103 protein-coding genes, 2 tRNA genes, 3 other RNA genes, 3 pseudogenes and 1 riboswitch (1 of these 112 only partly in view) are annotated in these 114,627 nt (G+C 59.3%); of the genes and pseudogenes, 76 read left to right on the forward strand and 35 right to left on the reverse strand.

The features are described 5' to 3' along the window. The 3 genes from ACL2XQ_RS05895 to pcp all read left to right on the forward strand — a co-directional run. Positions 1–83, forward strand: partial view of a DUF969 domain-containing protein gene (locus ACL2XQ_RS05895; protein WP_413731171.1) — the end only. It extends 649 nt beyond the left edge of the window; 83 of the gene's 732 nt are visible here — the last part of the coding sequence; its start codon lies beyond the left edge, outside the window; its stop codon occupies positions 81–83. Further along, positions 80–1,093: a DUF979 domain-containing protein gene (locus tag ACL2XQ_RS05900; RefSeq protein WP_413730751.1), complete on the forward strand. Its 1,014-nt coding sequence runs from the start codon at positions 80–82 to the stop codon at positions 1,091–1,093. Before ACL2XQ_RS05895 ends, ACL2XQ_RS05900 begins: the two co-directional genes overlap by 4 nt. 108 nt (positions 1,094–1,201) lie before the next feature. Continuing rightward, positions 1,202–1,849, forward strand: coding sequence for a pyroglutamyl-peptidase I (pcp, locus tag ACL2XQ_RS05905; protein ID WP_413740139.1), 648 nt, complete (start codon positions 1,202–1,204; stop codon positions 1,847–1,849). A gap of 791 nt (positions 1,850–2,640) precedes the next feature. Here the strand turns inward: pcp and ACL2XQ_RS05910 are convergent. Next, positions 2,641–3,921, reverse strand: a complete 1,281-nt coding sequence (locus tag ACL2XQ_RS05910) for a citrate synthase (protein ID WP_410016050.1) — start codon at positions 3,919–3,921, stop codon at positions 2,641–2,643. Between the two features lie 636 nt (positions 3,922–4,557). On the opposite strand from ACL2XQ_RS05910, the gene sdhC reads away from it, so the two are divergent. The 26 genes and pseudogenes from sdhC to nadA all read left to right on the forward strand — a co-directional run bounded on the left by sdhC (position 4,558) and on the right by nadA (position 27,925). After that, positions 4,558–4,947 (forward strand): succinate dehydrogenase cytochrome b556 subunit, encoded by a 390-nt coding sequence (sdhC, locus tag ACL2XQ_RS05915; RefSeq protein WP_413740140.1) that lies wholly within the window; start codon positions 4,558–4,560, stop codon positions 4,945–4,947. Further along, positions 4,941–5,288: a succinate dehydrogenase membrane anchor subunit gene (gene sdhD / locus ACL2XQ_RS05920; RefSeq protein WP_410016048.1), complete on the forward strand. Its 348-nt coding sequence runs from the start codon at positions 4,941–4,943 to the stop codon at positions 5,286–5,288. Before sdhC ends, sdhD begins: the two co-directional genes overlap by 7 nt. Further along, positions 5,289–7,055, forward strand: coding sequence for a succinate dehydrogenase flavoprotein subunit (gene sdhA, locus ACL2XQ_RS05925; protein WP_410016047.1), 1,767 nt, complete (start codon positions 5,289–5,291; stop codon positions 7,053–7,055). It abuts the gene before it with no gap. Positions 7,056–7,073: 18 nt separating this feature from the next. Continuing rightward, complete coding sequence (locus tag ACL2XQ_RS05930; protein WP_410016046.1) at positions 7,074–7,790, forward strand: succinate dehydrogenase iron-sulfur subunit; 717 nt, start codon at positions 7,074–7,076, stop codon at positions 7,788–7,790. A gap of 68 nt (positions 7,791–7,858) precedes the next feature. After that, positions 7,859–10,666 carry a 2-oxoglutarate dehydrogenase E1 component gene (gene sucA / locus ACL2XQ_RS05935; RefSeq protein WP_410016045.1) on the forward strand — a complete coding sequence of 936 codons (2,808 nt, stop codon included), beginning with the start codon at positions 7,859–7,861 and terminating at the stop codon, positions 10,664–10,666. A gap of 15 nt (positions 10,667–10,681) precedes the next feature. Continuing rightward, on the forward strand, positions 10,682–11,917 hold the full coding sequence (odhB, locus tag ACL2XQ_RS05940; RefSeq protein ID WP_410016044.1) for a 2-oxoglutarate dehydrogenase complex dihydrolipoyllysine-residue succinyltransferase: 1,236 nt from the start codon (positions 10,682–10,684) through the stop codon (positions 11,915–11,917). 149 nt (positions 11,918–12,066) lie between these two features. Further along, positions 12,067–13,233: an ADP-forming succinate--CoA ligase subunit beta gene (sucC, locus tag ACL2XQ_RS05945; protein ID WP_410016043.1), complete on the forward strand. Its 1,167-nt coding sequence runs from the start codon at positions 12,067–12,069 to the stop codon at positions 13,231–13,233. Further along, a complete protein-coding gene (gene sucD, locus ACL2XQ_RS05950) occupies positions 13,233–14,102 on the forward strand; it encodes a succinate--CoA ligase subunit alpha (RefSeq protein ID WP_410016042.1) in 870 nt (289 codons plus the stop codon). The genes sucC and sucD overlap by 1 nt, the downstream gene beginning before the upstream one ends. A gap of 954 nt (positions 14,103–15,056) precedes the next feature. Next, positions 15,057–15,626 carry a TetR/AcrR family transcriptional regulator gene (locus ACL2XQ_RS05955; protein WP_413740141.1) on the forward strand — a complete coding sequence of 190 codons (570 nt, stop codon included), beginning with the start codon at positions 15,057–15,059 and terminating at the stop codon, positions 15,624–15,626. Positions 15,627–16,383: 757 nt separating this feature from the next. After that, a complete protein-coding gene (gene cydA / locus ACL2XQ_RS05960) occupies positions 16,384–17,952 on the forward strand; it encodes a cytochrome ubiquinol oxidase subunit I (RefSeq protein WP_410016040.1) in 1,569 nt (522 codons plus the stop codon). 14 nt (positions 17,953–17,966) lie between these two features. Continuing rightward, positions 17,967–19,106 carry a cytochrome d ubiquinol oxidase subunit II gene (gene cydB / locus ACL2XQ_RS05965; RefSeq protein ID WP_413740142.1) on the forward strand — a complete coding sequence of 380 codons (1,140 nt, stop codon included), beginning with the start codon at positions 17,967–17,969 and terminating at the stop codon, positions 19,104–19,106. Between the two features lie 15 nt (positions 19,107–19,121). Then, a pseudogene (cydX, locus tag ACL2XQ_RS05970) lies at positions 19,122–19,220 on the forward strand (cytochrome bd-I oxidase subunit CydX); the annotation flags it as partial. A 44-nt stretch (positions 19,221–19,264) separates the two neighbouring features. Then, positions 19,265–19,558 carry a cyd operon protein YbgE gene (gene ybgE, locus ACL2XQ_RS05975; protein WP_410016598.1) on the forward strand — a complete coding sequence of 98 codons (294 nt, stop codon included), beginning with the start codon at positions 19,265–19,267 and terminating at the stop codon, positions 19,556–19,558. A 308-nt stretch (positions 19,559–19,866) separates the two neighbouring features. Next, on the forward strand, positions 19,867–20,271 hold the full coding sequence (gene ybgC / locus ACL2XQ_RS05980) for a tol-pal system-associated acyl-CoA thioesterase (RefSeq protein WP_410016038.1): 405 nt from the start codon (positions 19,867–19,869) through the stop codon (positions 20,269–20,271). Then, positions 20,268–20,957 carry a Tol-Pal system protein TolQ gene (gene tolQ, locus ACL2XQ_RS05985; RefSeq protein WP_331121173.1) on the forward strand — a complete coding sequence of 230 codons (690 nt, stop codon included), beginning with the start codon at positions 20,268–20,270 and terminating at the stop codon, positions 20,955–20,957. The genes ybgC and tolQ overlap by 4 nt, the downstream gene beginning before the upstream one ends. Positions 20,958–20,971: 14 nt before the next feature. Next, positions 20,972–21,394, forward strand: coding sequence for a colicin uptake protein TolR (gene tolR / locus ACL2XQ_RS05990; RefSeq protein WP_410016037.1), 423 nt, complete (start codon positions 20,972–20,974; stop codon positions 21,392–21,394). Between the two features lie 54 nt (positions 21,395–21,448). Further along, positions 21,449–22,795: a cell envelope integrity protein TolA gene (tolA, locus tag ACL2XQ_RS05995; protein WP_410016036.1), complete on the forward strand. Its 1,347-nt coding sequence runs from the start codon at positions 21,449–21,451 to the stop codon at positions 22,793–22,795. A 141-nt stretch (positions 22,796–22,936) separates the two neighbouring features. Then, a complete protein-coding gene (gene tolB / locus ACL2XQ_RS06000) occupies positions 22,937–24,229 on the forward strand; it encodes a Tol-Pal system beta propeller repeat protein TolB (RefSeq protein WP_413727043.1) in 1,293 nt (430 codons plus the stop codon). A 43-nt stretch (positions 24,230–24,272) separates the two neighbouring features. Continuing rightward, the gene (pal, locus tag ACL2XQ_RS06005) at positions 24,273–24,788 is read left to right on the forward strand and encodes a peptidoglycan-associated lipoprotein Pal (RefSeq protein WP_410016034.1); all 516 of its coding nucleotides are present in this window, start codon (positions 24,273–24,275) and stop codon (positions 24,786–24,788) included. 9 nt (positions 24,789–24,797) lie between these two features. Continuing rightward, on the forward strand, positions 24,798–25,610 hold the full coding sequence (gene cpoB / locus ACL2XQ_RS06010; RefSeq protein WP_413722320.1) for a cell division protein CpoB: 813 nt from the start codon (positions 24,798–24,800) through the stop codon (positions 25,608–25,610). A gap of 177 nt (positions 25,611–25,787) precedes the next feature. After that, a tRNA-Lys gene (locus ACL2XQ_RS06015) sits at positions 25,788–25,863 on the forward strand. A gap of 44 nt (positions 25,864–25,907) precedes the next feature. After that, positions 25,908–26,034: non-coding RNA, RtT sRNA (locus ACL2XQ_RS06020), on the forward strand. Positions 26,035–26,067: 33 nt separating this feature from the next. After that, positions 26,068–26,143, forward strand: a tRNA-Lys gene (locus ACL2XQ_RS06025). A gap of 43 nt (positions 26,144–26,186) precedes the next feature. Continuing rightward, a non-coding RNA gene (locus ACL2XQ_RS06030) (RtT sRNA) lies at positions 26,187–26,313 on the forward strand. A 44-nt stretch (positions 26,314–26,357) separates the two neighbouring features. Further along, positions 26,358–26,484: non-coding RNA, RtT sRNA (locus ACL2XQ_RS06035), on the forward strand. Between the two features lie 379 nt (positions 26,485–26,863). Then, positions 26,864–27,925 carry a quinolinate synthase NadA gene (gene nadA, locus ACL2XQ_RS06040; protein ID WP_413731164.1) on the forward strand — a complete coding sequence of 354 codons (1,062 nt, stop codon included), beginning with the start codon at positions 26,864–26,866 and terminating at the stop codon, positions 27,923–27,925. On the opposite strand, the gene zitB is transcribed toward nadA, so the two are convergent. Next, entirely contained in the window at positions 27,922–28,881 is a 960-nt protein-coding gene (zitB, locus tag ACL2XQ_RS06045; protein ID WP_413722322.1) for a CDF family zinc transporter ZitB, read from the reverse strand. The two genes, nadA and zitB, sit on opposite strands and share 4 nt — an antisense overlap. A 287-nt stretch (positions 28,882–29,168) precedes the next feature. Beyond that, the gene (locus tag ACL2XQ_RS06050) at positions 29,169–29,546 is read right to left on the reverse strand and encodes a protein YbgS (protein ID WP_410016030.1); all 378 of its coding nucleotides are present in this window, start codon (positions 29,544–29,546) and stop codon (positions 29,169–29,171) included. A 324-nt stretch (positions 29,547–29,870) separates the two neighbouring features. Here ACL2XQ_RS06050 and aroG point away from each other — a divergent pair, with 324 nt between their 5' ends. Beyond that, the gene (gene aroG / locus ACL2XQ_RS06055; protein ID WP_413722323.1) at positions 29,871–30,953 is read left to right on the forward strand and encodes a 3-deoxy-7-phosphoheptulonate synthase AroG; all 1,083 of its coding nucleotides are present in this window, start codon (positions 29,871–29,873) and stop codon (positions 30,951–30,953) included. 90 nt (positions 30,954–31,043) lie between these two features. Here aroG and gpmA read toward each other — a convergent pair whose 3' ends face one another. The 7 genes from gpmA to modE all read right to left on the reverse strand — a co-directional run bounded on the left by gpmA (position 31,044) and on the right by modE (position 38,794). Next, positions 31,044–31,796 carry a 2,3-diphosphoglycerate-dependent phosphoglycerate mutase gene (gpmA, locus tag ACL2XQ_RS06060; RefSeq protein ID WP_410016028.1) on the reverse strand — a complete coding sequence of 251 codons (753 nt, stop codon included), beginning with the start codon at positions 31,794–31,796 and terminating at the stop codon, positions 31,044–31,046. Between the two features lie 121 nt (positions 31,797–31,917). Then, positions 31,918–32,964: a galactose-1-epimerase gene (gene galM / locus ACL2XQ_RS06065; protein ID WP_410016027.1), complete on the reverse strand. Its 1,047-nt coding sequence runs from the start codon at positions 32,962–32,964 to the stop codon at positions 31,918–31,920. Beyond that, positions 32,958–34,106, reverse strand: a complete 1,149-nt coding sequence (gene galK / locus ACL2XQ_RS06070) for a galactokinase (RefSeq protein WP_413730748.1) — start codon at positions 34,104–34,106, stop codon at positions 32,958–32,960. The genes galM and galK overlap by 7 nt, the downstream gene beginning before the upstream one ends. Further along, on the reverse strand, positions 34,103–35,155 hold the full coding sequence (galT, locus tag ACL2XQ_RS06075; RefSeq protein ID WP_410016025.1) for a galactose-1-phosphate uridylyltransferase: 1,053 nt from the start codon (positions 35,153–35,155) through the stop codon (positions 34,103–34,105). Before galT ends, galK begins: the two co-directional genes overlap by 4 nt. Positions 35,156–35,170: 15 nt before the next feature. Next, positions 35,171–36,187 carry a UDP-glucose 4-epimerase GalE gene (gene galE, locus ACL2XQ_RS06080; protein WP_413730746.1) on the reverse strand — a complete coding sequence of 339 codons (1,017 nt, stop codon included), beginning with the start codon at positions 36,185–36,187 and terminating at the stop codon, positions 35,171–35,173. Positions 36,188–36,453: 266 nt separating this feature from the next. After that, on the reverse strand, positions 36,454–37,926 hold the full coding sequence (gene modF, locus ACL2XQ_RS06085; protein WP_413727040.1) for a molybdate ABC transporter ATP-binding protein ModF: 1,473 nt from the start codon (positions 37,924–37,926) through the stop codon (positions 36,454–36,456). Between the two features lie 76 nt (positions 37,927–38,002). Next, the gene (gene modE / locus ACL2XQ_RS06090) at positions 38,003–38,794 is read right to left on the reverse strand and encodes a molybdenum-dependent transcriptional regulator (protein WP_410016022.1); all 792 of its coding nucleotides are present in this window, start codon (positions 38,792–38,794) and stop codon (positions 38,003–38,005) included. A 221-nt stretch (positions 38,795–39,015) separates the two neighbouring features. Here modE and ACL2XQ_RS06095 point away from each other — a divergent pair, with 221 nt between their 5' ends. Next, on the forward strand, positions 39,016–39,195 hold the full coding sequence (locus ACL2XQ_RS06095) for an AcrZ family multidrug efflux pump-associated protein (RefSeq protein ID WP_410016021.1): 180 nt from the start codon (positions 39,016–39,018) through the stop codon (positions 39,193–39,195). 151 nt (positions 39,196–39,346) lie between these two features. Here the strand turns inward: ACL2XQ_RS06095 and ACL2XQ_RS06100 are convergent, their stop codons facing one another. Next, positions 39,347–39,577, reverse strand: coding sequence for a hypothetical protein (locus ACL2XQ_RS06100; protein ID WP_413740143.1), 231 nt, complete (start codon positions 39,575–39,577; stop codon positions 39,347–39,349). A gap of 361 nt (positions 39,578–39,938) precedes the next feature. Here ACL2XQ_RS06100 and ACL2XQ_RS06105 point away from each other — a divergent pair, with 361 nt between their 5' ends. The 5 genes from ACL2XQ_RS06105 to modC all read left to right on the forward strand — a co-directional run bounded on the left by ACL2XQ_RS06105 (position 39,939) and on the right by modC (position 44,261). Continuing rightward, a complete protein-coding gene (locus tag ACL2XQ_RS06105; RefSeq protein WP_413722327.1) occupies positions 39,939–40,220 on the forward strand; it encodes a hypothetical protein in 282 nt (93 codons plus the stop codon). A gap of 241 nt (positions 40,221–40,461) precedes the next feature. Further along, the gene (gene ddlA, locus ACL2XQ_RS06110; protein ID WP_413722328.1) at positions 40,462–41,571 is read left to right on the forward strand and encodes a D-alanine--D-alanine ligase; all 1,110 of its coding nucleotides are present in this window, start codon (positions 40,462–40,464) and stop codon (positions 41,569–41,571) included. Positions 41,572–41,719: 148 nt separating this feature from the next. Beyond that, positions 41,720–42,514: a molybdate ABC transporter substrate-binding protein gene (modA, locus tag ACL2XQ_RS06115; protein WP_410016017.1), complete on the forward strand. Its 795-nt coding sequence runs from the start codon at positions 41,720–41,722 to the stop codon at positions 42,512–42,514. After that, a complete protein-coding gene (modB, locus tag ACL2XQ_RS06120) occupies positions 42,514–43,203 on the forward strand; it encodes a molybdate ABC transporter permease subunit (RefSeq protein WP_410016016.1) in 690 nt (229 codons plus the stop codon). Before modA ends, modB begins: the two co-directional genes overlap by 1 nt. After that, positions 43,203–44,261: a molybdenum ABC transporter ATP-binding protein ModC gene (gene modC / locus ACL2XQ_RS06125; RefSeq protein ID WP_410016015.1), complete on the forward strand. Its 1,059-nt coding sequence runs from the start codon at positions 43,203–43,205 to the stop codon at positions 44,259–44,261. The genes modB and modC overlap by 1 nt, the downstream gene beginning before the upstream one ends. 96 nt (positions 44,262–44,357) lie before the next feature. Here the strand turns inward: modC and ACL2XQ_RS06130 are convergent, their stop codons facing one another. Further along, positions 44,358–45,179, reverse strand: a complete 822-nt coding sequence (locus ACL2XQ_RS06130) for a pyridoxal phosphatase (protein ID WP_413722330.1) — start codon at positions 45,177–45,179, stop codon at positions 44,358–44,360. 177 nt (positions 45,180–45,356) lie between these two features. On the opposite strand from ACL2XQ_RS06130, the gene pgl reads away from it, so the two are divergent. After that, the gene (pgl, locus tag ACL2XQ_RS06135; protein WP_410016013.1) at positions 45,357–46,352 is read left to right on the forward strand and encodes a 6-phosphogluconolactonase; all 996 of its coding nucleotides are present in this window, start codon (positions 45,357–45,359) and stop codon (positions 46,350–46,352) included. Positions 46,353–46,868: 516 nt separating this feature from the next. On the opposite strand, the gene ACL2XQ_RS06140 is transcribed toward pgl, so the two are convergent. From ACL2XQ_RS06140 to bioA, 4 genes are all read right to left on the reverse strand, one after another. Further along, positions 46,869–47,351: a kinase inhibitor gene (locus ACL2XQ_RS06140; RefSeq protein ID WP_410016012.1), complete on the reverse strand. Its 483-nt coding sequence runs from the start codon at positions 47,349–47,351 to the stop codon at positions 46,869–46,871. A 12-nt stretch (positions 47,352–47,363) separates the two neighbouring features. After that, the gene (locus ACL2XQ_RS06145) at positions 47,364–48,044 is read right to left on the reverse strand and encodes a type 1 glutamine amidotransferase domain-containing protein (RefSeq protein ID WP_410016011.1); all 681 of its coding nucleotides are present in this window, start codon (positions 48,042–48,044) and stop codon (positions 47,364–47,366) included. A 55-nt stretch (positions 48,045–48,099) separates the two neighbouring features. Then, positions 48,100–49,143: an NADP-dependent oxidoreductase gene (locus tag ACL2XQ_RS06150; protein WP_410016010.1), complete on the reverse strand. Its 1,044-nt coding sequence runs from the start codon at positions 49,141–49,143 to the stop codon at positions 48,100–48,102. Positions 49,144–49,245: 102 nt separating this feature from the next. Continuing rightward, positions 49,246–50,532 carry an adenosylmethionine--8-amino-7-oxononanoate transaminase gene (gene bioA / locus ACL2XQ_RS06155; protein WP_413740144.1) on the reverse strand — a complete coding sequence of 429 codons (1,287 nt, stop codon included), beginning with the start codon at positions 50,530–50,532 and terminating at the stop codon, positions 49,246–49,248. 103 nt (positions 50,533–50,635) lie between these two features. Here bioA and bioB point away from each other — a divergent pair, with 103 nt between their 5' ends. Genes bioB through bioD form a run of 4 tightly spaced genes read left to right on the forward strand, consistent with a single transcriptional unit; the run spans position 50,636 to position 54,312 of the window. Next, a complete protein-coding gene (bioB, locus tag ACL2XQ_RS06160; protein ID WP_413722332.1) occupies positions 50,636–51,673 on the forward strand; it encodes a biotin synthase BioB in 1,038 nt (345 codons plus the stop codon). Then, on the forward strand, positions 51,673–52,830 hold the full coding sequence (gene bioF / locus ACL2XQ_RS06165; protein ID WP_413722333.1) for an 8-amino-7-oxononanoate synthase: 1,158 nt from the start codon (positions 51,673–51,675) through the stop codon (positions 52,828–52,830). Before bioB ends, bioF begins: the two co-directional genes overlap by 1 nt. Next, positions 52,811–53,569: a malonyl-ACP O-methyltransferase BioC gene (gene bioC, locus ACL2XQ_RS06170; protein WP_413740145.1), complete on the forward strand. Its 759-nt coding sequence runs from the start codon at positions 52,811–52,813 to the stop codon at positions 53,567–53,569. The genes bioF and bioC overlap by 20 nt, the downstream gene beginning before the upstream one ends. A gap of 5 nt (positions 53,570–53,574) precedes the next feature. Continuing rightward, positions 53,575–54,312 carry a dethiobiotin synthase gene (bioD, locus tag ACL2XQ_RS06175; RefSeq protein WP_413740146.1) on the forward strand — a complete coding sequence of 246 codons (738 nt, stop codon included), beginning with the start codon at positions 53,575–53,577 and terminating at the stop codon, positions 54,310–54,312. A 114-nt stretch (positions 54,313–54,426) separates the two neighbouring features. Here bioD and ACL2XQ_RS06180 read toward each other — a convergent pair whose 3' ends face one another. Next, positions 54,427–55,137, reverse strand: a complete 711-nt coding sequence (locus tag ACL2XQ_RS06180) for an ATP-binding cassette domain-containing protein (protein ID WP_410016004.1) — start codon at positions 55,135–55,137, stop codon at positions 54,427–54,429. 894 nt (positions 55,138–56,031) lie between these two features. Between ACL2XQ_RS06180 and uvrB the strand changes: the two genes are divergently transcribed. Further along, entirely contained in the window at positions 56,032–58,041 is a 2,010-nt protein-coding gene (gene uvrB / locus ACL2XQ_RS06185; protein WP_410016003.1) for an excinuclease ABC subunit UvrB, read from the forward strand. Positions 58,042–58,055: 14 nt separating this feature from the next. Here uvrB and yvcK read toward each other — a convergent pair whose 3' ends face one another. After that, positions 58,056–58,967, reverse strand: a complete 912-nt coding sequence (yvcK, locus tag ACL2XQ_RS06190; RefSeq protein ID WP_413740147.1) for a uridine diphosphate-N-acetylglucosamine-binding protein YvcK — start codon at positions 58,965–58,967, stop codon at positions 58,056–58,058. Between the two features lie 332 nt (positions 58,968–59,299). Next, a riboswitch (molybdenum cofactor riboswitch) is annotated at positions 59,300–59,440 on the forward strand. On the opposite strand from yvcK, the gene moaA reads away from it, so the two are divergent. The 16 genes from moaA to ACL2XQ_RS06270 all read left to right on the forward strand — a co-directional run bounded on the left by moaA (position 59,432) and on the right by ACL2XQ_RS06270 (position 76,453). Further along, positions 59,432–60,418, forward strand: a complete 987-nt coding sequence (gene moaA / locus ACL2XQ_RS06195) for a GTP 3',8-cyclase MoaA (protein ID WP_410016001.1) — start codon at positions 59,432–59,434, stop codon at positions 60,416–60,418. (Overlaps the previous riboswitch by 9 nt.) 8 nt (positions 60,419–60,426) lie before the next feature. Then, positions 60,427–60,909, forward strand: coding sequence for a cyclic pyranopterin monophosphate synthase MoaC (gene moaC, locus ACL2XQ_RS06200; RefSeq protein ID WP_410016000.1), 483 nt, complete (start codon positions 60,427–60,429; stop codon positions 60,907–60,909). Next, positions 60,906–61,151: a molybdopterin synthase sulfur carrier subunit gene (moaD, locus tag ACL2XQ_RS06205; RefSeq protein ID WP_413730737.1), complete on the forward strand. Its 246-nt coding sequence runs from the start codon at positions 60,906–60,908 to the stop codon at positions 61,149–61,151. The genes moaC and moaD overlap by 4 nt, the downstream gene beginning before the upstream one ends. 15 nt (positions 61,152–61,166) lie before the next feature. Further along, positions 61,167–61,628 (forward strand): molybdopterin synthase catalytic subunit MoaE, encoded by a 462-nt coding sequence (gene moaE, locus ACL2XQ_RS06210; protein WP_410016597.1) that lies wholly within the window; start codon positions 61,167–61,169, stop codon positions 61,626–61,628. Between the two features lie 125 nt (positions 61,629–61,753). Then, a complete protein-coding gene (locus ACL2XQ_RS06215; RefSeq protein ID WP_413722337.1) occupies positions 61,754–62,464 on the forward strand; it encodes a Bax inhibitor-1 family protein in 711 nt (236 codons plus the stop codon). Between the two features lie 611 nt (positions 62,465–63,075). Continuing rightward, on the forward strand, positions 63,076–64,065 hold the full coding sequence (locus tag ACL2XQ_RS06220) for a D-cysteine desulfhydrase (RefSeq protein ID WP_410015997.1): 990 nt from the start codon (positions 63,076–63,078) through the stop codon (positions 64,063–64,065). 130 nt (positions 64,066–64,195) lie between these two features. Further along, a complete protein-coding gene (gene tcyN / locus ACL2XQ_RS06225; RefSeq protein ID WP_410015996.1) occupies positions 64,196–64,951 on the forward strand; it encodes an L-cystine ABC transporter ATP-binding protein TcyN in 756 nt (251 codons plus the stop codon). A 237-nt stretch (positions 64,952–65,188) separates the two neighbouring features. Next, positions 65,189–66,613 (forward strand): ATP-dependent RNA helicase RhlE, encoded by a 1,425-nt coding sequence (gene rhlE, locus ACL2XQ_RS06230; protein WP_413722339.1) that lies wholly within the window; start codon positions 65,189–65,191, stop codon positions 66,611–66,613. Positions 66,614–66,872: 259 nt separating this feature from the next. Then, on the forward strand, positions 66,873–67,829 hold the full coding sequence (dusC, locus tag ACL2XQ_RS06235) for a tRNA dihydrouridine(16) synthase DusC (RefSeq protein WP_413722340.1): 957 nt from the start codon (positions 66,873–66,875) through the stop codon (positions 67,827–67,829). 230 nt (positions 67,830–68,059) lie between these two features. Further along, the gene (locus ACL2XQ_RS06240) at positions 68,060–70,486 is read left to right on the forward strand and encodes a membrane-bound PQQ-dependent dehydrogenase, glucose/quinate/shikimate family (RefSeq protein WP_413722341.1); all 2,427 of its coding nucleotides are present in this window, start codon (positions 68,060–68,062) and stop codon (positions 70,484–70,486) included. A gap of 235 nt (positions 70,487–70,721) precedes the next feature. After that, positions 70,722–71,387 carry a DUF1345 domain-containing protein gene (locus ACL2XQ_RS06245; protein WP_410015993.1) on the forward strand — a complete coding sequence of 222 codons (666 nt, stop codon included), beginning with the start codon at positions 70,722–70,724 and terminating at the stop codon, positions 71,385–71,387. Between the two features lie 160 nt (positions 71,388–71,547). Continuing rightward, positions 71,548–72,420 carry a carbohydrate ABC transporter permease gene (locus tag ACL2XQ_RS06250; protein WP_413722343.1) on the forward strand — a complete coding sequence of 291 codons (873 nt, stop codon included), beginning with the start codon at positions 71,548–71,550 and terminating at the stop codon, positions 72,418–72,420. Beyond that, entirely contained in the window at positions 72,410–73,240 is an 831-nt protein-coding gene (locus ACL2XQ_RS06255; protein WP_413740148.1) for a carbohydrate ABC transporter permease, read from the forward strand. The genes ACL2XQ_RS06250 and ACL2XQ_RS06255 overlap by 11 nt, the downstream gene beginning before the upstream one ends. Before the next feature lie 10 nt (positions 73,241–73,250). Then, positions 73,251–74,075 carry a phosphodiesterase gene (locus ACL2XQ_RS06260; RefSeq protein WP_410015990.1) on the forward strand — a complete coding sequence of 275 codons (825 nt, stop codon included), beginning with the start codon at positions 73,251–73,253 and terminating at the stop codon, positions 74,073–74,075. Beyond that, on the forward strand, positions 74,075–75,142 hold the full coding sequence (locus tag ACL2XQ_RS06265; protein ID WP_413722345.1) for an ABC transporter ATP-binding protein: 1,068 nt from the start codon (positions 74,075–74,077) through the stop codon (positions 75,140–75,142). Before ACL2XQ_RS06260 ends, ACL2XQ_RS06265 begins: the two co-directional genes overlap by 1 nt. Beyond that, positions 75,143–76,453 (forward strand): ABC transporter substrate-binding protein, encoded by a 1,311-nt coding sequence (locus tag ACL2XQ_RS06270; protein ID WP_413740149.1) that lies wholly within the window; start codon positions 75,143–75,145, stop codon positions 76,451–76,453. A 26-nt stretch (positions 76,454–76,479) separates the two neighbouring features. Here the strand turns inward: ACL2XQ_RS06270 and ACL2XQ_RS06275 are convergent, their stop codons facing one another. Next, a complete protein-coding gene (locus ACL2XQ_RS06275) occupies positions 76,480–77,103 on the reverse strand; it encodes a glutathione S-transferase family protein (RefSeq protein WP_410015987.1) in 624 nt (207 codons plus the stop codon). Between the two features lie 167 nt (positions 77,104–77,270). Here ACL2XQ_RS06275 and ACL2XQ_RS06280 point away from each other — a divergent pair, with 167 nt between their 5' ends. Beyond that, entirely contained in the window at positions 77,271–77,828 is a 558-nt protein-coding gene (locus ACL2XQ_RS06280; protein WP_413727027.1) for an isochorismatase family protein, read from the forward strand. A gap of 60 nt (positions 77,829–77,888) precedes the next feature. After that, positions 77,889–78,590: a DJ-1/PfpI family protein gene (locus tag ACL2XQ_RS06285; protein WP_410016596.1), complete on the forward strand. Its 702-nt coding sequence runs from the start codon at positions 77,889–77,891 to the stop codon at positions 78,588–78,590. 67 nt (positions 78,591–78,657) lie between these two features. On the opposite strand, the gene ACL2XQ_RS06290 is transcribed toward ACL2XQ_RS06285, so the two are convergent. From ACL2XQ_RS06290 to ACL2XQ_RS06315, 6 genes are all read right to left on the reverse strand, one after another. Next, the gene (locus tag ACL2XQ_RS06290) at positions 78,658–79,233 is read right to left on the reverse strand and encodes a TetR/AcrR family transcriptional regulator (protein WP_413740150.1); all 576 of its coding nucleotides are present in this window, start codon (positions 79,231–79,233) and stop codon (positions 78,658–78,660) included. Then, entirely contained in the window at positions 79,234–79,695 is a 462-nt protein-coding gene (locus ACL2XQ_RS06295) for a DUF1348 family protein (protein ID WP_413740151.1), read from the reverse strand. It abuts the gene before it with no gap. 132 nt (positions 79,696–79,827) lie between these two features. Next, the gene (locus ACL2XQ_RS06300) at positions 79,828–80,115 is read right to left on the reverse strand and encodes a YjcB family protein (RefSeq protein WP_410015983.1); all 288 of its coding nucleotides are present in this window, start codon (positions 80,113–80,115) and stop codon (positions 79,828–79,830) included. 110 nt (positions 80,116–80,225) lie between these two features. Then, positions 80,226–81,827, reverse strand: a complete 1,602-nt coding sequence (locus ACL2XQ_RS06305) for an efflux transporter outer membrane subunit (protein WP_413727024.1) — start codon at positions 81,825–81,827, stop codon at positions 80,226–80,228. A 1-nt stretch (position 81,828) separates the two neighbouring features. After that, the gene (locus ACL2XQ_RS06310; RefSeq protein WP_410015981.1) at positions 81,829–83,397 is read right to left on the reverse strand and encodes a DHA2 family efflux MFS transporter permease subunit; all 1,569 of its coding nucleotides are present in this window, start codon (positions 83,395–83,397) and stop codon (positions 81,829–81,831) included. Next, entirely contained in the window at positions 83,394–84,680 is a 1,287-nt protein-coding gene (locus tag ACL2XQ_RS06315) for an efflux RND transporter periplasmic adaptor subunit (protein WP_413731146.1), read from the reverse strand. The genes ACL2XQ_RS06310 and ACL2XQ_RS06315 overlap by 4 nt, the downstream gene beginning before the upstream one ends. A gap of 791 nt (positions 84,681–85,471) precedes the next feature. Between ACL2XQ_RS06315 and ACL2XQ_RS06320 the strand changes: the two genes are divergently transcribed. The 7 genes and pseudogenes from ACL2XQ_RS06320 to pbpG all read left to right on the forward strand — a co-directional run. Continuing rightward, positions 85,472–86,623, forward strand: coding sequence for a helix-turn-helix domain-containing protein (locus tag ACL2XQ_RS06320; protein WP_410015979.1), 1,152 nt, complete (start codon positions 85,472–85,474; stop codon positions 86,621–86,623). Between the two features lie 306 nt (positions 86,624–86,929). Next, the gene (locus tag ACL2XQ_RS06325; RefSeq protein WP_410015978.1) at positions 86,930–87,439 is read left to right on the forward strand and encodes a spore coat U domain-containing protein; all 510 of its coding nucleotides are present in this window, start codon (positions 86,930–86,932) and stop codon (positions 87,437–87,439) included. 16 nt (positions 87,440–87,455) lie between these two features. After that, positions 87,456–88,181 (forward strand): molecular chaperone, encoded by a 726-nt coding sequence (locus ACL2XQ_RS06330; protein WP_410015977.1) that lies wholly within the window; start codon positions 87,456–87,458, stop codon positions 88,179–88,181. Continuing rightward, positions 88,154–90,532, forward strand: a complete 2,379-nt coding sequence (locus tag ACL2XQ_RS06335; RefSeq protein WP_413740152.1) for a fimbria/pilus outer membrane usher protein — start codon at positions 88,154–88,156, stop codon at positions 90,530–90,532. Before ACL2XQ_RS06330 ends, ACL2XQ_RS06335 begins: the two co-directional genes overlap by 28 nt. 2 nt (positions 90,533–90,534) lie before the next feature. Beyond that, the gene (locus ACL2XQ_RS06340) at positions 90,535–91,002 is read left to right on the forward strand and encodes a spore coat protein U domain-containing protein (protein WP_410015975.1); all 468 of its coding nucleotides are present in this window, start codon (positions 90,535–90,537) and stop codon (positions 91,000–91,002) included. Between the two features lie 71 nt (positions 91,003–91,073). Then, on the forward strand, positions 91,074–92,273 hold the full coding sequence (locus ACL2XQ_RS06345; RefSeq protein WP_413740153.1) for a multidrug effflux MFS transporter: 1,200 nt from the start codon (positions 91,074–91,076) through the stop codon (positions 92,271–92,273). A gap of 390 nt (positions 92,274–92,663) precedes the next feature. Beyond that, positions 92,664–93,611, forward strand: a pseudogene (pbpG, locus tag ACL2XQ_RS06350) (D-alanyl-D-alanine endopeptidase); the annotation flags it as partial. Positions 93,612–93,847: 236 nt separating this feature from the next. Here the strand turns inward: pbpG and ACL2XQ_RS06355 are convergent. The 4 genes from ACL2XQ_RS06355 to dld all read right to left on the reverse strand — a co-directional run bounded on the left by ACL2XQ_RS06355 (position 93,848) and on the right by dld (position 98,045). After that, positions 93,848–94,537 carry a glutathione S-transferase family protein gene (locus tag ACL2XQ_RS06355; RefSeq protein WP_413740154.1) on the reverse strand — a complete coding sequence of 230 codons (690 nt, stop codon included), beginning with the start codon at positions 94,535–94,537 and terminating at the stop codon, positions 93,848–93,850. 75 nt (positions 94,538–94,612) lie between these two features. Beyond that, positions 94,613–95,089: a GNAT family N-acetyltransferase gene (locus ACL2XQ_RS06360; protein ID WP_410015972.1), complete on the reverse strand. Its 477-nt coding sequence runs from the start codon at positions 95,087–95,089 to the stop codon at positions 94,613–94,615. After that, entirely contained in the window at positions 95,089–96,075 is a 987-nt protein-coding gene (locus tag ACL2XQ_RS06365) for a Gfo/Idh/MocA family protein (protein ID WP_410015971.1), read from the reverse strand. Before ACL2XQ_RS06365 ends, ACL2XQ_RS06360 begins: the two co-directional genes overlap by 1 nt. A 236-nt stretch (positions 96,076–96,311) precedes the next feature. Further along, positions 96,312–98,045 carry a D-lactate dehydrogenase gene (gene dld, locus ACL2XQ_RS06370; RefSeq protein ID WP_413731141.1) on the reverse strand — a complete coding sequence of 578 codons (1,734 nt, stop codon included), beginning with the start codon at positions 98,043–98,045 and terminating at the stop codon, positions 96,312–96,314. Between the two features lie 361 nt (positions 98,046–98,406). Between dld and bglX the strand changes: the two genes are divergently transcribed. The 6 genes from bglX (at position 98,407) to ACL2XQ_RS06400 (ending at position 105,352) form a co-directional block, all read left to right on the forward strand. After that, positions 98,407–100,698, forward strand: a complete 2,292-nt coding sequence (bglX, locus tag ACL2XQ_RS06375) for a beta-glucosidase BglX (protein WP_410015969.1) — start codon at positions 98,407–98,409, stop codon at positions 100,696–100,698. 152 nt (positions 100,699–100,850) lie between these two features. Then, a complete protein-coding gene (gene idi / locus ACL2XQ_RS06380) occupies positions 100,851–101,393 on the forward strand; it encodes an isopentenyl-diphosphate Delta-isomerase (RefSeq protein ID WP_413740155.1) in 543 nt (180 codons plus the stop codon). Positions 101,394–101,569: 176 nt separating this feature from the next. Further along, positions 101,570–102,502 (forward strand): ABC transporter substrate-binding protein, encoded by a 933-nt coding sequence (locus ACL2XQ_RS06385; RefSeq protein ID WP_413722355.1) that lies wholly within the window; start codon positions 101,570–101,572, stop codon positions 102,500–102,502. A gap of 30 nt (positions 102,503–102,532) precedes the next feature. Then, positions 102,533–103,684 (forward strand): ABC transporter permease, encoded by a 1,152-nt coding sequence (locus ACL2XQ_RS06390; protein WP_413740156.1) that lies wholly within the window; start codon positions 102,533–102,535, stop codon positions 103,682–103,684. Further along, a complete protein-coding gene (locus ACL2XQ_RS06395; RefSeq protein WP_410015965.1) occupies positions 103,681–104,619 on the forward strand; it encodes an ABC transporter ATP-binding protein in 939 nt (312 codons plus the stop codon). The genes ACL2XQ_RS06390 and ACL2XQ_RS06395 overlap by 4 nt, the downstream gene beginning before the upstream one ends. A 1-nt stretch (position 104,620) precedes the next feature. Then, complete coding sequence (locus ACL2XQ_RS06400; protein WP_410015964.1) at positions 104,621–105,352, forward strand: ABC transporter permease; 732 nt, start codon at positions 104,621–104,623, stop codon at positions 105,350–105,352. A 17-nt stretch (positions 105,353–105,369) separates the two neighbouring features. On the opposite strand, the gene ACL2XQ_RS06405 is transcribed toward ACL2XQ_RS06400, so the two are convergent. Continuing rightward, a complete protein-coding gene (locus ACL2XQ_RS06405; protein WP_410015963.1) occupies positions 105,370–105,474 on the reverse strand; it encodes a hypothetical protein in 105 nt (34 codons plus the stop codon). Between the two features lie 248 nt (positions 105,475–105,722). Here ACL2XQ_RS06405 and dinG point away from each other — a divergent pair. Then, a pseudogene (dinG, locus tag ACL2XQ_RS06410) lies at positions 105,723–107,819 on the forward strand (ATP-dependent DNA helicase DinG); the annotation flags it as partial. A 77-nt stretch (positions 107,820–107,896) separates the two neighbouring features. Here dinG and ACL2XQ_RS06415 read toward each other — a convergent pair. Continuing rightward, positions 107,897–108,334, reverse strand: a complete 438-nt coding sequence (locus ACL2XQ_RS06415; protein WP_413723589.1) for a hypothetical protein — start codon at positions 108,332–108,334, stop codon at positions 107,897–107,899. 851 nt (positions 108,335–109,185) lie between these two features. On the opposite strand from ACL2XQ_RS06415, the gene ybiB reads away from it, so the two are divergent. Continuing rightward, positions 109,186–110,166 (forward strand): DNA-binding protein YbiB, encoded by a 981-nt coding sequence (gene ybiB, locus ACL2XQ_RS06420; RefSeq protein WP_413727014.1) that lies wholly within the window; start codon positions 109,186–109,188, stop codon positions 110,164–110,166. 85 nt (positions 110,167–110,251) lie between these two features. Beyond that, on the forward strand, positions 110,252–112,105 hold the full coding sequence (locus tag ACL2XQ_RS06425) for a M3 family metallopeptidase (RefSeq protein WP_410015960.1): 1,854 nt from the start codon (positions 110,252–110,254) through the stop codon (positions 112,103–112,105). Between the two features lie 21 nt (positions 112,106–112,126). Here ACL2XQ_RS06425 and ACL2XQ_RS06430 read toward each other — a convergent pair whose 3' ends face one another. The 4 genes from ACL2XQ_RS06430 to dps form a co-directional block, all read right to left on the reverse strand. Further along, entirely contained in the window at positions 112,127–112,348 is a 222-nt protein-coding gene (locus ACL2XQ_RS06430) for a hypothetical protein (RefSeq protein ID WP_410015959.1), read from the reverse strand. 151 nt (positions 112,349–112,499) lie between these two features. Then, the gene (locus ACL2XQ_RS06435; protein WP_410015958.1) at positions 112,500–113,141 is read right to left on the reverse strand and encodes a flavin reductase family protein; all 642 of its coding nucleotides are present in this window, start codon (positions 113,139–113,141) and stop codon (positions 112,500–112,502) included. Positions 113,142–113,300: 159 nt separating this feature from the next. Next, positions 113,301–113,567, reverse strand: coding sequence for a DksA/TraR family C4-type zinc finger protein (locus tag ACL2XQ_RS06440; protein ID WP_410015957.1), 267 nt, complete (start codon positions 113,565–113,567; stop codon positions 113,301–113,303). 130 nt (positions 113,568–113,697) lie between these two features. Continuing rightward, positions 113,698–114,204 (reverse strand): DNA starvation/stationary phase protection protein Dps, encoded by a 507-nt coding sequence (gene dps / locus ACL2XQ_RS06445; protein ID WP_410016595.1) that lies wholly within the window; start codon positions 114,202–114,204, stop codon positions 113,698–113,700. Between the last annotated feature and the right edge of the window lie 423 nt (positions 114,205–114,627).

Raw genomic sequence — 114,627 nt, forward strand, 5'->3', positions numbered from 1 at the left:
TCAGGCGCATGGACCAGCGCCTGGCGGCACAGCTCACGGCGCTCAACCAGGCCGCATTACAGTCGGCGGGGAGCGAAAAATGACGTTTCAACAAAACTATCTCTATTGGCTGGCGGGCGTAGTGCTGCTGATTGTCGCGGTGATGTCGCTGCGCGACAAAGCCAACCCCCGGCGCTGGCTGACGGGCGTTTTCTGGGGGCTTTACGGGCTGGTGTTCCTGGTTGGCGACTGGAGCTATGCGCTGACGGCGCGGTTTCTTGGGCCGGGAGCCGATGCGCAGCGCGCGCTGCATATCGGCGTCGGCGTGCTGGTGATCCTGATGGCGCTGATTGCCGGTTTCGGCGGGGTACGGCTGGGCGGCTATCATCGGCGCAGCGCGCAAGAGCGTGAAGAAAGCGCCCGCCGCCTGGGCAATCGCCTGTTTATTCCGGCGCTGGCCATCCCGGTGGTGACGGTGGCTGGCGTACTGTTGTTCAATAACCTTCCCGCGCTACAGCACGGGCTGTTCGGCACCGGCAATAACGCCACCCTGGTGACGCTGTTTTCCATGACCTGCGGCTGTATCATCGGCCTGCTTCTTGCCCTGAGGTATACCCACGACCGGCCGCTCCAGTCGGTACAGGAGGCCAGGCGTCTGCTTGATTCCATCGGCTGGGCCTTTATCCTGCCGCAGATCCTCGCCACCCTCGGGCTGCTGTTCACCAGCGCCGGCGTCGGCAGCGCGATTGCGCACCTCACCGAAACCTATCTGGCGGTAAATAACCGTTTTATCGCGGTGGCGGTATTTGCGGTGGGCATGGCGGCGCTGACCATGATCATGGGCAATGCCTTCGCGGCGTTTCCCATCGTGGCCGCCGGCATCGGTATCCCGATCCTGGTGCTTGAGCACGGCGGCAACCCGGCGGTGATGGCGGCGGTCGGCATGTTTTCCGGCTACTGCGGGTCGCTGATGACGCCTATGGCGGCCAATTTCAACCTGGTGCCGGCGGCGCTGCTGGAATTACCCGACCGCTATGCGGTGATCAGAGCGCAAATACCCACCGGCTTAACCCTACTGGCGGTCAATATTTTCCTGCTCTATTTTATGATGTAACGGGCTAAGCGCCGGCCCTGAAAAAATGACAAGATAAACAGCGATAAAAAAATACTCTGTTGAAAAATAGCGGTGCTGATAGTCGTCGACAATACGAGGGAGTGGAGTATGAAAACCGTCCTGCTGACCGGTTTTGAGCCTTTTGGGGGCGAACAGATCAATCCCTCGTGGGAAGTGGTAAAACAATTCCATCAACGTCGCCTTGGCGACGCCACCGTTATCGCCTGTCAACTGCCCTGTGTCTATGGCCGCTCGGTGCACATGCTTAACGACCTGATTGATCGCCACCGGCCCGCGCTTATCCTGGCGGTGGGGCAGGCGGGCGGCAGGGCACGCCTGTCGGTGGAGCGTGTGGCGATTAATATCGACGATGCGCGCATTGCCGATAACCTCGGACAGAAGCCCATCGACGAGCCGATCATTAACGGCGGACCGGCGGCCTATTTCGCCACCGTACCCATCAAAGCCATGGTCCAGGCCATGCGTGATGCGGGCGTCCCGGCCGAGGTATCGCAAAGCGCCGGCACCTATGTTTGCAACCATGTGATGTACGGCCTGCTGCATCGCCTGGCCCAACTGGACTATGGCGCCAGGGGAGGATTTATCCATACGCCCTACCTGCCGCAGCAGGCGGCGGCGCTGGCCGATGCGCCCAGCATGGCGGCGGATATCATAACGATGGGATTGGACATTGCCATCCGCACCGCGCTGCAAACCGACCATGATGTAAAGATTAGCGGCGGCGCGCTCAGCTAAACCATAAAAAAACGCCGCGTAAGCGGCGTCTGACATGCCAGGTCCGCTAACGCTGGACTCAATGCAGACGTGTTCAAGGGAGACCGTGCCAATGGGGTCGAATCGGGCGTGGTGTTCCCGCCAAACCGAACGCCCCATGGCGCGTTATGCCCGCCAACACCGAGCTCAAAGCAGACGTGTTCAAGGGAGAGCGTGCCAATGGGGTCGAATCGGGCGTGGTTTTCCCGCCCGACCGAGCGCCCCATGGCGCGGTAGGCCCGCCAACACCGGGCTCAAAGCAGACGTGTTCAAGGGAGACCGTGCCAATGGGGTCGAATCGGGCGTGGTTTTCCCGCCCGACCGATCGCCCCATGGCGCGGTAGGCCCGCCAACACCGGGCTCAAAGCAGACGTGTTCAAGGGAGACCGTGCCAATGGGGTCGAATCGGGCGCGGTGTTCCCGCCCGACCGAGCGCCCCATGGCGCGGTAGGCCCGCTAACGCTGGACTCAATGCAGACGTGTTCAAGGGAGACCGCGTCAATGGGGCCGAATCGGGCGTGGTTTTCCCGCCCGACCGAGCGCCCCATGGCGCGGTAGGCCCGCCAACACCGGACTCAATGCAGACGTGTTAAAGGGAGAGCGTGCCAATGGGGCCGAATCGGGCGTGGTTTTCCCGCCCGCCCGAGCGCCCCATGGCGCGGTAGGCCCGCCAACACCGGGCTTAAAGCAGACGTGTTCAGGGGAGACCGTGCCAGTGGGACCGAACCGGGCGTAGTGTTCCCGCCCGATCCAGCGCCCATGGCTCGCCAGACTTATTTGATCTGCGATGTAAATTCGCGTTTATCATACCCGGTATACAGCTGACGCGGACGCGCAATCTTAACGCCGTCGTCATGCATTTCCTTCCAATGGGCAATCCAACCCACGGTACGCGCCATGGCGAAAATCACGGTAAACATGGTCGACGGAATGCCCATGGCCTTCAGGATAATACCCGAATAGAAATCCACGTTCGGATACAGCTTCTTCTCGATAAAGTACGGATCATGCAGGGCAATATGCTCCAGCTCCATAGCCACCGCCAGCAAATCGTCAGACAGCTTCAGTTCCTTAAGCACTTCATGACAGGTCTCGCGCATCACGGTGGCGCGCGGATCGTAGTTCTTGTAAACCCGGTGACCGAAGCCCATCAGACGGAAAGAGTCGTTTTTATCCTTGGCGCGTTCAATAAACGCCGGAATATGCTCGACGCTTGAAATCTCTTCCAGCATCCGCAGCGTCGCCTCGTTGGCGCCGCCATGAGCCGGGCCCCATAACGACGCGATACCCGCGGCGATACAGGCGAACGGATTGGCGCCCGACGAACCGGCGGTACGCACGGTGGAGGTGGAGGCGTTTTGCTCGTGATCAGCGTGCAGGATCAAAATACGGTCCATCGCGCGTTCCAGGACGGGATTAACCACATACTCCTCGCACGGCGTGGAGAACATCATATGCAGGAAATTACCGGCATAGGAAAGATCATTGCGCGGATACACAAACGGCTGGCCGATGGAATATTTGTAACACATCGCGGCAACCGTGGGCATCTTGGACAATAAACGGAACGCCGCTATTTCGCGGTGGCGCTCGACATTAACGTCCAGCGAATCATGATAAAAAGCCGCCAGCGCGCCGGTCACGCCGCATAATACCGCCATCGGATGCGAGTCGCGGCGGAAGCCGTTGAACAGACGTGTAATCTGCTCATGCACCATGGTGTGGCGGGTGACGATATCGCGGAATTCGTCATACTGCTCCCGGGTCGGCGCTTCGCCGTTCAGCAGGATGTAGCAGACTTCAAGAAAATTGGAGTGTAGTGCCAGTTGATCAATAGGATAGCCACGATGCAATAAAACGCCTTCGTCACCGTCAATATAGGTAATTTTAGATTCACAGGATGCGGTGGAGGTAAAGCCGGGATCAAAGGTAAAATAACCTTTGCCGCCCAGGGTGCGGATATCGATTTCTTTGGCACCCAGGGTTCCGGTCAATACGTCCAGTTCGATTGGCGCTTCACCGGGTAGGTTCAGCGTCGCTTTATTGTCTGCCATTACAATCTCCTTAGCGCTTTTATGATAAATCTCCCACCGTGGAATACCGGCATGCCCGCGGGGCCTTGCGCTTTTATTGTCAGTCCGTCGCTCCGACTTAATGCAATGCAGGGCACAGAGCGTGAGGATGATGCAAGTTATTCCCGTTCAGGATGAAAGAACGGCGGTTCCCGGTTGTTGAAGATTTACTGATATTAATTTTAGCTAGTTTAACGGAAGTCTTAACCGCGAAGTTTAAGACTCGCTTCACACTGTTGCATAATCTTTGTCGCGGCGAAAGCGTCTCGGCCATTACTTGCATCGGTTATAGCATATCCGCCGCGCCATTTGTAATTGAATTGTTGCTTTTTTGTCAATGCGGTTATATAGATTTAAGGTAATTGTAAAATTCGTGACCCAGGTCACTAAACAGCCTAAATGTTACCAAACAAATTGTAGGGTAATTGTAATCATTATGTGAAAGCCATATACTTCACAAAGGTCTCCGGAAGTCCCTGTTGTAGGAGCACCCAGCGTTATTTAACGCGTCATTTAAGCACAAGGGATTTGTTTATTGAGCACATGACGTGTCATGGTTAGCCTTAACGCTGTCTGAATCCACCCAGGACCGGAGGAAGGAAAAATAATAATAGCTGTGTGGGCAAAACCGTGAAAAAACAAAGGCCTGTCAACCTGGATCTGCAAACGATCCAGTTTCCTGTTACTGCGATAGCTTCTATTCTCCACCGTGCCAGTGGCGTCATCACGTTTGTGGCCGTCGGCATTCTGCTCTGGATCCTCGGATTGTCGCTTTCCTCCGCCGAAGGTTTCGCCCAGGCCGCCGCCATCATGGATAGCTTCTTCGTCAAATTCATTATTTGGGCCATTTTAACCGCGCTGGCGTATCACGTCATCGGCGGAATTCGCCACATGCTGATGGATTTCGGCTATCTGGACGAAACATTTGCCATGGGTAAATTAACGGCAAATGTTACATTTGTGATCACAATTGTGCTGTCAATACTTGCGGGAGTACTCGTATGGTAAGCAATGCTTCGGCACTGGGACGTAACGGAGTTCATGAGTGGTTATTGGTTCGCGCTTCCGCCATCGTAATTTGCCTGTACATCATCTACCTGCTTGGGTTCGTCGTTTTCGCCGACAGCCTGACCTACGATGTCTGGCGCGGTTTTTTCGCCTTACCCATGACGAAAGTCTTTACCCTGCTGACCCTGTTCTCCGTCCTGGTGCATACCTGGATCGGCATGTGGCAGGTATTAACGGATTACATCAAAGTATTGGCGCTGCGCCTGTTGCTGCAACTGGCGATTGTGATCGTATTGTTGGTGTATTTACTTTATGGAACCGTCGTGGTGTGGGGTGCGTAAATGAGTTTGCCAGTAAGAGAATTTGACGCTGTAGTCGTCGGGGCCGGCGGAGCCGGCATGCGCGCCGCGCTGCAGATTTCCCAAATGGGCCTCTCCTGCGCCCTGGTTTCCAAAGTGTTTCCAACCCGTTCCCATACGGTGTCGGCCCAGGGCGGCATTACCGTCGCCCTCGGCAATACCCATGAGGACGACTGGCAATGGCATATGTATGATACCGTCAAGGGCTCCGACTATATCGGCGACCAGGATGCCATAGAATATATGTGCAAGACCGGCCCGGAAGCGGTGCTGGAACTGGAGCATATGGGGCTGCCGTTTTCCCGTCTGGACGACGGCCGCATCTACCAGCGCCCCTTCGGCGGCCAGTCGCTCAACTATGGCGGCGGGCAAGCGGCGCGTACCGCCGCCGCCGCCGATCGCACCGGCCACGCGCTGCTGCACACCTTGTACCAGCAGAACCTGAAAAACCATACCACCATTTTTTCCGAATGGTATGCGCTCGATCTGGTGAAAAACCAGGACGGCGCCTTCGTCGGCTGCACCGCGCTGTGCATTGAAACCGGCGAAGTGGTCTACTTCAAGGCCAAGGCCACCATTCTGGCCACCGGCGGCGCCGGACGCATCTATCAATCCACCACCAACGCCCATATCAATACCGGCGACGGTATCGGCATGGCGCTTCGCGCCGGCGTGCCGGTGCAGGATATGGAAATGTGGCAGTTCCATCCCACCGGCATCGCCGGCGCCGGGGTACTGGTCACCGAAGGCTGCCGGGGCGAGGGCGGTTACCTGCTCAACAAGGACGGCGAACGCTTTATGGAACGTTATGCGCCGAACGCCAAGGATTTGGCCGGCCGCGACGTGGTCGCCCGTTCCATTATGATCGAGATCCGCGAGGGACGCGGCTGTGACGGCCCGCTGGGGCCGCACGTCAAGCTCAAGCTCGATCATCTGGGCAAGGACGTCCTGGAGTCGCGCCTGCCGGGTATTCTGGAGTTATCCCGTACCTTTGCCCACGTCGATCCTATCAAAGAACCGATCCCGGTTATCCCCACCTGCCACTATATGATGGGCGGCATTCCCACCAAAGTCACCGGACAGGCGGTAACGGTGGACGCCCAGGGCAACGACGTGGTGATCCCCGGCCTGTTCGCGGTGGGTGAAATTGCCTGCGTATCGGTACACGGCGCCAATCGCCTGGGCGGCAATTCCCTGCTGGATCTGGTGGTGTTCGGCCGTTCGGCGGGCATGCATCTGCAGGAATCCCTGGCGGAGCAGGGGGCGTTTCGCGATGCCAGCGACGACGATATCGACGCGTCTCTGGCGCGCTACAACCGCTGGAACAACAATCGCACCGGCGAGAACCCGGTGGATATCCGCAAGGCGCTGCAGGCCTGCATGCAGAATAATTTCTCGGTGTTCCGCGAAGGCGATGCCATGGCCAAGGGCCTGGCCGAGCTGAAAACCATCCGCGAGCGGCTTAATGACGCGCGCCTGGACGATACCTCCACCGAATTCAATACCCAACGCGTGGAATGCCTTGAGCTGGACAACCTGATGGAAACCGCGTATTCCACGGCGGTGGCCGCCAATTACCGCACGGAAAGTCGTGGCGCCCACAGCCGCTTCGATTTCCCGGATCGGGATGACGAGCATTGGCTGTGCCACAGCCTGTATTTGCCGGAAAGCGACACCATGACCCGCCGCGAGGTGAATATGCAGCCGACATTACGCCCGGCGTTCCCGCCGAAAGTGCGTACCTACTAAAGGCAGAGGGCTTACGTAATGAAAGTTGAAATTTCGGTTTATCGCTATAATCCTGATGTCGACGACAAGCCGCGCATGCAGGACTACCAGCTGGATGTGGACGAAGGCCACGACATGATGGTGCTGGATGCGCTCATCCAGCTGAAGGAACAGGATCCGACCCTGGCGTTTCGCCGTTCCTGCCGCGAAGGAGTCTGCGGCTCCGACGGCGTGAACATGAACGGCAAGAACGGCCTGGCCTGCATCACCCCGCTGTCCGCCCTGCGCAAAGGCGATAAAAAAGTGATCATCCGTCCGCTGCCCGGGTTGCCGGTGGTGCGTGATTTGGTGGTGGACATGGGCCAGTTCTATGCCCAGTATGAGAAGATTAAACCTTACCTGTTGAATAACGGCAGGAATCCACCGGCCCGGGAGCATTTACAAACGCCGCAGGAGCGCGAAAAACTGGACGGATTATACGAATGTATTCTTTGTGCCTGTTGCTCGACCTCTTGTCCCTCCTACTGGTGGAACCCGGATAAATTTATCGGTCCGGCCGGCCTGCTGGCGTCCTACCGTTTCCTGATTGACAGTCGCGACACCGAAAGGGCGGCGCGGCTGGATGAATTGAACGATGCTTTCAGCGTATTCCGCTGCCACAGCATCATGAATTGTGTCAGCGTATGTCCCAAAGGACTGAACCCGACCAAAGCCATCGGGCATATCAAGAGCTTGCTGGTACAGCATAGCGCCTGATAGTAAAGGCAAATACGTTACATGTTAACCACGGCGAAAACTGAAGCTAACAAGCTTAAGGGATCATAATGCAGAACGGCGCAATGAAGGCCTGGCTGGATTCCTCCTACCTGGCGGGGGCGAACCAGTCCTACATAGAGCAGCTCTATGAAGATTTTTTAACGGATCCTGACTCCGTGGACGACAGCTGGAGTTCGATTTTTAAACAGCTGCCCACCGCCGGCGTCAGCCCCGATCAGCTTCACTCCAAAACCCGGGATTATTTCCGGCGCCTGGCTAAGGACGCAACCCGTTATGCGTCTTCGGTCAACGACCCGGACAATGACTCCAAACAGGTTAAAGTCCTGCAGCTTATCAATGCGTTCCGTTTCCGCGGCCACCAGCATGCCAACCTTGATCCGCTGGGATTATGGAAGCAGGAAACTGTGCCTGATTTAAATCCGGCTTTCCATAATCTGACGGAAGCCGATTTCCAGGAAACCTTCAACGTCGGTTCCTTTGCCATCGGCAAGGAAACCATGAAGCTGGCCGACCTGTATGACGCGCTGAAACGCACCTATTGCGGTTCCATCGGCGCCGAATATATGCATATTACCAATACCGAGGAGAAACGCTGGATCCAACAGCATATCGAATCGGTGGTGGGGCAGCCGAGTTTCGATCGCGACGAAAAGAAACGGTTCCTGAGCGAGCTGACGGCGGCCGAAGGCATCGAGCGCTATCTGGGCGCCAAATTCCCCGGCGCCAAACGTTTTTCCCTTGAGGGCGGCGACGCGCTGATCCCGATGCTGAAGGAAATGATCCGTTATGCCGGCAAGAACGGCACCCGGGAAGTGGTGCTGGGCATGGCCCATCGCGGCCGGCTGAATGTGCTGATCAACGTACTCGGCAAAAAGCCGCAGGACCTGTTCGACGAATTCGCCGGCAAGCATAAAGAACATTTGGGCACCGGCGACGTTAAGTATCACCAGGGTTTTTCTTCCGACATGGAGACCGAGGGCGGCATCGTCCATCTGGCCCTGGCATTCAACCCATCGCATCTGGAAATCGTCAGCCCGGTGGTGGGCGGTTCGGTGCGCGCGCGTATCGACCGGCTCGGCGAGCAAAGCAGCAAGATGGTGCTGCCGATAACCCTGCACGGGGATGCGGCCATCAGCGGGCAGGGCGTGGTGCAGGAAACCCTGAACATGTCCAAGGCGCGTGGCTATGACGTTGGCGGCACGGTGCGTATCGTGGTCAACAACCAGGTCGGCTTCACGACGTCCAATCCCCATGATGCCCGTTCCACCCAGTATTGCACCGATATCGCCAAGATGGTCCAGGCGCCGATTTTCCACGTCAACGCCGACGATCCCGAAGCGGTGGCGTTTGTGACCCGCGTGGCGCTGGATTTCCGCAATACCTTTCAGCGCGACGTGATGATTGATCTGGTGTGCTATCGCCGCCACGGCCATAACGAGGCGGACGAGCCCAGCGCCACGCAGCCGCTGATGTACCATAAGATCAAGAAACACCCGACGCCGCGTAAGATTTATGCCGATCGCCTGGAACGCGATCATGTCGCCACGCTGGAAGACGCGACCGAGATGGTGAATCTCTATCGCGACGCGCTCGACCGCGGCGAGTGCGTGGTAAAAGAGTGGCGGCCGATGAATATGCACTCCTTTACCTGGCAGCGCTTCCTCAATCACGACTGGGACGAAGCCTATCCCAGCGAAGTCGAGCCCAAACGCCTGCAGGAGCTGGCCCGCCGGATCAGTGAAGTGCCGGAAGGCGTGGAAATGCAGCCGCGGGTGGCCAAAATCTATAGCGATCGCGCCCTGATGGCCGCCGGCAGCAAGCCTTTCGACTGGGGCGGCGCCGAAACCCTGGCTTACGCCACTTTGGTCGATGAGGGCGTGCCGATCCGCCTGTCCGGCGAGGATACCGCGCGCGGCACCTTCTTCCATCGCCACGCGGTGGTGCATAACCAGAAAAACGGCTCCACCTATACGCCTTTGGCGCATGTGCACAACGGCCAGGGCACCTTCCGGGTATGGGACTCCGTGCTGTCGGAGGAAGCGGTGCTGGCGTTTGAGTACGGTTATGCCACCGCCGAGCCGCGCACCCTGGTGATCTGGGAAGCGCAGTTCGGCGATTTCGCCAACGGCGCCCAGGTGGTGATCGATCAATTCATCAGCTCCGGCGAGCAGAAATGGGGACGGATGTGCGGGCTGGTGATGCTGCTGCCCCATGGCTATGAAGGGCAGGGGCCGGAGCACTCCTCGGCCCGCCTGGAGCGCTATCTGCAGCTGTGCGCCGAACAGAATATGCAGGTCTGCGTCCCCTCCACGCCGGCGCAGATTTATCATATGCTACGGCGCCAGGCCCTGCGTAATATGCGTCGGCCGCTGATTGTGATGTCGCCGAAGTCGCTGCTGCGTCATCCTCTGGCCATCTCCTCGCTGGAGGATATGGCGTACGGCAGCTTCCTGCCCGCCATCGGCGAAATCGACGACCTGGATCCCCAGGGCGTCAAGCGCGTCGTGCTCTGTTCTGGTAAAGTTTATTATGATTTATTGGAGCAACGGCGCAAGAACGGGCAGCAGGATGTGGCCATCGTGCGTATCGAGCAGCTATACCCGTTCCCGCACCAGGCGGTGCGGGATGCGCTGCAACCTTTTGCCCATGTCCAGGACTTTATTTGGTGCCAGGAAGAGCCGCTTAATCAGGGCGCCTGGTATTGCAGCCACCATCATTTCCTTGAGGTGATTACTCCGGGTGCATCGCTACGTTACGCGGGACGCCCGGCTTCCGCCTCGCCGGCGGTTGGGTATTTGTCCGTGCACCAGACACAACAAAAAAATCTGGTCAATGACGCGCTGAACGTTAATTAAATATAAGGATAGATAATGAGTAGCGTAGATATTCTGGTTCCCGATCTTCCTGAATCGGTTGCCGATGCAACCGTCGCCACCTGGCATAAAAAGCCCGGCGATAGCGTCCAGCGTGACGAAGTGCTGGTGGAAATCGAAACCGACAAAGTGGTGCTGGAAGTTCCCGCGCCCGAGGCGGGCGTGCTGGATGCCCTGCTCGAGGATGAAGGCGCTACCGTCACCTCCCGCCAGGTGCTCGGACGCCTGCGTCCCGGCGACAGTTCCGGCCAGGAAACTTCGGAAAAAGCGCAGAGCAAGGAATCCACCCCGGCGCAGCGCTACACCGCCGGCCTGGAGGAAGAAAATAACGAAGCGCTGAGTCCGGCCATTCGCCGCCTGATCGCCGAACATGATTTGAAAGCCGATGAGATTAAAGGCAGCGGCGTCGGCGGGCGCATCACCCGCGAGGATGTGGACAAACACCTGGTCGCCAAAAAAGCCGAACCGGCTCCCGCCGCGGCGCCGGTTGCCAAGGCGCCGGCACCGGAGCCTGCGGTTGCCGGATTGGGCAACCGCAGCGAAAAACGCGTGCCGATGACCCGTTTGCGCAAACGGGTCGCCGAGCGGCTGCTGGAAGCCAAAAACAGCACCGCCATGTTGACCACCTTTAATGAGGTCAACATGAAGCCGATTATGGATCTGCGCAAGCAGTACGGCGATGGCTTTGAAAAACGCCACGGCATCCGCCTCGGGTTTATGTCCTTCTATATTAAAGCGGTGGTGGAAGCCCTGAAGCGCTTCCCGGAAGTTAACGCGTCCATCGACGGCGAAGACGTGGTCTACCATAACTACTTTGACGTCAGCATCGCGGTATCCACCCCGCGCGGGCTGGTCACGCCGGTATTGCGCGACGTGGACGCGCTGGGCATGGGCGATATTGAAAAAGCCATAAAGGAACTGGCGGTTAAGGGGCGCGACGGCAAGCTGAAAGTGGAAGAGCTGACCGGCGGCAACTTTACCATTACCAACGGCGGCGTATTCGGTTCGCTGATGTCCACGCCCATTATCAACCCGCCGCAAAGCGCCATCCTCGGGATGCATGCCATCAAGGATCGGCCGATGGCGGTGGGCGGCCAGGTGGTTATCCTGCCGATGATGTACCTGGCGCTGTCCTACGATCACCGTCTGATCGACGGCAAGGAATCGGTAAGTTTCCTGGTCACGGTCAAAGAGATGCTGGAAGACCCGACGCGCTTATTGCTTGATGTATAGCAATCGTCGGCCGCGGGCCGGGAAACCCCGGGCCGCGGCCGGCAGGTTGCCTGCGGGACGTAGCGCCAAGGCGCCTACGGAAAGCACCACTCGAGGGCGGCTGAAGTGCGCCGCCGCCGACACTCCCAGACGAAGATGGAAACAACATCATGAACTTACATGAATATCAGGCAAAACAGCTGTTTGCTCGGTATGGTCTGCCTGCCCCCACGGGTTTTGCGTGCACCACGCCACGGGAAGCGGAAGAATCCGCCTCCAAGATCGGCGCCGGTCCCTGGGTGGTAAAATGCCAGGTTCACGCCGGCGGCCGCGGCAAGTCCGGCGGCGTCAAGGTCGTTAACAGCAAGGAAGAAATCCGCGCCTTTGCCGAACACTGGCTGGGCAAACGCCTGGTGACCTATCAAACGGACGCCCTGGGCCAGCCCGTCCACCAAATCCTGGTGGAAGCGGCAACCGATATCGATAAGGAACTTTACCTGGGCGCGGTGGTTGATCGCGGTTCCCGGCGCGTGGTCTTTATGGCCTCCACCGAAGGCGGCGTGGAAATTGAAAAAGTCGCGGAAGAGACGCCGCACCTGATTCATAAGGTTTCCCTCGATCCCCTGACCGGCCCCCAGCCGTTCCAGGGCCGCGAGCTGGCGTTTAAGCTGGGCTTGTCGGGCAAGCAGGTCGGGCAGTTCACCAAAATCTTCATGGGCCTGGCCGCGCTGTTCCTGGAGCGGGACCTGGCGCTGGTGGAAATTAATCCGCTGGTTATCACCAAGGAAGGCAATCTGGTCTGCCTGGACGGCAAGCTGAGCGCCGACGGCAATGCCCTATTCCGCCAGCCGGAGCTGCGGGAAATGCGCGATAAGAGCCAGGAAGACGCCCGCGAGGCCCAGGCGGCGCAGTGGGAACTGAACTACGTGGCGCTCGACGGCAATATCGGCTGTATGGTGAACGGGGCCGGCCTGGCCATGGGCACCATGGATATTGTTAAACTGCACGGCGGTTCGCCGGCCAACTTCCTGGATGTGGGCGGCGGCGCCACCAAGGAACGCGTTACCGAGGCTTTTAAGATCATTTTGTCGGATGAAAACGTCAAAGCGGTGCTGGTGAATATTTTCGGCGGCATCGTGCGCTGCGATCTGATTGCCGAAGGCATTATCGGCGCGGTGGCGGATGTGGGCGTCAACGTGCCGGTGGTGGTGCGTCTGGAAGGCAACAACGCCGAGCTGGGTGCTAAAATCCTGGCCGAGAGCGGCCTGAATATCATTGCCGCCACCAGTCTGACCGACGCGGCACAACAAGCGGTTGCCGCGGTGGAGGGAAAATAATGTCCATTTTAATCGATAAAAATACCAAGGTTATCTGCCAGGGATTTACCGGCAGCCAGGGCACGTTTCACTCCGAGCAGGCGCTGGCCTACGGCACCAAGATGGTTGGCGGCGTCACGCCGGGCAAGGGCGGCACGGAGCATTTGGGCCTGCCGGTGTTCAATACCGTGCGTGAGGCCGTGGAAAAAACCGGCGCTACCGCCTCGGTTATCTATGTGCCCGCGCCGTTTTGTAAAGATTCCATTCTCGAGGCGGTGGACGCCGGCATTGAGCTGATTATCTGCATTACCGAGGGTATTCCGACCCTGGATATGCTGGTGGTGAAAGCCAAGCTGGAACAGAGCGGCTCACGGATGATTGGGCCGAACTGCCCGGGCGTTATCACCCCCGGCGCATGCAAGATTGGTATTATGCCCGGCCATATCCATAAACCGGGCCGGGTCGGTATTGTGTCGCGTTCCGGCACCCTGACGTATGAAGCGGTGAAACAGACCACCGATACCGGGCTGGGGCAGTCCAGCTGCGTGGGTATCGGCGGCGATCCGATCCCCGGCTCGAGCTTTATCGATATCCTGAAATTGTTCGAACAGGATCCGCAGACCGAGGCGATTGTGATGATCGGGGAAATCGGCGGCAGCGCGGAAGAAGAAGCCGCCGCCTATATCAAGGATCATGTCACTAAACCGGTGGTGGGGTATATTGCGGGCGTTACCGCGCCCAAAGGCAAGCGTATGGGGCATGCCGGGGCGATTATCGCCGGCGGCAAGGGCACGGCGGACGAGAAATTCGCCGCGCTGGAAGCGGCCGGGGTAAAAACCGTGCGCAGCCTGGCGGAGATTGGCACCGCGCTGAAAACCCTGTTGTCATAAGTGCGCCGCGCCCGTTGACACTTTTGTTTGGGATCGGTGTTGGCGGGCCTGGCATGCCATGGGGCGCCCGGTCGGGCGGGAAAAGCACGCCCGATTCGACCCCATTGGCACACTCTCCCTTGAACATGTTTGCTTGAGGCTCGGTGGTGGCGGGCATACCCTGCCATGGGGCGCTCGGTCGGGCGGAAACACCACGCCCGATTCGACCCCATTGGCACGCTCTCCCTTTAACACGCCGCGTTGAGATCGATGTTGGCGGGCATACCGTGCCATGGGGCGCCCGGTCGGGCGGAAACACCACGCCCGATTCGACCCCATTGGCACGCTCTCCCTTTAACACGCCGCGTTGAGATCGATGTTGGCGGGCATACCGTGCCATGGGGCGCCCGGTCGGGCGGAAACACCACGCCCGATTCGACCCCATTGGCACGCTCTCCCTTTAACACGCCGCGTTGAGATCGATGTTGGCGGGCATACCGTGCCATGGGGCACTCGGTCGGGCGGGAAAAGCACGCCCGATTCGACCCCATTGGCACGCTCTCCCTTTAACACGCCGCGTTGAGATCGATGTTGGCGGGCATACCGTGCCATGGGGCGCCCGGTCGGGCGGAAACACCACGCCCGATTCGACCCCATTGGCACGCTCTCCCTTTAACACGCCGCGTTGAGATCGATGTTGGCGGGCATACCGTGCCATGGGGCGCCCGGTCGGGCGGGAAAAGCACGCCCGATTCGACCCCATTGGCACGTTCTCCCTTTAACATGCCGCGTTGAGATCGGTGTTGGCGGGCATACCGTGCCATGGGGCGCCCGGTCGGGCGGGAAAAGCACGCTCGATTCGACCCCATTGGCACGCTCTCCCTTGAACACGTCTGCTTTAGGCGCGGCGTTGCCGGGCCTGGCGCGCTATGGAACTAATTGAACTGGTCGGTTCAGTTAGGCATAATGGGTGCCATGGGCAGACAAAAAAAATTCAGTCGTGAGGGTGTGCTGGATAAGGTGATCCCCGTCTTCTGGCGGCACGGCTTCGCCGGTACCACCCTGGCGCATCTCGAAAAGGCGAGCGGGGTGAATAAATCCGGCCTTTACGCCGAGTTCAGGGATAAGGACGACCTGTTCCTGGCGTGTCTGCGCCACTATATCGATCGGCGCGCCGTGCATGCGGCCTTAAGCGCCCGCCCCCAGGGCTGGGGCAATATCGAGGCGTTTTTGCGATTGTCCTGCGGCTCCCCGGAGCCTCAGGATAGCGTTTGCCCGCAAGGTTGTCTGGCGGTTAACTCCATGCGTGAATTCGCGCTGTTGCCGGCCGGCGCCATCGACATCATTACGCAACTGCGTGAAACGATACGCCCGCTGCTGGTGGAGAATATCAGGGCGGAGGAGACGCGCACCGACGCGGAGATCCTGGCGGAAATGGTGTCGGTATTTTTTTCGGGTCTGTGCATTGAGCAGAACCTGCAACGGGGGTTTGCCGATACCGACCGTAAAATAAGGCGGTTTATGCAGGCGCTGCGTACATTGTAGGCGGCTTTTATCCGCCGTTTCACGCCCGATCGCCGGATCGAGGTGCACAACCTCCTCGCCGTTTCCCGCCGCCCGCCGTGCAGCATGATGCATTAGCCGTATCATCGTATTGGCGCCCTCGCCCGAAGCATCTGTCACTTCCTTTTTTTATTCGTCGCCTCATCACATTTATTGCAAATTAAATTCATCATTATCATAGCGCGCTTCTATTGCATGATTAGGCCATCCAATAATGCTAACGTAACAAATAAAAAATATCCCTTGGGTTTTATTTTCTTTTAACTTAATTTCGCGATCTTATTAATTACAGTTTTTTAACATTAACGCTTTTATAGAATAAATAAATAACAATATTTAACATACGTGGTGAAAAATTGCGATAAATCAATGATTTTTGATGGCGTTTTATGTTCAAATCAGGATAACTTGCGCTGGCGCAATTTTACTGCCGATGTCGGGTAAGGCCGGATTTGATCGAGAGGTGATTTCCTAACCTGCATCACGAAAAAAGGTATTTATCCTGAGTAAGTAGAGGGGTACTATATGGTTGGTTTAAATCCGGTTAGTGCGTTTCATTAAAATCCGTCGTCGGTTTACCGCTTAGACGCCTGGGCGTTGTTTTTTGGCCGGCCGAACCGATTGTCGGGAACAATTATAAACTCTTTATTATTCACCGCGGGTTGTTGCGTCGCTTTGTTTCGCCAGGGCGCCAGATTACCGCACGTGGGAACCATCCTGCGAGGAGCAAGGAGTCAACATGTTTGATGTCGTCGAACTGTCACGGTTACAGTTTGCCCTAACGGCGATGTACCATTTCCTGTTTGTCCCACTCACCCTGGGGCTGGCGTTTTTATTAGCCATCATGGAAACGGTGTACGTCCTGTCCGGCAAAAAAATCTATAAAGATATGACTAAATTCTGGGGCAAGTTGTTTGGTATCAACTTTGCCTTGGGGGTAGCCACCGGGCTGACCATGGAGTTCCAGTTCGGAACCAACTGGTCGTATTTTTCCCACTACGTCGGCGACATTTTTGGTGCTCCGCTGGCCATCGAAGGATTAATGGCCTTCTTCCTGGAGTCCACCTTTGTCGGCCTGTTCTTCTTCGGCTGGGATCGCCTGAGCAAAACGCAGCATCTGACGGTTACCTGGATGGTGGCGTTAGGTTCCAACCTGTCCGCACTGTGGATACTGGTGGCCAACGGCTGGATGCAAAATCCTATCGCGTCGGATTTCAACTATGAAACCATGCGTATGGAAATGGTCAGCTTCGCCGATCTGGTGCTCAATCCGGTGGCGCAGGTAAAATTCGTGCATACCGTGGCCGCGGGCTACTGTACCGGCGCCATGTTTGTCCTCGGCATCAGTTCCTATTACCTGCTTAAAGGCCGGGATATCGCCTTCGCCAAACGGTCTTACGCCATCGCGGCGGCGTTCGGCATGGCGGCGGTGTTGTCGGTTATCGTGCTGGGTGATGAATCCGGCTATGAAATGGGCGACGTGCAAAAAACCAAACTGGCGGCCATCGAGGCGGAATGGGAAACACAGCCGGCACCGGCCGCGTTTACCCTGTTTGGCATTCCCGATCAGACCATCCAGCGCAATAACTTCTCCATCCAGATCCCTTTTGCCCTGGGCATTATCGCGACCCGTTCGACGGATCGCCAGGTGACCGGCATCAAGGATCTGATGGTGCAGCATCAGATCCGTATCCGCAACGGCATGAAAGCCTATGAGCTGTTGCAGCAGCTGCGCGGCGGCCATGCCGATCCGGCGGCGCGCGCCCAGTTCAACGCGATAAAACAGGATCTGGGCTATGGCCTGCTGCTGAAACGCTATACGGATGACATCCCCAACGCGACCGAAGAGCAGATCCAGAGCGCCACCAACGACTCTATCCCGCGCGTGGCGCCGCTGTACTTCTCCTTCCGCATCATGGTGCTGGGCGGCGTGCTGATGCTTCTTATCATCACCATGTCCTTTTGGAGCGTGGTGCGTAACCGTATCGGTCAACGGCCGTGGCTGCACCGCGCCGCGCTGTACGGCATTCCCATTCCCTGGATCGCCATCGAAGCCGGCTGGTTTGTCGCGGAGTACGGCCGCCAGCCCTGGGCTATCGGCGAAATACTGCCGACCGCGGTGGCCAATTCCAGCCTGACCGCCGGCGATATCCTGTTCTCCATGGGGCTTATCTGCGGACTCTATACCCTGTTCCTGGTGGCCGAAATGTATTTGATGTTCAAATATGCGCGCCTGGGGCCTAGCAGCCTGCATACCGGCCGCTATCATTTCGAGCAGCCGACGCTCGCCACGCAGAAAGTCTATTAACAGGAGCCTACGCCATGTTTGACTATGAAGTATTACGCTTAATCTGGTGGGCGCTCATCGGTGTCCTGCTGATAGGCTTTGCCGTAACCGACGGTTTCGATATGGGCGTCGGCATGCTGATGCCCCTCCTTGGCCGAACGGATAACGAACGCCGGGTGATGATCAATACCATTGCCCCGCACTGGGAAGGCAACCAGGTCTGGCTGGTCACCGCCGGGGGGGCGCTGTTCGCCGCCTGGCCGATGGTGTACGCCGCGGCGTTTTCCGGCTTTTATATCGCCATGATCCTGGTGCTGGCTTCGCTGTTTTTCCGCCCGGTGGGTTTTGATTACCGTTCCAAGATAGAAGATCCGCGCTGGCGCGGCATGTGGGACTGGGGCATCTTTATCGGCAGTTTCGTGCCGCCGGTGGTGATCGGCGTCGCCTTCGGCAACCTGCTGCAGGGCGTACCTTTCCACGTGGATGAATACCTGCGCCTGTTTTATACCGGCAATTTCTTTCAATTGCTGAACCCCTTCGGTTTGCTGGCGGGCATTGTCAGCCTGGCGATGTTTATCGGCATGGGGGCGACCTATCTGCAAATGCGCGTCAGCGGCGATCTGCTGGTGCGGGTGCGTACCGTCGCGCAAATCAGCAGCCTGGTATCCATGGTGGCATTCCTGCTGGGCGGCGTGTGGCTGGTTAACGGCATCGACGGTTTTACCATCACTTCGGTCATCGATACCAACGCCGTGTCCAATCCGCTGAATAAAACCGTCGCGCACCAAGCCGGCGCGTGGCTGGCGAATTATCACAGCTTCCCGCTACTCTGGGCGATTCCCGCGCTGGGCGTATTATTGCCGCTGCTGACCTTGCTGTTTTCCCGGCTCGGCAAAGGCGCATGGGCGTTTATTTTCTCGTCGCTGACCGTGGCGTGCATCATCCTGACCGCGGGGGTTACCCTGTTTCCGTTTATCATGCCGTCGAGCACCATGCCGGAAGCCAGCCTGACGGTATGGGACGCCACCTCGAGCCTGCTAACGCTGAAGGTCATGACCATCGTCGCCGTTATCTTTGTGCCGATTGTGCTGCTGTATACCATCTGGTGTTATTACAAGATGTATGGCCGCATTACCAAAGAGCATATCGAACAAAACGCGCATACGCTGTACTGAGGAAGGAGCTGAAAAATGTGGTATTTTGCCTGGATATTAGGAACGCTGCTTGCCTGCGCCTTCGGTATTATTACGGCCCTCGCGCTGGAGCATCATGAAGATAGCCAGCCGGGCGTCGTCGGGTCCGACGGTGAGCGGGTAGAGAACGACCTGAAGTGATCAGGTCCGTTACCGATTTCCTCTACCGCCTGACCGACAGCAGCCCGTTGCGGCTGCTGTCGCTTATCATGGCGCTGGCGCTTGCCGGCTGCGTCTTCTGGATGCCGGCGCGTTTTGCCTCCACCACCAGTTCGCTCACCGCCTGGCATAATCTGTTGATTGTCTGGGCGGTATGCGCAGGCGTTATCCACGGCGTGGGTTTTCGCGCGCGCCGATGGGGATGGCGGCTGGCGTTTTTGCCGCTGGCGGCGATAGTGGTGCTGGCCATCGCGCTGGGTTATTTATTTCTCTAAACAGCCAAGCGAAACAACGCTGTTTTATGAGCGTTGTTTCAGCGACCGCATTTCACCGCACAGCCTTTGCGAATAAAGCCCGTCGCCGCAATAGGTTATTTCACTATTCCCGCATTTCATTAACACAACGGGTATAATGCCGGGTCCTTTTGTCAGCACTTGCGCTATATTCTTTACATTGCCCGCCCCACGCGGCGCCGGTGCCCGCTTTATCCATAATTATTTTCATTCATCCGAGGTAATCCATTCCAAACGGGGTTGCTCTTGCGTATAGTAAGCACCGTTGTTTTGCGTTGCTGGGATGTACAGTGAGTAATACGTTATTCCGATGGCCGGTACGCGTCTATTATGAAGATACGGACGCCGGGGGTGTGGTTTATCACGCACGCTACGTGGTTTTTTACGAAAGGGCCCGTACCGAAATGCTGCGCCAGCATAATTTCCATCAGCATGCCTTCCTCAGCGAGAATATCGCGTTTGTGGTAAGGCGCATCACGGTGGACTATCTCGCCTCAGCGCGTCTGGACGATTTGCTGCAAGTGGAAAGTGAAATCGTCTCAATGCGCGGTGCCTCTCTGACTTTTGCGCAACGCATCCTGAACGCTGAAGGGCAACTTCTCAGCCAGGCGGATGTTTTGATAGCCTGTATTGATCTACACCAAATGAAGCCTGTCGCGCTTCCTAAGTCTATTGTCGCGGAGTTCAAGCAGTGACTGACATGAACATTTTTGATCTGTTCCTGAAAGCAAGCTTTCTGGTTAAACTGATCATGTTGATTTTAATGTGCTTTTCCATTGCATCCTGGGCGATCATCATCCAGCGCACCCGTATTTTAAACACGGCCACCCGCGAGGCGGAAGCCTTTGAGGACAAATTCTGGTCCGGTATTGAATTGTCCCGCTTGTATCAGGAAAGCCAGACCCGCCGCGACGTGCTGACGGGATCCGAGCAGATTTTTTATTCCGGCTTTAAAGAATTCGCCCGTTTGCACCGCGCCAACAGCCATGCGCCTGAAGCGGTGGTGGAAGGCGCCTCGCGCGCCATGCGGATTTCCATGAACCGCGAGCTGGAAGCGCTGGAAACCCATATTCCTTTCCTCGGCACCGTGGGCTCCATCAGCCCGTATATCGGCTTGTTCGGCACCGTCTGGGGCATCATGCATGCCTTTATCGGCCTGGGCGCGGTTAAGCAGGCCACCCTGCAAATGGTTGCTCCCGGTATCGCCGAAGCGCTGATCGCCACGGCCATCGGCCTGTTCGCCGCTATTCCGGCGGTGATGGCCTATAACCGCCTTAGCCAGCGCGTGAACAAGCTGGACCAGAACTACGACAACTTTACCGAAGAGTTCATCGCCATCCTGCATCGCCAGGCCTTCGCCAGCAGCGATAGCGCTAAGTAGAAGGAGGGGAGAACATGGCCCGCAGACGTGGTCGGAATCAAATTAAGTCGGAAATTAACATTGTTCCACTGCTTGACGTGCTGCTGGTGCTGGTGTTGATTTTCATGGCGACGGCACCCATTATCACCCAGAGCGTCGAGGTGGATTTGCCCGACGCGACGGATTCAAAAGCGGTCAGCAGCGATGATAATCCGCCGGTGATCGTCGAAGTATCGGGCGTTGGCCAGTACAGCCTGGTGGTGGATCACAACCGTATGGAACAGTTGCCGCCGGAGCAGGTGGTGGCCGAGGCGCGCTCGCGCATTACGGCCAATCCCAAAGCGGTATTCCTTATCGGCGGCGCGAAAGACGTGCCTTATGATGAGATTATCAAGGCGCTGAATTTGCTGCATCAGGCCGGCGTGAAGTCGGTGGGCCTGATGACCCAGCCCATTTAACGGCATGCTGATCATGCGCGATTTAACTGGCAAATCTGTTTGTGGGAATCGATTGTGGTAAAGGCAACCGAACAGAACGATAAGCTCAAACGCGCCATTATTATTTCGATTGTTCTGCATATTCTCCTTATCGGGTTACTGGTCTGGAGTTCCTACACGCAGACTCTCGAATCCAGTGGCGGCGGCGGAGGCGGCTCGTCCATCGACGCGGTTATGGTCGATCCCGGTGCCGTGGTGCAGCAGTATAACCGTCAACAGCAGCAGCAGACGGACGCTCAGCGCGCGTCGCAGCTGCGGGAAAAACAGGCGCAACAGCAGGCGGAAGAGCTGCAGCAAAAGCAGGCCGCCGAGCAGCAGCGCCTGAAAGAATTGGAAAAAGATCGGCTGGCGGCGCAGGAAGCGGCGCAGCAGCAGAAAGAACAGCAGGCGGAGCAGCAAAAACAGGCCGCGGAAGCCGCTAAACAGGCGGCGGAACAAAAGCAGCAGGCGGAAGCCGCCACCCAGCAGGCCAAGGAACAGCAGAAGCAGGCGGAAGCCGCGGCAGCCCAGGCCAAGGCCGAGGCGGCGCAGCAGGCCAAAGCCGCCGCCGAAGCGAAAAAACAGGCGGAAGCCGAGGCCAGTAAACAGGCCGCGGCGGCTGCGGCGGCGGCGAAAAAGCAGGCTGACGCGGCAGCGCAGGCCAAGGCCGAGCAGGCCGCCAAGGCGAAAGCCGTAGAAGACGCGAAAAAAGAAGCGGCCGCGGAAGCGGCGGCCGCCAAGGCGGAAGCCGCCAAAGCCGCCGCCGCCGAAAAAGCGGCGGCCACCGCCAAGGCCGACGCGGCCAAAGCGGCCGCCGCCAAAGCCGAAGCGGCCAAGGAAAAAGCAGACGCCGCCGCGGCGGCCAAGGCCGAACAGGCCGCCAAGGATAAAGCCGCCGCCGCGGCTGAAGCCAAGGCCGCCGCAGCAGCAGCCAAAAAAGCGGCCGGGGATGCGAAAAAAGCCGCCGCCGCCGCCGCTGCAAAAGAGTCTAATGAAGTCGATGATTTACTGGGTGGTTTGACCGATTCGAAAAACGCGCCCAAAGCCGGCGGCGGGCCAACCGGGGGCAGTAAGCCGAAAGGCACGGGCGCGAGCAAGGAGAGCGGGGCGTCGGGCGCGGAAATAAATAGTTACGCCGGTCAGGTTAAAGCGGCCATCGAAGCGAAGTTTTACAGCGATCCTTCATTCGCCGGCAAGACATGTGTGTTGCGCCTGAAGCTGGCTCCTGATGGCATGGTCATCTCGGTCTCTTCCGAAGGGGGCGACCCGGCCTTATGCCAGGCGGCTGTCTCGGCGGCGAAACTGGCTAAAATACCGAAACCGCCAAGCCAGGCCGTTTATGAAGTATTCAAAAATGCGCCAATTGATTTTAAACCGCAATAATGGGTAAAGAAGTCAAAATATACCGGTGATGGTTTAAGATTTAGACTATGTTGTCTACCTGATGTATATGGTTTTGTTTACGTGGTTTAGTTAAAATTCTGCTAATTTATCGTGGCGTATCGCCTCGGTATGGGAGATGAAATGAAGCAGGCATTTCGAGTAGCGCTAGGTTTAATGATTTTATGGGCATCCGTGCTGCATGCGGAAGTGCGAATTGAGATCACGCAAGGGGTTGACTCGGCGCGGCCGATTGGCGTGATTCCGTTTAAATGGGCGGGACCGGGCGCCGCGCCCGAGGACATCGGCGGCATTGTCGGCGCGGATTTGCGCAACAGCGGTAAATTTAACCCGATCGATGTGGCGCGTATGCCGCAGCAGCCCGCTACGGCCGCCGAAGTCACACCGGCGGCATGGACCGCCCTGGGTATCGACGCGGTTGTCGTGGGGCAGATCCAACCCAGCGCCGACGGTAATTTTGTCATCTCCTACCAACTGGTTGATACCTCCGGCAACCCCGGCGCGGTATTGGAGCAAAACCAGTTTAAAGTGAAAAAATCCGATCTGCGTTACGGTGCCCATGCCGCCAGCGACGGCGTTTTTGAAAAATTGACCGGGATCAAGGGCGCGTTTCGCACCCGTATCGCTTATGTGGTGCAAACCAACGGCGGGCAGTATCCTTATGAGCTGCGCATAGCCGACTATGACGGGTTCAACCAGTTTGTGGTCCACCGGTCTCCCCAGCCGCTGATGTCGCCGGCCTGGTCGCCTGACGGCAGCAAGGTGGCCTATGTGACGTTTGAAAGCGGGCGCTCGGCGCTGGTGGTGCAGGATGTCTATAAACAAACGGTAAGGCAGATTGCCAGCTTTCCGCAGCATAACGGCGCGCCGGCCTTTTCGCCGGACGGCTCCAAGCTGGCCTTCGCCCTGTCGAAATCCGGTAGTTTAAATATTTATGTGATGAATTTAGGCTCCGGCCAGATAACGCAAGTGACCGACGGTCGCAGCAACAACACGGAGCCGACCTGGTTCCCGGATAACCAGACCCTGGCGTATACCTCGGACCAGGGCGGCCGTCCGCAAGTGTATAAAGTGGGTATCAACGGCGGTAGCCCGCAGCGCCTGACCTGGGAAGGTTCCCAGAACCAGGACGCCGACGTGAGCGCGGACGGTAAGTTCCTGGTCATGGTCAGCAGCAACGGCGGCGCTCAGCATATCGCTAAACAAGATCTGGCGACGGGAGCCGTGCAAGTTTTAACGGCCACGTTCCTGGATGAAACACCTAGCCTCGCACCCAATGGCACCATGGTTATCTACAGCTCTACACAAGGGATGGGTTCCGTGCTACAGCTGGTTTCGATTGATGGGCGTTTCAAAGCGCGTCTTCCGGCGACTGATGGACAGGTCAAATTTCCTGCCTGGTCTCCGAATCTGTGATGCATGTGTAAATATGTATGGCAAACTATAAAAGGAAAATGAGATGCAACTGAACAAAGTGCTAAAAGGGCTGATGCTGGCCGTGCCTGTACTGGCTATCGCCGCGTGTAGTTCCCACAAAAGCGCTAACAATGGCGCAGATTCTGCCATGGGCGCTGGCACTGGTATGGACAATGCGAGCGGTGCCAATTCTTCTTCCGAAGAACAAGCGCGTCTGCAGATGCAAGAACTGCAACGGAACAATATCGTTTACTTCGATCTTGATAAATACGATATCCGTTCTGATTTCGCCCAGATGCTGGACGCACATGCTAACTTCCTGCGCAGCAACCCATCCTATAAAGTGACCGTAGAAGGTCATGCGGATGAACGCGGTACGCCGGAATATAACATCGCCCTGGGCGAACGTCGCGCCAATGCCGTGAAGATGTATCTTCAGGGTAAAGGCGTCTCTGTCGACCAGATCTCTATCGTATCTTACGGTAAAGAGAAGCCGGCTGTGCTGGGACATGACGAATCGGCTTATGCCAAAAACCGTCGTGCCGTACTGGTATACTAAGAGAATTGCATGAGCGGTAACTTCAGACATTACCTGTTAAGTCTGTCGTTGCTGGTTGGCGTAGCGGCCCCTTGGGCCGCTACCGCCCAAGCGCCAATCAGTAATGTCGGCTCCGGCTCGGTGGAAGATCGGGTCACTCAACTTGAGCGTATTTCCAACGCTCACGGTCAGCTATTAACTCAACTTCAGCAACAACTCTCCGACACTCAGCGCGATATCGATTCCTTGCGGGGTCAAATCCAGGAAAGCCAGTACCAGCTTTCGCAAGTGGTGGAGCGCCAGAAACAAATCTATCAGCAAATGGACAGCCTGAGCAGCAAAGGCGGCCAGGATGCGGCTGCGGCCACGCCTGACAGCGGTGCGGACAACAGCGGCGCGGCAACCCCGTCCACTGGCGCCAGCGCCGATGCGGCGGCTCCTGCGGCCTCTTCGGCCGGCGGCAGCACCGGTGACGCCAATACCGATTACAACGCGGCGGTGGCTTTGGTACTGGAGAAAAAACAGTACGATCAGGGCATCACGGCATTCCAGAATTTTGTTAAACGTTATCCGGATTCAACCTACCAGCCCAATGCCAACTACTGGTTGGGTCAGTTGAATTACAACAAAGGTAAAAAGGACGATGCGGCGTATTATTTTGCCCTGGTCGTTAAAAATTACCCCAAATCACCCAAAAGCTCCGAAGCCCTGTTTAAAGTTGGGGTAATCATGCAGGAAAAAGGCCAGACCGACAAAGCCAAGGCCGTTTACCAGCAGGTTATCAAACTTTATCCCAACACGGATTCTGCCAAACAAGCGCAAAAACGCCTGTCCAGTCTTTGAACCATTCAGGCCTCTTGCGGGTATTACCCGCCGGATTCAGGCCTGGATGCTCGAAGATCAAGCAGTTGAACGCTATTGTGCAAATTTAGGTTGCGCAGAAAATTTTAGAAAGTAATATATGCCGCCGTTGCCACGGGAAAGCGTGACATCCCGGGCGCCAGCAAAATACGGATATCAGGGTCGTTAGCTCAGTTGGTAGAGCAGTTGACTTTTAATCAATTGGTCGCAGGTTCGAATCCTGCACGACCCACCAATTTTGCAGATATCAAGCTTTATGAACACCGTCGCTAGTGTGGTATAGCGCAGGAGTTGTGCCAGATTCGAGCCTGCGCAGGTTCGAGCCGAGCGCAGCGAGACAGCGTTGCCGGTACGGCAACGACCCGGAGGGCGAGGCCAAGGCCGAGTCATCCTGCACGACCCACCACTATCCGGTCGCCACACAGTAAATCCCGCCAAGGGGTCGTTAGCTCAGTTGGTAGAGCAGTTGACTTTTAATCAATTGGTCGCAGGTTCGAATCCTGCACGACCCACCATTGTTATAAAATTCCCCAGGTTTGTTCCACTATACGTATTTACATAGCGCACTCGTCGTGCGGATGAGAACCTGCGCAGGTTCGAGCCGAGCGCAGCGAGACAGCGTTGCCGGTACGGCAACGCCCCGCAGGGCGAGGCCAAAGGCCGAGTCATCCTGCACGACCCACCATTATTATAAAGTTCCCCAAGCTTGTCGCCATTATCCGTATTTACATAGCGCACTCGTCGTGCGGATGAGAACCTGCGCAGGTTCGAGCCGAGCGCAGCGAGACAGCGTTGCCGGTACGGCAACGACCCGCAGGGCGAGGCCAACGGCCGAGTCATCCTGCACGACCCACCATTGTTATAAAATTCCCCAGGTTTGCCTCCACTATACGTATTTACATAGCGCACTCGTCGTGCGGATGAGAACCTGCGCAAGTTCGAGCCGAGCGCCGCGAGACAGCGTTATCCACAAGAATTTTGCGACACTGCGCCCTGTATCGCACATATCGACTGGTGCGGCGCCGTAAAATCCATTAATGTTTTGCCTTCAGCGCCTGCCTGCATACCAAAGTCATATTAACTAAACAAAAACACAAAAAAATACAAAATTAACAGGACATTTGGTTAAAAATTGATTATTTTGTTTAGTATATAAAACACACGCGCTGCATAGACTGTGCAAACGCCTTTAACGGCGCCCAGCCCATGCGCGGGAACACAGCAGGATATAAGCAATGAGCGAAGTGTTGGATGTCAATGCGGCCATCTATCCTTTCCCACCCAAACCGCGAGCCCTGAACGCGGATGAAAAAGAATTCTATTACGCCAAGATCGCGCGCTTGCTGAAACAGCGCAACGCCGTTATGGTCGCCCATTATTATACCGACCCGGAAATCCAGGCGCTGGCGGAGGCGACCGGCGGCTGCGTGGCCGATTCGCTTGAAATGGCGCGGTTTGGCAGCACGCATCCCGCCACCACGCTCCTGGTGGCCGGCGTGCGGTTTATGGGGGAAACGGCGAAAATCCTCAGCCCCGAGAAAACGGTGCTGATGCCGACCCTGAAGGCCGAATGTTCGCTGGATCTGGGATGCCCGGTGGAGGAGTTCAGCGCGTTTTGCGCCGCCCATCCGGACCGCACCGTGGTGGTCTACGCCAATACCTCGGCGGCGGTTAAAGCGCGCGCCGACTGGGTTGTCACCTCCAGCATCGCCGTTGATCTTATCGAGCATCTTGATAGCCTGGGGGAAAAAATCATCTGGGCGCCGGACCGGCATCTCGGAAGGTATGTACAAAGCCAGACCGGCGCGGATATTTTATGCTGGCAGAGCGCCTGCATCGTCCATGACGAGTTCAAGACCCAGGCATTGCTCAATATGAAACGGCTTTATCCGGACGCGGCGGTGCTGGTACACCCTGAATCGCCCCAGGCCATTGTCGCCATGGCCGATGCGGTCGGGTCGACCAGCCAGCTGATCCAGGCGGCAAAAACCCTGCCGCAGCAGCAAATGATCGTCGCGACCGATCGCGGCATATTTTATAAAATGCAGCAGGCCTGTCCGGATAAAACCCTGCTTGAGGCGCCCACCGCCGGTGATGGCGCCACCTGCCGCAGCTGCGCCCATTGCCCCTGGATGGCCATGAACGGCCTGAAAGCCGTCGCTGACGGCCTTGAACAGGGCGGGGCTGCCCATGAGGTCCATGTGCCGGATGAATTGCGTGTCAAGGCGCTGGTGCCGTTAAACCGCATGCTGGCTTTTGCCGCCGAGCTTAAGGTACGGGTTACCGGCAACGCTTAATGATGATGGTGGGCATGGGCCAGCCCGCCGCCGTCGTTGATACCGCAATCGTCCTCGGGGCAGTTGCGGTATTCCATCTGCACGGTGGCATGGCTGATGTGATAATGGTCCAGCAGAAAATGCTGGATTTGATGCAGCAGCGCATCATGATCATAGGGCGGAATCACCTGCGCATGCAGGGTCATCACCGGTTTTTCGCCCACTTGCCAGATATGGACATGATGGATATTGCGCACCTCGGGAATATTCAGCGACAGATCCCGTTTCAGTTTCTCGATATCTATGCGGCTGGGCGTGCCCTCGAGCAGCTCATGGAGGCTTTCGCGCATCAGCCGCCAACCGCTGCGCAGCACCAGGCACGAGACCAGGATGGATAAGATCGGATCGATGGGCATCCAGCCGGTCATCAATATCACCACCGCCGCGATAATCGCCCCGACCGATCCCAATAAATCCCCCAGCACATGCAGCGCGGCGGCGCGCAGGTTGATGTTTTTTTCACCTTCTCCCCCATGCAGCAGCACGAAAGACAGCAGGTTGGCCAACAGGCCGGCAACGGCGATAATCATCATGGTCCAGCCGGCCACCGGATGGGGTTGGTAAAAACGCCGTATCGCCTCCCAGACAATCAGCGCGGTAATCAACAGCAGAGCCAGCGCGTTCACGAAGGCCGCCAGGGTGGTCAATCTCAGGTAGCCGAAGGTATGGCTGCTGCTGGGTTTACGTTGGGCGAACCGTACCGCCAGCAAGGCCATCAACAACGCGGCGGCGTCGGTCAGCATATGCCCCGCATCGGCCAGCAGCGCCAGCGATCCCGACAGCAGCCCGCCCGCCACTTCCACGGCCATAAAAACAGCCGTTACGGCAAAGGCCGCCATCAGGCGTTTATTATTGTTGTTCGCCTGCGTCCCATGCTCCTGGGCATGGGATGGCGAAGGGTTATGTGTCGATGCCATGCATTTTCCTGTAAAAGCGCAACCTGTCTACCAAGATAGTAGCCGAGAAACGAAGGGTTGCCGTAGGGATTTCTCAGGTTATTATGGTAACGGCGGCGGTAATAATAAATGCCGCGGGCGGCGGAACGTTGCGCCGGTTTGGCGCCTTGATGCTATTCTTTATAACAAACGCGCTGGATAATGCCGCTCAGCAGCCATAATACATAAAAAAAGAAACCAGGCGGTAACCTGATTTCTCTTGAAAAAGCTGAATAATAAAGCAGGGGGAAGCCTGCCGGGTTCAGTTTTTAATTGGTGGTGCCGTCGGTTTTAGTGGCCTCGGTAGTGCCGCTTTGGCCGGTTTCAACTTTGGAATTGGTGTCCGGGCAACGGCCGTCTTTACACATGGTATTTTTGTGTACCTCGGAGGCGTTTAAATCAGAGGTGGCGTCGGTGCTGCCGGTCTTGGAGGTATCGGTGCCGCCGGTATTGATTTTGTCGTTGCTGACGCCATTTGGCGCGGTATTCTCTTTAGAACCGGCACCGCCAGATTGGTTTTGCTGGCCATTATTGGAATTGGTGCTGCCGGCTGCTGTGGAATCTGCAGCCATGGCCGCACCGCTGCCCAGGGTCATTACAGCGGTAATAAACAACATTGCCATTTTCTTCGTGGTAGTGGTTTGCATATTATTTTCCCTCTTTCGTGCCAGGGGTGATTATCAAACCCGCATTTTGACATGTTTAGCGGGCGCAAAACCTCACCGAGGCGCACCCAATGGCCTCGCAAGGAAATGGTAAGCCGAAAGAGCGGGGCTTTTAAGTTCCCGTTATCGTTGGCTTATCACTATTTAAGGATAGCCAAGAATCGGGAGTTATCAAATTTCAAGGCAATTTACTGGCGAAAGGCTTGAAAGCATGTGTACAGTATCAATCCCGCCAGTGAGATTAAACGGCAAAAATTCAAGATGTTATGAATAAGCGCAGCCGCGTGGAGAGAAAACGGACCCCCTATGAATTACCTTAACGACGATCTAAGAATTAAAGATATTAAAGAGTTACTGCCGCCGGTGGCGCTGCTGGAAAAATTCCCCGCCACCGAGCGCGCCGCCAGGACGGTATCAAGCGCCCGCGCCGCAATTCACAAGATCCTCAAGGGCAACGACGACCGCCTGCTGGTGGTTATCGGCCCCTGCTCGATTCATGATACCGCGGCGGCCACAGAATATGCCGCGCGTTTGCTTGCTTTGCGCCAGCAGCTGAGCGGCGATCTGGAAATAGTGATGCGGGTATATTTTGAGAAGCCGCGCACCACCGTAGGCTGGAAAGGGCTTATCAATGACCCGTTAATGGATAACAGCTTCCAGATTAACCAGGGCCTGCGCATTGCCCGTAAACTCCTGCTGGATATTAACGATACCGGCCTGCCGGCGGCCGGCGAGTTCCTGGATATGATCACCCCGCAGTATGTCGCGGACCTGATGAGCTGGGGCGCCATCGGCGCGCGCACCACCGAGTCACAGGTGCATCGCGAGCTGGCCTCAGGCCTCTCCTGTCCGGTGGGTTTTAAAAACGGCACCGACGGCACCATCAAGGTCGCCATTGACGCTATCAATGCCGCCGGCGCCGCCCATTGTTTTTTGTCGGTGACCAAGTGGGGCCATTCCGCCATCGTCAACACCAGCGGCAATAGCGACTGCCATATCATTCTGCGCGGCGGCAGGGAGCCCAATTACAGCGCTCACCATGTTAACGCGGTAAAAGTGGGGCTGGCCAAGGCCAACCTGCCCGCCCAGGTGATGATAGATTGCAGCCACGCTAACAGCAGCAAGCAGTACAAAAAACAAATGGAGGTCGCGCAGGATGTCTGCACGCAGCTGACGGCGGGCGAAAAGGGCATTATCGGCGTCATGGTGGAAAGCCACCTGGTGGAGGGTAACCAGAGCCTTGAGAGCGGTGAACCCCTGGTTTATGGCAAAAGCATTACCGATGCCTGCATAGGCTGGCCGGATACCGAAGCGATGTTAAACCAATTGGCCCAGGCGGTACGGGCACGGCGTCTGGCGGCGGGCCGGGACGTTAACCCTGCTGCCTGAAAGGATATTGCCGGATGATGCTTATCCGGCAAATAACGCGGATTTGCGGCGTTTATTCTCCCGGCGCGGGCGCCGGGAGGATTTACAGGGTTATTTCGCTTTACCCTGGTTGGCTACCGCGGCGGCCTTGGCGGCGATTTCCGCGGCGTTGCCCAGATAGTAATGCTTCACAGGTTTCATGTTTTCGTCGAATTCATACACCAGCGGTACGCCGGTCGGGATATTCAGCTCAAGAATCTCTTCTTCGCTCATATTATCCAGAAATTTCACCAAGGCGCGGATCGAGTTGCCGTGCGCGGCGATAATAACGCGCTCGCCTTTTTTCATGCGCGGTAAAATTGTATCGTTCCAGTAGGGGGTGACGCGCTCAATGGTCAGCGCCAGGCTTTCAGTGGTCGGCAGCTCTTCCGCGGTCAGTTTTGCGTAACGGGGATCGTGGCCGGGGAAACGTTCGTCATCGCGGCTCAATTCCGGCGGAGTGACGGCAAAACCACGACGCCATTGCTTTACCTGTTCGTCGCCGTATTTTTCAGCGGTTTCCGATTTGTTCAGACCCTGCAACGCGCCGTAATGGCGTTCATTCAGGCGCCAGGATTTTTCCACCGGCAGCCAGGCCTGATCCAGTTCGTCCAGAATGTTCCACAGAGTATGGATGGCGCGCTTTAAAACGGAAGTATAAGCAAAATCGAAGATAAAACCTTCTTCCTTCAGCTGCTTACCCGCTTGTTTCGCTTCAGTACGGCCTTTGTCGGACAGATCGACGTCCGTCCAGCCGGTGAAACGATTTTCATTGTTCCACTGGCTTTCACCGTGTCGTACCAGAACCAGTTTCGTTACAGCCATCGCTTGACTCCTTAAAGTCTAAAGATTTTTATGAATACTATTAGCATTATATTGCCTGGCCGGGTGGGGCGGCAACCGCATAAGGTCAAACATAGCGAAATAAATGGTTCAGCGATAGCAGTCAGAGCGCGACAAACTGATAACGGGTTGATGAATGATAAGTTTCACCGGGTTTTAGCCAACAATCCGGCTGTGGCCATTCCGGATGGTTAGGGCTGTCCGGCAGGAATTCGCTTTCCAGCGCCACGCCGCTGTAGTTCTGATAATCGCCGCCCTGGCGCGCCGGCGTGCCGGCCAGGAAATTGCCGGTATAAAGCTGTAGCGCCGGCGCGGTGGTATACACTTTCAGCAAGACCTGATTATCCGCCGACCACAACTGGGCAGCCGGCGTCTCGCCGTCAGTGCAAGCGGGGTAGAGCAGATAGGCGTGATCATAGCCTTTCATGCGCTGCTGATCGCGATCGCGCAGGAAATCCCTGGCGATGGTCTTGGGCTGGCGAAAATCCATGCCGGTATTTTCCACATCGGTTAACGGCGCGCAGGGAATGCCTTCGCTGTCCACCGGCAGGTATTGCGTGGCGTAAATCTGCAGTTTTTGCTGGCGCACATCGCTATTGGCGCCGTCCAGATGGAAATAAGCATGGTTGGTCAGGTTTACCGGGCACGCTTTATCCACCGTCGCCCGATAGTCAATGGCCACCTGGCCGTCGTCGTTAACGGTATAGCGCACTTCGGCGACCAGATTACCCGGAAACCCCTGATCGCCGTCGGCGGATTGCAGCCGGAACAGCACTGAGGTCTGGGTATGTTCGACGCATAACCAGCGGCGGGCGTGGAATCCCTGCGGACCGCCGTGCAGCTGATGGGCGCCCTGATTGGCGCTGAGCGGCCAGGTGCCGCCGCTACGGGTCAGGGTGGCATTGGCGATACGGTTGGCATAGCGGCCGACGGTGGCACCCAGGTAGGCCGTCTGGCGGGTATATTCCTCCGGCGACGGACAGCCCAGGAGCACCTCGCGCTTATTGCCGGATTTCAGCGGCAGCTGGCACGAAAGCCAGGTGGCGCCCCAATCCATCAGCGTAATCTGCATCCCCTGTTCGGTTCCCAGGGTGACGCATTGGAATGGCTGGCCGTCAGGGGCGATACCTGATTCATACTCTTTTAGCATATGGCTGTTCCTTCACTCGCGTGACATACATAAAACGCCTCTTTCAGGCCGGTTTTTTGCTGATACTGGCTGGCGACCGCCTGGCGCACCGCGTCAACGAGGTCCGTCGGCATCAGCGCCACCACGCATCCGCCAAAACCACCGCCGGTCATGCGCACGCCGCCCCGATCGCCGATTTCCCGCTTCACGATGTCCACCAGGGTATCGATGGGCGGCACGGTAATCTCAAAGTCGTCGCGCATCGAGGCATGGGACTGCGCCATCAGGGTGCCCATCAGGGTCAAATCGCCCGCGGCCAGGGCATCCGCCGCCGCCAGCGTGCGCGCGTTTTCCGTCAGGACATGGCGCACGCGCTTAGCGACAACCGGATCCAATTCATGCTCAACGGCGGCGAACTGGCTTAATTCCACATCGCGCAGCTTATCGGCGGTAAAAAAACGCGCGCCGGTTTCGCATTGTTCGCGGCGGGCATTGTATTCACTGTCCACCAGACCGCGTTTGACGTTGGAATTGATAATCACCACCGCCACGTTATCCGGCATCGGCACCGCGCGCGTGCCCAGGGTGCGGCAATCGATCAGCAGCGCGTGGTTATCCTTGCCCAGCGCGGAGATCAGCTGATCCATAATGCCGCAGTTACAGCCGACAAACTGGTTCTCCGCTTCCTGGCCGTTCAGCGCCAGGGCGACGTTATCCAGCGCCAGGTGATAAAGCGTTTGTATCGCCTTGCCCACCGCCACTTCCAGCGAGGCCGACGAGCTTAAGCCCGCGCCCTGCGGGACGTTGCCGCTCAGTACCAGATCGGCGCCGCCGAAGTGCGGGTCGCGTTGCTGTAAATGTTTGATCACGCCGCGCACATAATTGGACCATTGCTGGGTCGGATGAGACAAAATTGGCTCATCCAGGGAAAAAATGTCTTGCTCGCCGTCACAATCCACGGCAATAACCCGGATTTGACGATCATCACGTTTTGCCGCGCTTACAACCGTGGCGTAGTCAATGGCGCACGGCAGTACAAAACCGTCATTATAGTCGGTGTGTTCGCCAATCAGATTAACGCGCCCGGGAGCCTGTACCGTGAGGGTGGCGTCATAGCCGTAGGTCTGGCGGAAAACAGCTTCGGTGGTGTTTTTTAAGGTCATTGTGCTACTCCGGATTCCCGAAAATGAATATCGCTGACCGCGCGCAGGCGATCGCTGGCTTGTTCAGCGGTCAGGTCACGCTGGGTTTCCGCCAGCATTTCATAACCAACCATAAATTTCCGCACCGTTGCCGAACGTAACAGGGGCGGATAAAAGTGTGCGTGCAGCTGCCAGTGGCTATTGTCCTGCTCAAGATAGGGCGCGCCGTGCCAGCCCATCGAATAAGGAAAGGAGCAGTTGAACAAATTATCGTAACGGCTGGTCAGCTTTTTAATGGCCACGGCCAGATCGGCGCTTTGCGCGGGGTCCAGGTCGTCCAGACGCAACACATGGGCCTTGGGCAGCAGCAGGGTTTCAAACGGCCAGGCCGCCCAGTAGGGCACCACCGCCAGCCAGTGTTCGGTTTCCACCACCGTGCGCGCGCCGTCCGCCAGTTCCAGCTTCAGGTAATCCATCAGCAGCGGGGAATGCTGCTGCAAGAAGTAGTCGCGCTGCAGCCGGTCTTCGCGCTCGGCCTCGTTGGGCAAAAAGCTGTTGGCCCAGATCTGGCCGTGCGGATGGGGGTTGGAGCATCCCATGGCCGCGCCTTTATTTTCAAATACCTGCACCCAGGGATAGCGCTGTCCCAGATCGGCGCTTTGTTCCTGCCAGGTCTTGATCACGGCTTCCAGCGCCGGCAAAGATAACTCCGGCAGGGTTTTGCTGTGATCGGGGGAAAAACAGATAACGCGACTGGTGCCGCGCGCGCTTTCACAGCGCATCAGGGGATTATCGCCGGCCGGGGCGTCCGGGGTATCCGTCATCAGCGCGGCAAAATCATTGGTAAATACGTAGGTGGTGGTGTAGTCGGGGTTTTTATCGCCCGATACGCGGGTATTGCCCGGACAGAGAAAACAGTCGGGGTCGTGCCGGGGCAACGTTTGCACCGACGGCGTTTCCTGCTGGCCCTGCCACGGGCGCTTGGCGCGGTGCGGCGAGACCAGAACCCATTGTCCGCTGAGCGGATTGTACCGCCGATGGGGATGATCGACGGGGTTAAAATGTTGCATACTTTCTCCTGAAACTCAATCCGGATAACCGTTCGGGTGGCGCGACTGCCAGCGCCAGGTATCGGCGGCCATCTCTTCCAGCGAGCGGCTGACCCGCCAGTGCAAATCACGCGCGGCTTTATCCGGCGCGGCCCAATAGGCGGCCAGATCGCCTTCGCGGCGCGGCGCGAAATGATATGGCACCGGTTTGCCGCAGGCGTTGCTAAAGGCTTTCACCACGTCCAGCACGCTGTACCCGACGCCGGCGCCAAGATTATAAATATGGGTGCCGGGTTTATCCCGCAGCGCCTTCAGCGCCGCGACATGGCCGTCCGCCAGATCCATGACATGAATATAGTCGCGTACGCCGGTGCCGTCATGGGTGGGGAAATCATTACCGAAGATGGCCAGTGATGGACGGCGCCCCACCGCAACCTGGGCGATAAACGGCATCAGGTTGTTGGGAATGCCCTGCGGGTCTTCGCCCATATCGCCGGAGGGATGGGCGCCGGCCGGATTGAAATAGCGTAATAATGTCATGCTCCACTCCGGCTGCGCGCGCTGCGCGTCCGCCAGGATCTGCTCGACCATCAGCTTGCTGCGGCCATAGGGGCTGGAAGGCTGGCCGGTGGGAAGGCTTTCGTCATAGGGGACCACGGGCTGATCGCCGTATACGGTGGCCGAAGAGCTGAAGATCAGGTTCCTGACGCCCGCCTCGCGCATGGCGGCCACCAGCGTCAGGGTGCCGCAGACATTGTTATCATAGTAGTCGATGGGTTTTTGCACCGATTCGCCCACCGCTTTCAAACCGGCGAAATGGATCACGGCATCGATGGCATGCTCGGCAAAAATGCGTGCCAATAACGCCTTATCTCGGACATCGCCGTGGTAAAACGCGGGTGTTATCTTGCTGAGGCGCGCCATTGTTTCAAGCACGCTGCGTTTGCTATTGCTCAGGTTATCCAAAATGACCGGGCTGAAACCGGCAGCGCTCAACTGCAGGCAGGTATGACTACCAATGTAACCGCTACCACCCGTGACTAATATAGACATTTATGACTCCTGTAACCTTTCATCGCGGTAAATTAGCATGGCTAAAACCGAAAAAAGGTGATCGTACCGATAAAAAATGAAATCGATTACACTCAATATTAGCGCATTTTCGCGCGCCATGCCTCAGGCAAAATCAGAGGTTGGCCAGGATAATCACGAAGGAATGAGGAAGGCCGGCCGGAAAAGGGGAGAGCGTTCCCACCGGCCTATCATCCGCATCGCCGCCAGGCAGGGCGGCGATGCGGGGTTAACGTCGCGCCGGAGCGCTAACGGCGCAGGTCATCGATCTGATAGCGATAGGCATCATCCTGGGGGACGAACGTCAGCCGGTGAGTAATACAGTGCGGGGCATCTTCCGCGTGATGGGAAACAAACAGCAACTGCGTTTCGCCTTCGCCGATCAGCACGTCGATCCAACGGCGCACCAGCTGCCGGTTAAGGGGGTCCAGCCCTTGCAGCGGCTCGTCTAGAATCAGCAGGGCGGGGTGCTTGACCAGGGCGCGGGCGATAAGCGTCAGGCGCTGCTGTCCCCAGGATAAGCCGTGAAACGGCGCATCCGCCGTCGCCTCCAGCCCCAGCAGTCGCAGCCATTGGCCGGTCAGCTGCTGCTGGCGGTCGGACACCGCCTGGTAGACGCCGATGGAATCAAAAAAGCCGGATAAAATCACGCTGCGCGCGCTGGCGCTGACCCGGTAATCCAGATGCAGGCTGCTGCTGACATAGCCGATATGCCGTTTAATATCCCAAATCGTTTCGCCGCTGCCGCGGCGGCGGCCGAACAGCGTCAGGTCATTGCTGTAACCCTGGGGATGATCGCCGGTTACCAGGCTGAGCAGGGTTGATTTGCCGGCGCCGTTCGGCCCGACAATTTGCCAGTGCTGGCCGGGCAATACCTCCCAGTCAAGATGATGCAGGATCGGCCGATCCTGGTAGGAGACCACGCCGTTGCGCAGGGTGATCAGCGGCCGGTCGGCGGGCAGGGCGACGTTTTGCCTGGGCGCTTCGGTTTCCGGCAGGCGCATGCCGGAAAGGGATTCCGCGTGCGCCAGCTGCGCCACCAGCGCCTCGGCCAAAAGCGTGGCGCGATCGCCGGTACAGGTTAAGGCGCAATCCACCAGGATGCCGACGTTATCGATATAGTCGGGGATATCGTCAAACCGGTTAAGCACCAGCACCAGGGTCATGGACCTGTCCGCCAGGACGCGCAGCATATCGCCGAGCTGCGCCCGGGAGGCGACATCCAATCCGTCGAAGGGCTCATCCAGGATCAACAGGTCCGGCCGGGCCATCAGCGCCTGGCACAGCAGGGTTTTACGCGTTTCACCCGTCGACAGGTATTTAAAGCGGCGCGATAGCAAATGCGTTATGCCAAACCGCCCGGCCAGTTCATGGCATAACGCCGCGTCACTGATATCCTGCTGAATGATTTCTGCGGTGGTACGCCCGGTGTCCTCCTCGCCATCGCTCAGCAGATCGGTATTGTTGCGTTGCCATTCCTGCTCGACCAGTTTTTGCAACTGCTCCAGTGAAAGCCGGGAGATGCGTTGATAATCGCTTTGCCTCAGGCCGGACAACACCGCCAAATCACCGGCCAGGGCGCGGGCCAGGGCGGACTTGCCGCTGCCGTTGGCGCCGACAAAGGCCCAGCGCTCTGCGCTGCGCAGCGTCAATTCTCCGATAGTTAACCGGCGTGTATCGCTAAGACGAAACGACCCTTGCGAAATATGCAATGACGACATTGATTGTTCCTTTTTATGCAACTTATGTCGTCAGCATCTTTTTTTTACCGCCTAAAGTCAATGCACAGGCGCGCTTTCAGCACAGCGTGGCGATGATGACCTGGTCGGCGTTAAAATATGCTGTGATTGGCAGTCCCGCCGACAAATGTTGTTCGGCCGCCGCATTTTTTGGCAAGGTGGCGCAGACGATTTCCCCGCCGGCAAGCTTCAGCAGCGCCTCGTCGTTCTCCTCGCCTTCTTCCAGATGGGCCAGGGTGCCGTGCAGGACATTATCGGCGCCGGGGACGGCGACATGGCCCGCGCGCACCGACACCCAGGGCGCTTTGATAAGCAGCAGCACTTCCTTCCCCGGCGCCAGCTGCAACCGGTCGGCGCTTTGCTGCGTCAGGGCCACCGCCAGCCGTGTGCGCCCATCCGCCAGCAGGATATCGACGTGTTGCTGCACCTGCTGATGGCTGCGCGTGAGCACGGTGCCGAAAAATTGGTTGCGGGCGCTGGTCTGCAGCGAAAAGCGCGAAATGGCCGCCAACAGGCTATCAAGCGGTAACGGGTCGTCCTGCAGCACGTCAAAGGCCTTTTGCTGGATTTGTCCCAACAGGTCGTAAAGCTGCAGCAGCCGCTCCGCATACCGCGTCAGAGTGGCGCCGCCGCCGCCTTTGCCGCCGGTGGCGCGTTCCACCAGGGTCTGCTCCGCCAGTTCGTTCATGGCGCTGATGGCGTCCCAGGCGCTTTTATAGCTGATGCCCGCCAGTTTTGCGCCCTGGCTGATGGAGCCGGTGTGTTTGATCTGCTTGAGCAGGGCGATGCGCCGCGGATCGGCAAAAAGGCGTTGCTGGAGTTTCAGGGTTAAAAGAATTTCGGCCTGCATGCCTGTGCGCCTTGTATGAGATTAAACGTTGCGCTGGGTGACGCGCGTTGATGGCTACGAATTGTCGCCGATCTTACGCCGGCGGGCAAATGACCTGTCGCCGCGCGTGCGCTTTCTGCGGGGTATAACATAAAAAGCCTAAGTTGCCGCGCCATAAACTGGTATAAAGGGGGATAAGCATAGCAACATCGCCGGCGGCAGCGGCATGATACGAGGTGAAGATGTTAGAATTACTGGAAAGTTTGCTAATGGTAGTGCTGATGGTGCCCATCGTGATGGTGATCATTCTTGGATCAATCTATGGCCTGGGCGAGCTGTTTAACATTATCTCGAAAATCGGCCAGCCTAAACAGAAGCGTGATCCCCATGCCGATGATAAGCGCGGTGCCGATGCGCATTAATGGTGACGGGCCTGTGCCGCTTTGGTGGTAATCATTCGCGCGGTGAGCCTGTTTTGCCAATAAAGCCCCGTTTCGGGGCTTTTTCATGCCGGTTTATCAATGAAGTTATTATCGGTAACCCGAAAGCATCTACGTATCTGTTGTTCTTTATTTATTGTGCGGGATTGCCTGGAAGAGAGTTAAGGATATTTTCTTTTAGGTGTATGCCGCCGGTGGCGCCTGTATCAATAAGTAAGTGATGGATGACTTCACCGTTTATATTTAATGTAGTTAATGGCTCACAAATATTACTAAATATGATATTGCTTTTTACAGCATAACACGCAGGCGCAGTTAACATTATTACCATGAGTAAGGATGATCTTAAAGCGGTATTCATCATTTTCTATTCCTAAATGCGTTGCCAGTACTTCAATACTAATGCCCATTTCATTCAGTGTTCGTCGGGACCATGCGCCATTTTTTCTATGCTTTAGTCTAGGCGCTCGGTAGATTTTCTTTTTCGTTAAACATTCATTTAAGATTCAGTGATAGTATCATTTTTGAACGAAGCATGATTTTAGCGTATGCAATAGCGACGTTAACGAAACAGAAATAAAATATTCTTAATCATTCGTTGACCAGTTTCGTTAATTGTATGGTGTGAAATTCTTTGATTAGCAATATATCTGGGAAACATAATAATGGTTAGCCAGCACTCTTTCGAGGAAATAAAGAACGCGATTTTTTCAATTTCCGGACATATGGGAATCGATCAGACTGAGCTGCTTAATGCCCGGGACGATCAACATGCCGATGAGATCTTTAATGAACGCCTGACGCGCCTTCTCGCCAGCTATGCCGATGCCAGGCTTGCCGCGCGGCGCAATGATCGCGCGATGCTCAAAACATCGCTATTGCAGGCCAAGCTGCGCACTATGTCGTTAACCACCTTCTTTACCGCCCTGGAAGATGACTGCATTGCCCTGTTGTCCTTATGCGATGCCGCCGCTATACCCGCCGGTCAGGATGTCGACGCGGTATAAGGTTACAACCGCCATAAACGCGGCGAAATAAGTTGTTTCCGGCGAGAAATAACACGGTGAGATTCATATTGAACAGACCGGCCATCAGCCATTGACAATGCGGGGTTCCCGCCTAATTCGCGTCGAAAATGGTATCGCGGCACCTGTTTACCCTTCAAGTCCATCCCAGGCTTTACTTGCACACTTTCGGCTAATACTCTGTTGGCGTTGAAGTGATGTTTTAACGATCAAAGAGGATGTGATGGAACAAGCGGAAAAGGGCAAACAACGGCTGGCGGTGCTATTCGGCGGGCAATCCACCGAACACGAAGTCTCGTTACGGTCGTCCATTAACGTGATTAATGCGGTCGACAGGCACAAATTTGATCTGACATTAATCGGTGTCGATAAGCGTGGCCGGTGGACCCTGTGCAATGAAGCCGATTACCTGCTTTATCCCGACGACCCGGCGCGGATAAAACTGGCTCCCTCGGCCCGTTATCTGGCGGTGGTGCCGGGGCAAAACGCCGCGCAGCTGATTGATATCACCAGCGGCGAAGCGCTGCCCGCCATTGATGTGGCTTTTTCCGTGCTGCACGGCGGCGCCGGCGAGGATGGATCCATCCAGGGATTGCTGCGGGTTCTGGGCGTGCCCTTTGTCGGGCCGGATGTTCTGGGTTCCGCGGTCTGCATGGATAAAGACATGACCAAACGCGTGCTGCGCGACGCGGGCCTGCCGGTGACCCCGTCGGTCACGCTCCACCGCACCGATTCCGCCACGGCGGACTTTGATGCTATTGTGGGACAGCTGGGGCTGCCGCTGTTTATCAAGCCGGCCAGCCAGGGATCCTCGGTTGGCGTCAGCAAGGTCGTGGATGCCGCCGGATTCCGGCAAGCGCTGATTATGGCCTTTGCCTTTGATCACAAGGTCCTGGTTGAAACGGCTATCGATGGGCGTGAAATCGAGACGGCGGTATTGGGCAACGACACCCCCGCCGTCAGCGTCTGCGGCGAGATTGTCGCCAATGACGAATTTTATGCCTACGATACTAAATACCTCAAGGGCGGACAGGCGGAACTGGAGATACCGGCGCAGCTGGATAGCGCCGTTAGCGATGAAATACGCCTGATCGCCCAGGCCGCCTTCCGGGTGCTGGGCTGCGCGGTCATGGCCCGGGTGGATTTTTTCCTGACGCGGGAGCAGGAGATCATCATCAATGAAGTGAATACCATCCCCGGTTTTACCTCCATCAGCATGTATCCAAAATTATGGGAAGCCAGCGGGCTGGGTTATCCGCAACTGGTGGATAAACTGATTACCCTGGCGCTGGATCGCGCCCGGGACGCGGCCGCTATCAAAACCGACCGATAGTCACTTCTTCCCGCGGTGTTCCGGGCCAGGGCACCGCGGCGCGTTTTTTTTCGCCTGCCGTAACCTTTCATTAATCCCTACAATAACTAATGACAAAAGTGATCGTGCGTTATATTATTTTTTGCATAACGATCATTCAAGGTGAGCTATGACTACTTTACGTTCTAAATGGATTGCCGGTGCGGCATTTACCGCGGCGCTGAGTGTGCAGTTGCTGGGCTTTCAGGCGCTGGCCGCGCCGGCGGCGGATAAAGTCACGGTATTTGCCGCCGCGTCGCTGACCAATGCCTTGCAGGATATCGCCAAAAATTATCAACGGGATCATAAAGTCGAGATCGTTTCGTCTTTTGCCTCTTCCTCTACGCTGGCGCGCCAGATAGAGCAGGGCGCGCCGGCCAACATGTTTATCTCCGCCGACCAGCAGTGGATGGACTACGCGCAGAATAAACAACAGATTGTCACCGATACCCGCTATACCCTGCTGGGTAACGAACTGGTGCTGGTGGCGCCGACATCAAGCGCCCTCAAGCCGTTCACCATCGATAAAAAGACCGACTGGACATCGTTGCTGAAGGGACAGAAACTGGCGGTTGGCGATCCGGATCATGTGCCGGCGGGCATTTATGCCAAGGAAGCCTTGCAGAACCTGGGCGCCTGGGATCAGCTGTCGCCGGTGATGGCCCGCGCCAGCGACGTACGCGGCGCATTAGCGCTGGTTGAACGTGGGGAAGCGCCGTTGGGTATCGTCTATGGCTCGGATGCGCTTTCCAGTAAAGGGGTTAAAGTCGTGGCCACGTTCCCGAAAGACAGCCATAAACCGGTGGAATATCCCATGGCGCTGATCAAGGATAACGCCACGCCGGCGGCCAAGGCCTTTTATGACTACCTGAAAACCCCGGCGGCATCGGCGGTGTTTAAACAGAACGGCTTTACCCCGAGATAATGCCGCTGACCGAGTACGAGTGGCAGGCGGTTGCCTTAAGTCTGCAAGTATCGCTCCTGGCGGTTGCCTGCAGCTTGCCTTTTGGCATTCTGATGGCGTGGATACTGGTGCGCTGGCGCTTTCCCGGCAAGGCGTTGCTGGACGGTATTATCCATTTGCCGTTGGTGCTGCCGCCGGTGGTGATCGGTTATCTGCTGCTTATCGCGCTCGGGCGCCGGGGTTTTATCGGCGCATGGCTGTATCAGCTTACGGGTTTCAGTTTTAGTTTCAGCTGGCGCGGCGCGGCCCTGGCCTCGGCGGTGGTGGCGTTCCCTTTGATGGTGCGTGCCATCCGCATGTCGCTCGAGGCCATCGATCTGCGGCTGGAGCAGGCGGCCCGTACCTTGGGCGCCGGCCCTTGGCGGGTGTTTTTCACTATTACGCTGCCGCTATCCTTTCCCGGTATCGTTGTAGGGACGGTACTGGCTTTTGCCCGATCGCTCGGCGAGTTTGGTGCCACCATCACCTTTGTTTCCAATATCCCCGGGGAAACCCGCACCATTCCACTGGCCATGTATACGCTCATTGAAACGCCCGGCGCGGAAGCGGCGGCGGGACGTCTGTGCGTATTGGCCATTATTCTGTCGCTGGTGTCGCTGCTTGTCGCCGATTGGCTGGCCAAATGGGGCCGCAGGCGGCTGGGGGGCTGATGCTCGAGATCGATATTAGCCAACGGCTCGGCGAGGCTACCCTCGCGGTCAAGGCCGACGTACCCGCCAGCGGCATTACCGCTGTGTTTGGCGTTTCCGGCGCCGGCAAGACCTCGCTGATCAATGCCGTGGCGGGCCTGACGCGCCCGCAGCGCGGGCATATCATCCTTAACGGACGCACCCTGTTTTCCTCCGAACGGCGCATTGCCCTGCCGCCGGAGAAGCGGCGGATCGGCTATGTTTTCCAGGACGGCCGGCTATTTCCACACTATCGGGTGCGCGGCAATTTGTTTTACGGCATGGCGGCTTCGATGCGCCCGGAGTTCGACGCCATTATTTCATTGCTGGGCATCGGTCATCTGCTGGGACGTTTTCCCCTCACGCTTTCCGGCGGCGAAAAACAGCGGGTCGCCATCGGCCGCGCGCTGCTGAGCGCGCCGGAAATACTGTTGATGGATGAGCCGCTGGCGTCGCTGGATTTGCCGCGTAAGCGCGAGCTGTTGCCTTACCTGGAGCGTTTGGCCGTCAAGGTGAAAATCCCGATCCTGTATGTGACCCACAGCATGGAGGAAATTTTGCAATTGGCGGAACGCGTGCTGATCCTGGATAACGGCCAGTTGAAAGCCTTCGGCAGCCTGGAGACGGTATGGGCCAGCAGCGCGCTGCGGCCCTGGCTGCCGCGCGAAGAGCAAAGCAGCGTGCTGGAGGTCAGGGTGGATGAGCAGCATCCGGACTACGCCATGACCGCCCTGTCGCTCGGCCGGGAGCGGCTGTGGGTGGGCAGGGTGGCGTTGCCGCCAGGCAGCGCGCTGCGCATTCGTGTCGCCGCCACCGATATTTCCCTGGTGATGGCGCCGCCCGCGCGCAGCAGTATCCGCAACATCCTGCCCGCCACCGTGCGCGAATGCCTGACGGTGGGAGACCAAATTGAGGTACGCCTGGAAATCGACGGCCATACGCTTTGGGCGCGGATCAGTCCCTGGGCCAGGGACGAACTGGCGCTAGCCCCGGGCATGGCGCTTTATGCGCAGATCAAAAGCGTATCGATCAACGCGTAAATACGGCCGCGCCCCTTTCCTGTCCGGCCCATGGCCCCCGGACGGGAATGACCCGGCGTCGCGTGATGACGCTGTCCGGTTTAACCGTCCGCTGCGTTAACCCAGTACCCGCTGGTAGATGAAATCGGCGATGGCCGTGGATTCATTATCGCCGATAGTGACGTCGGCCCGCGCCTTGATGGCGTCATCGCTGTTGCCCATCGCCACGCCCAGGCCCGCGGCTTCCAACATGCTCAGATCGTTATAATTGTCGCCAAACGCAATGACCTGATCCATGCTCCATCCTTGGGATTCCACCCACTGCTGCAACAGCTTGCCTTTGCTATTGCCCGTTTGGGCGATATCCACCTGATCGTGCCAGGACCATTCGCAGGCCAGCCCCATTTCCTGCTCCACCACCCCGGCGAAGGCGCGAAGCTTTACCGTATCCGGATAGGAGGTGGCGAATTTCCAGATGGCGTTTGCCTCTTCAGCCGCCGCGAACAGGCTGTCCACCTGCAGCAGGTTCGGCCGTTGCGCCTCCGGCAGGGTAGCGGCCCAGGCCTGCGAACGGATCACGTGATCGCTGGGTTGTTCGTAGATCATCGCGTCATCCACGTAAATCAAGCCATGGATATCATATTGCTTCAGCAGTTCCAGCACCCGCCGGGCCTGAGCTTTCTCAAGGGGGTTGGCGGTGATGACTTTTTTTTGCTGGTAATCATAGAGATAGGTGCCGTTACAGCATATGGCGGGAGTGCTAATCTTCAGCGCCTGGTAGAAAGGATGGATTGCCACGTGATGGCGGCCGGTCACCACCACCACCTCCATCCCCGCCGCACGGGCATCATTCAGGGCCTTAAGCGATTGCGGCAGAATTCTTTTTTGTCGATCCAACAAGGTACCGTCAAGATCCAGGGCTATTACGCGATAGGTCATAGTTTTCTCATTATGCGGATAAGTAAAGTCATGCCAGATGGTACACCGTAAGCCAGGTGACGAAAACCGTGAAAAATGTCGGTGGATAACAAACAACAACAGTGAGATGCTAACCGGAGAGCCCATTATTCACCTATTATCAATGCTCAAGGCGCTAATGCAAATAAAGGAGAACCCATGAAGCAGATCGTCTATGTTGCCAGTCCCGAAAGTCAGCAGCTGCATGTCTGGCAAATGGATCAGGAGGGCCAGTTGAGCCTGCTGCAGGTGGTTGACACCCCGGGGCAGGGACAGCCGATGGCGATAAACCCGGCTAAAACCCATCTCTACCTCGGCGTGCGTCCTGATTTTGGTGTCGTCAGTTACCACATCGATGAACAGGGCCTGTTGACCGAGGCCGCTATGGCGCCGCTGCCCGGCAGCCCCACCCATCTGAGCACCGATCGCCAGGGGCGTTTTCTGTTCTGCGCCTCCTACAGCAAAAGCTGCGTCAGCGTCAGCCCCATCGATGAAAACGGCATCGCCGGCGCGCCGCTGCAGGTATTGGACGACCTGGTTAATTGCCATTCCGCCAATGTCGATCCGACCAACCGGATTTTATGGGTGCCTTGCCTGAAGGAAGATCGCATCCGCCTGTTTGATATCGCGGCCTCGGGCCAGCTGCAGCCGCGCCGGCCCGAGGCGGTGAACACGGTCAGCGGCGCCGGACCGCGCCACATGGTGTTCCATCCCCACCGCCCCTATGCCTACTGCCTCAATGAGCTGAACAGCTCGGTCAACGTCTATGCCCTGGATGATGCGGGAAACACGCCGCGTATTATCCAGACGCTGGATCTGATGCCGCCGGGATTCGCCGATACCCGCTGGGCGGCGGATATCCATATCACCCCGGACGGACGTTACCTGTTTGGCTGCGATCGCACCGCCAGCGTCATCACCCGTTTTGCGGTATCGGAAGACGGCAGCACCCTGGATGTGCTGGGCTACCAGCCCACCGAAACCCAGCCGCGCGGCTTTAATATCGATGCCGCAGGCCGCTTCCTGGTCGCCGCCGGGCAGAAATCGGGGCATATCGGAGTCTATCGCATCGAAGGCGATACCGGCGGGTTAACGCCGCTGGCGCGCTACCCGGTGGGGCAGGGACCGATGTGGGTGTCGATCCTCGAACGCTAATCCCAGCGTGTTGAAGACAGCGTGCCCCATGGCGCGGCAGGCCCGTTAACACCGCACCTAAGGCCGACGTGTTCAAGGGAGAGCGCGCCAATGGGGTGGAATCGGGCGTGGTTTTCCCGCCCGACCGAGGCCCCATGGCGCGGCAGGCCCGTTAACACCGTACCTAAGGCCGACGTGTTCAAGGGAGAGCGCGCCAAAGGGGTTGAATCGGGCGTGGTTTTCCCGCCCGACCGAGGCCCCATGGCGCGGTAGGCCCGTTAACACCGCACCTAAGGCCGATGTGTTCAAGGGAGAGCGCGCCAATGGGGTTGAATCGGGCGTGGTTTTTCGCCCGACCGAGGCCCCATGGCGCGGCAGGCCCGTTAACACCGCTACCTAAGGCCGACGTGTTCAAGGGAGAGCGCGCCAATGGGGTGGAATCGGGCGTGGTTTTCCCGCCCGACCGAGGCCCCATGGCGCGGCAGGCCCGTTAACACCGCTACCTAAGGCCGACGTGTTCAAGGGAGCACGCGCCCGCTAATTATATGTGACGGTCAGCGACGCCTTGCCCAATGAATGGAAATGCACGTTAAACCCCACCACTGCGCCGCTGGCGTGCTCATCCACCTCAATGCTCTCAACGTCCAGCGCGTGTACGCTAAACTGATAACGATGGGTATCGCCCTGCGGCGGCGCCGCGCCGCCATAACCCGCTTTACCGAAATCGGTACGACACTGTACCGCCCCGGCCGGCAGGTTCACCAGCCCGGACCCGGCCCCCTGCGGCAGCGCCCGGGTATCGGCCGGCAGATTGGCCACCAGCCAATGCCACCAGCCGGAGCCGGTAGGCGCATCGGGATCGTAAACGGTAATCACAAAACTCTTGGTTCCCTCGGGCGCGCCGTCCCAGGCCAGATGAGGCGAGATATTCTCGCCGCTATAGCCCATGCCGTTAAACACATGGCGCTCAGGCATCTTTTCGCCATCCCGCAGATCGTTACTGCGTAACGTAAAAGCCATATCCGCTCCTTATCAGCAATTTAGCAATTTTAATACATTCTGCGCAGTGGCCGCCGACGAGCCGGGATTCTGGCCGGTGACCAGATGGCCGTCTATAACCGACAATGACTGCCAATCGTCGACCTTCTGGTAATCGCCGCCCAGCCGTTTAAGCTCATCCTCCACCAGGAACGGCACCACCTTGGTTAACTGCACCGCTTCTTCCTCGCTATTGCTAAAACCGGTTACCCGTTTCCCCGCCACCAGCGGGGTGCCGTCCGGCTTTTTAACATGGCGCAAGACGCCGGGCGCATGGCAGACAGCGCCTACCGGTTTACCGGCGGCAAAGGTATTTTCAATCAGGGCAATCGAATGCCGATCTTCCGCCAGATCCCACAGCGGGCCATGGCCGCCGGGATAAAATACCGCGTCAAAATCCGCCGCGTCCAACGTATCGAGTTTCACCGTATTCGCCAAGGCCTGCTGGGCCGCGCGATCGGTACGGAAACGCTCGGTATCCTGGGTCTGGGCGTCGGCGTCGTCACTTTTGGGATCAAGCGGCGGCTGTCCGCCCTTGGGCGAGGCCAGGGTAATCTCGATACCTGCGTCGTGGAAAATATAATACGGTGCCACCAGCTCTTCGAGCCAGAAACCGGTGGGCTTGCCGGTATCGCCCAATTTATCGTGCGAAGTCAGGACTATTGCAACTTTCATCGATTATCTCCGTCGTTGGGTCATCGTAATAAGAAGGGGCGTTCAAGTAAAAACGCTATGGCCGATCGCTACCCACCCGCACCACCAGCTTGCCGAAGTTCTTGCCCTCCAACAAGCCGATAAAGGCCTGCGGCGCTTGCTCCAGCCCATCGACGATGTCCTCGCGCATCCGCACCTTGCCTTCGCTCACCCAAGGCCCCATCGCCTGGATAAATTCGTCGTAACGGTGGCCGTAGTCCAGGGTAATGATATACCCCTGCATCCGTATGCGTTTGCGCAACAGCAGCGCCTGTAAATAGGGCAGGCGATCCTTGCCGTCGGGCAAGTTTTGCATATTGTAGTTGGCAATCAGCCCGCACAATGGGATACGGGCGGAGGTATTGAGCAGTGGCAGCACCGCATCGAACACCGCGCCGCCGACGTTCTCGAAATAAATATCGATGCCGTCCGGGCAGGCCCGCGCCAGCTGGCCGGCGAAATCCGCGTCGCGGCGATCGAGGCAGACGTCAAATCCCAGCGTCTCCACCGCGTAGCGGCATTTATCCTTGCCGCCGGCGATACCCACCGTGCGGCAGCCCTTCAGCCGCGCCACCTGGCCGACCACCGAGCCTACCGCGCCGCTGGCGGCGGCCACCACCAGTGTTTCGCCGGCTTTAGGCTGGCCGATATCCATCAGGCCCATATAGGCGGTAAAACCGGGCATACCCAGCACGCCCAGCGCCCATGAGGGATGCTCCAGAAGATCGCCCTGAAGCTTTTTTACGTCGCTGCCGTCGGTCAGGGCATAATCCTGCCAGCCGCTGTAGCTCAGCACCCACTCACCGGGCACAAAATCAGGATGGTTGCTGGCCTCGACGCGCGCCACCGTACCGGCGCCCATCACCGCGTCCAGCGCCACCGGCGCCGAGTAGGATTCGGCGTCGTTCATCCGCCCGCGCATATAGGGATCGAGCGACAAATAAACGGTGCGCAGCAGCACCTGACCCGCGCCCGGCTGCGGTACCGCGGCGGTTTCCAGACGGAAATTATCCGGCACCGGCGCGCCCGCCGGACGGGAGGCTAGGACAATGCGCCGGTTGATGTGTTTATTCTGGTTCATCTGATTTCCCTGTTTTCTTGTTTAAAGACATCAGGCCAAGTGTTGATCATAGTGCATGGTCCCTTAGCCTGCTCAGCCGGCCGCCCTTATCATCAGGGGCACTCAGGCGGAAAAATGGGCCGGTTCGTCCAGCGACGCGGCAAGCGCGCTTATCAGCTGGGACAGCTGTCGTTCTGGCATAATATAGGGCGGCATCAGATAAATTAAGCGGCCAAACGGGCGGATCCACACGCCGCGGTCGACAAAAAAGCGCTGCAGCGCCGCCATATTAACCGGCGAACGCGTTTCAACCACGCCGATGGCGCCCAGCACCCGCGCATCGATCACCTGCGGATGGTCACGCAACGGCAGCAGCCCCGCCTGCAGTTGCCGTTCAATCGCCGCCACCTGCGCCGGCCAATCGCCTTGTTCCAGCAGCGCCAGGCTGGCGTTGGCGGCGGCGCAGGCCAGCGGATTGGCCATAAAAGTCGGGCCATGCATAAAACAGCCCGCCTCGCCGTTGCTGATGGTATCGGCTACCGCGCGGGTGGCCAGGGTGGCGGACAGGGTCAGGTAACCGCCGGTCAACGCTTTGCCCAGGCACATGATATCCGGCGCGACGCCGGCATGCTCACAGGCGAACAGCTTGCCGGTGCGGCCGAAACCGGTGGCAATCTCATCGGCGATCAGCAGCGTATCGTAGCGATCGCACAGTTCACGCACCCGCCGCAGGTAGGTGGGATGATAAAATCGCATGCCCCCGGCGCCCTGCACTATGGGTTCCAGGATCACCGCCGCCGGCCGTTCCCCGCCGGCCAGCAGGGCGGCAAGCTCATCGGCATCCTCTTCCCGCCACGCTTCGCCAAAACGGCACTGCGGCGCCGCGACAAAAGAATGTTGCGGCAGGTAACCCTGGTATAGCCGGTGCATGGACGTCTGCGGATCGCACACCGACATGGCGCCGAAGGTATCGCCATGATAGCCCCGGCGCAGGGTCACCAGGTGTTTGCGGCGCTCGCCCCGCGCCTGCCAGTATTGCAGCGCCATCTTAATCGCCACCTCCACCGCCACCGAGCCGGAATCCGCCAGGAATACACATTCCAGAGGCGCGGGCGTCATGGCGACCAGGCGACGGCAAAGCGCCACGGCCTGCGGGTGGGTAACGCCGCCGAACATCACGTGGGACATCTCCTGCAGCTGTGCGGCTACCGCCTGGTTGATGGCCGGATGGTTATAGCCATGGATCGCCGCCCACCAGGAGGACATGCCGTCCACCAGCCGGCGGCCGTCGGCAAGCTCCAGCTCGCAGCCCGCGGCGGCGACGACCGGATACACCGGAAGCGGGTGGGTCATGGAGGTATAGGGATGCCAGATATGGCGTTGGTCGAAAATCAGATCGTCGGCAATCATCAATGAGTTGTAAACCGGAATAGAGAATATTTGGTTGACAGTATAACGGCTTGACTTACACTAGCGAAACTATTTTAAGCCGGTAACGCGAGACGATAACCCCATGCAACATAACCCGCGCTGGACATTGCAGCAGGCCCAGGCTTTGTTTGCCAAACCCTTTATGGATCTTATGTTTGAAGCGCAGACCGTTCACCGCCAGCACTTCGATCCCCATCAAATCCAGGTCAGCACGCTGCTGTCGATCAAAACCGGCGCCTGTCCGGAGGATTGCAAATACTGCCCGCAAAGCGCCCGGTATAATACCGGCCTGGCGGCGGAGCAGCTGATGCAGGTGGAACAGGTGCTGACGTCGGCGCAAAAGGCCAAGGCCGCCGGCTCCACCCGGTTTTGCATGGGCGCGGCCTGGAAAAACCCCCGCGATCGCGATATGCCCTATCTGGAGCAAATGGTGCAGGGCGTCAAGGCCATGGGCATGGAAACCTGCATGACCCTGGGCATGCTCAGCGAAACGCAGGCGCAACGGCTGGCGGCCGCCGGCCTGGATTTCTACAATCATAACCTGGATACGTCGCCGGAATTCTACGGTTCGATCATCACCACCCGTACCTACCAGGATCGCTTGGATACCCTGGATAAAGTGCGCGGCGCGGGCATCAAGGTCTGCTCGGGCGGCATCGTCGGCCTGGGTGAAACCATCGCCGATCGCGCCGGCCTGCTGGTGCAGCTGGCCAACCTGCCGGAGCCGCCGGAAAGCGTGCCGATCAATATGCTGGTTAAGGTCAAGGGAACGCCGCTGGCGGAAAATGATGAAGTCGACGCGTTCGATTTTATCCGTACCATCGCGGTGGCGCGGATCATGATGCCCCGCTCCCATGTACGCCTGTCCGCCGGGCGCGAGCAGATGAGCGAGCAGACCCAGGCGATGTGCTTTATGGCGGGCGCCAATTCCATTTTTTACGGCTGCAAGCTGCTGACCACGCCCAATCCCGGGGAGGATCAGGATCTGGCGCTGTTTCGCAAACTCGGCCTTAATCCGCAGCACCACCACACCGACGCGGGAGATAACCGGCGCCAGCAGCAGCTGGCAGCACAGCTGCTGGCGGCCGATACGCCGCAATTTTACAACGCGGCGCGCTGATGGACTGGGCTGACAAAATCGATCGGGGCCTGCGCGAGCGGCAACAGGCCGATGCCTACCGCAAGCGCCGGGCCGTCGCCGACGGCAATCACCGGCTGCTGGAATACCAGGGGCGCCGCTATCTGAATTTTTCCAGCAACGACTACCTGGGCCTGGCCCGCGATGCGCGGCTGGTCGCCGCCTGGCGCCACGGCGCGGCGCGCCACGGCGTAGGCAGCGGCGGCTCCGGCCATGTCACCGGCCACAGCGCGTGCCACGAGGCGCTGGAGCAACGGCTGGCCGCCTGGCTGGGCTACGAGCGCGCGCTGTTGTTTACCTCCGGCTATGCCGCCAACCAGGGGGCGATCTGCGCGCTGGCGGGCAAGGACGATCAGATCCTGGCGGATAAACTCAGCCATGCCTCCCTGCTGGAAGCCGCGTCGCATGCGCCGGCACAGCTGCGCCGTTTCCAGCATAATGACGCCGGTTCCCTGGCGCGGCTGGCGCAAACCTCGTGCCCGGGCGTGCGGCTGGCCGTCACCGAGGGCGTATTCAGCATGGACGGCGACGGCGCGCCGCTGGCCGCCTTGCACCAGGTTATGGGCGACGCCGGCGGCTGGCTGCTGGTTGACGATGCCCATGGCTTCGGCGTCCTCGGCGAGCAGGGCAGGGGCAGCGCCTGGGCGCAGGGGTGCCATCCGGAACTGCTGGTGGTGACCTTCGGTAAAGCCGCCGGCGTGGGCGGCGCGGCGATATTATGCGCGCAGCCGGTGGCGGAATATCTGCTGCAGTTTGCCCGCCATCTTATCTACAGCACCGCCTTGCCCCCGGCCCAGGTGTGCGCTATCGACGCGTCCCTGGACGCCATCATCGCCGGTGATGCGCTTCGCGCCCGCCTGCAACGCAATATCGACCGGTTCCGCCAGGGCGCCGCCGGGCTGGGTTACCCGCTCGGCCGATCGGACACCGCTATCCAGCCGCTGCTGGTGGGGGATAATCAGCTGGCGCTGCGCCTCAGCGCCAGCCTGCGCGAACAAGGCTGCTGGCTTACCGCCATCCGACCGCCAACGGTGCCGCCGGGCGGCGCCCGGCTGCGCATCACCCTCACCGCCGCGCATCAGGATGCGGATATCGATAAATTACTGGAGGCCCTGGATCATGCACACCGATGCGCATAAAGCGGGCATCGCCCGCGCCTTTAGCCGCGCAGCGGTGGGGTACGAACGCCATGCCGCCCTGCAGCGGGACAGCGGCGAACGTTTGATGGCGCTGCTGGGCGAACAGCCGGGGCGCCGCCTGCTGGATGCCGGCTGCGGCACCGGCTGGTTCAGCCGCCGCTGGCAGGAGGCCGGCAGCCGGGTGGTGGCGCTGGATCTCTCGCCCGCCATGCTCGCCGAGGCGCGGCGTAACCTATCGGCCGCGGCCTACCTGGCCGGCGATATCGAACGTTTGCCGCTGGCCGACGCCTGTGTGGACATCTGCTTTTCCAACCTGGCGGTACAGTGGTGTGACGACCTGCCCCGGGTACTGGCGGAGTTTTATCGGGTCACCCGCCCTGGCGGCCTGATTGCCCTTTCCACGCTGGCCGAGGGATCGCTTGGGGAATTGCAGCAGGCCTGGTCGCAGGTGGACCAGGCGGTCCATATCAACCGCTTCCTGACGGCCGGGGCGATCGAGCGGGCGTTTTCGCCGTACCGCCACCGGCTGAGCGCGGCGCGCCATACCCTGCATTATCCGCATCTGTCGGCGCTGCTGCACGGCCTGAAAGGCGTGGGCGCAGGTTACCTGCGCGGCGGACGCACCCCCGGGCTGACCGGGCGGCAGCGTCTTGTACGTCTGGACGCGGCATGGCAACGGCAATCGGCGGGTTTGCCGCTGAGTTATCAGCTGATCTACGGCCTGATCTATCGGGACTGATTATCATGACGAAACGTTTTTTTATTACCGGCACCGATACCGATATCGGTAAAACCCTGGCTACCTGCGCCTTGCTACAGGCGGCGAAACGGGCCGGATGGCGCGCCGCGGGCTATAAGCCGGTAGCCGCCGGCTGCCGGCAGACCGCCGACGGCGCGCGCAACGACGACGCGCTGGCGTTGCTGGCCGACAGCGGCATCAGCCTGCCCTATGCGCAGGTCAATCCGCTGGCCCTGCTGGCGGCGACCTCGCCCCACCTTGCCTGTAGGGATGAGGGCCGCACCCTTGATCCGGCCGTCATGTCGCAGGGATTGGACCGACTGGCGCGCCAGGCGCAGTGGGTGTTTGTCGAGGGCGCGGGGGGATGGTACACCCCGCTTGGCGACGCCCTGACCTTTGACCAATGGGTGGCGGCCGAGCGTCTGCCGGTGATCCTGGTGGTCGGGCTGAAGCTCGGATGCATTAACCATGCGCTGTTGACGGCGCTGGCGATACGCCAGTGCGGACTGCCCCTGGCGGGGTGGATCGCCAACGATCTCTCGCCAGCGCCGCACCGGCGGGCCGACTACCTGGCGACGCTGCGCCAGCGGCTCGATGCGCCGCTGTTGGGTGAAATACCCTGGCTGGCGGATCCGGGCACGGCTGCGCTTGCGGACTATATCGATCTTGGGCCATTGCTGGCGCGGCACGGCGCGCAGGGGGACGTTAGCGGTACGGACGGGAACGGGGAAGGCAGGAGATGACAAGCACCGCCGGGACGTTAATGGCGCTGAATGTCCCGGCCGTGGGGAAAAACCGCATGATAGCTTGCTGTGAAATGAGGCATAAACCGGCGTCTTATATTCGTCATTGATCTTTTATACGGCAAGATAGGTCTGGATAAGGCTTTCATCCAGCTGATCCAGCGTACCCTGCGCGACGTTACATCCGCCTTCCAGTAAACAAAACCGATCGCCGATGGCCGGCGTAAAGGGCAACTGCTGTTCCACCACCAGCAGCGTCAGGCCGAAATCGCGCTGCAGCCGCCGGATATTAACGCCTATCTCCTCCACGACCGACGGCTGGAAACCCCCGGTAGGCTCATCCAGGATCAGCAGTTCCGGTTCCAGCACCAGCGCGCGGGCAATGGCCAGCTGCTGTTGCCCGCTTTCCGTTAAATCCCCGGCGCGCTGATGGCGCATATTGTGCAGTCCCGGAAACAATTCGTACACCATCGGGGGAACCTGGCGGGTTTTATTGCGGCCCGCCAAGAGGGCGACGCGCAGGTTCTCATCCACGCTCAGCTGCGAAAAGACCTGGCGGCCCTGGGGCACATAACCGATCCCCAGCGCCGCGCGCCGCTCCACCGGATGCTGAAGTAAGTTCAGTTCCGCCTCTCCGGCCTGTTGCCAGGTTACGGTGCCGCTTGAGACCGGCAGATGACCCATGATACAGTTGATTAAAGTGGTCTTGCCGACGCCGTTGCGTCCCAAGACATAGGTACAGTGGCCGGCGGGCAGTTCCATGCTGATGTCCCGCAAGATCTGCTTTGACCCAAAAAACTGATTCACCGCGTGCAAACGTAACATAAGAATCCTTCCTCCCTCTTTTCACTGTTATTTCACATTCATGATGGACGGTATCCTGTCGCTTGCGACTCACGGCTATCCGCCAGGCTTTAGCTCTTGCCAAATTTAGCAAGCAACTATCAGGCCAATCTTGGCGCAGCCGCGCACGAGAGGGGGAGGGGGGAGCATCGGGGCGGGGCGGGGGTACGCCGGCACAGCGAATCCGGGTAGGGCCCGTTGCAACCACGGCCTTTTGCCCGCTCACGGTGCCGGGAAAGTTTTCCATGGTGCAATTCAATAATCCGCGGCTAAACAAGCACTATACCGGTGCGTTAGCGGCTATTTTTGGTTAAAGACATTGACGCATTTGCTGGCAGGCATTAGTCCTTTTTGGCATAAGAAAAGTCTTATTGCAGATGAAAAATAGCTAAAAAAAGCCTCATTTGTCATTTGCCTGTCATCAATGTCGGCATTGCGGAACTCACGCCGCCAGCGGGGCGGTAAGACTTATCCACTATTCCTGTGGATAACCGTGTGCATTAGGTTTAGAAAAGCCCGGCTAGACGAGAGCGGGCGCGGCCTCGTGGAGATTTGCCTGTATTCTCCACGTTTTTTTTAAATGTTATAAATACAAACGCTTAATTAAAATCAAGCGAATTTATAGGAGGCGCATCACCGATGTGTCAAATTGCATCATTAGGTGCCTCTTTATTAATTTCATAACGATTTGTAATAAAATCACCCCTGGTACGATCCTGTCGGATCGAACCGTACCGGCCGATGGGTCAATACTCTTGCACCCTTGAGCGGATAGCGTATTATAATACTGGTTTTGTATCCAGTGCTATCGCGCTGGTAAAATCGCCGCTCTGTTTCCATACTCAAACATGTTCCTCAGCAGGTAGCCCACGAGATATGAGTAAAGCGTTTAAACTGCAGTCAAGTTTCAAGCCGTCCGGCGATCAGCCGGAGGCGATACGTCGTCTGGAGGAAGGCTTGCTGGACGGCCTGGCCCATCAAACGCTGCTGGGGGTAACCGGTTCAGGCAAAACCTTTACCGTGGCCAATGTGATTGCCGATCTGAACCGGCCCACCATGGTGCTGGCGCCTAACAAGACGCTGGCCGCCCAGCTGTATGGGGAAATGAAGGCGTTTTTCCCGGATAACGCGGTGGAATACTTTGTTTCCTATTACGACTATTACCAGCCGGAAGCCTACGTGCCCAGTTCGGATACCTTTATCGAGAAAGACGCCTCGGTGAACGAGCATATCGAGCAGATGCGCTTATCCGCCACCAAGGCCCTGCTGGAGCGGCGCGATGTGATTGTGGTGGCGTCGGTTTCCGCCATCTACGGCCTCGGCGATCCGGACGCCTATCTGAAGATGATGCTGCATCTGACGCGCGGCATGATTATCGATCAGCGCTCTATCCTGCGCCGTTTGTCGGAACTGCAATACACCCGCAACGATCAGGCGTTTCAGCGCGGCACGTTCCGCGTGCGCGGCGAAGTCATCGATATCTTCCCGGCGGAATCCGATGAAGTAGCGCTGCGGGTGGAGCTGTTTGACGACGAAGTCGAGCGCCTGTCGCTGTTTGATCCGCTGACCGGCCAGGTGGATCAGGTGGTTCCGCGCTACACCATCTATCCGAAGACCCACTATGTCACGCCGCGCGAACGCTTGCTGCAGGCGATGGAAGATATCAAGGTCGAACTGGCGGATCGCCGCAAGAACCTGCTGGAAAATAATAAGCTGCTCGAAGAGCAGCGCCTGTCGCAGCGCACGCAGTTTGATTTGGAAATGATGAACGAGCTGGGTTATTGCTCCGGGATTGAAAACTACTCACGCTTTCTTTCCGGACGCGGGCCGGGCGAGCCGCCGCCCACGCTGTTCGATTACCTGCCCGCCGACGGGCTTTTGATCGTTGATGAATCCCATGTCACGATACCGCAAATCGGCGGCATGTACCGCGGCGACCGCGCCCGTAAGGAAACCCTGGTGGAGTATGGCTTTCGGCTGCCCTCCGCCCTGGATAACCGGCCGATGAAATTTGAGGAATTCGCCGCGCTGGCGCCCCAGACCATCTACGTCTCGGCGACGCCGGGCAAATATGAACTGGAAATGTGCGGGGGCGACGTGGTCGATCAGCTGGTGCGGCCGACCGGCCTGCTCGATCCGCTGATCGAAGTACGCCCTGTCACCACCCAGGTGGACGATCTGCTCTCTGAGATCCGTAAACGGGTCTTGATCAACGAGCGGGTACTGGTCACCACCCTGACGAAACGCATGGCGGAAGATTTAACCGAATATCTTGAGGAGCACGGCGAGCGCGTGCGTTATCTGCATTCGGATATCGAAACCGTGGAGCGCGTCGAGATTATCCGCGACTTACGCCTGGGCGAATTTGACGTGCTGGTGGGCATCAACCTGCTGCGCGAAGGGCTCGATATGCCGGAAGTCTCCCTGGTGGCCATCCTGGACGCCGACAAAGAGGGATTCCTGCGCTCCGAGCGTTCGCTTATCCAGACCATTGGCCGCGCCGCGCGCAACCTTAACGGCAAAGCGATCCTGTACGGCGATAAAATTACCCCTTCCATGGCCCGCGCCATTGATGAAACCGAGCGCAGGCGCGTCAAGCAGCACGCCTATAACCAGGAACACGGCATTATTCCCCAGGCGCTCAATAAATCGGTGGCGGATATTATGGAGTTGGGCCAGTCGCCGGCCCACGCCAAGCAGAAAAAACGCAAGGCAATGGAAGCGGCGGCCCATTACGGCGACATGACGCCCAAGGCGCTGGATAAAAAAATCACCGAGCTGGAAGCAAAAATGCAGGCGCACGCGCAAAATCTGGAGTTCGAGGAAGCGGCCAGCGTGCGCGACGAAATCCACGCGCTGCGCGAGCATTTTATCGCCATATCCTGATCGGCCGCGCCGGCTCAGCCCAGCGCCTGCAGGGCGTGGTCCAGCGCCGCGCGCAGCAGAAGACGGTCGTGATGATGGGGCACGTCCGCGGCGGCCAGGGGCTGGCGGATCAGGAGACGATCGCGGATGCCGCTGGTATCGGCGGACGGGCCCGTGACCAGGGCGGCGATGATCGGTTGCCGGCCGATGGCCTGCTCCATCATGGCCAGTTTCTGCTGCAGGCTCATGTTCGCCGCGGCCAGGCTCAGTTCCCGCCCCAGGTTATCGATAAAGACCATGGGCGCCTGGGTCCGGCGCAGCGCCTGGGCTAAATCGGGCAGCAGCAGCAGCGGCATCAGGCTGGTCAGAAAGCTGCCCGGACCTATCAGGATAAGATCCGCCGCCGCAATAGTCTGCAACGCCTCGCGGGTAGCGCTGACCTGCGGGGTAAGCCGCAGGCTGGCGGGGAGTTCGGCCAGCCTGTCCACCGCCATTTCGCCATGGATGGTTTCCCCCGCGCCGGTGATCGCCAGCAGGTCCACCGCCTGCTCCGACATGGGGATTAGCAGGGCGTCCACCTTGAGCATATTGCGGATCAGGTTGATGGCTTCCAGCGGGCGCACGCTCAGGTTATCCAGCGCTTTCAGCATCAGGTTGCCAAGGTTATGGCCGGCCAGTTCACCCTGGCCGTTAAAACGGTATTCAAACATCGCCGCCGCGATGCTGGGTTCTGAAATCAATTGATTGAGGCAATTGCGGGTGTCGCCCCAGGCGATGCCGCCCTCTGACTGGCGTATCCGCCCGGTGGAACCGCCATTGTCGGTGGTAGTGACAATGCCGGTCAGGCGCGACCCCAGCGGGGAAAGGGCGGACATCACCCTGCCGAGGCCATGTCCGCCGCCCAGTGCCACCACCCGATCGAGATCCGCCAGGGTGCGATTACGCATACCTCTCCTTGCAACCACGTGATAAAACCCCCGGCGCCCGCAGGCCAGGTACGCCGCACGCCATGGCCGGTGGTAAGCGCGCCGGCGCCGGGCGGGGTTCTTGTTATGCTAAACATAGCCGATGGCGCGGCAAAAGCGAAATGCCGTCGCCAGATACGGGTTGCGGCTCGCACTATCATGATATTGCCAGGGTAACGACGGAGAGAAAGGCGCATGATTTCAACGCTATATATTTGTTTATATAGCGAAATTTCTCCTTGCGGCCATAGCGTCCAGTAACAATTAGGGCTAGAATAATTTTCAACCAGGTTTTACCGCGCTGATGACGGCGTCGGGAAGGCCAACTCCTAGCCTTTACGCCTAAGTGGCTCCTGCGAGCGATATGGCGTTCAGGCCGTGGCGACAGCCACCAGGGTGCAGGATAGAAATGTCCGCATCTCCCGTATTTGGAAAGGTGTTTAACGGTGCCAGAACTTATCGATGCGTTTGCGCGCAAGTTTTACTATTTGCGCCTGTCCGTCACGGACGTCTGCAACTTTCGTTGTACCTATTGTTTGCCCGACGGCTACCGTCCCAACGGCAATACCAATAAAAGTTTCCTGTCGCTGGATGAAATCCGGCGCGTCACCCAGGCCTTCGCCGAACTGGGCACGGAAAAAGTGCGCCTGACCGGCGGCGAGCCGTCGCTGCGGCGAGATTTCCGCGATATCATCGCCGCCGTGCGTTCCCATCCGCAAATCCATACCCTGGCGGTTACCACTAATGGCTATCGGCTCGAGCGCGATATCGCCGGCTGGCGCGACGCCGGACTGACGGCGCTGAACGTTAGCGTCGACAGCCTGGACCCGCGCCAGTTCAGGCTTATCACCGGCCAGGACAAGTTCCGCCAGGTGATGGCCGGCATCGATGCCGCCTTTGCCGCCGGCTTCAGTAAGGTCAAGGTCAATACCGTGCTGATGCGCAACGTCAACGATATCCATCTTGACAGTTTTCTCGCCTGGATAAAAACCCGGCCCATCCAATTACGGTTTATTGAACTGATGGAAACCGGCGACGGCGGCGAGTTGTTCCGCACCCGCCATGTGTCCGGCGACACAATTCGCCGGCGGCTGGAGCCGATGGGCTGGGAACTTCAGCCGCGCGGACGCAGCGACGGCCCGGCGCTGGTGTTCCGCCATCCGGATTACGAGGGCGAGATCGGCCTTATCATGCCTTATGCCAAGGATTTCTGCGCCAGCTGCAACCGCCTGCGGGTATCCGCCGTCGGCGATCTCCATCTTTGCCTGTTCGGCGAGGACGGCATTCCGCTGCGCGACCTGCTGGGGGACGATCGGGGGCTAGACAGGCTCAAAGATCGTATTTCGGGCGGCCTGCGGCTGAAGAAGCAGACCCATTTCCTGCATGAGGGCAATACCGGCGGTACCCGCAATTTGTCATTTATCGGCGGTTAAGGAAGAGTATGTCATCATTTACCCATATTAACGCCAGCGGCGAAGCCCACATGGTGGATGTCTCCGCCAAAGCCGAGACGCTGCGCGAAGCCCGCGCCGAGGCGTTTGTCACCATGTCCGCGGAAACGCTGGCCATGATCGTCGATGGCCAGCATCATAAAGGCGATGTCTTCGCCACCGCGCGTATCGCCGGCATCCAGGCCGCCAAACGCACCTGGGAACTGATTCCGCTTTGCCATCCGCTGGCGCTCAGCAAGGTCGAGGTCCACCTGACGGCGGAAACCGCCCGCCACCGGGTGCGCATCGAAACCCTCTGTCGCCTGACCGGCAAGACCGGCGTGGAGATGGAAGCATTGACCGCCGCCTCGGTGGCGGCGCTGACTATTTACGATATGTGCAAAGCGGCGCAGAAGGATATGGTTATCGGGCCGGTCAGGCTGCTGGCGAAAAGCGGCGGCAAATCCGGCGTTTTCACGGCGGAGGCATTATGATAACCGTGCTGTTTTTCGCCCAGGTGCGGGAGCGGGTGGGGGTCGAAAGCCTGCGGCTTGATGATGACTACGGAAGCGTTGAGGCGCTGCGCCTGTCGCTTATGGCGCGCGGCGACCGTTGGGCGCAGGCCCTGGACGCCGACCAATTGCTGACGGCGGTAAACCAGGCGCTGGTCCCGCGTGAGCATCCGCTGGCCAGTGGCGATGAAGTGGCGTTCTTCCCGCCAGTGACCGGGGGCTGAGCCGCTATGGATGAGATGACAGACACCCGTATCAGCGTCGGCCCGCAGTCCTTTGATATGGCGCGGGAGTACGCCTGGCTGGCGGACTGCGCTGACGACGGCGCGGTGGTGACCTTTACCGGCAAGGTACGCAACCGCAACCTGGGCGACGAGGTCAGCACCCTGACCCTCGAACACTACCCCGGTATGACTGAAAAGGCCTTGGCGGAAATCGTGGCGGAGGCCCGGCAACGCTTTGCGCTGCGGCGCGTCACGGTCATCCACCGGGTCGGCGCGCTGGCCACCGGCGAGCAGATCGTGCTGGTCGGCGTCAGCGGCGCCCATCGCGGGGCGGCGTTCGCCGCCGCCGAATTTATCATGGATTACCTGAAAACCCGCGCGCCGTTCTGGAAACGTGAAACCACCGACCAGGGCAGCCGCTGGGTGGATGCGCGCGACAGCGATCGCCAGGCCGCTGACCGGTGGCAGGCCTCCTGAAGAGAACCTCGCACCGGTGATTTTGCGCCGGGCCTTTGATTCGGCCCCCGGTTTTTGTGGTATGCTGTTTTCAGGTGGGTCGCCTTCGCGGCCTGTGTTTTCCGTTTACGTTAAAGGTGACAGTCATGGACCGATTTCCCCGTTCCCAGGGTTCGATAGTTGAACGCGCTGATGCCGGCATCCAGCCTTTTATGGCCCAGGTTTATGGCTGGATGACGTGCGGATTATTATTAACCGCCTTTGTTTCCTGGTACGCCGCCCGCACGCCGGCGGTGCTGAACCTGGTGTTTTCCAGCCAGATCACCTTCTTTGGCCTGATTATCGCCCAGCTGGCGCTGGTGTTCGTGATCTCCGGCATGGTCAACCGCCTCAGCGGCACGGTGGCCACCGGGCTGTTTATGCTCTACTCCGCCCTGACCGGGCTGACGCTGGCGAGTATCTTTATCGTTTATACCGCCTCGTCCATCGCCGGCACCTTTGTGGTGGCGGGGGGCATGTTCGGCGTGATGTCTATCTATGGTTACACCACTAAGCGTGATTTAAGCGGTTTCGGCAGCATGCTGTTTATGGCGCTGATCGGCATCGTGCTGGCGTCGGTGGTCAATATCTGGCTGAAGAGCACCGCGCTGATGTGGGCGGTGACCTATATCGGCGTGCTGGTGTTTGTCGGTTTGACCGCCTACGACACCCAGAAGCTGAAAAACATGGGCGCCCAGCTTTCCATCGACGACAAGGATCAGTACCGTAAATATTCCATTGTCGGCGCGCTGACCCTGTATCTGGATTTCATCAACCTGTTCCTGATGCTGCTGCGTATTTTCGGCAACCGCCGGTAAGACTGGCCGACCGGGCGCCCCATGGCGCGCCAGGCACGGATCACCGATGCTGCATAAGGCATGTTAAAGGGAGAACATGCCAATGGGATTGAATCGGGCGTGGTTTTCCCGCCCGACCGAGGCGCCATGGCATGGTATGCCCGCTATCTCCGATGCCGCATAAAGCGTGTTAAAGGGAGAGCGTGCCAATGGGGTCGAATCGGGCGTGGTTTTCCCGCCCGACCGAGGCCCCATGGCATGGTATGCCCGCTATCTCCGATGCTGCATAAGGCGTGTTAAAGGGAGAACATGCCAATGGGGTCGAATCGGGCGTGGTTTTCCCGCCCGACCGAGCGCCCCATGGCGCGGCATGCCCGCCAACGCCGCGCTTAAAGCAGACGTGTTCAAGGGAGAGCGCGCCAATGGGGTCGAATCGGGCGTGGTTTCCCCGCCCGACCGAGCGCCCCATGGCACGGCATGCCCGCCAACGCCGCGCTTAAAGCAGACGTGTTAAGGGAGAGCGTGCCAATGGGGTCGAATCGGGCGTGGTTTTCCCGCCCGACCGAGCGCCCCATGGCGCGGTATGCCCGCCAGCACCGACTTAACAACGATCCTGTTAAAGGAAGCCGAAAATGGATCTATCCCTGCAGCTTGCCAACTTTCACCGCCTCGATCTCATCGGTCCGCCCACCCCCCTTGAATTCCTCCCGCGCTTATCCGAGCACCTGGGACAGGAAATCTACATCAAGCGCGATGACGTGACGCCCCTGGCCATGGGTGGCAATAAACTGCGCAAGCTGGAATTTCTCGCCGCCGACGCCCTGCGCCAGGGGGCCGATACGCTGTTGACCGCCGGGGCCATTCAATCCAACCACGTACGGCAAACGGCGGCGGTGGCGGCTAAGCTCGGCCTGCACTGCGTCGCGCTGCTGGAGAACCCGATCGGCACCCAGGCGGAAAATTATCTTACCAACGGCAACCGCCTGCTGCTGGATCTGTTCGACGTCGAGGTGATAATGTGCGACGCCCTGGACGAACCGGATCGGCAACTGGCCGATACCGCCGAACGCCTGGAAGCGCAAGGGTTCCGCCCCTATGTGGTGCCGGTGGGCGGCTCCAATGTGCTGGGCGCGCTCGGCTATGTCGGCTGCGCGCTGGAAATAGCCCATCAGTGCGCCGGCCAGCTCGCCCCCGGTTATGTCGTCACCGCCTCGGGCAGCGGCGGCACCCATGCCGGACTGGCGCTGGGCCTGCAGGCGCTGATGCCGGAAACCCGGCTTATCGGCGTAACGGTTTCCAGGACCGACGCGCAGCAACGTCCGAAAGTGGCCGCCTTGCAGCGGCAATTGGCCGACGCGCTGGAATTCACCGCGCCGCTGGCGCCCATCCATCTTTGGGATGACTATTTCGCGCCCGGATACGGGGCGCCGAACGATGAAGGGCTGGCGGCCGTCAAGCTGCTGGCCAGGCTGGAAGGGATGTTGCTCGACCCGGTTTATACCGGCAAAGCCATGGCCGGGCTTATCGACGCCATCGACCAAAAACGCATCGGCCCGGAGCCGGTGATATTTATCCATACCGGCGGCGCGCCGGCGCTGTTTGCCTATCATCCCGGCGTATAAATGCCGTTGCCGCGCCCGCGGCGGCGTTTGCCTGATGCGGCCGGCGCGCGCTCATGATAATCTGCGCCCTGGGTTTTAAACAGTCGCCCCGCGGGGATAGTGACACGCGCTGATACGATCGGGAGTCGTAATGAGTACTATTGAAGTCAAGCAGCTGGTCAAGACCTTCAACGGCCAACGGGTGCTGAACGGCATCGACCTGTCAGTGAATACCGGCGACGTGCTGGCCATTGTCGGCCCCAGCGGCTCCGGCAAGACCACCCTGCTGCGCAGCATCAATTTACTCGAGGAGCCGGACAGCGGCACCATCCAGGTCGGGTCGATCGTCATTGACGGCGCCAGGCCGCTCAGCGCGCAAAAACGGCAAATCCGCGCCTTGCGCCAGCAGGTGGGCTTTGTCTTCCAAAGCTTTAATCTGTTTCCCCACCGTACGGTGCTGGAGAACATTATCGAAGGACCGGTGGTCGTCAAGGGCGAACCGCGCGCCGAGGCTATCGAACGCGCCCGGGAACTGCTGGCCAAGGTGGGTCTGAGCGGCAAGGAAGACGCTTATCCCAAGCGCCTCTCCGGCGGCCAGCAGCAGCGGGTGGCCATTGCGCGCGCGCTGGCCATGCGCCCCGAGGTGATCCTGTTTGACGAACCCACCTCGGCGCTGGATCCCGAACTGGTTGGCGAAGTGCTGAACACCATTCGCGCGCTGGCGGAAGAAAAACGCACCATGATTATCGTTACCCATGAAATGAGCTTTGCCCGCGATGTGGCCGACCGGGCGATATTCATGGACCACGGCGTTATCACCGAACAGGGGCCGGCCAAGGCGATTTTTACCCATCCCGAGCACGAGCGAACCAAACAATTCCTGGATAAGTTTATTAATGCCCATTAATGTTTAGAGCATTTTTCTCTGGTTTTTCAGCAACAAAAGCCATGCGGGACGCCGGCTGGGCGGGGTAGATTACAGTTATTTACCTGATACCCATCCCATTTTGCCGGTAATTTTGCTACAATCCGTTCAATAGTTTTTGTCCGTTCACCATGGTAAGGCTTTGCCTCCCATCTGATTATCCCCCTGAGCGCAGACTGGACAGGCGACGTCGGGGCGGATCTGGAGTTTTTCATTATTATGTCATTTGAATCACTTGGCCTAAGTGCCGAGATTTTGCGTGCGTTATCCGAGAAGGGCTATGACAAGCCGACTCCGGTACAATCCCAGGCTATCCCGTTTGTGCTGCAAGGCCGCGATATCATGGCCAGCGCACAGACCGGCACCGGTAAAACCGCCGCGTTTACCCTGCCTATTCTGCAACTGCTGACCCAGCAGAGCCCGGCGGTGAAAGGTCGCCGTCCGGTACGGGCGTTGATCCTGACCCCGACTCGCGAGCTGGCCGCGCAGATTGGCGAAAATGTCGTGGAATACAGCGCCCATCTTTCCATCCGTTCGCTGGTGGTTTTCGGCGGCGTGAGCATTAACCCGCAGATGATGAAGCTGCGCGGCGGCGTCGATGTGCTGGTCGCCACCCCCGGCCGTCTGCTGGATCTGGCGCAGCAGCGTGCCGTCGATCTGTCCAGCGTGGAAATTCTGGTGCTGGACGAAGCCGACCGTATGCTGGACATGGGCTTTATCCACGATATTCGCCGCGTCATGAAACTGCTGCCGGCGAAAAAACAGAGCCTGATGTTTTCGGCCACTTTCTCCGATGACATCAAGGTGCTGGCCAATACCCTGCTCAGCAATCCGGCCGCGGTTGCCGTCGCACGCGACAATATCACCGCCGACCAGATTGAACAGCGTGTCCACCTGGTGGACAAAAAGCGCAAACACGAGCTGCTGTCTTATATGATTGGCAAGCACGACTGGCGTCAGGTGCTGGTATTTACCAAGACCAAGCATGGCGCCAATAAACTGGCGGAAGCGCTGAATAAAGACGGTATCACTTCGGCGGCGATCCATGGCAATAAAAGCCAGGGCGCACGTACCCGCGCCCTGGCCGATTTCAAAGCCGGCCAGGTGCGCGTGCTGGTGGCCACCGATATCGCCGCGCGCGGCCTGGATATCGATCTGCTGCCCCATGTCGTCAACTATGAGCTGCCGCTGATTGCCGAAGACTATGTGCACCGCATCGGCCGTACCGGCCGCGCCGCCGCCACCGGCGAGGCGCTGTCGCTGGTCTGCGTTGATGAACTCGGCCTGCTGCGCGATATCGAACGCCTGCTGAAAAAACCGATCCAGCGCATCGCGGTGCCCGGCTATGAGCCGGATCCGACCATTAAGGCCGAGCCGCTGCAAACCGGCCGCGGCAGCCGTTCCGGCGGACCGTCCCGTGGCGGCGCTTCCCGCGGTGGCCCGTCGTCCGGTAACGGCGGCGGCGCCCGCGACAGCGGCAACAGCGCGCGCGAAGGCGGAGCCCGCGAGGGTCGTCCGCCCCAGCGCCGCCGTACAGGCGAAGGCGCCTCGCAGCCGGGACGTGGCGCCGCGCCGCGCCGCCCGGCCGGCGGTTCCTCCGCTTACGCGGGTTCAGGCGCACGCGACAGCCGCGGCAAGAAATAAGCCGCGCCCCCTGGCCTGAAGCCCTGGTTTGACCCAGGGTTGCAGGCGGATCCTGGCGCCGCTTACCCGCGTTGGGCATCCGGTCATGCGACCGGCGGTATCCGCCCCGTATTTACCCCTGACACCCGATCAGCAGACCGCCCGCGCAAGCGCGGCGGTTTTTTTATAGGCGCCATTTGCCGCCGGGCAGGGCGGTAAAAGCGTTGATTTTGCCACCCCTCATCACCTACTATGGCGCTTCTTTCCGGCCGGGTACTTTATGCGCGTATTATTGGCACCGATGGAAGGCGTTCTCGATTCGCTGGTGCGGGAACTGCTTTGCGAGGTTAACGATTACGATCTCTGCATCACCGAATTTTTGCGGGTGGTGGACAGCCTGCTGCCGGTCAAATCCTTTTATCGCCTCTGTCCGGAACTGCATCATGCCAGCCGGACGCCCGACGGTACCCCGGTGCGGGTTCAGCTGTTGGGTCAATATCCCGAATGGCTGGCGGAAAACGCCTGGCGCGCGGTGCAGCTCGGCTCGCTGGGCGTGGATCTCAACTGCGGCTGTCCCTCCAAGACCGTAAACGGCAGCGGCGGCGGGGCCTCGCTGCTGAAAGATCCCGAGCTTATCTACCGGGGCGCCAAGGCCATGCGCGCCGCCGTACCGGCCCATCTGCCGGTGACGGTAAAAATCCGCCTGGGGTGGGATACCCCGCACCGCAGCATGGAAATTGCCGACGCGGTCCAGCAGGCGGGCGCCACTGAACTGGTGGTCCACGGCCGGACCAAGGAAGACGGTTACAAAGCGGAATGCATCGACTGGCCGGCGATTGCGGCAATCCGCCGGCGTTTAACCATCCCGGTGATCGCCAACGGTGAAATCCGCGACGGGAAAAGCGCCAGCGACTGCCTGGCGGTAACCGGCTGCGACGCGGTGATGTTGGGGCGCGGCGCGCTAAGCCTGCCGAACCTGAGCCGGGTAATAAAATATCGTGAACCCAGGATGCCGTGGCCGGACGTGGTTGATCTGCTGCAAAAATATGTGCGCCAGGAAAAGCAGGGCGACACCGGCCTGTACCATGTGGCGCGCATCAAGCAATGGCTGGGTTTCCTGCGCCAGGAGTATGACGAGGCCGCCACGCTGTTTGGCGACATCAGGGTTTTAAAAACCTCCGCGGACATCGCCCGGGTGATTGGCCGCCAGACGCAAGCCGGGAGCCGCTGCGCGTAACCATGCCGCCGCCATAGGCATTTTTTCCCTTCAAAAAGCCAACGTTTTGCTATGGTTATACAGGGTGTTAATCGGGGTTAACCCGGCTTTGCCGCCGGCATGGCGCGCGGGTCCGTTTGGCGGCGCCAGGCCCACCGCGCAAGACCATAAACCTGATGGCCGTAACCCTCAAGGCCGCTATGGCCCATCGACACACTCTCCCTTTAACCTGTGGTGCATCAGGAGTATCTATGCTGCGTCGTCTGCTGTCCTTTCCCGGTATTACCGGTGTGGTTATCGCTCTTTTCGGCCTGGCGTTTATCGGGCTGGGAACCTGGCTGGCGACGCTTGGCGGCACGTTTTATTATCCGCTGGCTGGTGTGGCGCTCACCGCCTCGGGGATTATGATTGCCCGTCGGCAGGCGGCCGGCTGGTGGCTGTATCTGCTGGCCTTTATCGCCACCCTGGCCTGGGCGGTCTATGAAGTCGGCTTTGACGGCTGGCAATTGCTGCCCCGCCTGCTGGTGCCGGCGCTGCTCGGCTTGTGGTGCAGCATGCCGTTTATCACCCGGCCGGTATTCCCGTTGCGTTCCGACAGACGCCGGGCCACGGCGGCCGGGGTGATCTACCTGGCCGCTATCCTCGGCATTTTTGGGGCCGGCTTCCACGTCACCGAGACCCGGTTTGTCCATAACGCGGCGGTTGCGGCGCCATTGCCGCAAACGGCGACGTTCCCGGACGCGCAGCGTAACCAATGGCTCTATTACGGGCGCAATGCCGCCGGCGAGCGCTTTTCCCCCCTGGCGCAATTGACCCCCGCTAACGTCGGCCAATTGCAGCCCGCCTGGCGTTATGATACCGGCGATCTGCCGCGCGAGGGCGAGGATAAGGACGGCCGGGAATTTAATTTCGAGGTAACGCCGATTAAGATCCGCGATCGTCTGTATCTGTGTACCCCGCATCGTCGCGTTATCGCGCTGAACGCCACCACCGGCAAGCCCATCTGGAGCTATGACCCGCATACGGATACCGCCGCCAACGAATATCTCGCCTGCCGCGGCGTGGCGTATTATGCCGCGCCGGCCGATACGGGACAGGCCTGCGCCCGCCGCATAATCACCACCGCCGGCAATGCGCAAATGATGGCGCTGGACGCGGATACCGGCCGCCCTTGTGACGATTTCGGCGATCGCGGATTTGTCAGCCTGACCGACCAGATGGGCGATGTGCCGCCCGGCTTTCATTTTATTACCTCGCAGCCGCTGGTGGTGAAGGACCGGGTGGTGCTGGGAGGGTGGATTTACGACAACCAGGCGCGCGGCGAGCCGTCGGGCGTAGTGCGCGCCTATGATCCGGTAACGGGCAAACTGGCCTGGGCCTGGGATATGGGCCGGCCGGATCCCACCGCGCCGCTCAAGCCGGGCGAGACCTACACGCGCGGCACGCCGAACGGATGGGGCACCTATACCGCCGATACCGATCTCGGGCTGGTGTATATCCCGCTGGGCAACGCCACGCCTGATTACTACGGCGCCGCCCGCCGTCCGTTCGATAATAAATACTCGAGCGCGCTGGTCGCGCTGGATATCGAGACAGGCAAGGAGCGCTGGCATTTCCAGACCGTGCATCACGACGTCTGGGACTTTGATTTGCCCATCGGCCCTTCGCTGGTCGATTTGCCGTCGCCCGACGGCGTCGGCAGCGTGCATGCGCTGGTGCAAACCACCAAAATGGGCCAGCTGTTTTTGCTGGACCGCGCCACCGGCAAACCGCTGGCGCAGGTCATTGAAAAACCGGTGCCGACGCAGCCCTTGCTGCCGGGCGATACGCTGTCCCCCACCCAGCCGGACTCGGTGGGTATGCCGAACCTCTCGCCCGCCGATTTGAAAGAGCAGGATATGTGGGGCGCCACGCCGCTCGATCAGCTGTGGTGCCGCATCCAGTTTAAACGCGCCATCTATCATGGCCAGTACACGCCGCCCACGCTTGGCACCACTATCGCGTATCCCGCCTTTGACGGCGTGATGGACTGGTACGGCGCCTCCATCGACCCGGCGCGGCACCTGCTTATCGCCAATACCAGCTACATCCCCTTTACGGTGGAGACCATGCCCGCCGCCGAGGCGATCAACAAGGGGCTGATGAAACCCTGGGCGGGCTGGGGCAGCAAACAGCCCTATCCCAAACCCAAAGATTTTTCCGTCGGCCCGCAGTACGGCACCCCGTACGCGGCGGTGGTCAAACCCTGGCTGACCCCGCTCGGCGCTCCTTGCAGCGCGCCGCCCTGGGGGAAACTGGTGGCGATTGACCTGCAGACCCGGAAAATCGCCTGGGAGCGACCGGTGGGCACCACGCGGGATATGAATATCTTTAATACCCATACCAATGCGCCGTTGCCGACCGGTATCTTCAGCATCGGCGGCAATATCATCACCGCCGGCGGCCTGGTCTTTATGGGCGCCACGGCCGATAACTATCTGCGCGCCTTTGACGAGGCTTCCGGCAAACAGCTTTGGCAGGCGCGCCTGCCGGCGGGCGGCCAGGCGACGCCGATGACCTACCTGGGCGGGAACGGTCGCCAATATGTAGTGATTGCCGCCGGCGGCCATGGCGGCCTGCGTACCGAGCCGGGAGACGCCATCGTCGCTTATGCCCTGCCCAAGGATGCGGCGCGCTAGGCTATCCCACGCCGGACCGATTTCTATCCGGCCGCGGGACGCTAACGGCATGACGTCGGCCGCACCCTCCTTCGCACGGCCCTATCCGGCGTTAAAGGAACTATATTACCGGCGGTTCCTTGTCTTTTTCACCGGCAGGCTCTATTTTACGCTCATCCCCGCCGTGCCGGGTGCCCGGGGCCCTTGCCGCGGGCCAGCCGGTTATCGCCACGTTTACTAAGGTCCGGCCAGACACATGCGTTTTCTCCATCCCGTTAAGCACTATTTTACCGCGCGGCCCCGGCTGCTGATCGCCATCGCCGCCGGCGTGATCTGCTACTGGTGCCTGCCCGCGCAGTTTTCCACGCTGCTGCGCCTGATGATAAGCTGGAACGCCCTCGCCTGGCTGTATTTAGTATTCCTGTGGTGGGAGATGATGCGCGCCGGGCCGGAGGATATGCACGCCATCGCCTTGCGCCAGGACGAAAGCGCCAGCACGGTGCTGGCGTTGGTGACCTTGACCTGTATGGTCAGCGTACTGGTGATTCTGCTGGAGCTGAGCACGGTGAAACAGCTTTCGGGTTCGGTGAAAGCCTGGCATTTGATCCTGACCGGCGTGACGCTGGTGGTCTCCTGGGCGCTGCTGCCCACGGCGTTTGCCATGCACTATGCCCATCTGTTCTACCGCGATCGGGATGTTGCTGAAGTGCCGTTGCTGTTTCCCAAAGACCCGGCAAAACCGCTGTACTGGGATTTTCTCTATTTCTCGTTCACCATCGCCGTCGCCTCGCAGACCGCGGATATCGCCACCGGCACCACCGAGGCGCGCAAGGCGGCGCTGCTGCAATCGGTCATCTCTTTTATCTTCAACCTCGCCATCCTCGGCCTGTCGATAAACGTCGGCGCCGGCCTGCTGGGATAGCCTTGCGTCCATCGCCTGGCGCCTGCGGCGCCGCCCCGGCATCGTAGCGCGGTAGCTTCCGCGGCCGGGGATCTTGATTCCGTCATCTCATTGTCTTAAAACTGTCAAGCATGGCCCTTAGCATAGGGGCCACTTGCTGAAGCTGTGCAGAAGTCTATTTATGTTAAAACGCCTGTTTCCCTATTTGCTGCTCGCGCCCACCCTGATATTTTTAGCCGGCTTCACCTATTTTCCCCTGTTGCGCTCGCTGGTGGATAGCCTGTATGACTCGCGGCTTGCCACCGATAACCCGCCCTTTGTCGGCCTGGATAATTTTGTCCGCCTGTTCCAGGACCGGGTGTTCTGGCTCTCGGTCGGCAATAATCTGCTCTATATCCTGGTGACGGTGGTGCCCGGCGTGATCCTGGCGCTGTCGCTGGCGGTCTGGCTGGCGCGCAATACCCGGTTCAACCGGCTGCTGCGCGCGGCGTTTTTTTTCCCCACTATTATCCCGCTGGTCAGCGCCGCTACGCTTTGGACCTTTATCTTTATTCCCAACCTGGGCCTGCTGGACTATTACCTGGCTAAGGTTGCCGGCCCCATGGGCATTAATTACCTCGGCATGGGCAATAGCGCGCTGTTTGCCCTGGCGCTGGTCGGCATCTGGAAATTTGCCGGCTATTATATGCTGTTTTTCCTGGCCGCCCTGCAAGGCCTGCCCGCGTCGCCGCGCGAGGCGGCGCTGATGGAAGGGGCGTCGGAACGCCAGATATTCTGGTACATCCAGCTGCCGCTGCTCAGGCCGACGCTTAACTTTGTCATCATTATCGCCCTGGTGTATTCCATTACCCAAATCGATCATGTGGCCATCATGACCCAGGGCGGACCCAATCACGCCAGCTCGGTGCTGTTGTATTACATCCAGGATCTGGCCAATAACAGCCATGATTTCGGCAAAGCCTCGGCCGCTACCTTTTTTACCGTGGTGGCGCTGTTTGTGATTTCCATCCTGAATCTGCGCACCCTGGAAAAAGGGGTGCACTATGAGCGCTAACCCGTCGTTTCCGCTGCGAACCTTATCCCTGCTGCTGGCGTGCGCCGCTTTCCTGTGGCTGTCGCCCCTGCTGTGGATGTTTTCCGCCGCCATCAGCCCGGACAGTTTTTCACCCGCGATGGCCTCGCTGGTGCCGCGCCGGCCGCTGACGCTGGCCACGCTTGCCGGGGCCTGGGACAGCGCAGACTGGCTGCGGCTGTATGCCAATACGCTGATTTTCGCGCTGGGGACCTTCCTGGTACAGCTGGTCACCATCACCACCGCCGGATATGTGTTCGCCTACCATGAATTCCGCGGTAAAACCCTGCTGTTTTACCTGCTGTTGATCCAGTTGATGATCATGCCGGTGATGCTGATGGTGCCCAATATGATGACCCTGCATCAGCTTGGCCTGCTCAACACCCTGACCGGCGCCATGATGCCGTACTTCGCGTCGGCCTTCGGCGTCTTCCTGATGCGCCAGGCCTTTCTGAATATTCCGCGCGAACTGGAGGATGCGGCCCTGATGGAAGGCAGCCGCTGGTGGCAGGTGGTGCTGTATGTGCTGCTGCCCATGACCCGTCCCGCGCTGATGGCGTTTGCCGCCGTGACCATTACCTATCATTGGAACGAATTTCTCTGGCCGCTGATGGTGCTTAACGATCCCGATAAGCAGGTGCTTACCGTGGGGCTGGCGTCTTTTGCCATGGGGGCGGAATCCGGCGGGCAGTGGGGCATGATCAGCGCCGGTTCGCTGATGGTCTGCCTGCCGCTGATGGTGGCGTTTATCTTATGCCAAAAGCACTTTCTCAGTGGTTTTGGTTTTTCCGGTATTAAATAAGGGGATAGCGATGTATCTCGCCCAATTGTCCGACATGCATTTCCGCAGCCGGGGCGCCCGGCTGTATGATTTTATCGATGTTAACGCCATGAACGCGGAAATCATCAACCGGGTCAACGCCCTCGCGGAACGTCCCGACGCGGTCATCATTACCGGCGATATGGTCAACTGCGGCGAACCCGCTGAATATCGCCTGGCGCGCCATATCCTCGGCCAGCTTGACTATCCGCTGTATCTGATCCCCGGCAACCATGACAATAAGGCCTTGTTTCTGGACGCCTTCAGCGAACTGTGCCCGCGGCTGGGCCACGATCCGGACAATATGGCCTATGAAGTCGATGAGTTCCCGGTGCGTCTGCTGTTTATCGATACATCGGTGGCCGGGGCGTCCTGGGGGCACCTGAGCGATTTTACCCTCGACTGGCTGGAAAAGAGGCTTTCCCGCGACGATAAGGAAAGCTATGTGTTTATGCACCACCCGCCGGTGGCGTTCGGCTCGGCGCAGATGGATCCCATCGCCTGCCGCAACGGCGAGGCGCTGCTGGCCCTGATAGAACGGTTTCCGCAGCTGACCCGGGTATTCTGCGGCCATGTCCACCGGATGATCGCCACCCAATTTCGCCAGGCGCTGATTTGTTCCGCGCCCGCCACCGTGCACCAGGTGCCCTATATGCATACCGATCCGCGTCCGCTTTACAGCCTGGAGCCGGGAGCCATGATGATGCATAACCTGGTGCCGGGCGTCGGCCTGGTGACCAGCTACCATTCCCTGGCCAATTACGCCGGTCCCTGGCTCTACGACTCGCGCATCAGTTGTCCGGGCGAGGGTTTCTGATGTCGGCCATTGTCGTCCAAGGCTTAGGAAAAAAATTTGGCGGGACCGATGTTCTGCGGGATATCGATCTGGAGATCAGGGACGGGGAGTTTCTGGTGCTGGTGGGACCGTCCGGCTGCGGCAAAAGCACGCTGCTGCGCCTGCTGGCCGGGCTGGATAGCGCCACCAGCGGGCAGATTCTGCTGGATGGCGTGGATATCAGCGCGCGTCCGCCCCGGGAGCGTAACTTTTCGCTGATCTTCCAGAATTACGCCCTGTTTCCCCATCTGACCGTCCGGGACAATATTCTGTTCGGCATGAAAATGCGCGGCGAGCCGAAGGCGCAGTTCCCGCAGCGGGTCGAGAAGGTCGCCGGGCTGCTGCAACTGCAGGCGTTGCTGGATCGCAAGCCGGCGCAGCTGTCGGGCGGCCAGCGCCAGCGGGTGGCCATGGCCCGGGCCATCGTGCGCGAGCCGGCGCTGTTCCTGATGGACGAGCCGTTGTCCAATCTTGACGCCAAGCTGCGCGGCGAAGTGCGCGACGGCATCATGGCGCTGCACCATACCCTGAAAACCAGCACCGTCTACGTGACCCACGACCAGATCGAGGCCATGACCATGGCCGACCGGATCGCGGTGCTCAACGACGGGCGACTGCAGCAGACGGGCACGCCCGAGGCGCTCTACCGGCAGCCGGCCAATATGTTCGTGGCCGGCTTTATCGGTACGCCGGCGATGAACATCCTGCGCCTTCCTGTGCATGACCAGCAGGTCTGGCTGATGGGGCAATCGATTGCCCGGCTGCCGGACTATGGTGAAGACGCGGTGTTTTTCGGTATCCGGCCGGAGCATTTGACGGAACACCCGCAGGAACCGGGTGCGGCGCTGCGGGGCCGGGTGCTGCGGCGCGAACTGCACGGCGCGGAATACCTTATCACGCTGGATACCCCGGCGGGGCGGGTGCAGTACCGTCGGGAAAACCGCGGCGCGGTTGCCGCCGTAGGCCAGGACCTGAACCTCTCTTTTTCGTCCCGCGACAGCTATCTGTTCGCGGTGTCGAGCCAACGCAATTTATTACAGGAGCAGTAAATGAAAAGATATGGCTGGCTAGTGATGCTGACCGGCATGGCGTTAAGCCATGGAGCGCTGGCGAAAGACACCATTGATTTTATGTTCCCGGCGCCGGTGGACGGCAAGCTGACCACCGAGATGACCCGCGTCATCAGGGAATACAATCAGTCGCAGGATCAGGTGGAGGTACGCGGTATTTTTACCGGCAACTACGACACCACCAAAATGAAGGCCGAATCGGCGGCCAAGGCCGGTTCGCCGCCGGCGCTGGTGATTATGTCGGCCAATTTTACCGTCGATCTGGCGCTGAAAAATGAAATCCTGCCGATGGACGAATTGTTTAAATTTGCGCCGCAAAAGCAGTCGGCCACCGACTTCCTGCAAAAAAACTTCTTCCCGGCGGTACAACAAAACGCCCAGGTGATGGGCCAGACTTACGCCATTCCCTTCCACAACTCCACGCCGATTCTGTATTACAACAAGGACATGTTTGCCAGGGCGGGCATCAGCCATCCGCCGCGCGACTGGGCGGAACTGGTGGCGGATGCCAAAAAGCTGACCGATAAAAATACCGGGCAGTGGGGCATCATGATCCCTTCCACCAACGATGATTACGGCGGCTGGATGCTCTCGGCGCTGACCCACGCCAACGGCGGTAATTTTAATAATGCCGCCTATCCGGGCGAAGTGTATTACAACAGCGCCAGCACGCGCGGGGCGTTGCAGTTCTGGCAGAACCTGGTGTATCGCGATGAGGTGATGCCGGCGGGAGTATTGAATTCCAAACAGATAGGCGCCGCGTTTTTCTCCGGCAAGCTGGGCATGGCGCTGCTCAGCACCGGGGCGCTGGGGTATATGCGGGAAAACAGCCGCGATTTCACCCTCGAGGTCGCGATGCTGCCGGCCAAGGAGCGGCAGGCGGTAATTATCGGCGGTGCCAGCCTGGTCAGTTTCAAAGGTATCAGTGAAGCGCAGAAAGAGGCGGCCTACCGGTTTATGACCTACCTGGTCAGCCCGGAGGTCAACGGCGCCTGGAGCCGTTTTACCGGTTATTTCGCCCCGCGCATGGCGGCCTACGACACGCCGGAAATGAAAGCGTACCTGGCCCAGGACCCGCGCGCGGCGGTGGCGTTGCAGCAGTTGCAATACGCACATCCCTGGTATGCCACCTATGAGACCGTGGCGGTGCGCCAGGCCATCGAAAACCAGCTGGCATCGCTGGTGACCGACAAATCGCGCAAGGTGGACGACGCGGCGCGCGATGCCCAGCAGGAGGCGGACGGGCTGATGAAACCCTATGTGGATCAAACGGCGCTGAAACTGCCGTAAGCACTTTATATTTCAGCGCGCGCCGCTTACGGCATCCCGTTGCGGCCATGGGCCAGATAGCCCGGACGCTGGCTGAGCCGTTCATAATAAGCGTTGACGGCGGGCAGTTCCGGATGGGTGATGGGGGTGGAGAACCAGCGGTTCACCGACAGGCCGATGGGAATATCCGCCAGCGTAAAGGCGTCTCCCGCCACGTAAGCGCCGGTGGCGGCCAACTGCCGGTCGAGGATGGTCATCGTCCCCGACCAGGCGGCGATCGACCCGGCAATGCGCTGCGCGTCGTTATGCGTGGCGAAGCGTTTTACCAGGGCGGTGAAGGCGTAGCTCCAGGACGGGTTGAGTTCGGCGGCCTGCCAGTCGATCCACTGATCCACCCGCGCCCGGCTTTTCGGCGGCGCCGGATATAACGCCTCGCCCCGGTAGGCCCGGGCCAGATAGCGGATAATGGTATTGGACTCCCACAACACAAAATCCCCGTCCAGGATGACCGGCACCATGGCATTGGGATTTAACGCCAGAAAAGCCGGGTCATGGGGATCTTTAAATCCGCTGCCCCAGTCTTCCCGTTCAAAATCGATACCCAGTTCCACGCAGGTCCATAAGACCTTGCGCACGTTGATGGAAGTTGACTTGCCCAGAATTTTCAGCATAGATGTCCTTCTAGTCGCCACGGTGCCGGTGAGATCGATATGGCATAATGGCATTGTTTTTCGCCAGATTAAATAGCCCGCGCGCGCCATGCCTATCCCGTCGTCCGGCGGGTTGGCGCATTTCCCCGCCGTGCGCGGCGCCTGAACTTGCAGCATAAGAGGGTAATATGACCACGGCATTACTGATTATTGATATGCAAAACCATATTCTCCACGGGCTGGCCGATGCGGCTCGCCAGCCGCTGCTCGATCGGCGGTTAGGCGAGGTGGCGCAGCGGCTGGCGGCATTGCAGCTGCGGGCGCGCGCCGCCGGGGCGCCGGTTATCCTGGTGCAGCACGACGGCGACGGCGATCACCGGCTGGCGCGGGGCGGGGAAGGGTGGCGCATCCGTGCGGACCTGGGGCCTGCGCCCGGGGATATCGTGGTGCATAAGCGCAGCTGCGATTCCTTTTATGCCACCGATCTGGCCGATTGTTTGCAGCGCCTGGGCGTCACGCGCCTGGTGGCGGGGGGATGCATGACGCAGTTTTGCGTCGATACCACCGTACGCCGCGCGGTTTCCCTGGGGTATGACGTGGTCCTGGCCGGCGACGGCCATACCACCGCGGACAGCGGCGCCCTCGGCTTTGCACAGATCATCGCCCATCATAATGCCCTGCTGGACGGATTTAACGCCGGGCCGCATAGCGTCAGCGTACGCCCGGCCGGCGAAATTGAGTTTTAAGGCGGTAATCGTCCCGCGCCAGGCCTATTGATAACAGGTTACCGTCATGAGGAAAGAATGATGCAGCAGTCCTTGATTATCGTCATGCCGCTTTACCCCGGCGTTACCCAGCTGGATTTCACCGGCCCGCACCAGTTCTTTTCCCGTCTGCCGGATACCCGGGTGATTGCCGCCTCGACGGCCGGCCGGCCGGTAAGCGCCGACGGCCTGGTATTTTCCGGCCTGGCCGATCTGGCGGCTATCGCGCGGTGCGATATCCTCTGCGTGCCGGGCGGCGCCGGCAGTACCGAGATGATAGCGGACCCGGTGTTTATGGCCGATATCCGCCGGCTGGCCGGCGGCGCCCGCTATATCACCTCGGTGTGTACCGGGTCGCTGATCCTGGGGGCTGCGGGGCTGCTGGTGGGTAAACGCGCCGCCTGCCACTGGGCCTGGCGTGATCTGTTAACGCTGTTCGGCGCCATACCCGACGCGGGCCGCGTGGTGCAGGACGGTAATATCATCACCGGCGGCGGCGTAACCGCGGGCATGGATTTTGCGCTGGCGGTGATTAACCAGGTCTTCGACCAGGCGACCGCCGAGGCTATCCAGCTGGGACTGGAATACGCGCCGGCGCCGCCGTTTAACGCCGGCCGGCCGGAAACCGCCCCCGGATCGGTGCGGGAACCGGTGGCGGCGCGTATCGCCGCCACTGTGGCGACGCGTCAACCCGTGGTTGCAGCAGCGGCCCGCGCCATGTTCGCCGCCCGGGACGGAAAATAACCGCCCGCAGGCGGCCATGCCGCGCGGCGGACAGGTCCGATCCGCCGTGCCGGCACGCAAGACGGCATCAAGGATGGTGAAAGGGTATGGCGAGCATAAGCCGTGCCCGCAGCCGCCGCGTGCCGCGGATAAACAGATCGGTGTCATTCATGGCTCGCGCCAGCGTTAACGCGCCCTGGATACCGGCGACGGTGTCCTCGGCCAGTTCGCCCGCCGCCGGAACTGCGACGCCGGCCCGTTGCAACGCCTGTTGCAGCGCGCTTATCCAGTGGTGGAAATACACGCCGATAGCATGGCCAAATCGATCGCGCGTGCCGTCCAGGGCAAAGGCCCCCATCAGGCAGATGCGCTGTCCGGACAGGAAATACGCATCCACCGCCCGCCACATGCCGTCAAGCGCGTCCGGCGCGTTATCCCGCGCCAGCGGCTGGAAAATGTGGCGGTGAAACCACGCCTCGACCTGGGTGAGCACCGCCGCCGCCATGGCGTCTTTGCCGCCGGGAAAAAAGTGGTACAGGCTGCCTTTGCCCAGGCCGGTGCGTTCGGTGATACGGCTCAGGGACGCGCCCTCGAAGCCGCATTCACGGAAAACGTCGGCTATTTGCGCTACCAGCGCCGCGCTATCCGCGTTGTGGTCGATCATCTAGAGGCCAAAGTCGGACAGACCGGGGTGATCATCCGGGCGCCGTCCCAGCGGCCAGTGAAACTTGCGGTCGCCGTCGGCGATGGGCAGATCGTTGATACAGGCAAAACGGCGGGCCATTAACCCCGCGGTATCGAACTCCCAGTTTTCGTTGCCATAGGAGCGAAACCAGTTGCCGCTGTCGTCATGCCATTCATAGGCAAAACGCACCGCAATGCGCGCGCCGGTAAACGCCCACAGTTCCTTGATCAGCCGATAATCCAGTTCTTTAGCCCATTTACGCGTCAGGAACGCCACCACCTCGTCGCGGCCGGTGACGATTTCCGCGCGATTGCGCCATTGCGTATCAAGGGTATACACCTGCGATACGCGCTGCGGGTCGCGGCTGTTCCAGCCGTCCTCCGCCATACGGACTTTAGCGGCGGCGGTGTCAGGGGTAAAGGGAGGGACCAGGTTTGCCATGATGGATGCCTTGTCAGGAGAACGGGAATCCTGACTGTACCAATCGGTACAGCGCCGGGCAAGCTATTTTTGTGGCGCGGGCAGGGAGCGGTCAGCGCTACTACCCCGCCCGGGGACGGCCGGCGGAGACGGTCAGTTTACCTGCCATTCCGGCGGCGTATGGGAAACCACATACGTGGCGATATCTTTCAGGTTATCCCAGGCTTCGCGCCAGGAGACCATTTCAACCGACAGCGTGATACCCAGCAGTCCGGTGACAAACCAGCAGGCCATGCTGATGCCGACGCCGCTGAAAATAAACGCCAGCGCATTGTGGCTGCTTTTACGGCAAAAGACATTTAACGTGCTGGCGAAAAACATCATCACCGCGCTGAGCAATTCCCAGCGCATCATCACGAAGCCTGCGGCAAGAGTACCCATGACAACCCACCCCCCATTTGTAAGATGGTCTAATTTTCTCCTGTTTGGTTGCATTGCGCTACAAAAATATGTGATCCAAGACACATTTTTAGGCCGATTTGTGCTTGCGCCTAAGATTGTGGCGATTTATTAGTCAATTGCACCGGCGCGTTTCCCGACTCCGCCGGACCAAAAACCGGGTAGTCGGGCAGCGTCATATTCTGATACGGCTCCCAGCCGCCGCCGAGCGCTTTATATAACGCCACCAGATCTGTGCCGGTCTGCACCCGCGCGCTGGCCGCCTGCTGCCGGGCCTGCGCCAGCTGCCGCTGGGCGTCCAGCACGTTGATAAAAGTGCTGATGCCCTGGCGATAGCTGGCGCTGGCGAGATCGAAGGCATTCTGCAACGAGGCGGCCGTTTGCTCCAGCCCCTCGACCCGCTGCCGATCGGTGCGGTAGCTGACCAGGGCATTTTCCACATCCTGCAGGGCGGTCAACACTGCCTGGCGATAGGCAAGCGCTTCATTGGCCTGCTGTACGCGCGACAGTTTCACGCTGGCCACCAGCCGGCCGCCCTGGAATATCGGCAGGGAAACCTGGGGACCAAAGCTGTAAAAATGGCTGCTCCAGTGGGTGAGATAGTCCGCATCGGTATTGCGCATCCCGAACTGCCCGGTCAATGACAGATCGGGAAACAACTGCGCCACCGAAACCCCGATATTGGCGGTGGCCGCATGCAGGTTGGCTTCCGCCTGGCGGATATCCGGCCGCCGGCGCGCCAGCGTCGATGGCACGCCCACCGGCACCGCCGCGGGAACCGCCGGCAGGGGTTTGACGGGCGCCAGCTCGTGATCCAGGGTGCCGGGAGGCTGGCCCAGCAGCACCGCCAGGCCGTTCATGGCCTGGCGCTGCTGCGCTTCATACTGGGGCAGTTGCGCCCGCAGCGAACCAAGCTGGGCGTTGGCGTTTTCCACGTCATACTGCGGGGCCAGGCCGTGCTGCTGCTGGCTGCGCGTCAGTTCCGCCGATTGCTGGGCCACCGCAATTTGTGTTTCCAGGGTAGCGGCCACGCTCTGCGCGCCGCGCAACTGCAGGTAAGTCCGCGCCACCTCCGCCTCCAGCGAGACCAGCGCGTCGTTGCGTCCTTCGACCGCGGCCTGGGTTTGGGCGTTCGCCGCCTCCACCGAGCGACGTACCCGGCCCCACAGATCAATTTCCCAGCTGGCGTCGAAACTGCCCTGGTAAAGATTGACCGGCTTGAACAGGCTATCCAGCCCTGAGGCAATCTCCGGGCTGGTATTTTCATCGCTGAGGTTGACGCCGGAGGATTCAAGTTCACCCTTCAGGCCCAACTGCTGCCGGGTAGCCTTGGCGCTGGCGTTTACCGCGGGCAAACCGGCCGCCCCCGCCTGCACGCTTTGTTCACGCGCGCCGGCGATGCGCAGCACCGCCTGTTGCAGCGAAAGGTTGCCGGCGATGGCGCGCGCGATCAGGCTGTCGAGCTGCGGATCGTTGAAACTGCGCCACCAGGACGGGTCCGGCTGCGACGCCAGCGTGACCGCGGCGCCGGATTTATCGCCGGCCGGCGCAAAGGCGGCGGGGGTGACGGGATGGGGCGGCTGATAGTCCGGTCCTACCGCGCAGGCGGCCAGGACGAACGGCGCCACGCCGAGGCTGAAACGCCCTATCAATGAGCGATGCCGCCGCCGGGCGGCCAGGAAACAAACCGGCATATCAATGTGCTCCCGCATTGCCTTCGCTCTTGACGGGCGAAAGCAACAGACAAAAAGGTATAAGGATAAACGCCACCACCGCGCACAGGGAAAAGACGTCGATATACGCCAGGATCCGTGATTGGGATATCATCTGCTGATACATCTGGCCGGTCGCCAGCTGCATCGGATCGCCTATCTGGTGGGAAAAATCGCGGATTGCCGCCGCGGTGCGGTTCAGCGTCTGTTGAAACTGTTCGTTAAGCGGCGACATATTATGCACCATGGCGGCGCTATGGGCCTGGGATCGCTCGGTGATGGCCGCGGTGGACAGCGAAATGCCCACCGACCCCGCCACGTTGCGGAACATGGTAAACAGCGCCGAGGCGTCTGCATTCAGCCGCGGCGCCAGCGTGACGAAGGCGACGGTGGTCAACGGCACAAACAGGAAACCCAGCCCGATGGACTGCGCGCTGCGCATCATCACCAGGGTATTGAAGTCTACGTTGGGCACCAGATGGCGCGAATAGATAAACGACAGCGCCAGCAGCAGGAAGCCAAAGGCCACCAGCCAGCGGGTTTGCACGATCGGCATCAGCTTTAATACCAGCGGGATCGACAGGACAATCAGAATAGCCCCCGGCGACAGCACCAGCCCGGACAGGGTGGCGGTATAACCCAGTTCCTGTTGCGCCAGTTGCGGCATCACCACCGAGCTGCCGTAGAGGATCATGGCCATGCCGGCCATCAGCAGGCAGGCCACGGCGAAATTACGATCCTTCAGGCAGCGCAAATCCACCACCGGCTTTTTGGCATACAACAGCCAATAGACGGCGCCGACGATGCCGATGACGGTAAGCAGCGCGAACAGCCGGATAAAACCGGAGGTGAACCAGTCGTCGTCCTCGCCGCGGTCCAGCATTACCTGCAGGCAGCCCAGGCCCAATGCAATCAGGCCGATGCCGGTAAAGTCGATGCTGAGTTTTTTACCTTTCACCTTACGCTCCCAGGGGGGATCCTCCAGCAACTGGTAAATGGCCAGCAGGGTCAGCACGCCGACCGGGATATTGATCAGGAACACCCAACGCCAGCTGTAGTTATCGGTGATCCAGCCGCCGAGCGTCGGACCGACCACCGGCGCCACGATGATGGCGATAGACGACAGGCCGAACGCCTTGCCGCGATCTTCCGGCTTGAAATAATCCAGCAGTACCGATTGCTGGATCGGCTGCAGCCCGCCGCCGAAAAATCCCTGCAATACGCGAAACAGGATCATTTGCCACAGCTCGGTGGCGATACCGCACAGAAACGAGCACAGGGTAAACATGGCAATGCACAACAGGAAATACTGTTTACGGCCGAACACCCGGCTGAGGAACGCCGAAATAGGCAATACGATGCCGTTGGCCACCAGATAGGAGGTCAGCACCCAGGTGGATTCATCGTAACTGGACGACAGCGTGCCGGCGACGTGGGGCAGGGCCACGTTGACAATGGTGGTGTCGAGGATTTCCATAAACACCGCCAGCGTCACCACCATCGCCACCAGCCAGGGATTGCTGGCCGGCTGCCAGTTGCGTTCACCGCTCATTCCAGCAATACCTTCGGCGCCACCGACAGGCCCAGGGGCAGGGGGGTATTGGCGTCCAGTCCGCTGTCGATAACGATTTTCACCGGCACGCGCTGAACGATCTTGACGAAGTTGCCGGTGGCGTTTTCCGCCGGGAACGCCGAGAAGCGGGAGCCGGTGCCCTGCTGCACGCTGTCCACATGGCCCTGCAGCTTCATATCGGGAAAGGCGTCGACGGTAATCTCCACCTTATTGCCGGGGCGCATGCGTTCGAGCTGCGACTCTTTGAAGTTCGCCATTACCCAAATGTCGGGCGAGACCACTGAAAACAAGGCGCTGCCCGCCTGCACCAGCATGCCGGGCTGGACATTACGCCGGGTCACATAGCCGTCGAACGGCGCGCGGACATCGGTATAGGAAAGGTTCAGATCGGCGGTTTCCAACTGGGCCTTCGCCTGGCGTACCTGCTGCTGCCGGGCTTCAACCGTGGCCTCGGCCTGGTTGATCTGCAGGGCGACCTGCGCGGCCACCTCCACCTGGGCGCGGGCGCTGGCGGCATCCGCGCGCGCGGCGCGCACCTGGGCGCTGGCGGTATCGATATTTTGCTGGGTGGTGGCGCGGGGATCCACGCCGCGCTGGCGGCGGAATTCCGCTTCGGCATTTTGCAGATTGGCGTCGGCCCGCGCCTGTTGGGCCTGGGCCTGGGCCAGTTGCGCCGGGTACTGCACCCTGGACAGCGCCAATTGCGCCTCGGCCTGGTGAAGCTGCGCCTCGGCCAGCCCCAACTGGGCCAGGGCCTGATCGTGCTGGGCACGATAATCCCGCGCATCGATTTGCAGCAGCAGGTCGCCTTTATGCACCCGCTGGTTATCCCTGACCGCCAGGTTAACCACGTAACCGCCGACTTTCGGCGCCACGGTCACCGCGTCGCTTTCGGTAAACGCATCATCGGTGGTTTCCTGGTTGCGGGTCGTCAGCCAAAAATAGAGGCCGACCACAATCAGGATCAGCACCACCACCCCAAGGATAATCAACGGTTTTTTACCGGGGCGCTTGCGCTGCGTTTCTTGCGCGCCGTCGCCGTCATCCCCGTGTGCCTCGTTGTCGCCGCCGGCGCTATCCCGTCCTGTGTCGTTATTCCTGCGGGTGTTCTGGTCGGCCCGATCCTGACTTTTTGGCGGCAGGTCGCCGCTGTCTTGTGATTGCCGGCCCGCCTGGCCGGCGTTTCCCTGTTGGTCATCGCCTTGGGCGGCGGCGCGCCTGGGCAATGCGTTATTGGATTCGCTATTGTTATTGCTGTCCATAGGCCTCATCAAAATATCGGCAGCGGAGTGCTGCGCCGGTGTTAAACAAGGGGTTAAGGGGGTAGTGAAACGAATTATAGCAAAGGGAAAAAAAGTCGCGGTTTTCCTGTGCTTGCCGTGGGGGCGTCAACAGGTGATTTATAACCTTATAAAAAACAATTAATTATCCTATTTGGTTTAAAAAGAAAGCCCGCGCGCGGGCAAAAAATGGGAAAAGCGTTAAAATTTATGTCAGGGCGTCAGGGTGCCGCTGGCGAAGAGCTATATGCCGGCCATGACGCGCTGCGATTCTCATGTCGCCGCCGTGGCAAAGGCAGGCGTAAACCGGGGTGTTTTAGGATTTTACTCATCCTGAAAATAAACACGATTAAAAAATATCATTTCTACGACGTTTAGAGTCAATAATGCTTTTCTGGTCTGTTTTATATCATAAATTAATTGCATTCAGAGCCTGAACGGCACATATTAATTTCCGGATTTAAGCCAAATAACCCTGCGTCAGTGCGCCATATAAACGCGGGTTGGCGATGGTTTTATTTTTTTTCTGGCGGCTGTTTTATCCTGAAACGGCGCTGTGCTTTACTTTTATGGCATTAATAAAAGCGCCCAGTCAATCTTTTAAGCTGATTTAAACAGGGTTTGTTACGCTATTTTTTCTGCCATGCTTCCGGGTAACAAGGATTATTTACGTTAACAGGAAGTTCACCGTCCGGGTATTGACGAACTGCTCCGTCTGTCAATTGTTACCGTGGCAAACCGTTAATGACACCCCCTGCGGGATACCGTTAATCATGACCAAGACCGCCATGCCCGCTATTGCCGCCGCCTTCCCCCTGCGTGATGATGACCCCGCGGGCGCGTTGCTGGCCCTGCCCGGGCGCAGCCGGGTGCGCCGGGTGATTATCCTCACCTATCCCGGCTGCTTTCTCGGCGAAATGGTCAAGCTGCTGGAAATGCTGGCGGGCTTAAACGATTTTGCCGTACGGCACGGCGGACAAAAAATACACTTCGTTACGCAGATCTACTCGGCGGTCGGCGGACGTATATCTTCGCCGGCCAGCCGGTTAATCCACGCGGAAACGCTGACGGTGCGCGGGCCGGTTCCGCTCAGTCCCGATCTGCTGATCATCGCCCACGGTACCCGGGCGGCCGCGGCCGCGCCCAATGAATTGTTATCCCGCTGGCTGCAGGCGGCTTGTCCCGGCGCCGGACAGATCGTCGCGCTTGGATCCGGCGTGCTGCGCCTGGCGGCGGCCGGGCTGCTGGACCATCGCCAGGCGACCACCCATTCCGCGCTGGCGCCGTATCTTGCCGAGCATTATCCGCTGGTCAATGTCAATATGCCGGCGGCGCTGCAAATTGACGGCAATATCCTGACCACCAGCGAACATATCAATTTGCGTGAACTGGCGTTGCTGCTGCTGAAAGGGCCGTTGCCGTTGGCTCGTCCCACCCAGGACGGCGAACGAATGCTGCGACTCGGCGATAATACCCCGGTCACGGCGCAGATATTCACCCGTCATGACACGATAGCCCATCGGGTGACGCTCTGGTGGCTGAAGCATATTGACGAGGATTTAAGCATGGAGCGATCGGCGCGGTTCATGACCATGAGCGAGCGCAGTTTTCGCCGCCATTTCACGCTCGAGGTGGGCTATTCGCCGTATCTTTTTTTGCTGCTGCTCCGGTTGGAATTAGCGCGTCAGGCACTGCTCGACAGCGCTTTGCCCATCGACAAGATCGCCCGGCGCGGCGGATTGCACGATGGCCAGCAACTGGCGCGCATGTTCCGCAAGTTTTTTAACGTCAGCCCGCACCAATACCGCACGCAGCCCGGCACGCTTACGCCCACGCTTGATTACCCCTTGTATGCGGCCCTGTTTGACGGCCGCGCCATTCCCTCCTGGCTGCGGGAATTACAGGAAAACGCCGTTGTTGAGTAACCGCATTGGTTAATACCGGCAAAATCAAAATATAAACTGTAATTCATTCTATATAAGCTAGCGTAAAATAATGGTCAATCCAGCCGCTATTATTCCATTCGGCCATTATCCCGCGCAATGGTTAATATTTTCCGCAGACAAAATGATTATTAATGGTTTTGGCCGTTAAAGCAGGTGTTCCGTCCGGATTTGCGATGGTTAACATTACCGCGCCTTCTTTTTAACGGTTAAAATAACCGCGAGAAATGGCCGGTTTAACGCGCCAAATCCATTCATATCGCCTATCGCTTCTTTCAAGGAAATATCATGTCCAGCCAACGTCTTTTTAAAGTCGGTGCTTTGTCTCTGTTGTGCCTCGGCGCCACCGTGGCGTCTTCCGCTTTCGCGGCCGGTACGGCCACCACCAATATCGCGGTTACCGCCGAGGTGCAGTCAGCCTGTACTATCGCCACTACCGCCATGGCATTCCCGGCCTATACCGGTACCGACGCGGTAGATACCACCGCCACCTTATCGCTGACCTGTTCTAACGCGGCGCCGTATACGGTTGCGCTGGGCGCGGGCACCGGCACCGACGCCACCACCGCGGTGCGCGTCATGACCGGTTCAGTGGCCGGCTCGACGCTGAACTACGGCTTATACCAGAATATCGAACATACCACCAACTGGGGTGAAGCCACCGGCGACGATACCGTCGCGGGCGTCGGCACCGGCGGTGAGCAGAATATTACCGTGTACGGTGAAATCGCCGCCAACCAGCTCACCTCGGCGGTCGGTGACTATACCGATACCGTCGCCGTAACCGTTACCTATTAATACAAGATCAGCCACTATGCCCCGTAACAATCATTTTATCCGGGCGCTTATGCTGGCAAGCCTGTGGGCCATCGTGCCCCAGGTTTCTGCGCAGGCATTGGCTATCGTTCCCATCCGTCAGGATCTGTCGTCCGCGCACCGATCCGCCAGTTTTACCCTGACCAATAATGCCGATACCCCAAGCGTTATCCAGATCCGGGGATACAGCTGGGTGCAAAAGGGTAATAACGACAGCTTCGTCAGCACCAACAAACTGTCGGTAAGCCCGCCGTTCGCCACTATTCCCGCCGGAAAATCACAAACCGTCAGGCTGCTGCTGCGCGAGCCGGCAAGCAAAGGCGAGGAATCCTATCGTATTATTTTTGATCAGATCCCCGATCGCGCCAACGCGAAAGTGCAACTGGCGATACGCTTTACCGTGCCGGTATTTTCCCTGAGCGCGGAGCCGGCGGCGGCGGATGTGCAGTGGCGGATTGAGCGCCAGGGCGACGGCATGATGCTGGTGGCGAATAACCTGGGCCTTAAACACAGTATGCTCTATAACGTGAGCGCCACCACCGTCGGCGGCGAACGCTTGAAGCTGACCGGCCCCGGCATGCCCTATATCCTGGCGGGCAATCAACAGCACTGGCTTATCAGCGATCCCAAACATGTCTTGACCACCGGGACCCGGATACATGTGCAAAACCCCGGTCCCCAGGATAAATCGGATCAATGGGTCAATGTCGGCCCGACGCATTGACAGCCGCCGGGCGGCGTCGCCGGCCAGGACGCATGCTGGCCCTGGCGCTGCTATGGCCGATACTGGCGTGGGGCGCGGAGACGGCGCCCGCGGCAGATGCCGGCCAAAGCCTGTTGCTCAATGTCGTGGTTAACGGGCGCATCCACGATAATATCCAGGAAGTCGCCGGCAAGCCGGGCGCCCTGCTGCTGACCCGCGCGCAGATTACCGCCTCCGGGCTGAAACTCACCGGCGCCTATACCGACACCGGTGGCGGCCTGATTGCGCTAAACAGCATCCAGGGCTGGACCTGGCGGCTGGATGAAAACGCCCAGATGCTGTTTTTACAGGTGCCGTCCGGCGACCAGATTGCCCAGCAGTTTTCGTCGGATAGCCTTTCCCCGGACGACAGCGCGCCCCACAGCGATCGGGGCGCGGTGCTGAACTACGACGGGCAGGTGACCGAGTATCATGGCGAAGAGAGCCATAGCCTGCTGGGCGATCTGCGGCTGTTCGGCGATAGCGGCGTGCTGGCCAACAGCGCCATTCAAACCCATAGTCCTTATCTCGACCGCACGGTTCGGCTGGAAAGCACCTACAGCTATTCCGATGTCGCCACCCTGCGTACCTGGAACGCCGGCGATTATATCAGCGGCGGCCTGGACTGGACCCGTCCCGTGCGCATGGGCGGCATGCAGATGACCACCAATTTCGGCCTGCGCCCCGATCTCGTGACGTTCCCCCGTCCGGGCATCAGCGGCGAGGTGGCGGTCCCGTCGTCGGTGGATATCTACGTCAACGGCCTGCATCAGATGACCCGCCAGGTGGATGCCGGGCCGTTTGACATCACCTCGCTGCCGGTAACCACCGGCGGCGGCGACGTCTCCATGGTGGTGAAGGACGCCAACGGCCGGCAGACCACGCAAACCCTGCCTTTTTACGCCAGCAACGCGATGCTGAGACAGGGACTGGAGTCCTTGTCGGTGGAAGCCGGCACGGTGCGGCGTGAGTATGCCAGCCGGTCCGCCGATTATACCGGCGGCGCGGCCTCGGTGAGCTACCGGCGGGGTGTATGGCCGGCGGTGACGCTGGAGACCCATCTGGAAGCCACGCAAAAACTGGTGATGGGCGGCGGCGGCGCCAATTTGCTGATCGGCGATGCGGGGGTATTGTCCGGTTCCCTGGCCGCCAGTCGTTATGGCGAAAAACAGGGGCAGCAGTACGGCATCGGTTTTTCCCATATGATGCACAGCTTCAGCTACGGCTTTAGCGCACTCAGGGCGAATGCCGGCTTTTATGATATCGCCGCGGCCTATGGCGACAATACCGCCGGCACCACCCTGCGCGCCAGCCTTGGTTTCCCGGTCTATCCCGGCAACGGTTCGTTCGGCCTGGTCTATGCGCGCAAATTAGTTAATTACTACAACAGTTATAATTATGAGTCCCAACGGATAAGCACCTCGACCCTCTCGGCCACGTATTCGGCCCCGCTGCCGGTGTTGGCGGCGTTTGGCTATATCACGCTATTACATGATTTTGATTACGATAAGGGCAATAGCCTGTTTGCCGGCATCTCCATCCCTTTCGGCGCGCGGGCGAATATCAGTACCAGCGTAAGCGTCGGCCAGGGCGACAGCACGCAAACCTTGCAGGCGCAGCAATCAGCGGTACGGCACGGCGATATTGGCTGGAACCTGGCTGAGCAGCACGGCGCGGTGTCGCGGCAAAATGCCGGGCTGGAATATAAAGCCGACTGGGGGCTTATCGGCGCCGACGCCGAGCAGGGCAATGACGGCCACGCGGTCCGGGCTTCCGCCCGCGGCTCCCTGGCGGCCATCGGCGGTCATGTTTTTGCCGCCAATACCATTCAGGACAGCTTCGCGCTGGTGGATACCGACGGCTTACCCGGCATAACCGTCCTGCAGGAAAACCGCCCGGTGGGCAAGACCGACGGCCATGGACTGATGTTTATCGAGGATATCCGCGCCTACGAAAGCAACCGCCTGTCCGTCGACCCCAATGATGTGCCGATGGATGTCGCCCTCACCAATGACGTGCTGATGGTCAGGCCGGGCGATCGCGCCGGCGTGATCGCCCGCTTTCCCATCCGCCGCAGCCGCGGCGCCACCCTGCTGCTGGTGGACACGCAGCGGCATCCCCTGCCGCTCGGCAGCGTGGCGACCCTGGTGGACAGCGGCGCCCAGGCCATGGTCGGCTACGACGGCCAGACGTTTTTCGAGAATCTGGCGGAACACAACCGGCTTAAGGTCGAAACGTCGGGCAGGCCCGATTGTACCCTGAGCTTCGATTATCATCCCCAGGCCAATGTGCTGCCGCAAATCGGCCCCCTGACCTGTAATACGGGAGCCTGAATATGTTTTTAACACGCGTAAGGGGTGCCTGGTTCGTTATGCTTTGCGCCCTGTTTTCCGGTCCGGCGCTGGCCTACGATTGTTCCATCGCCGCCACGCCGCTGAGTTTCGGCGCGCTGGCGGGGGTCGACGGCGCCACGCGGCAGACCACCGCCACCCTGACCGTGGTCTGCCGCACCGGCGCGGCGGCGGCCAACGTCAGTTACCGGATTTTGCTTGACGGGCCGGCGGGGGAGGGGCAACGGCAAATGTCGGCCGGCGGTCATAACGCCGGTTATCAGCTCTATACCTCCGATAATTACCAGCAGGTGTGGGGAAACGGCGGCGGCGGGGCCATTACCGACGGCTACAGCCTGGCGGCCAACGCCACGGTAACCCGTACCTACACCGTTTACGCCAGGATGAGGGCCGGCCGCGACGATCGGCCGGGAAGCTATATCGCCACTACCCTTGTGCAACTGCTATATTAAACGCCAGGGGCGGCACGGTGTCGCCCGCGCCGGGCCGAGGTTGTCCGGCGGGAAAAAGGATATCCACGTTCATGGCTTTCGCACAACGACAGCTTGGTTATGCCCTGGTGCTGGGCTCGCTGGCCGCGCTCGGCCCCTTATGTACCGATTTTTACCTGCCCGCCCTGCCGCAATTGGCAGGCTCGCTTGCCACTAATACCGCCTCCGCGCAGCTGAGCCTCACCGCCGGCCTGCTGGGCCTGGGGGCCGGGCAGCTTATTTTCGGCCCGCTCAGCGATAAGCTGGGGCGCATGAGACCGCTGCTGTTTTCCCTGCTAATACTGCTGCTGGCCTCCATCGCCTGCGCGCTGGCGCAAAATATCGGCCAACTGCTGGCCGCCCGGCTGGTACAGGGGCTGGCCGGCGCGGGCGGCGCGGTACTGTCGCGCGCGGTGGCGCGGGATTTGTACAGCGGCATTGCGCTGACCCGGTTTTTTGCCCTGCTGATGCTGGTTAACGGGCTGGCGCCCATCGGCGCTCCGGTTCTGGGCGGCGCGCTGCTGGCCTGGCTGGACTGGCGCGGATTGTTTATCGTGCTGGCGGTGATGGCGTCGGCGCTGCTGGCGCTCAGCGCCTGGCGGCTGGAAGAAACCCTGCCCGCAGCCAGGCGCAGCCAGGCGCCGCTGCTCAGCGTTTTCGGCGGCCTGGGACGCCTGCTGCGACAGCGGCAGTTTATGGGGCTGTGCCTGACGCAGGGGTTCAGCATGGCGGGCATGTTCGCCTATATCGGCGCCTCGCCCTTTGTCTTGCAGCAGCTCTATGGCCTGAGCCCGCAGGACTTCAGCTTTTGTTTTGCCGTCAATGGCCTGGGCCTGATTGCCGCCTCGCAGATCGCCGCGCGCACCAGCGCCAGGATCGGCGAATACCGGGTGCTGACCTGGGGGCTGGGCGTGGCGGGGACGGCCTCCACCGCTTTACTCTTGTGCGGCCTGTTCGGTTTGCCGCTGTCCTTTATCCTGGCGGCCCTGTTTTTTTCGGTTATGATCAACGGCCTGATCGGAACGCTGGCCTCCTCACTGGCGATGCAAACCCAGGGCCAGAATGCCGGCAGCGCCTCCGCCATGATTGGCGTGGCGATGTTCGCCCTCGGGGCGGTAAGCGTCCCCATTACCGGCATCGGCGGCACGTCGGCGGTGACCATGGGGATAACCATCTGGGGCTGCCATATCATTGCCGGCGCGCTTTTCCTGCTACTGGTCAATAGAAAAGCCCCGCGTCTGCGGCCCGAATAAACATATTGCCTGTAAAAGGTAATTAACTCCGTTTACCGGAAAAAAGCCGGGCAATTGCCGCTATTCCCCGCCGATCGCCCGCTAAGCAAAATTGGCGGGCGATATCGCTGAATATTGCCTGTTTGTTATTCATTAATAGGTCATTAATTGATTAATTATGGTGAAATAATATCTTCTGCGATGTTGCGCAATGCTGAAAGTTGTCAATCAAGGCGCCGCCTTTTTTGGTGACAAAAAAATACAGGCGTTAAGCGATTTTCGTTTGGGGAGAATCGGATATACTATGTCGTCATCAACTGCGGTCCCGCAGTATCTTTCAGGTAATGGCTAATGTTATCTTTTTTTCGTGTCGCTTGTTTTGGCGTGTCTCTTTTAACGCTTACAAATGTGATGATTAACGATGCACAGGCCGCCGTCGACGCACAGGCGGCGCCCCTGGTTTCGCCGCTGGTAATTGCCTCCGGCAGCGCGATTGTTTTTGATATGACGGATAATCACCTGCTTTATTCTTCCAATGCGGATAAAGTGGTGCCTATTGCCTCGCTGTCGAAGCTGATGACCGCCATTGTGGTATTGGACGCGCAGCAGCCCATGGATGAAATAATTTCCGTGGATATCCATGAAACGCCGGAATTAAGGGGGGTGTTTTCAAGGGTGCGCGTAGGCAGCGAAATTAGCCGGCGCAATATGCTGCTGCTGGCGCTGATGTCTTCGGAAAATCGGGCCGCCGCCAGCCTGGCGCATCATTATCCCGGCGGTTATTCGGCGTTTATCGCCGCGATGAATGCCAAGGCGCGCTCATTGGGCATGATGAATACCCATTATGTCGAGCCTACCGGTTTGTCATTCAATAACGTGTCGACGGCGCGCGATTTGTCAAAATTGCTTATCGCCAGCCAGCAATACCCGATGCTTACCGAACTCAGCACCACGCACGAGACCATGGCGACGTTCAGCAATCCGTCCTATACCCTGCCGTTTCGCAATACCAATCATCTCGTTTATCGTCCGGACTGGACCATACAGTTAACCAAAACCGGCTTTACCAATCCGGCGGGGCATTGCCTGGTAATGCGCACCGTGATCAATCATCGCCCGGTGGGACTGGTGGTATTGGACGCCTTCGGTAAATATACCCATTTTGCCGATGCCAGCCGCATCCGCAATTGGCTGGAAACCGGCCAGGCCACGGCGCTGCCGTCGCAGGTCTATCCGAAAGCTCCGGCGCTGCGCTCCACCCGCTCGGCCTATAAACCCGCGGCCCATCGCGCCCTGGCCAATAATAAACAGTCCGGCAATAAAGCGCTGAAACGCCATGCGGCGGGGCAAACGGCGAAAAAGGCCGGCAACGTCAACGCTCTCCAGACGGCTGCCGCCCACAAGGCCAGGCGCGGACAAACGGCCGCCGCCGGTAAAGCCAAACCCGGCCAGACGGCGTATAAAAAAACCAAAGCCGCCAAGCCCGGCCAGACGGCATTTAAGAAGTCCAAAACCCATCCGTCCGGACAAACGGCGAAAAATGGCGCCGGCGATCGGGACAAACAGGTCGATTAAGGTGCCAACCGCGGCCGGCGCTACTCCGCCCGGCCGCGCAGATCCGCAATAATCTCTCCCTGGTTCGCCGACTCTTCCTCATGCGAGGCCTCGCACCACTTCTCGGCCAGCGCATCCTGATACCATTGCGCCAGCGCGGGCAGCGCCAGCATGGTGCGGCACCATGCCTGCGCGGCGGCCGACAGCGGCAGGTCATAGGTCTGCACCCGGAATACCACCGGGGCAAAAAACGCATCCGCGGCGCTAAATTCGCGGCCCGCCAAATACGGCCCGCCGAAACGGGAAAGCCCCTGTTGCCACAACGCATCCAGGCGCGTCAGATCGGCGCGCAGGGCGTCGGGAATCGCCCGCAAACGCACCCGCACGCCGCAGTTCATCGGGCACAGGCTGCGCAGCGTGCCGAACCCGGCATGCATTTCCGCCGCCGCGCAGCGCGCCCAGGCCCGGGCCTGGCGTTCTTCCGGCCAGATGCCCGCATGGGTATCCGCCAGGTATTCGGCGATGGCCAGCGAGTCCCATACCGCCATGGCGCCGTCATACAGCACCGGCACCCGCCCGGAGGGCGAAAAATGCGCGAAAAGAGGGTGATTGTCGCCCGACTGGAAAGGATGCAGCGCCTCGTCAAACGGAATATCCAGCGTCTTCATCAAGAGCCAGGGACGCAGCGACCAGGACGAATAATTTTTATTGGCAATATGCAATTGATACACGATGTCACGCTCCGTTGCTGTCGTGGGGTGGTAAGCCGCTGCCCAATACGCGCATCCCGCCGGCCTGCCGGGCCGCTACCTGGCGGCGGCCCGGCAGGGGGTCAGGGTAATGCGAAAACGCGGCGTTGGCTGACCGGGCAGCAGGCCGGTGTCGACCGTGCCCTCCGCGCGCGCGCCCATGCGCTGGTAAAAGCCGGCGGCAAGGGGATGGCAATCAATGAGCAACCGTGCGGCGCCGGCCCGGTGGGCGGCGTTGATGGACCAGCCGAACAGCATTTTGCCGATGCCGGTATTGGCGTTGTCCGGCGCCACGAACAGCCGTTCGAGCAGGGCGATTTCATCCTGGAGCAGCAGCTGGGCGGCGCCAAGCAAGGCATTGCCGGCCTCGGCGACGCAAATCAGCGAGTTTTCCATATCCGCCGGGCGAAAAGTCAGCTTATCGCGGCAGGATTGCCGCAACGCGTCGTCATAGCCCAATAAGGCTGTTGACTGCACGCAGAGCTCGGTGAGTCGGCTCAACTCATCGATACGGGCCGCTCTGAGCCGGAACATCAACGGTTTTCCGTCCGACAGCGGTAAATCCGCAGGATAAGGTCGGTAGCGCGCCGGGCATCTATGCCCGCGGCCAACGGCGTATCGCCCCGCGTAACCGCCCGCTCGAAATCCTCGAGCACCGCTTCGTGGCGGGAGGTGTCGGTCACCGCCGGGTTGCTGGCGCCGTCATCGGGCGCCGGTTCCGCCTGCTCCGCCGGATTGTCGAGGCCGGCGATGTGCCAGGCGCTGATCCGGTCGTTCAGCAGGGTAAAGGTGCCTTTTTCACAGCTGACCTCCAGGCGCGGAGGGTATCCCGGCGGGGCGCAGGTGGAGGCGACGATGGTGCCGATCATGCCGTCGGCATGGCGCAACACCACGGCGCCGTGATCTTCGGCCTCCATCTGGTGCGCGAAGGTGTCCAGCTCTCCCTGCACCCGTTCCGGCATGCCGAAAAACCAGATGTAGTTATCGATATTATGGCTGGCCTGCTGGATAAAGACCCCGCCGCCGTCAACGGCGTAGGTGCCGCGGTAGGCCGCGCTGTCGTAATACGCCTGATCGCGCCAGAAGCGGCAGCTCAGGTCGGCGGAATAGATTCGGCCGAACGCCTGCTGCTCAAGCAGGCGTTTAATGGCCCGGTTGTCCGGATTGGTGCGGCGCTGGTAGCTCACGGCCAACACCACCTGGTGCCGCGCGGCAACCCTTATCATATCGTCCATGGCGGCCTGGGTGATATCCAGCGGTTTTTCCACCAGCACATGCTTGCCCAGCTGCGCGGCCTCGATGGCGCTTTGATGATGCAGTGCGTTGGGCGTGGTGACGATAACGGCGTCAAACGGCCGATCGACTTGCGCCAGCGCCGGCCAGCAAGGTAATGCGCCAACGGTAGCGCCCGCCGCTTTGCTGCGGGATATATACCCCACAGCTTCGCTTGCCGGCAATGCGTCCAGCGCCTTGAGATAGGTGCGGCTGATGTTACCTGTACCCACGATGACATATTTCATAACAGAGTCGATGCCTTGTTGAAAAATGAAGAACCGATCGTCCCTGAATATCACGATTGCCGCTGAAGCGCGGCCGGCCTTGCCATCGGGCATCGGACGGCGCCGCATAACGGATTGTCAACGCCTGTATAGACCGATCATGACTTGTAACACTGCCAAGCAGTATTGCAAAGGTCATCGCGCTTGCCAAGCCCCCCGTGAAGGCGGCGCACGCCTGGGGGCGGAAAGCGTCGCCGTCAGGGCTGCTTTTGCTCCGCGCCGGGCTCGCGCCAAAGCTTTAGCCTGGAGGTCTTGCCGATGCCGGGATTAAAGGTATTGGTGGGATCGATCTGCCGGTAGAACGCCGCCAGCTGCGGCTTGGCCTGGTAAAGATGGCCAACGTTGTGTTCGGCCGGATATTCGGCGCCGCGTTGATTAAGCAACGCCAGCATCCGTGCTTTCAACGCATGGCTGTCGACCCCCTTACGCACAATATAATCCTGATGAAAGACGTGGCACATGAAATGACCGTAATAAAGCTTGGCCACCAGTTGCCGGTCAATGTCCGGCGGCAGGGTTTCGAACCACTGGGTTTCATTGCGCGGCAGGGCAATATCCAGGGCCAGGATATCCTCCACCTCATCGCTGTGTACCGCATGATAGCGCACCGCGGCCCCGGCGGCGGCGAAACGGTGCAGGAAAGCCTTGCCGCCCTCGTCGTCGGTGCAGATAAAATAATCCCCCGGCTCCACGGCAAAAAAGTTTTTCAGGTAGGCCTCGGCCTCGTTAATGCCGTCGCCGGACATTTTCAGCAGCAGATGATGCTCATAACGCTCTCGGAACGCCGTCATGCGCGGCGGCAAATGCTGCGGCCACAGACGGCTTGCCAACTGCAGGAAACGATCGCTGAGCTGCGGCGGCAGCCAGGCCTGGGCGTTCAGCGTGGCGTCGATACGGCCTTTTAGCTGGAACAGCCACGGCATCCGGTCGGTGCCGAGCCGGTTAATCATGATAAAGGTGTCTTTGCCGTAGGTGGCGCTGATATCGTAACAATCGCGATGCATATACTCGCCCGCCACCGGCAGGTTGGCGAAGCCGGACAGGACGTCGCGGCGCAGCCGGGCCAGGACCTGCGGGTCGTTGGTGCCGATGTAGAAGACCTGCTGGCGTTCCTCGGCGGGAAACGTATCCAGGCGCACGGCGAACACCGCCACCTTACCGGCGCTGCCCGACGCCTCGAACAGCCGGCGCTGGTCGGCGTTAAATCGCGACGGGGTGGCGGCATCCACCTGGCGCACCCGTTCGGCGTAATCATGATCGGAGCAGGCATGCCCGGCCGGTTGAACGTCCGCCGCCGAATATTGCCGGTTCTCCAGCCGGGTGAGGATCTGCTCCGGCGTGGTGCCTAAATCGATGCCTAAATGGTTGACCAGCCGCAATTGGCCGTCTTCATCTCGCTGCGCGAACAGCGCCATTTCGGTATAGGCCGGGCCGCGCTTGACCAGCGATCCGCCGGAATTATTGCAAATGCCGCCGATGACCGACGCGCCGAGACAGGAGGAGCCGATAACCGAATGCGGTTCCCGCTTCAGGGGCTTCAACGCCTTTTCCAGCGTATAAAGCGTACTGCCCGCCAGGGCCACTGCCTGCCGGCCCTCGTCGATCAGCTGTACGCCATCCAGGCGCCGGGTGCTGACCACCACCACCTCGCGATCGTAATCGGAGCCGTTGGGCGTGGAGCCTTCGGTCAGGCCGGTATTGGCCGCCTGCATGATAATCACTTTGTCGGCGGCCACGCAGGCTTCCAGCACCCGCCACAGCGAGAGCAGCGAGTCGGGCAGCACCACCGCCAGGGCCGGGCCGCTGCCGGAGCGGAATCCCTTGCAATAACGCTGGGTCTGGCGGCTATCGGTCAGGACATGACGCTTACCGACGATGGCGGTAAGCCGTTCTAAAAACGCATGCGATAGATAAGGCGAAGTGTGCGGCATAACGATATCCTTTTCTCTGCGAAGCAAACTGATTTTATACCCACGGACGGGATACGGACTCATGTAAACTGGCGCATATGGATAATGAATATACGCCCGGAGCGGCGTCAATGTGAACATAATGAGAAAGGCGCTTTGCCGGCAGCCGGTCCGGCCGCCGCGGCGTCGCCGGACGCATCCCGGGCGCGCGGCCGATTAACGATATTCTTATCCAGAAACAAACGCTTTCAATAATTTAACCTTACCCACTCGCGTTCGTGATGGTCTACACTGAGCACTGCGATGCCTTATGGCATATTAACCAGAATATCCGTAGCGGGCGCCGGGCCCGGTACGCTTTCGCGAGTATGAGAACAACGATATGAAATGGCTGTGTTCACTGAGCCTGCTTGCAGCATTATCGCTTCACCCCGCCCTGGCGGACGATACCCAGCTTCCTTCTCCCGATTTGCCCCGCGACGCTTATGTTAACGCGCTGCTGCAAAAAATGACCCTGCAGGAAAAAATCGGCCAGCTGCGACTTATCAGCGTCGGGCCGGAAAATCCGAAGGAAGCCATCCGGGAGATGATCAAAAACGGCCAGGTGGGCGCTATTTTTAATACGGTGACCCGCCAGGATATCCGCCAGATGCAGGATCAGGCCATGCAATTGCCCCGGCTGAAAATCCCGCTTTTCTTCGCCTATGATATCGTCCACGGCCAGCGCACTATTTTCCCCATCAGCCTGGGGCTCGCCTCCAGCTGGAACCTTGATGCGGTAGCCACCAGCGGACGCATCGCCGCCTATGAGGGCAGCGAAGACGGACTTAACATGACCTGGGCGCCCATGGTGGACGTCACGCGCGATCCGCGCTGGGGCCGGGTCTCCGAAGGGTTGGGCGAAGATACGTTCCTGACTGCGGAAATCGGCCGCACCCTGGTGCAGTCCATCCAGGGTAAGAATCCGGGCGATCGCCACGCGCTGATGACGTCGGTAAAACATTTTGCCCTGTATGGCGCGGTGGAGGGGGGACGTGATTACAATACGGTCGATATGAGCCCGCAACGCATGTTCCAGGATTATATGCCGCCTTATAAAGCGGCCCTTGACGCGGGCAGCGGCGGGGTGATGGTGGCGCTGAATACCGTAAACGGCGTTCCGGCCACCGCCGATGCCTGGCTGTTAAAGGATATTCTGCGCAAGCAATGGCATTTTACCGGCATCACCATCAGCGATCACGGCGCCATCAAGGAATTGATCAAACACGGCGTGGCCAGTTCGCCCATCGAGGCGGTAAAAATTGCGCTTAACGCCGGCATCAACATGAGCATGAGCGACGAATATTTTATCCGCTATCTGCCGCAGCTGGTGAAAAGCGGCGGGGTCAGCGAGCAGGAAATTGACGAAGCGGTACGCCACGTGCTCAATGTCAAATACGATATGGGCCTGTTCCGCGACGCTTACAGCCATTTGGGCCCCGTGGGCAGCGATCCGCAGGACACCAACGCCGAAAGCCGCCTGCACCGCGACGCGGCTCGCCAGGTGGCGCGCCAGTGCCTGGTATTGCTGAAAAACCGCCTGCATACCCTGCCGCTGAAAAAACAGGGCGTTATCGCCGTGGTGGGGCCGTTGGCGGACAGCCAGCGGGATATCATGGGCAGTTGGTCCGCCGCCGGGCGGCCCGAGCAATCCGTCACCCTGTTGCGCGGAATACGCAACGCCGTGGGGGACAAGGCCACCGTGGTGTATGCCCGGGGCGCCAATATTACCGATCATAAGGATATGCTCGCTTACCTGAATTCCTACGATCAGGCGGTGAAGAACGACCCGCGCGCGCCGCAGGCGATGATCGACGAAGCGGTCAAGGCTGCCCGCAAAGCGGATGTTGTCATCGCGGCGGTAGGGGAATCCCAGGGCATGGCCCACGAGGCGTCCAGCCGTACCAATATCACCATTCCAGACAGCCAGCGCGCGCTTATCGACGCGCTTAAGGCCACCGGCAAGCCGCTGGTGCTGGTGCTGATGAACGGCCGGCCGCTGGCGCTAGTGCGTGAGAACCAGCAGGCGGACGCCATGCTGGAAACCTGGTTCAGCGGCACCGAGGGCGGCAACGCCATCGCCGATGTGCTGTTTGGCGATTACAACCCGTCCGGTAAACTGCCGATGTCCTTCCCACGTTCGGTGGGGCAGATCCCAACCTATTATAATCACCTGCCCACCGGGCGGCCCTATCTGGCGGACAAACCGGATAAATACACCTCGCATTATTATGACGAGGCCAACGGCCCGCTTTATCCGTTCGGTTTCGGCCTGAGCTACACCACCTTCGACGTATCGGCGCCGGCGCTGTCAAGCACTACGCTTGGGCGCGACGGCAGTATCACCGTCAGCGTCACCCTGACCAATACCGGCCATCGCGACGGCGATACCGTGGCCCAGCTCTACGTACACGACATCGCGGCATCGTTAAGCCGTCCGGTGAAGGAATTAAAAGGCTTCCAGAAAGTGTTCCTCAAGGCCGGGGAAGCAAAAACGGTGACGTTCAGGCTGGATGCCGCCGCGCTGAAATTCTATGATCAGCAGATGCGGTTTGCCGCCGAGCCGGGCGAATTCGAGGTGATGGTGGGGCTGGATTCCGCCCGGGTCAAAACCGCGAGGTTTACCCTGCAGTAATCATCCTACCGTGAGCCTCAAGGGCCTGTCGCTGCGGACATGCTTTTTTGCAAAATATGCCGCTGCGTAACGTTTATTCCCCGCCGTTGCGCAGATTTTTACCATCATTGCCGTTAAAATAGGCGTTTGCAGGGGCTTAATGAGACACTATCATGGCGTTTACCGAAGTCGTCCTCGTCAATGAGCGCGATCAGTGCGTGGGCAGGATGGAAAAACTCCAGGCGCATCGCGAGGGGCTGCTTCATCGGGCGATCACGGTATATCTCTTTAATCCACGCGGTGAGCTGCTGCTTCAGCAGCGCGCCGCCGGCAAATACCACTGCGGCGGTTTATGGAGCAATACCTGCTGCGGCCATCCCATACCCCACGAGGATACCCAGACCGCGGCCCAGCGCCGCCTGCATGAGGAAATGGGCCTGCGCTGCGTCCTGACGCCGGTGTTTAAGCTGCAATACCGCCTGCCGCTGGCCAATGGGCTGATAGAACATGAATTCGATCATGTTTTTTTCGGCGTCAGCGCGCAGGCGCCGACGCTTAATCCAGAAGAAGCCATGGCCTGCCGCTACCAGCCATTGCCGGCGGTGCTGGCGGATATCAAGGCGCGTCCGGCGCGGTACACGCCCTGGTTCAGGCTGACGCTGGCCGCCATTCCAGGCCATATAACCGAATTTATGCGCCTAAAGCGCGCCGGTTAAGGTTATTCTGCCCGCGATCTCCCCGCGAGCCTTAATGTTGTCTCCATACTTTCGGTTCTATTCTTATGCTTTCTTTTTTAATGAATAAATTCTAATTTGAACTATTCTTTCAAGAACATAATATCCGTTCAACCGCTGCGGATAATTTACCAATACCTCTGAGGGGAATGAAAATCATGGTCAATTTTTTTCATCACGGACGAGCGCTGTGTCTTGCCGCAGCCATGCTGGGTATGACCGCCGGCGCTCAGGCGGCCGATTCGCCGGTGCGGGTGGGATCGAAGATCGATACCGAGGGTTCGCTGCTCGGCAATATCATTGTCCAGGTTCTGGAGTCCCACGGCGTCAAGACCATTAATAAATCCCAACTGGGCACCACCCAGGTATTACGCGGGGCCATCACCGCCGGCGAAATAGATATCTACCCCGAATATACCGGCAACGGCGCGTTTTTCTTCAGCGATGAAAAAGATCCCGCCTGGAAAGACGCCAACGCGGGTTACCAGAAAGTCAAAAAACTCGATTATGACAAGAATCATATTGTCTGGCTGGAACCGGCGCCGGCGAATAATACCTGGACCATCGCCATCCGCGAGGACCTGGCCAAAAGTAAAAATATCAATTCACTGGCCGATTTGGGCGGTTATCTGAAAGCCGGCGGCAAATTCAAGCTGGCCGCCTCGGCGGAATTTATCGAACGCCCCGACGCCTTGCCCGCCTTTGAAAAAACCTATGGCTTTAAACTGCAGCAGGATCAGCTGCTGTCGCTGGCCGGCGGCGATACCGCCGTGACGCTGAAGGCCGCCGCCGAACAGACGTCCGGCGTCAACGCCGCCATGGCCTACGGTACCGACGGGCCGGTGGCCGCGCTCGGGTTGCATACCCTGGCCGATCCGCAGGGCGTACAGCCTATTTACGCGCCGGCGCCCATCATCCGCGAGGCGGTGCTCAAACAGCATCCTGATATCGCGGCCTGGCTGAAACCGGTATTCGCCTCGCTGGATACCCAGACGCTGCAAAAGCTCAATGCCGGCATCGCGGTGGAAGGACAGAATGCCAGCAAAGTGGCGGCGGATTATCTTAAACAAAAAGGGTTTGTCAAATCCTAACCCTCCCGGCGCCGGGGAGAGCCGCCCTGCGTGGTTAAAAACCGCGTCCTGCTGACCCTGTCGCTATTGGCGATTGCGGCGGGCGTTTGGCTGCCTTTTGTCAACTATGCGCCGAACCGCCTGATGTCAGGCCAGGGCATCGGGCTGGCCGCCCTGCTGGGCGGTGGGTGGTTACTGCTGCTGGCGCCGGTTGCCGCGCTGGTGGCGCTGTGTTTTGTCGCGCCCTCGCGTCGCGCGCAGCTGGCGGTTATGCTGCTGGCGGAGGTATTGCTGTGGTGCCTGGTGGCGCTGGCCGGCGACGCGGCCACGCAATTGGCCGGGCGGGGCGGGCATCTGGCGCGCACCTCGTTCGGCAGCGGTTTCTGGCTGCTGCTCGCGCTGTGCCTGCTGATTGCCGCCGACGCCATCGGCCGCGCGACCGCCAGTCATACGCTGCGCGTCGTGGCCAATGCGCAAATCTGGCTGCCGCCGGTGGCGCTGATCTGGACCGGGCGGCTGGATCAACTGTCGTTATTTATCGAATATGCCAACCGGCGGGAGATTTTCCAGCAGGCGCTGGGCGAACATCTGACCCTGCTGTTCGGCACCCTGGTGCCGGCTATCGTTATCGGCATTCCGCTGGGGCTGCTTTGTCATCGCTCGGCGCGCTGGCGCCCGGCGCTGTTTTCCACCCTCAACATTATCCAGACGATACCGGCCATCGCCCTGTTCGGCCTGCTGATTGCGCCGCTCAGCGGCCTGGCCGCCGCCTGGCCGTGGCTGCGCGACGCGGGGGTAGGCGGTATCGGCCTGGCGCCGGCGCTGATTGCCCTGGTGCTGTACGCGCTGCTGCCGCTGGTGCGCAGCGTGAACGCCGGGCTGACGCAGGTACCCGCCGAGGTGATTGAAACCGCGCTGGGCATGGGCATGACCCGCGGGCAGATATTCCGCCGTATTCAGGTGCCGCTGGCGCTGCCGGTGATCCTCTCGGGCATCCGCATTATCGCCGTGCAGACCGTCGGCATGGGCATGATCGCCGCCCTGATCGGCGCCGGCGGTTTCGGCGCGCTCATGTTCCAGGGCCTGCTCAGCAGCGCGCTGGAGCTGGTCTTGCTTGGGGTGATCCCGGCTATCGCGCTGGCGGTGCTGGTGGACACGTTGTTTAAACTGATCATCTCTTTTCTTGAGACGGTACACCAATGATTCAATTTCAACATGTCAGTAAAATTTTTCACGGCAAACCGGCGGTGGAAGACCTGAACCTGAACATTGCCGAAAGCGAGTTTACCGTGCTGATTGGTACTTCCGGCTCAGGTAAGTCCACCACGCTTAAAATGATTAACCGTTTAATTGAACATGACCAGGGCAAGATTTTGTTCGCCGGCGATGAGATCCACAGTTTTAAACCGCAGGAACTGCGCCGGCGCATGGGTTACGCCATCCAGTCCATCGGCCTGTTCCCGCATTGGACGGTGGAGCAGAATATTGCCACCGTGCCGCAGCTGCTGAAGTGGCCGAAGGCTAAAATACGCGATCGCGTCACCGAATTGTTGGAACTGCTGCATCTGGACGCGGCGCAGTTCCGCGGCCGTTATCCCCACCAGCTTTCAGGCGGGCAGCAGCAGCGGGTGGGCGTGGCGCGCGCCCTGGCCGCCGATCCGGAGGTGCTGCTGATGGATGAGCCTTTCGGCGCGCTCGATCCGGTTACCCGCGCCGCGCTGCAGGCGGAAATTGCCCGTATTCACCAATTGTCCGGCCGCACGGTGGTGCTGGTGACGCATGATATCGACGAGGCATTGGCGCTGGCGGACCGCATTGTCTTGCTTGACCAGGGGCAGGTGATCCAGCAGGGTACGCCGCGTCATTTACTCACCCAGCCGGCCAATGTCTTTGTCAGGGATTTTTTCGGCCGCAGCGATATCGGCATTAAATTACTGGCGCTGGGCGCGGCGGGGAGCCATGCGCGCAAAGGCGAGCGCTTGCCCGGCAAACCGATAGCGGCCGCCATGACCCTGCGCGAGGCCCTGTCGGAGTTTGTCTCCCGCCAGACCGAACTGCTGCCGGTGGTGGATGAGCAGGGCGCATCGCTGGGCGTGCTCCATTTCCGCGATTTGGTCAAACCCGGGAAGGAGGAATAGCATGCTGCGCCGGGTAATTACCGATCCGCTGTTATGGTGCGCGCTGCTGCTGCTGGCGCTGATGTTCGGCATGACCAGGCTGGACTGGCTGTTCTCGCAGTTGTTTCCGGCGCTGGATCGTCCGGTCTATCTGCAGGACAGCTTTGCTTCGCTGGCCTGGGCCCATGTCCAACTGGTATTGCTATCAAGCCTTATCGCCGTGGCGATTGGCGTCGGCGCCGGTATCGGCGTGACGCGGGCGGCCGGCCGGGAGTTTCGCTCGCTGGTGGAAACCATCGTGGCGGTCGGCCAGACCTTTCCGCCGGTGGCGGTGCTGGCCGTCGCCGTGCCGGTGATGGGCTTTAGCGAACAACCGGCGATTATCGCGCTGGTGCTCTACGGCCTGTTGCCCATTGTGCAGGGAACCATCACCGGCATTGAAACGGTGCCGGCATCCATTCTGGAAACCGCCACCGGCGCCGGCATGAGCCGCTGGCAAATATTGCGCCGGGTGGAGCTGCCGCTGGCCGCGCCGGTTATCATCACCGGCATCCGCACCTCGGTGATTATTAATATCGGCACCGCCGCCATTGCCTCCACCGTGGGCGCCAAAACGCTCGGTTCGCCGATAATCATCGGCCTGAGCGGCTTTAATACCGCCTATATTCTACAGGGCGCGATGCTGGTGGCCCTGCTGGCGGTCATCAGCGATATGCTGTTCGAACGCTGGCTGCGCTGTTTTCACCCTACCTGATGGCCGCAGGGACGTCCTCAGCTATGGACGATGACGATATAACCGGCCAGCATGACGCCGCCGATGGCGCCGAGGGCGCACAATGAGATCAGGCCGAACACGCCCGCTTTGATAAGATTCATACCCTTCCTTAAGGTCGCGATTCACTTCATTATAAGTGCTGCGCGCAGCGATACAAGCGCGATGGGGCGGCGCAGGTTACACCCCAGGCGTGGCTTATGCGCCTCAACCCGCCCGCGGCCCCTGGCCGTCTGGGCTGGATCCAGGTTCCAATACCGGTTGATAACTGCAGATATATACAGCATAAGGCTGACGCCGGAGCCGGTCTGTGGGACAATAACCCCATCCCGTATTGAGAAGATAAAGGCTCATGCCGCTGTCCGTCGCTACCAAAGCGCAAATCCATGATTGGTATAAAGCGCTGCAAAAACATATCCCGGATTTTATATCCCGCACGCCGCAGCGCCAGATGATTGCCGAAGTGGCGAAAGCGCTGTCCGGGGATATCGAACGCCATTTAGTGATTGAGGCGCCCACCGGCGTGGGGAAAACGCTGTCTTATCTCATCCCCGGCATCGCCATCAGCCGCGCCGAGGATAAGCCCCTGGTGGTCAGCACCGCCAACGTGGCGCTGCAGGACCAGATTTTCAGTAAAGACCTGCCGCTTTTGAAAAAGCTGATCCCGGATTTGAAATTTACCGCCGCCTTCGGCCGCAGGCGCTATGTCTGTCCGCGCAACCTGGCGGCCATGGCGGCGGACAACGTATTCCAGGGCGACCTGAAGCTGTTTCTCGATGACGGCCTGGTCCCCGCCGACGGTAAAGAGCGCACGTTATGCGGCAAAATGCAGCAGGACTTGGCCCGCTTCGCCTGGGACGGCCTGCGCGATCATTATCCCAAATCGGTGAGCGACGGGCTGTGGGGTAAACTCAGTACCGATAAAGCGAACTGTCTCGGACGTAATTGCCATTATTTCCGCGACTGTCCGTTTTTTATTGCCCGCAAGGAAATTGAAAGCGCCGATGTCGTGGTGGCCAACCATGCGCTGGTGATGGCGGCGCTCGACAGCGAATCGGTACTGCCCAATCCCAAGCATATGCTGCTGGTGCTCGACGAGGGGCATCATTTGCCCGACGTGGCGCGGGACGCGCTGGAAATGAGCGGCGAAATCACCGCCGGATTTATCGCCCATCAGCTGGAGCTGTTTATGCGCCAGACCGAACAGACCCTGGCGCAGTTCAAGCCGGCCAAGCCGCCCCTGCTCAGCGGCGGTGAACGCCTGAAGAACCACTGCGCTGAAATCCAGGAACTGGTGGCGCTGTTCGAACGGCAGGCGGTCTCCGTGCTGCCCAGGGACAGCGTGGCGGGGGAGTTTCGTTTTGCCATGGGGCAACTGCCCATCGCCATGAGCGAGCTGGCCGCGCGGCTGTTCAAGCTTACCGACGCGCTGCGCATGCTGACCGAGTTCCTGCTGAATGATTTGAGCGAGAAAACGGGCAAGCAGGATATTGTGCGCCTGCACCAGGCGCTGCTTCATACCAGCCGCACCCTGGGTTATTGGGAATCGGCCAGCAGGTTATGGAAGCTGGCGGCGCAGGATAAGGCATCCAATACGCCGATCTCCAAATGGCTGACCCGTGAAATGTCCGATGGAGGCGCGCATATCTTCCTGCACTGCGTCGGCATCCGCGTCAGCGATCAGCTGGAAAAGCTGCTCTGGTCGAAGATACCCCATGCGGTGGTGACCTCCGCCACCCTGCGATCGCTTAATAGTTTTGCCCGGCTGCAGGAGCTTTCGGGGTTGCAGGAACGGGCGGGGGATCGTTTTGTTACCCTCGGGTCGCCGTTTGATCATCGCCATCAGGGCAAACTGGTGATCCCGCAGATGCACAACGAACCGGTGATGGCGCGGGAGGGCGAACATCTGGCCGAAATGGCGGCCTTTTTCCGCGCTGAGCTTGCCGCCGGCGCGCATCGCGGCATGCTGGTCCTGTTTGCCAGCCATCGCGCGATGCAGCTTTTCCTGACCCATGTCGTCGATCTGCGGCTGCAACTGCTGGTACAGGGCGACCAGCCGCGCTATCGCTTAATTGAAGAACACCGCCGGCGCGTGGATCAGGGCAAGACCAGCGTACTGCTTGGCCTGCAGTCCTTTGCCGAGGGGCTCGACCTGAAGGGCGAACTGCTGACCCAGGTGCATATCCACAAAATCGCCTTCCCGCCCATCGACAGCCCTGTGATCCTGACCGAAGGGGAGTGGCTGAAAACCCAGAAACGGCATCCGTTCGAGGTGCAAAGCCTGCCCAGCGCCTCGTTTAACCTTATCCAGCAGGTGGGGAGGCTTATCCGCAGCCATGAATGCACCGGTGAAATCGTTATCTATGACCGGCGTCTTATCACCAAATCCTACGGCGCGCGGCTGCTGGCGGCGCTGCCGGTCTTTCCCATCGAGCAGCCGCCGATGCCGATGCCGGCCGATGCCAAGCCCGGGACTGTCACGGCCAAGGGCTGAGAAACCGGCGGGCGGCTGGATGAGCCGCCTGTTCAGGCACGGCTTTCATTGTCCAGCTTTTGCGCTATGGCATGTTCCGCGGCCAGGGTAACCCGCGCCACCAGCCCCGGACAGTTAAACAGCCTTTCGTACACCCGGTCGGCAACAGGGCGAATAAGGTCAGGGCAATCCATCTGATGGTTATTCATATACAGCCTTACCACCGCGACGGTGGACGTTGCGGAGCCGTTCTCAATGCGGGTGATATGGGCATATTGGCGCCAAATTCCCGTTTTGGTCATGGCCTGCTGGATAATATCCCGGTTAAACGTCGGGGTAAGATTCAACGGCTTATTTTCCTTAAGCCGGGCGTCCATGACCTGATCGATGGTTTTATTTATCTGCGCCGGAAGATAAAGTGCAAATTCATTTGATTTCCATTCTAGTTTATCTTTTTGTTCTTTCAATAAACCGGATTTCATTTCTTTCACTATGCCTTCCGCGGTTTGGCTAATAAAGGTTTCGCGATCGACCGGTCGGTCGTGTAATAATTCCAGCGGCAGATGCCTTTTCAACTGAAGCTGGTCGTAAGCGGCGTCCCTGTTTTTTTGCGCGGCGCTAAGATCATAACGTTTACTGTTACAACCGACGAAGGCCGGTATAAAAGATTTAACCCCTCGGCCTGGCGAGGAACCGCCGCCGTTCCTTGACTCTGACGCGGCTACGCTATCGTCGTCTTCCGCTAGCGCATTATAGCTTTCCTCGCTATCCATGCTGGATTTAGCTGCAGCCCTTGCCGAATAGCTCCTGATATTAACCAGTTTTTTGATCACGGACGTTAATACGTGGGTCCTGAGTGTAACCTGGCCCTCACTCCATGATGTGATTTTCGTAAAGAAGGAGGAATTCATACCCGTTATATGCATAATGTTTTCCTGATAATAAATAACAAAATAGAAAGGTTAAAAAAGTCATTTTTTTATATCATGCATCAATGTTGCATTCGATGTTTTTACTACCCATTGAGCGTTATCTACAAGTCCGGTTATAAAAGAGAGCCATTTTGGCCTTTTTAATTAAACTTCAGTAAAGAATATTAAATTTTTAGCGGCAAGGCGTGCCGCGCGAGCGACGGGCCCAGACCGGACATAGGACAGGTTATGCGCGGCATGGTCGCGGCGACGCTGAACCCGGTTATCCCTATCCCGGCGCTGTATTTGCTAGGAATAAGTTGAAGCACTTTATTAGCGCGTTAATGAAAGGTATTGTGGATTGAGACATCCGCGTGATCGCGGCGGATGGCAGAGGTTGAACTTTACATGCGTATTGGAAACGGTCGGTTATGGATTATAGCAAGGTCATAAAAGAAGTCGGACGGGGAAAAAATCATGCCCGCGATCTGGAGAGATCCACCGCTGTTGCACTCTATCGCGCCATCCTGGCCGGAGAGGTGCCGGAGCTGGAGCTCGGCGGGCTATTAATTGCCTTTCGTATCAAAGGCGAGGCCGAAGAAGAGATGCTGGGCTTTTATGAGGCGATGCAGGAGCGGGTGATGGCGCTGCAGGCGCCGGCGGATATGCCGCCGCCGGTGGTTATTCCCAGCTATAACGGCGCGCGCAAGCAGGCCAACCTGACGCCATTGCTGGCGATGGCGCTCGCGCGCCTCGGCTTTCCGGTCGTGGTGCACGGCGTTACCGACGATCCGGGCCGGGTGACCAGCGCGGAAATTTTCCGCGCCCTGGGCATAGCCTGGCACGATAACTCCCTGGCGGCGCAAAGCGCGCTGGTCATGGCGCGTGCGCCGGTATTTATCCCGGTGGGCCATCTGTGCCCGGCGCTGGACGCCCAGTTAACGCTGCGCTGGCGCATGGGGGTACGCAACAGCGCCCATACGCTGGCCAAACTGGCGACGCCGTTCCATCATCATCTGCACTGGCGCCTGTGCAGCGTATCGCATCCGGAATATATCACCCGTATCGCCGCCTTTTTCAACGCCATCAACAGCAGCGCCCTGCTGATGAACGGCACCGAGGGCGAAACCTACGCCAATCCGCAGCGTCTGGCGAAAATCTATGCCCTGCACCAAGGGCGGCAGCAGGTCATACTGGACCCGCTGGCCCATCCGCTGCCGCCGCTGGAAAATCTGCCGCGCGCGCGCGACGCGCTGACCACCGCGCGCTGGACCGAAGCCTGCCTGCGGGGCGAATTCGCCTTGCCGGAGGCTATCCGGCTGCAGTTGGCCGCCATATTGCTTGCCACCGGGCAAGCTCCCGCGCTTGACCAGGCGCTGGCGACTGTCGATCGCGCGATACCCCACGACTGACGGCGTACCCTGAACCAGAGCGGCATGGGCAAGCGCCTTTTGCCCTGACTGAGAAATGAAGCAATACCTGTTATCAGGAGATGTTATGCAACAGGCAGTAGCGTATTTTAACGCGCTGAACCGCGATTACCTGGCGGTTCATCAGACCAAGGAAGACCTTTTCTGGCAGCATTATATGGCCATCGGCGGCGAGGACGTCGCGGATCGTTTCGCCGCGGCGGAACAAGCGTATAAGCGGTTTATCGCGGCGCCGGCGCGCCCGGCGGAAATTCGCCGTCATATCGCCGCGCTGGAACTGCTGCCGCCAGGCCGGGAACGTGACGACACCCTGCACGGACTGCGCGGCTGGTTGCGTTTTTTTGACTGCAACGTGATTGAGGATGCCCGGGCGCAGACCCTGATGGATGACCTTATCGCCGCGGAAAACGACCTCTACGCCCGGCGCAAAACCCTGGCGCTGACCCATATCAACGATAAGGGCGAACGGGTGGCGGCCTCGTTGGGCGAACTGATGACCAATCAGGCCAATAACGCCGATGAATCAGCGCGCCAGAGCTCGCAGCAGGCGCTGCGCGAGCTGGAGCAATGGCTGTTGCATAACGGTTTTCCGGCGCTGGTGCGCCTGCGTAACCGCTTTGCCCGCCAGATGGGCTATCGCAATTACTTTGACTATAAGGTCAATAAAACCGAGCGGATGACGCCGGAACAGCTGTTCGCCATTCTGGATCGGTTTGAACGGGAGACGCGGGAGGGTAATTTACGCAGCCTGCGGCAATTGGCGGCGGTAAAAGGCGAGAACGCGCTGCAACCCTGGAATATCCGCTACCGCACCGCCGGCGACGTGACCCGCCAGCTGGATCCCTACCTGCCGTTTGCCGAGTCCCTGGGCCGCTGGGTGGACAGCTTTAAACGGCTGCATATCGGCTTTAACGGCGCGCGGTTGCAGCTCGATCTGCTGGTGCGCAAGGATAAGTACGAAAACGGTTTTATGCATGCCCCCGTGCCGCCGTTCCGGCGCCAGGGCGAGTGGGTCCCGGCGCGCATCAATTTTACCAGCCTGGCCAAACCGGACCAGATCGGCAGCGGCATCAGCGGTATCAATACGCTGTTTCACGAGGGCGGGCACGCGGCGCATTTTGCCAATATCCGCCAGAACGCCCCGTGTTTTTCCCAGGAGTTTCCGCCCACCTCTATGGCCTACGCTGAAACGCAGTCCATGTTTTGCGACAGCCTGCTGGACGACGCCGACTGGCTGAAACGCTATGCCCTTAACGGCAACGGCGAGCCGCCGCCGGACGCGCTGATCCAGGCCGCCATCGCCGCGCGCCAGCCTATGCGCGCCTTTAACGAGCGCCATATCCTGCTGGTGCCTTATTTTGAATGGGCGCTGTATCAATGGGACGATGACCAGCTGACGCCCGACGCCATTACGCGGCTGGCGCGGGAAACAGAACAACGCATCCTGGGGATTGACGGCAGCCCGCGGCCGACGATGGCGATTCCGCATCTGTTATCGCAAGAGTCCGCCTGTTCTTATCAGGGCTATCTGCTGGCGCTGATGGCCGTGGAGCAAACCCGGCAGTTTTTCCTTAAGCGCGACGGGTATCTCACCGATAACCCGGCCATCGGGCCCGATCTTGCCGCCCATTACTGGCATCCGGGCAATAGCGTCGCCCATGACGATACGCTCAGGAGCCTGACCGGGGAGGGATTTAATCCGCTGTATTTGGCGGCGGCCTGCAACCAGACGGTGGATCAGGCTTGGCGTCAGGCGCAGGAGACCATCGCGCGCGGGATGGCGCGGCCGCAGCCGGCCGCCGATTTTGCCCTGGACGCCGTCATCACCGTTATCGACGGCGAGCGGGTGCTGGCATCCAACGCGCAGGGCGATGAGCAGATGTGCCGGGAGTTTGCCGCGGCGATTCGTCAGGCGTATTGATCCGCGGGTAAGCCGCTGCGATCAGTTTTTATGATAAACCGGGCTGTAGCCTTCGATAGCCTGGTTTTTTTCCGGGGAAAAAACCTGGCGCGGGCAATTGCCGGCGGTACTGGCGGTGGTTTTATTGATGCAGGCGCTGTCCGCGCGCGGGTTGCGCGGCATATCCGGCAGCCGATAGGCGGGCAGGGCGTAAGCCGCAGCGCTGAGCATCACAAGCAGACTGGCAAGGATTGTACGTTTCATAATAATCACGCTGTAAATAATATCATATCGGATGCTTATGATACGCTTGTTACATGGATTTTACAGCCGTGATTATTGATAAATTGCATCAGTAAATTTGATGGACAGTGACCGGCGTGTCTTGACGGACAAAGCGGCCGCCGCCCTGGGGTTAACGCGCGGGGCGATCGTCCGGACGCACTTTATCAAAGCGCTGCTCGTCCGAAATGCCGTAATACGCGCTCGGCCCTCCGGCGCGCAGTATGGGATGCGCGGCGGCGGTTTGGTATACGCCCTGCTCATTAAACAGCTTTTTATCAATATGTACCGCTACGACTTCACCCAATATCAGCCAGCTTTCGATTAATCCGCCCTGGGCGTCCTGCAACTGGATGCATTGGGTTAACTGGCACTCAAAATTGACCGGGCTTTCGGCGACCCGGTGCGCGGCCACCCGCGTTCCCTTGATGGGCGTTAGGCCGGCAAAGCTGAATTCGTCCTGTCCCGCAGGCAGCGAGGCGGAGCTGTTATTCATCGCATCGGCCAGTTCGCGGGTCGCCAAATTCCAGACAAACTCCCCGGTGGCGGTGATATTGGCCACGCTGTCCTTCCAGCCGACGCTGCAAAATCCGATGATCGGCGGATGGTAGTTAAAACCGTTGAAAAAACTATACGGCGCCAGGTTGCGCTGCCCTTGCTTATCGACCGAGGCAATCCAGCCGATAGGCCGCGGACCGATAATAGCGTTAAACGGATCGTGCGGCAGGCCGTGCCCGTGACGCGGTTCATAATAATAACGGGAAGATGAACTCATGGTTTCTCCAACACTATGGACATTTACGCCGGCGACGGGCATCGGCTTCTGTGCCGCCGGTAGCGGGCTTCGCACCGTGGTTAACACGTGGGATCGCGTGGGAAAGGGCGGCAATCCCCGGCGTGGCGAGGTGGCAATAATAGTGTACTCAGGGAGCGCTCAGCGCAACTGGCTGTCTTTACTTCCCCGGCGGTTATAGCCACTGTGGGCCAGCTGTTTTTTATCTTGTTCGGACTGGCAATGCACGCACAACTGCACACCGGGCAACGCCGCGCGCCGCGCCTGCGGAATAGGTTCGCCGCACTCCTGGCAATGATGGGCGCTTTCTCCTTGCAGCAGAGCGCTGCGCGCCCGCTGCACCGCGTCGTTGATGGTGGAATCGATTTGATCTTGTACCGCGCCTTCCGGCGCCCAGCCGCTTGCCATGGGATCGCTCCTCCCGTTAAGCCGGTGTGAAAAGTCAAAAAAGCCGGCAAGGTCATTACGCTGCCGGCTTTTGCTGCATTCAACTGATTAGCCGGCGCTAGTGCATCGCACCCACCGGCGAAGCAAAGTATTATTCGATATTAGACTCGATAAACCACAAGAATTTATCCAGATCGCGCGAAGCGGCGGTCAAGATATCAGCCGTATCTTCGTCGTCTTCTGCTTCGGAAATCGCCTTGCGGGTGTCGTTCGCCACCACGCCATAACGATCCGCCAGCGCTTTCAGATGATCCTGAACGCTGTGGATATTGGTCGGATAGCTGGTCAGCGGGGTCTTGTCATTGGTGACCTGTACGGTACCCAAGGCGACGCCGCCTAGCTGGACCACGCGTTCGGCGATGGTGTCCTGATGATCCTGGATAACGGTACGGAAACCATCAAGCATTTCGTGTACCGCGATAAAATTCGCGCCGCGCATGTTCCAATGGGCTTGCTTGGTGATCAGCGCCAGGTCGACATACTCGATCACCAGACGGTTTAACAGCGCGATACTGGAGACCTTGACCGACTCTTCCAGATCGTTACGCGTATAAATAAGTTCGGAAGATTTCGTTTTAACCAGTTTAGCGGTACTCATCATTAATCATCCTCTTAATTGATCATTATTAATTTCGTTCAGGCATAAAGTATAACAGCGTTTCGCAATCCTGCATCCTATCACTCATATCGCCGATACCTCTCAGTGTCGCCACCGCTGAACGCATTAAACAGCTTAGCAGGATAAAAGACATCAACCATGAGAGTACTCCCGGCATCACAACCGCGTTTTGTTGTTTCGGGCCGGTAATACAAATGGTTTTCATTTAAAATAATGCCTCTAATAATTATTATAGCAAAAAGTCTCTGGTTCAGCACAGCGTGCCGCAGAAACAGGCGCTGAAAATCAGGCAGAACGGCTTTGAAGGGAGATGCATTTAGTGTTCCAGAATGCCGTAATAACATAATTAAATAGTAGTGGCGGTTTTTATGAGCAGAAAATATGAGGGCGGCGACATGGGTT

Source organism: Sodalis sp. RH14, from assembly GCF_047324285.1.
Taxonomy (GTDB): Bacteria; Pseudomonadota; Gammaproteobacteria; order Enterobacterales; family Enterobacteriaceae; genus Acerihabitans.

Excerpts from the sequence above, each read along its gene's own strand:
- ACL2XQ_RS06255 (WP_413740148.1), top strand. The coding sequence starts at position 72,410 with ATGAGCGCTAACCCGTCGTTTCCGCTGCGAACCTTATCCCTGCTGCTG.
- ACL2XQ_RS06325 (WP_410015978.1), top strand. The coding sequence starts at position 86,930 with ATGTCCAGCCAACGTCTTTTTAAAGTCGGTGCTTTGTCTCTGTTGTGC.
- yvcK (WP_413740147.1), bottom strand. The coding sequence starts at position 58,967 with ATGCGTAATCGCACCCTGGCGGATCTCGATCGGGTGGTGGCACTGGGC.
- pgl (WP_410016013.1), top strand. The coding sequence starts at position 45,357 with ATGAAGCAGATCGTCTATGTTGCCAGTCCCGAAAGTCAGCAGCTGCAT.
- bioC (WP_413740145.1), top strand. The coding sequence starts at position 52,811 with ATGCACACCGATGCGCATAAAGCGGGCATCGCCCGCGCCTTTAGCCGC.
- tcyN (WP_410015996.1), top strand. The coding sequence starts at position 64,196 with ATGAGTACTATTGAAGTCAAGCAGCTGGTCAAGACCTTCAACGGCCAA.
- sucA (WP_410016045.1), top strand. The coding sequence starts at position 7,859 with ATGCAGAACGGCGCAATGAAGGCCTGGCTGGATTCCTCCTACCTGGCG.
- sdhA (WP_410016047.1), top strand. The coding sequence starts at position 5,289 with ATGAGTTTGCCAGTAAGAGAATTTGACGCTGTAGTCGTCGGGGCCGGC.
- ACL2XQ_RS06245 (WP_410015993.1), top strand. The coding sequence starts at position 70,722 with ATGCGTTTTCTCCATCCCGTTAAGCACTATTTTACCGCGCGGCCCCGG.
- ACL2XQ_RS06220 (WP_410015997.1), top strand. The coding sequence starts at position 63,076 with ATGGATCTATCCCTGCAGCTTGCCAACTTTCACCGCCTCGATCTCATC.
- ACL2XQ_RS05900 (WP_413730751.1), top strand. The coding sequence starts at position 80 with ATGACGTTTCAACAAAACTATCTCTATTGGCTGGCGGGCGTAGTGCTG.
- ACL2XQ_RS06095 (WP_410016021.1), top strand. The coding sequence starts at position 39,016 with ATGTTAGAATTACTGGAAAGTTTGCTAATGGTAGTGCTGATGGTGCCC.
- ACL2XQ_RS06440 (WP_410015957.1), bottom strand. The coding sequence starts at position 113,567 with ATGGCAAGCGGCTGGGCGCCGGAAGGCGCGGTACAAGATCAAATCGAT.
- ACL2XQ_RS06385 (WP_413722355.1), top strand. The coding sequence starts at position 101,570 with ATGGTCAATTTTTTTCATCACGGACGAGCGCTGTGTCTTGCCGCAGCC.
- dusC (WP_413722340.1), top strand. The coding sequence starts at position 66,873 with ATGCGCGTATTATTGGCACCGATGGAAGGCGTTCTCGATTCGCTGGTG.
- ACL2XQ_RS06395 (WP_410015965.1), top strand. The coding sequence starts at position 103,681 with ATGATTCAATTTCAACATGTCAGTAAAATTTTTCACGGCAAACCGGCG.
- ACL2XQ_RS06400 (WP_410015964.1), top strand. The coding sequence starts at position 104,621 with ATGCTGCGCCGGGTAATTACCGATCCGCTGTTATGGTGCGCGCTGCTG.
- ACL2XQ_RS06275 (WP_410015987.1), bottom strand. The coding sequence starts at position 77,103 with ATGCTGAAAATTCTGGGCAAGTCAACTTCCATCAACGTGCGCAAGGTC.
- pal (WP_410016034.1), top strand. The coding sequence starts at position 24,273 with ATGCAACTGAACAAAGTGCTAAAAGGGCTGATGCTGGCCGTGCCTGTA.
- ACL2XQ_RS06295 (WP_413740151.1), bottom strand. The coding sequence starts at position 79,695 with ATGGCAAACCTGGTCCCTCCCTTTACCCCTGACACCGCCGCCGCTAAA.
- ACL2XQ_RS06240 (WP_413722341.1), top strand. The coding sequence starts at position 68,060 with ATGCTGCGTCGTCTGCTGTCCTTTCCCGGTATTACCGGTGTGGTTATC.
- ACL2XQ_RS06145 (WP_410016011.1), bottom strand. The coding sequence starts at position 48,044 with ATGAAAGTTGCAATAGTCCTGACTTCGCACGATAAATTGGGCGATACC.
- cydB (WP_413740142.1), top strand. The coding sequence starts at position 17,967 with ATGTTTGACTATGAAGTATTACGCTTAATCTGGTGGGCGCTCATCGGT.
- ACL2XQ_RS06265 (WP_413722345.1), top strand. The coding sequence starts at position 74,075 with ATGTCGGCCATTGTCGTCCAAGGCTTAGGAAAAAAATTTGGCGGGACC.
- tolB (WP_413727043.1), top strand. The coding sequence starts at position 22,937 with ATGAAGCAGGCATTTCGAGTAGCGCTAGGTTTAATGATTTTATGGGCA.
- ACL2XQ_RS06260 (WP_410015990.1), top strand. The coding sequence starts at position 73,251 with ATGTATCTCGCCCAATTGTCCGACATGCATTTCCGCAGCCGGGGCGCC.
- ACL2XQ_RS06435 (WP_410015958.1), bottom strand. The coding sequence starts at position 113,141 with ATGAGTTCATCTTCCCGTTATTATTATGAACCGCGTCACGGGCACGGC.
- ACL2XQ_RS06285 (WP_410016596.1), top strand. The coding sequence starts at position 77,889 with ATGCAGCAGTCCTTGATTATCGTCATGCCGCTTTACCCCGGCGTTACC.
- zitB (WP_413722322.1), bottom strand. The coding sequence starts at position 28,881 with ATGGCATCGACACATAACCCTTCGCCATCCCATGCCCAGGAGCATGGG.
- pcp (WP_413740139.1), top strand. The coding sequence starts at position 1,202 with ATGAAAACCGTCCTGCTGACCGGTTTTGAGCCTTTTGGGGGCGAACAG.
- sucC (WP_410016043.1), top strand. The coding sequence starts at position 12,067 with ATGAACTTACATGAATATCAGGCAAAACAGCTGTTTGCTCGGTATGGT.
- ACL2XQ_RS06280 (WP_413727027.1), top strand. The coding sequence starts at position 77,271 with ATGACCACGGCATTACTGATTATTGATATGCAAAACCATATTCTCCAC.
- ddlA (WP_413722328.1), top strand. The coding sequence starts at position 40,462 with ATGGAACAAGCGGAAAAGGGCAAACAACGGCTGGCGGTGCTATTCGGC.
- rhlE (WP_413722339.1), top strand. The coding sequence starts at position 65,189 with ATGTCATTTGAATCACTTGGCCTAAGTGCCGAGATTTTGCGTGCGTTA.
- ybiB (WP_413727014.1), top strand. The coding sequence starts at position 109,186 with ATGGATTATAGCAAGGTCATAAAAGAAGTCGGACGGGGAAAAAATCAT.
- ACL2XQ_RS06340 (WP_410015975.1), top strand. The coding sequence starts at position 90,535 with ATGTTTTTAACACGCGTAAGGGGTGCCTGGTTCGTTATGCTTTGCGCC.
- ACL2XQ_RS06365 (WP_410015971.1), bottom strand. The coding sequence starts at position 96,075 with ATGAAATATGTCATCGTGGGTACAGGTAACATCAGCCGCACCTATCTC.
- modA (WP_410016017.1), top strand. The coding sequence starts at position 41,720 with ATGACTACTTTACGTTCTAAATGGATTGCCGGTGCGGCATTTACCGCG.
- uvrB (WP_410016003.1), top strand. The coding sequence starts at position 56,032 with ATGAGTAAAGCGTTTAAACTGCAGTCAAGTTTCAAGCCGTCCGGCGAT.
- ACL2XQ_RS06180 (WP_410016004.1), bottom strand. The coding sequence starts at position 55,137 with ATGTTACGTTTGCACGCGGTGAATCAGTTTTTTGGGTCAAAGCAGATC.
- idi (WP_413740155.1), top strand. The coding sequence starts at position 100,851 with ATGGCGTTTACCGAAGTCGTCCTCGTCAATGAGCGCGATCAGTGCGTG.
- bioF (WP_413722333.1), top strand. The coding sequence starts at position 51,673 with ATGGACTGGGCTGACAAAATCGATCGGGGCCTGCGCGAGCGGCAACAG.
- ACL2XQ_RS05910 (WP_410016050.1), bottom strand. The coding sequence starts at position 3,921 with ATGGCAGACAATAAAGCGACGCTGAACCTACCCGGTGAAGCGCCAATC.
- moaE (WP_410016597.1), top strand. The coding sequence starts at position 61,167 with ATGACAGACACCCGTATCAGCGTCGGCCCGCAGTCCTTTGATATGGCG.
- galM (WP_410016027.1), bottom strand. The coding sequence starts at position 32,964 with ATGCTAAAAGAGTATGAATCAGGTATCGCCCCTGACGGCCAGCCATTC.
- ACL2XQ_RS06315 (WP_413731146.1), bottom strand. The coding sequence starts at position 84,680 with ATGGACAGCAATAACAATAGCGAATCCAATAACGCATTGCCCAGGCGC.
- ACL2XQ_RS05955 (WP_413740141.1), top strand. The coding sequence starts at position 15,057 with ATGGGCAGACAAAAAAAATTCAGTCGTGAGGGTGTGCTGGATAAGGTG.
- ACL2XQ_RS06100 (WP_413740143.1), bottom strand. The coding sequence starts at position 39,577 with ATGATGAATACCGCTTTAAGATCATCCTTACTCATGGTAATAATGTTA.
- ACL2XQ_RS06130 (WP_413722330.1), bottom strand. The coding sequence starts at position 45,179 with ATGACCTATCGCGTAATAGCCCTGGATCTTGACGGTACCTTGTTGGAT.
- dld (WP_413731141.1), bottom strand. The coding sequence starts at position 98,045 with ATGCCGCACACTTCGCCTTATCTATCGCATGCGTTTTTAGAACGGCTT.
- modF (WP_413727040.1), bottom strand. The coding sequence starts at position 37,926 with ATGTCGTCATTGCATATTTCGCAAGGGTCGTTTCGTCTTAGCGATACA.
- ACL2XQ_RS06430 (WP_410015959.1), bottom strand. The coding sequence starts at position 112,348 with ATGAAACGTACAATCCTTGCCAGTCTGCTTGTGATGCTCAGCGCTGCG.
- ACL2XQ_RS06360 (WP_410015972.1), bottom strand. The coding sequence starts at position 95,089 with ATGTTCCGGCTCAGAGCGGCCCGTATCGATGAGTTGAGCCGACTCACC.
- ACL2XQ_RS06250 (WP_413722343.1), top strand. The coding sequence starts at position 71,548 with ATGTTAAAACGCCTGTTTCCCTATTTGCTGCTCGCGCCCACCCTGATA.
- ACL2XQ_RS06405 (WP_410015963.1), bottom strand. The coding sequence starts at position 105,474 with ATGAATCTTATCAAAGCGGGCGTGTTCGGCCTGATCTCATTGTGCGCC.
- ACL2XQ_RS06330 (WP_410015977.1), top strand. The coding sequence starts at position 87,456 with ATGCCCCGTAACAATCATTTTATCCGGGCGCTTATGCTGGCAAGCCTG.
- galT (WP_410016025.1), bottom strand. The coding sequence starts at position 35,155 with ATGCAACATTTTAACCCCGTCGATCATCCCCATCGGCGGTACAATCCG.
- ACL2XQ_RS06150 (WP_410016010.1), bottom strand. The coding sequence starts at position 49,143 with ATGAACCAGAATAAACACATCAACCGGCGCATTGTCCTAGCCTCCCGT.
- ACL2XQ_RS06305 (WP_413727024.1), bottom strand. The coding sequence starts at position 81,827 with ATGCCGGTTTGTTTCCTGGCCGCCCGGCGGCGGCATCGCTCATTGATA.
- bioD (WP_413740146.1), top strand. The coding sequence starts at position 53,575 with ATGACGAAACGTTTTTTTATTACCGGCACCGATACCGATATCGGTAAA.
- bioA (WP_413740144.1), bottom strand. The coding sequence starts at position 50,532 with ATGATTGCCGACGATCTGATTTTCGACCAACGCCATATCTGGCATCCC.
- modE (WP_410016022.1), bottom strand. The coding sequence starts at position 38,794 with ATGCAGGCCGAAATTCTTTTAACCCTGAAACTCCAGCAACGCCTTTTT.
- modC (WP_410016015.1), top strand. The coding sequence starts at position 43,203 with ATGCTCGAGATCGATATTAGCCAACGGCTCGGCGAGGCTACCCTCGCG.
- ACL2XQ_RS06215 (WP_413722337.1), top strand. The coding sequence starts at position 61,754 with ATGGACCGATTTCCCCGTTCCCAGGGTTCGATAGTTGAACGCGCTGAT.
- bioB (WP_413722332.1), top strand. The coding sequence starts at position 50,636 with ATGCAACATAACCCGCGCTGGACATTGCAGCAGGCCCAGGCTTTGTTT.
- modB (WP_410016016.1), top strand. The coding sequence starts at position 42,514 with ATGCCGCTGACCGAGTACGAGTGGCAGGCGGTTGCCTTAAGTCTGCAA.
- moaC (WP_410016000.1), top strand. The coding sequence starts at position 60,427 with ATGTCATCATTTACCCATATTAACGCCAGCGGCGAAGCCCACATGGTG.
- ACL2XQ_RS06105 (WP_413722327.1), top strand. The coding sequence starts at position 39,939 with ATGGGAATCGATCAGACTGAGCTGCTTAATGCCCGGGACGATCAACAT.
- bglX (WP_410015969.1), top strand. The coding sequence starts at position 98,407 with ATGAAATGGCTGTGTTCACTGAGCCTGCTTGCAGCATTATCGCTTCAC.
- galE (WP_413730746.1), bottom strand. The coding sequence starts at position 36,187 with ATGTCTATATTAGTCACGGGTGGTAGCGGTTACATTGGTAGTCATACC.
- ACL2XQ_RS06300 (WP_410015983.1), bottom strand. The coding sequence starts at position 80,115 with ATGGGTACTCTTGCCGCAGGCTTCGTGATGATGCGCTGGGAATTGCTC.
- odhB (WP_410016044.1), top strand. The coding sequence starts at position 10,682 with ATGAGTAGCGTAGATATTCTGGTTCCCGATCTTCCTGAATCGGTTGCC.
- gpmA (WP_410016028.1), bottom strand. The coding sequence starts at position 31,796 with ATGGCTGTAACGAAACTGGTTCTGGTACGACACGGTGAAAGCCAGTGG.
- ACL2XQ_RS06290 (WP_413740150.1), bottom strand. The coding sequence starts at position 79,233 with ATGATCGACCACAACGCGGATAGCGCGGCGCTGGTAGCGCAAATAGCC.
- cpoB (WP_413722320.1), top strand. The coding sequence starts at position 24,798 with ATGAGCGGTAACTTCAGACATTACCTGTTAAGTCTGTCGTTGCTGGTT.
- galK (WP_413730748.1), bottom strand. The coding sequence starts at position 34,106 with ATGACCTTAAAAAACACCACCGAAGCTGTTTTCCGCCAGACCTACGGC.
- ACL2XQ_RS06270 (WP_413740149.1), top strand. The coding sequence starts at position 75,143 with ATGAAAAGATATGGCTGGCTAGTGATGCTGACCGGCATGGCGTTAAGC.
- moaD (WP_413730737.1), top strand. The coding sequence starts at position 60,906 with ATGATAACCGTGCTGTTTTTCGCCCAGGTGCGGGAGCGGGTGGGGGTC.
- nadA (WP_413731164.1), top strand. The coding sequence starts at position 26,864 with ATGAGCGAAGTGTTGGATGTCAATGCGGCCATCTATCCTTTCCCACCC.
- ACL2XQ_RS06320 (WP_410015979.1), top strand. The coding sequence starts at position 85,472 with ATGACCAAGACCGCCATGCCCGCTATTGCCGCCGCCTTCCCCCTGCGT.
- ACL2XQ_RS06425 (WP_410015960.1), top strand. The coding sequence starts at position 110,252 with ATGCAACAGGCAGTAGCGTATTTTAACGCGCTGAACCGCGATTACCTG.
- cydA (WP_410016040.1), top strand. The coding sequence starts at position 16,384 with ATGTTTGATGTCGTCGAACTGTCACGGTTACAGTTTGCCCTAACGGCG.
- tolR (WP_410016037.1), top strand. The coding sequence starts at position 20,972 with ATGGCCCGCAGACGTGGTCGGAATCAAATTAAGTCGGAAATTAACATT.
- ACL2XQ_RS06335 (WP_413740152.1), top strand. The coding sequence starts at position 88,154 with ATGGGTCAATGTCGGCCCGACGCATTGACAGCCGCCGGGCGGCGTCGC.
- ACL2XQ_RS06345 (WP_413740153.1), top strand. The coding sequence starts at position 91,074 with ATGGCTTTCGCACAACGACAGCTTGGTTATGCCCTGGTGCTGGGCTCG.
- ACL2XQ_RS06310 (WP_410015981.1), bottom strand. The coding sequence starts at position 83,397 with ATGAGCGGTGAACGCAACTGGCAGCCGGCCAGCAATCCCTGGCTGGTG.
- ACL2XQ_RS06140 (WP_410016012.1), bottom strand. The coding sequence starts at position 47,351 with ATGGCTTTTACGTTACGCAGTAACGATCTGCGGGATGGCGAAAAGATG.
- ACL2XQ_RS06050 (WP_410016030.1), bottom strand. The coding sequence starts at position 29,546 with ATGCAAACCACTACCACGAAGAAAATGGCAATGTTGTTTATTACCGCT.
- aroG (WP_413722323.1), top strand. The coding sequence starts at position 29,871 with ATGAATTACCTTAACGACGATCTAAGAATTAAAGATATTAAAGAGTTA.
- dps (WP_410016595.1), bottom strand. The coding sequence starts at position 114,204 with ATGAGTACCGCTAAACTGGTTAAAACGAAATCTTCCGAACTTATTTAT.
- sdhD (WP_410016048.1), top strand. The coding sequence starts at position 4,941 with ATGGTAAGCAATGCTTCGGCACTGGGACGTAACGGAGTTCATGAGTGG.
- ACL2XQ_RS05930 (WP_410016046.1), top strand. The coding sequence starts at position 7,074 with ATGAAAGTTGAAATTTCGGTTTATCGCTATAATCCTGATGTCGACGAC.
- sucD (WP_410016042.1), top strand. The coding sequence starts at position 13,233 with ATGTCCATTTTAATCGATAAAAATACCAAGGTTATCTGCCAGGGATTT.